Origin of the sequence: Pseudomonas sp. HS6 (genome assembly GCF_023375815.1) — a bacterium.
Lineage (GTDB): Bacteria > Pseudomonadota > Gammaproteobacteria > Pseudomonadales > Pseudomonadaceae > Aquipseudomonas.
Genome location: NZ_CP067412.1, coordinates 3,657,865 through 3,773,207, shown reverse-complemented (window position 1 = coordinate 3,773,207; position 115,343 = coordinate 3,657,865). Strand labels below are relative to the sequence as shown.

The following is a 115,343-nucleotide window of genomic DNA, read 5'->3' as shown; positions in this document are numbered from 1 at the left end:
TTGGCAGGATCCGCCGCCTGGCTGATCGGACGGCCGATCACCAGATAGTCGGAACCGGCATCCAGTGCCTGACGCGGGGTCAGGATGCGACGCTGGTCATCCTGGGCGCTGCCGGCAGGACGAATCCCCGGGGTCACCAGTTGCAGCGACGGGTGCGCGGTCTTCAGCGCCGTGGCTTCCAGCGCCGAGCACACCAGACCGTCCATCCCGGCTTTCTCGGCCAAGGCTGCCAGGCGCAACACCTGCTCCTGCGGCTCGATGTCCAGACCGATACCCGCCAGATCCTCACGTTCCATGCTGGTCAGCACGGTCACGCCGATCAGCAATGGCTGCGGGCCGCTGCGCTTGTCCAGCTCTTCACGGCAGGCCGCCATCATGCGCAGACCGCCGGAGCAGTGAACGTTGACCATCCACACGCCCATCTCGGCAGCGGCCTTGACCGCCATCGCCGTGGTGTTGGGAATGTCGTGGAATTTCAGGTCGAGGAATACTTCAAAACCCTTGTCACGCAGGGTGCCGACGATTTCCGCGGCGCAACTGGTGAACAGTTCCTTGCCCACTTTGACCCGGCACAGTTTCGGGTCCAACTGGTCGGCCAGCTTCAGTGCGGCGTCACGGGTGGGGAAATCCAGGGCGACGATGATAGGAGTCTGGCAGGCGGACATGGATGGGCTCTCAGGCAAGTCGAAATCGGCGCGCATTGTAGCGGAACCGGCGGCGGCGCGGCACCCGATGATCGGTAAATCGTCGCGCCGGACGTGATCAGCATAGCCTTGCAGGGTATTGTGTCTAACCCGATACACAACCGACACGCCGGCAACATGCGTCCGCGCTAGCCTCGCCAGCCGCAACATGTCCTTACAGCAGCCCTTCCCGCCTCACGGCCGGACGCCTATGCTGAAACCACAACCTCGCAGCCTATCTTTGTGGTTGGCGGCCTACTGGCAGATGAACAGCCTCATGCACAACTCCCAAGTCTCCGTGAATGAAGAGCAGAAAGACGACAAGCGCTGGAGCATTCGGGCCCTGATCGTCGACGATGACGTGCCGATCCGCGAACTGATGATCGACTACCTGGCCCGCTTCAACATTCACGCCAGCGGCGTCACCGACGGCGCGGCCATGCGCCAGGCGATGCAGGCCGAACATTTCGACGTGGTGGTGCTCGACCTGATGCTGCCCGGCGAAGACGGTTTGTCGCTGTGCCGCTGGCTGCGCGCCGAATCGGACATCCCGATCCTGATGCTCACCGCCCGCTGCGAACCCACCGACCGGATCATCGGCCTGGAACTGGGCGCCGATGACTACATGGCCAAACCGTTCGAACCCCGGGAGCTGGTAGCGCGGATCCAGACGATTCTGCGTCGGGTGCGCGACGACCGCACCGAACAGCGTGCGAACATTCGCTTCGACAACTGGCGTCTGAACAGCGTCCTGCGTCAGTTGATCGCCGACGATGGCCTGGTCGTGCCGCTGTCCAACGCCGAATTCCGCCTGCTCTGGGTGTTCATCGAACGTCCGCGCCGGGTACTCAGCCGCGAACAGTTGCTGGACGCCGCCCGTGGTCGCTCGATCGAAGCCTTCGACCGCAGCATCGACCTGCTGGTCTCGCGCCTGCGGCAAAAACTTGGCGACGACCCAAAAGCCCCACAGCTGATCAAAACCGTACGCGGTGAAGGTTACCTGTTCGACGCGCGGGACATCGGCTGATGCGGGCGCGCTTCGACACGCTGTTCGGCCGCCTGTTTGGTGTGCTGTTCGTGGCGATCGTCCTGGCGCACCTGTTGGCTTTCGCCTGGTTCCACCATTACGGCCCGCCACCACCGCCTCCGCCTCCGGAGTTTTCCGAGGGGATCGACGGCCAACAGCCGCCGCCGGATTCACGCTTCCCACGGCGCCCTCCGCGCCCGTGGTTCGGCGGGCCGCTGGTGCCGCTGACCTTTCAGTTCATCTCGTTGATGATCGCGGCATGGTACGGCGCCAAACTGCTGAGCCGCCCGATCCAGCGCCTGAGCAACGCCGCCGAACGCCTCAGTGAAAACCTCGACAGCCCGCCATTGGACGAATCCGGTCCGCGCGAAGCACGCCAGGCGGCGCACACCTTCAATTTGATGCAGCAGCGGATTCGCGAACAGGTGCAGCAACGCGCACGCATGCTCGGCGCCGTCTCCCATGACCTGCGCACACCGCTGTCGCGGCTGAAACTGCGCCTGGAAAAGATCGACGACGACAAACTGCAAGGCCAGATGCGTCAGGACCTGAACGACATGATCGGCATGCTCGACGCCACCCTCACCTACCTGCACGAACAACGCACCAGCGAAGCGCTGCAACTGATGGATGTGCAGGCGCTGGTCGAGTCCCTGTGCGAAAACGCCCAGGACCAGGGCGCCGATGTACAAGTCAGCGGCCACTGCGCGCCCTTGCAGGTGCAGCCGATGGCCTTGCGTTCCTGCATCAACAATTTGATGGACAACGCCTTGCGCTACGCCGGGCAGGCACGCATCGAACTGCAGGATCAGCGCGAACAACTGCTGATCCGCGTCATCGACCACGGCCCGGGCATCGCCGCCGACAAGCGTGAAGCCGTGTTCGAACCGTTCTTCCGCCTGGAAGGCTCGCGCAACCGCAACTCCGGCGGCGTCGGCCTGGGCATGACCATCGCCCGTGAAGCCGCGCAACGCCAGGGCGGACAACTCAACCTCGAAGAAACCCCCGGCGGCGGCCTCACCGCCGTCATTCGCCTGCCCCGCCACTGAAGCCGACTGTGTACCGCCCGGTACAAAATCCACATACCCACGACACCTCGCGCCTTGACGCTGCATAAGCCGGTACACAAACCGGTTTTCCAGCCCAAGGAGAGAGCCCAATGATCGGTAGCGTGAGCAACTACACGAGCTACACCAGCACCAGCAGCACCACCACGCAAAACGCCCGCAGTCAGCAACTGCAGAAAGAACTGTTCGCCAAACTCGACAGCAACGGCGACGGCGCGGTGGATCAGGACGAACTGAACAGCGCCCTGTCGCAAAAATCCAACGACGGTTTGCTGGTCAACCTGAGCAAACAGTTTGGCGACCTGGACAGCGACAGCAGCGGCAGCCTCAGCGCCGACGAAATGGCCGCCATGGCGCCACCACCGCCACCCGATCACGACCAGGCCCCCAACACCGACCTGGCCGACGCCCTGATCAAAGCCCTGGACACCGACGGCGACGGCGCCATCAGCGGCGACGAACTGAGCAGCGGCCTGACCAGCGCCGGCAGCACCGCCGACAGCAGCAAAATCTTCTCCGCTCTCGACAAGAACAAAGACGGCATCGTCAGCCAGGACGAACTCACCGCCAGCCTCACCCCGCCACCACCGCCGCCACCTCGGGTTTCCAGTGACGAACTGTTCAGCCAGCTTGATGCGGACGGCGATGGAAATGTGACGGCGACCGAGTTGAGCAGTGCGTTGCAGGCCAGCGACAGCACCTCGTCGAACAGCAGCGACACCAGCGCGGCGTTGCTCAAGGTGCTGGATAGCGACAGCAGTGGTGGCGTGAGCAGTGATGAATTGAAGGCCGCGTTGCAGGCGGGACACCAGCGTCCGAGCGATGAACAGACTGCCAGTACTACTCAAACCACGACTGAAGCGTTGAACCGGATGATTGCCAATCTGAGCAAGCAGTATTCGCTCGATAGTGCGGCGTCGGTGGGCAAGTATTTGAATGTGGCGACGTGAGGTAATCCAAAAACAGGATGAGCGTTAGCTCGACAACGCTTTTGATCTTGATCCACCCGCCCCTTCGGAAGGCTGAGTGGAGGTGTTCATCCAGGGATTGGCACGTAGTGCCGTGCGGCGAAGCCGAACTCATCGACGAAGTCGATGCCCCCGGAGGGACTCCGGAGCGAAGGAACCCGAGCCTGCGAGGGCCGAACGCCGGGGCGAGCGTTTTTTGCTTACTTTTTTAGGCGCTTGTAAAAAAGTGAGTCGCCGTAAGGGCGAAACCATAAGCCGCCGTTACCGAAGAAACGGATATTCACCCAAAACAACCCAGAGCCTGGCCGGCCCAAAGGCCGCCAAGGCCCACCGTCAACGCCGATCCTCAACCCGCCCCTGACTTTTGCTCCAATCCGTCAACAAACTATAAGCAACAGCCAAAAGCGTAGGCCCGATAAACAACCCGATAAACCCAAACGCAATCAACCCGCCAAACACCCCGAGCAACACAATCACCAAAGGCAGATTCCCGCCACGGCTGATCAGATACGGCTTGAGCACGTTATCCACCCCACTGATGACAAACGTCCCCCAGATCCCGAGAAACACCGCCATCCCGTACTCGCCCTTCCAGGCCAGCCACGCCGTGGCCGGAATCCACACCAGCGGCGGCCCCATCGGAATCAGGCTGAGCAGGAACGTCACGATCCCCAGCACCAAAGCCCCCGGCACCCCGGCAATCAGGAACCCGATCAGCGCCAGAATCGCCTGCGCCGCCGCCGTACCGATCACCCCGTTCACCACCCGCTGCACGGTGCCGGCCACCAGCTCGATGTAATACCCGGCGCGATCACCGATCAAGCGCTCCAGCAGGCTGTGCACGAACGCCGCCAGCCGCGGCCCGTCACGGTAGAAAAAGAACACGAAGACAATGCTCAGGGTCAGCTCGAGAATCCCGCCGCCGATCTGCGCGCTGCGCGCCAGCAGCCAGTTACCGACCTGTCCCAGATAGGGCTTGATCGACACCATCAGCGCTGCGCCCTGCTGATCGACACTGTTCCAGAACCCGACCAGCCGCTCCCCCACCAGCGGAATCGTGCCGAGCCAGGCCGGCGCTTCCGGCAGACCGTCGACCTGCACATCCTTGATGAACACCGTGGCATCGCGCACGTGATCGGCCAGGTTGAACCCCAGCCATACCAGCGGTGCCGCCACCAGCAGCATCCAGCCCAGGGTCAGGATACCTGCCGCCAGAGATTCGCGGCCGCCGAGCCAACGGGTCAGCAGGCGCATCAACGGCCAACTGGCGAACGCCAGCACCGCTCCCCAGAACAGCGCCGACCAGAACGGCGCCATCACCCAGAAACTGGCACCGAACAGCACCAGCAACAGGATCTGCACCAGCAGACGATCATTATTGGGCATGTGAAATCTCGAAAAAGTCAGTCAGGCAAAGAGTAGGCGAACACGCCGGGCGTGTCCGCCAGAGACACCTTATCGCAACAGATCGATGCGCAGGCCGGCGCCTTCGACATTGCCGGTTTCCATCCGTGCCGCGCGCACACCTTGCGTGATCAGTGCCTGACGCCAGGCCTCGGCCTTGGGCCCGGAGACCGTGACCCGCAACGTGGTGTCGAGATTCAGGCCACGGGACAGCAGACGCAGCCAGGTCTCATCGGGATCGCCGGCCAGTTTCGGCAACTTCAGCTCACCGGTGTCTTTCAACTGTCGCAACAGAGTCGCAGAAGTCGGCAGCAAATCACCCAGAGGCGTGGCGGCCTCGAATTGCTCGACATGCAGATAGGCTTTGCGATTGCCGCGAGTGATGCTGTAAAGCGCCACCAGCGTGTTGTCGCGAGGCGCCGCCAGCCTCAGCAATAGATAGGCCTGCTGCTCGTCGGCACCGTACAGCTTGGCATTGCCGAACACTTCGTTGGCCCACAGGCTGCTTTCGCCGCAATCCCTGGCCTGACACCAGAACAACAGCTCGGCGTCCTGTTTTTGCAGGGCCTCGCGAGCGACGGTGAAAGCTTCATTGGCGGAATGTTCAGGCGGTAACTCGTAAGTGACCGAGGTGGTTTGCCCACGGGCGCCGACCTGGCCGTCGAAACGCAACTGGCCGCTGATCTTGCGGATCGAGCCCATCGGGTAAATCCGCTCCAGTTCCACGGGAGGGCGATAGTCGACGATCTGCGCGTCGGCCAGACGCGGCACGATCGGCAGATCCTGGCTGCCCGGCAGGTCGGCAGCGAGCAACACGGGACTGAAACAGCACAGCGCCAGCAGACTGAAAGATCGCATGGACAGGCTCATCGGATCGGCATGGCCGGGGCGCCTTTCTGGCTATTCGGGTTCGCAGCGGTGTAGAAATCCATTGTAGTTGTCTCCCATTTCAACCCGCCCAGCCTCGACAGTTGCCCGGAGCAAGTCAAGGAATGGCGAAGAACCGATTGAAACAGTCTGCGACAAGGACTGCACCCGACTCGTCATTCAGGTGCAGATGGTGCCCGCCCGGCAGCTGTTCCCGGTTAAAGGGTAGACGCTCCAGCAACTCGGGATGTTTGGCCAGCATACCGTCGGCCGCCACCACCAATTGCGTCGGACAGGCAATGCGCTGGATGAAGGCCATCGCCTGCTCCTGAGTCAGACGCAATGGCGATGGCAGGGTCAGACGGTTGTCGGTGCGCCAGGTGTAACCGCCGGGCACTGGCATCAGGCCACGTTGCGCCAGCAGTTCGGCGGCTTCACGGCTAACCGCCACCAGGCCTTTCATGCGCGCTTCGATGGCCCGGTCGAGGGTGTTGTAGACCGGTTTGCGTTTTTCCCGAAGATCAAGCTGCGCCTGCAGGGCCATGCCCAGGCGCTCGGCGGCGTTTTCGCCTTTATCCGTCGGCGGGATCACTCCGTCGATCAACGCCAGATGGGTAATGCGCTCCGGCATCGACCCTGCCAGCACCAGCGAAACTATCGCCCCCAGCGAATGCCCGAGCAGGCCGAAGCGCTTCCAGCCTAGCTGTTCCGCTACTTGCAGCACATCATGGGCGTAATCCCACAACGCGTAACCCGCGCCGACCGGACGATGTCCCGAGTGACCGTGACCGGCCATGTCCAGCGCAACAATGCGCAAGCCTTTCAGTTGAGGGGCCAGACGGGCGAAGCTGTTGGCGTTGTCCAGCCAGCCGTGCAGGGCAATCACCGGCAACCCGTCTTCAGGGCCGAAAAGATGCGCCGCCAGTTCGATATGCGGCAGGCTCAGGCGCACCTCTTCGACCGCCGGGCTCATGCGCAATCCTTGTGCTGGCGGTTTTCCCAGCGAGTGAACAGTTTTTTCAGCAACTGCGCGGTGTCCTGCGGGCGTTCGAGCGGAAACATGTGACCGCCAGGCACTGTCAGCGACTCGCCCTGAGGCAGACGACCGACGAAGCGAGTGTGATGGTTCATCACCACGCGACTCTTGTGCCCGCGCACCACCGCCAGCGGCACCTGAAGCTGCCGGGTGCGCCCGGGACTGGTGTGTGGCACGCCGCGATAGATGCTGATTTCGGTGGCGGGATCGAAGCGAAGGCGCAACTTGTCGCCGACCTTGTGCAAGCCATGTTGCAGGTAGGCGTCGAAGCACTCGGGATCGAATGCGCGGAACAGGGTCTTGCCGGCAAAGTAACTGCGAGCGCTGTCGAGGTCAGCAAACTCTTCGCGCCGCCCCAATGTGCGACCGGCCGGGGTCAGTTTATCGATGAAGCCAAAGCGCTTGGCAGCTCGTATCACCCATTGATCAGTACGGGTCAGCACTGGCGAATCGAGCATCACCACCCCGCGATACAGCTCCGGGCAACGCAGCGCGGCGTGCAGATGCAGCATTCCGCCGAAGGAATGGCCAACGCCCCACACCGGTTCGTCCTGTTGTTGCAGGTGATGGATCAGCTCGTCGACCAGGTGGTACCAGTTGTCACCCGCCGGAAAACGCGGATCGTGGGCATGCTGCTCCAGATGCGTCACCCGGAACTCCGGCGCCAGCGCCGAGAACAGCTTGCCGTAGGTGCCCGACGGGAACCCGTTGGCGTGGGCGAAAAAGATCGGTTGCGACATACCGGTAGATCCATGAGCGGTAAACAGGCGTTGATTGTCCGTAAGACGGCGCCCGACAGCAATGACCGTTACTGCCAGGAATGATGACAACGTTGTTTCATCGATATCCTGCAGCCCGTCGGAAAACAGACTGAACCTGTAAGTTCTGACAGTTGACGCAAATGTTCGACTCGGCACTAACTGCTGCGATACGAAACGCTTCAGGGAAGCTGTTCACATGCATAAGAACACGCCAACTGTCTCGGTACTGGATCCGCGAGGACTGGACATTGCTTCTGTGTCCTACTGCCGTGAGACGCCCGGTGCGGCAGCGGTGTCGCGTACTCATCGACAAGCCTACAACGCTGCCGGACAGGCGACCGTCAGCTGTGATCCGCGCCTGTACGCCCATATCGGAACCGATCCGGATGCCCGACCCAATCTGACGACGGTGCACAGCCTGACAGGCGTAACTCTTCACAGCGACAGCGTCGATTCCGGCCGCCGCTGGACGCTCCCCGGCGTGGCCGGTCAAAGCCTGTCCAACTGGGACGGCCAACAGACGCAGATTCAAACCGTACACGACCTGTTGATGCGCCCGACCAGAATCATCGAACTCGCTGATGGGATGCCTGCGCGCAACCGAGCGTTTTACACCTACGGCGATAACACCCCGACATTGGCTTTACACAATCAGTGCGGCCAGTTGATCCGCCTGGACGACGATGCCGGCACACTGCATTTCCCGGCTTTCGCGCTCACGGGCGGAGACACCACCCAAACCCGCCATTTTCTCGAGAAGCTCGACGAGCCGGACTGGCCCATCGCCGAGGCAAACCGGGACCTGCTGCATGAAACCGGCAGTGGTGCCACCACACGCACCCGCTACAACGCGCTGGGAGAAAGAATCAGTCTGGAAGACGCATCAGGCAATGTGCAGTTTTCCGATATGGATGTCGCTGGCCAGCTCAACCGGGTCCGCTTGAAACTCGCCGGGCAGATGGACGAAAGCGTACTGCTGCGGGATATCGAATACAGCGCTGGCGGCCAGATTCATCGGCAAGTTGCTGGCAATGGCGTGATCAGCGAAAGCCGGTATAACCCGCAAAGCGGCCATCTGATGGAAATCAAGGCCGGGGTTGCCGGCCAGCCGCCGCTCCAACATCTGACGTACAGCTACGATCGCATGGGCAATATTCTCGACATCAATGATCTGGCACAGCCCACGCGCTTTTTTCGAAATCAGAAAGTCGAACCGACCAGCACTTATACCTACAACAGCCTGTATCAATTGATTGCAGCCACTGGCTGGCAGCGGATCAACACCCAGAACGGGCCGCAGGAGCCCGCCTTCGGATCGCCAGCGGATCCCGGACAACTGGAAAACTACCGCCAAAGCTACAGCTACGATCCGGGTGGCAATCTCACGACGGTGGTGCATGTGGCTGCAAGCCATAGCTGGACGCAACGCATGGCGATTTCCCGCTACAGCAATCGAGGGCTGACACAAAACCCCGACGGCAGCTTGCCGAGCGAGGCTGAAATCGTTGCCGGGTTTGATCCCAATGGCAATAAACGCCTGCTGCAGCCTGGTCAGGATCTGAGCTGGACCCCAAGCAATCGCCTGCGCCAGGTCGATCAAGTAGTGCGCGAGGATGGCCCGAATGACAGTGAACGCTACATCTACGACGTTGGCGGTCAGCGTAAACGCAAGCTTCGCCTGGTACACAGTGGCGCCTCGATACACACACACGAAACGCGTTATCTGCCGGATCTGACCAGACGCGAAACACCGGGTGAATCCATGTCCGTCAAACTTGTGCAGGCCGGACGCTGTGCAGTCGAAGTGTTGCACTGGACTCGCGGCGGCCCCGGTGCCGATCTGTTTCAATACAGTCTGAGCAACCATCTGGGCTCAAGCCTGCTGATGCTCGACCAGCACGCCAACATCATCAGCCAAGAACATTATTACCCCCATGGCGGCACCTGCTGGTGGGCCGGTCCGGACAAGGTGCAGGCCAGCTACAAGACTCGGCGCTATGCTGGCCAAGAGCGAGATGCAACCGGTCTGTATTGCTACGGACAACGGTATTACGCACCTTGGTGGATGTGCTGGATAAGCGCCGACCCGGCAGGGGTTGTCGATGGTTTGAACCTGTATGCGATGGTGCGCGGCAATCCGGTCCGGTTCGTCGACCTTCAGGGACTGGCAGGTCTGGACACTGTCGCGGCAGTGGGTGCAACGGCGGCCCGGGACCTTCCCAGTGCCTTGATTGCCGCTGCCGTGCAATATGCCGTCGCGGGGTTCTTGTCACCCATGAGCGTGGCCGTCACGGCGGTCGGCGCCACAGCGGGCGCAATTACCGGTGGCATCAGTGGATATGCGAGTGCCAACTGGGCCAGATCCGCTCTGCACATGGATGATCCCGACAGTTGGGGCCCACTGTTGGCGCAAGTCAGCGGCGCCGCAATGGGAGCGGCGCTGGGTGCGGCACCATCCTTGCTCGGAATGCTCGACCCCAAAGGCAACACCGCAGCCGTCGCACAGATCGGCAGCGCGTTCGGCACAGTCTTTCGCGAATTGACCGCCCAGCATTTCGCCAATGCCGGACCGAGTAATCCGTCCGTGGGCCGTGCCGATTTCGTCACTGGCGCTGCCAGCATGGGAGTGGTGGGGGCCATTGGAGGTGCGGTCGGTTACGGTAGCTCGGCGTTGTTCGGCGCACAGCCGGTGGGCAAAGCCTTGCAATCGATTATTGGCGCCTCGACGTCGACCGGGCTCGGTGCAGGTGGTGCGTCTGCCGTAAGGGGACTGTCAGGCACACCGACAAAACCCTCCAAAGGCACCCCGGCCACTTTCGATCCCAAGAAAGCCGTTGTCGGCTACAGCAGCCGGCATTTCTTCTCATCGCTGGGGCAAATCGCCAACTTTACTGCCACGCAAATTCCGGGGTACAGCACGCTGGATGCAAATACCAAGGCCGCCGTGAGTCGGGCGATCAGTAGCGCCATCGGCGACTTGCGCTCGACGTTCGTGACCACCGCGACTCCCGGATTGAGTGGTGTGCTGGGACAAAACAATTACGATGTGGAAAAAGCCAAGGCTGATGTCGGTATCACCCAGGAAAACGTGCCGACCTCAAGCAGCGCGGCCTATGACCCCGCAGCCACCGAGATTTTCTACATCGCCAGCGAAACGACGCGGGGGCAACGTAAATATTCCCGGTCACAGCTGCACTATTAGACGACACACCAGTGAGGCTGCTCCCTCCTCACCGAGCCGGCGGCTGTTCTCCCAGCGGAACAACCGCCATGGTCAGCCGCGACACGCAACTGGCCTTGCCTTCATCGCTGGTCAGGCGAATGTCCCAGACGTGGGTCGTGCGGCCGATGTGGATCGGCTTGGCCACCGCCGTCACCCGGCCGCTGCGCAATCCACGCAGATGGTTGGCGTTGATCTCCAGACCCACGCAATAGAACTTGCTGGCATCGATACACAGATAACTGGCCATGGAGCCAACCGTCTCGGCCAGCACCACCGACGCACCGCCGTGCAACAGGCCGTAAGGCTGATGGGTTCGATGGTCGATCACCATGCTGGCGGTCAGGGAATCTTCGTCGAAGGACTCGAAGCGGATATCCAGCACTTCGCCGATGGTGTTTTTCTGGATGGCGTTCAACTGTTCGATGTTGGGAGTGGTGCGCCACAAGGTCATCGCAGGCTTCCTTTGTTGTTTTGATCGTCGCTCAATCCTGCCACAGCACCGCCTCGCTGCGCTCGCTCCATTCTTCGAAGCGCGCGCCATAGGTGTCTTCGATAACGTTGCGCTTGATCTTCAGGGTCGGCGTAAGGAAACCGTTCTCCACCGCCCAGCTGTCCTTGACCACCACCAGACGGCGCAGCCGTTCGTGCTTGTCGAGGGCACCGTTGACCTCCTCCAGCAACTTTTCCAGGCTCGAATGCATTTGCAGTCGCGCTTCCTCGTGGCCAGCCGCCGAAAGCACACACAGCCCCAGCGGCGCACTCAAGCCATCGCCGACCACGCAGACCTGCTCGATCCTTGTATGCACCGCGAGGCGGTTTTCAATCGGTGCCGGGGCGACGTACTTGCCTTTGCTGGTCTTGAAGATTTCCTTGAGACGCCCGGTCGGGCGCAAACGGCCTTCGGCGTCCTGCTCGCCCTTGTCACCGGTGCGCAGGAAGCCGTCGGCGGTCAGGGTCTCGGCGGTTTTCTGCGGCTCCTTGAAATAGCCGAGCATGTTGGCCTGGCTGCGCACCTGCACTTCCCCGGATTCGTCGATCCGCACCTCGACGTCCGGGCATGGTTTGCCGATCCAGCCTTGTTTGTACTGGCCTGGCAGACAAATGTGCGAATAGCCGCAGCTTTCGGTCATGCCGTAGACCTCCAGTACATCCAGTCCAAGCTTCTGATACCAGTCGAGCAAGGCCTGCGGCACTGGCGCGGCACCGGACAGGGCCACACGCAAGGCATCCAGCCCCAGGCCGGCCAGGACTTTGTGCCCGACGCGCTTGCCGATGAAGGGTAAACCGAGCAGGAAATCCAGGCGTTTGGCGGGGATCTTCGCGTACACCCCCATCTGGAATTTGGTCCAGATCCGCGGCACGCCAAACATCGCCGTGGGCCGCGCCCGCTTCAGATCCGTGAGAAAGGTATCGAGGCTCTCGGCAAAAAACACCGTCTGCCCGGTATAGATCGACGCCAGTTCGACGAACATCCGTTCGGCCACATGACACAACGGCAAATACGACAACAGCCGATCGTTTTCATTGAGGCCGAACAACTGCGTGCCACGGGTGGTGGCGAAACCGAGATTGGCGAAGCTGTGCATCACGCCTTTGGGCAGGCCGGTGGTGCCGGAGGTGTAGATGATGGTCGCCAGTTGATCGGCAGCAGGTCGCGGGTCGTCCTGGATCGGTGAGCTGCGTTGCAGGTCGTCCCAGCTGAAATCGAACGTGCCCGGCGGGTGCAGCGGCAGGCTGATGGTCGGCAGACCCGCCGGCACACCGGTCGACATCCCCGGCCAGTCATCCAGTTTGCCGATGAACGCCAGTACACTTTCCGAGTGGGTGAGAACCTGATTGACCGAGTCGGCAGTAAGGTTCGGATAGAGCGGCACCGAAACGTGTCCGGCCATCCAGATCGCCAGGTCGGCGATGATCCAGTGGGCGCAGTTTTTCGAGATCAGCGCGATGTGGCTGCCTTGGGGCAACTCCCTTGAACGCAGCCAGTGCGCAGCGCAACGGGCCTGATGGCCGACGTCGGCCCAGGTCAGCGTTTCGACCTGCCCGCCGCCAATGGGCTGCACCAGGAAGCGTTGGCGCGGGTGCCGGGCCTCGCGTTCGTAGAACACGTCCAGCGGCAATCGAAAAGCAGCAGACATGCGACTCGCTCCTTTCTTTTTGGGATGGAGCAAGCGTAGCCAACCAAGCAAGTGCTTGGTTGACTATTTCATACAAAAAAATTCACGGATGTTTGAGACTGTTCAGCGTCATCGAGCCGATCAGCAACTCGCCGTGCTCAAGCTCGGCCAGCCCGGCGGTGCTGACTTTTTCCGGCGGATAACCGGCGCCGTGTTGCAGATAACTGAGCAGATGCCCGACCAGCGGATTGTGGCTGACCAGCAGCACATTGCTCACCGACACCAGTTGCTCGGCGACGCGGTCCGGATCGACTTCCGGCGTCAGCCACTCGACCGTGCGGATCTCCGGCTCGAAACCCAGTGCCTCGCGCACCAGTTGCGCGGTCTGCTGCGCCCGCAAGTACGGGCTGGCGTAGATGGCCGTCAGTGGCTGGCCCATCAATCGAGCGGCGCTGCTGAGCACTTCCTTGCGGCCTTGAGCGGTCAGTTCCCGCTCCGAGTCGGGGCGCGAGCCATAGGGCTCGGCCTCGCCGTGACGCAATACCCAGAGTTTCATAGCTTGGGTTCCTCATCCCGGGCCGGATGCGGTGCCGGCGCGACAACGTGTGGCGCTTCAACTTCCGGGGTACGCGGCGCCGGCCAGTCGGCGAACGGCCAAGGCTTCTGGTCGCTGTGGAAACTGCCGAACCGGCCGATCTGCGCCAGAAACTGGCTCAGACTGTCGCCGAAATTCATCAGGCTGGCGCTCGGGGCGCCGTAGATCAAACGATAGATCAACTGCACCAGCACCACCGCGCCGAGGATGAACTGCGCCACTTGCCAGACGACGATGTAGACGATCATCCACAACACCCGCAACAGGATGGATTCGTACTTGGCTTCGGTTTTCGGATCGTTCATGTCTAACTCCCCTGCCCTGAAATAAAAGGCAATCAGTTGAAACCACTGGTGGAAATGAAATCGACGTCAGTCTTCGGTTCGGCGCGCATCAACAGGCCGATCACCTGTTCCAGCGTGCGACCTTCGAACAGGATCGCGTGGAGCCCGGCGACCAGCGGCATGTACACCCCGACCTCCTGGGCCTTGGCCTTGAGCACTTTCAGGGTGTTGACCCCTTCAGCGACTTCACCGAGACGCGACACCGCTTCGTCCAGACTCAACCCCTGACCGAGGGCGAAACCGACCTGATAGTTGCGGCTTTTCGGCGACGAGCACGTGACGATCAAGTCGCCGACCCCGGCCAGACCGAGGAAGGTCATCGGGTTCGCCCCTTGATTCACCGCAAACCGGGTCATCTCGGCCAGTGCGCGGGTGATCAGCATGCTCTTGGTGTTCTCGCCCATCTCCAGTGCCACCGCCATGCCAGCAATGATCGCGTAGACGTTTTTCAGTGCGCCGCCCAGCTCCACCCCGAAGCGGTCGGCACTGGCGTAAACACGGAAAGTGCGGCCATGCAGCGAGGCCTGCACGGCTTTGCAGAGTTCTTCGTCTTCGCTGGCGACCACGGTAGCGGTCAGCGCGTGTTCGGCGATTTCACGGGCCAGGTTCGGCCCGGACAGCACGCCGATACGCGCTTGCGGGGCAATTTCTTCGAGAATCTGGCTCATCAGTTTGAAGGTGTGAGCTTCGATGCCTTTGGTCAGGCTGACCAGCATCTTGCCGCTCAGGCGCTCGGCATGAGCCGCCAATACCGTACGCAGTGCGCTGGACGGTAATGCCACGAAACACAATTCGCAGGCATCTAGGGTTTCCTGCAGGTCGGTGACTGCCGTCACGCCGGGCAGAATCTTGATGCCTTTGAGATAACGCGGGTTCTCGCGATTGACCCGGATGGCCTCGGCCTGTTCGGGGTCACGCATCCACTGCCGGACTTGATGGCCGTTCTCGGCCAACAGATTGGCCACGGCGGTACCGAAACTTCCGCCTCCCAGGACCGCAATCGGGCGCTGTTCAGTCATATGTAATCCGTTAATCCATACCAGTGGCGATGCGGGCATTATACGGAGCGGCCCCTTCTCGGACAGCCCCGGCGTCAATTACCGGCACTTGTAGGAAGAAGACCAATAAAACCGAGGAAAATGCCCGCAACGTGACTGGAAAACTCATTGTCCTCGGTTAACATGCGCGCCAATTCTTTGCTATCAAGGCTGCGTCGTGTTTTCTGGCACTCCCTCCCCGCGTTCGTCCCTGCTATTGGCGCTGCTGTTCAGCCCGATGTTGCTGGCGGACGACCTGTTTCTCGACAGCGAGGCGTTGCCCCAGATCCTCACGGCCACGCGCCTGAAACAGTCGCCGGCGGAAGTCCCCGGCAGCATGACCGTGCTCGACAACGAACTGATCAACGCCAGCGGCGCCCGGGACATCAGCGAACTGCTGCGCCTGGTGCCGGGAATGATGGTCGGCAACATCAGCGGCAATCAGGCGGCGGTGAATTATCACGGGACCAACGCCAGCGAAGCACGGCGCATGCAAGTGCTGATCGACGGCCGCTCGGTGTACCGCGCCGGCCTGGCCACGGTGGACTGGAGCGACATTCCGGTAGCCATGGAAGATATCGAGCGCATCGAAGTCTTTCGCGGCCCGAACACCGTCAGCTATGGCGCCAACGCGCTGATGGCGGTGGTCAACATCATCACCCGCAACCCGGCCGACAGCCACGGCACACGGTTGAAAATCACTCGTGGCCAACGGGGCATCAATGATTTCTATGCCAGTCAGGGAACAGGCTGGAATGGCGGCGACTTGCGCCTGTCGCTGTCCGGCCAGGAAGATGACGGCTTCGACAGCGACCGCACCGGCGCCGATTATCGCGACAGTCGCCGCTTGAACCGTTTCAGCCTTGCGGTCAGCCAGACCCTCAGTGACAACCAGAGCGTGGACTGGCAACTCAACGCCAAGGACGGAACCAACCAGCGGCCTTACACCTATCGCCCTGTGTTCTCGGGGATTACCGCCGCCGGGAACAATTCCGACGTGATCGCCAAGGATTACGCCGGTTCGGTGCGCTGGAACCTGGACATCAATCCCGATCACAGCCTTTATGTACAAGGCTCGGCGCAACACTGGGATCGCCAGCAGACCTGGCGCGCCTGCGATGCCGAGGTGTCGTTCAGCCCGCAGCTCACAGAACTGTGGCAACTCAACCCGAATTACACCGAGCGCCTGGCGCGCAACATGACAATGTTCACGGGCCCCGGCGCACCGCCCGGAACGCCGCAACAAATGGCATTGGCCAATCAGGTGCTGGACCAGTGGCGTAATGGTGCCCGCCAGACCCTGTGCGGCGACATCGACCAGAGCGCCCGGGAATCGCGCTATGACCTGGAATTGCAGGACACCCTCAGCCTGTCCGACAGTCTGCGTTTGGTCAGCGGCCTGAACTATCGTTACGACCGGGCCGATTCCGAAACCTATTTCAACGGAACGCTGGACGACACCACGTGGCGCGCGTTCGGCCAACTGGAATGGCGCGCCAGCGAACACTGGCTGTTGCAGGGCGGCGCCATGTTTGAAAATACCCAGTTGATTGGCAGTTCGCTGACGCCCAGGTTTGCCGTCAATTACCTGATCAACCCGCGCCACAGCCTGCGTGCGGTGTACTCGGAAGCGATCCGCTCGCCGGACATGTTCGAGAACAACGTCAACTGGAGTTATCAGGTGACCAACCTGCGACCGACCGCCTACGGCCAGACATCGGCCCGCTACTTCGTCAAGACCCGGGGCCCCGGCGATCTGGATCAGGAGCACATGCGCTCGCGGGAACTGGGCTACAACGGCTTTTTCCCTGAATGGGGCCTGGCGCTGGACGTGAAGCTGTTCTACGACGAAATCACCGGGATGATCAGCGAGCCGCTGCGCAATAATCAGTACATCGCCAGCAACGCCAACGACTCGCGCTTTCGCGGCACCGAAACCCAGGTGGATTGGCGCCTGAGTGCGGCCGATCGGCTGCGCCTGACTTACGCCTACGTCGACGCCGAGGCGAGCAACCCGCTGGACCAGCAGTTCACCGCGCGCAACAGCGGCTCGGCCGGTTGGCTGCGCGACTGGGGTCAGGGCTGGAACAGCGCCCTCTTCTATTACGGTGACAACGCACTCAACGGCTATCGCTTCGAGCGCGTCGACACGCGCATCGCCAAACGCATCCCGCTGGGCAAGGCTCAACTGCAACTGGCCGGGGTGCTGCAACAGCGTCTGGACAATGAGCCGACCACTTTCGTCGACAACAATTACGACGAACGCCGGGTGATGTACTTCAGCGCCGAGCTGGAGTTCTAGATGCGTTACGCCATGTCACGGAAGATGCCAACGGCCGCCCAATGGCTGGCCGGGCTGTGCCTGTTCCTGACAGCCTGGCTGCACGGCGTGGCGGTGCAGGCGGCCGACATTCTACTGACCGGCGCCGAGGAAAGCCCCGGCGTGCAATCGTTCGTCCAGGCCCTGAGCGAGCTGCGCCCCACCGACCGCGTGCATTTCCAGCCACTGGCGAGCCTGCCGGCGCCGGGCAAGCTGCCGTCGAGCTTGCGCCTGATCCTGCTCGACCTGCCGAGCCTCGACTGGCGCATGCAGGAATCCCAGGGGCCGGCGACGTTGGTCCTGCGCATCAGCCGCTTGCAGGCCCGACAGCGCTTCGGCACCACCCAACCGCCCCACTTGAGTCTGCTGTGGAGCGATCCTCCGCTGAGTCGCCAGTTGCAGCTGATCCGGCGGATCCTGCCTCAGGCTCAGAGAGTCGGCGTGCTGTTCGATCAGCACAGCGAGTTCCTGCTCAAGGAGCTGCAATCGGCCGCCCAGCCACTGAATCTGCAAATCGTCCCGCAGCGCTGGGACAACACCCATGACAGCCGCCCCTTGCAGACCGTGCTGAAAAACAGCGATGTGCTGCTGGGCCTTGACGATCCCGACCTGTACAACCCGAAAACCGCGAAAAACCTGCTGCTCAGCAGTTATTCGCGGCAACTGGCGCTGATCGGCCCGAACGTCTCGTTTGTGCGCGCCGGCAGCCTTGCCAGCACTTACAGCGACCAGAGCGATTGGCTGGCGGTGCTCGACGAATTGCTCGACCGCCCACCGGCCACCTGGCCCAGAGCGCTCTATCCCGAGCGTTTTAAAGTATCAAGCAATGCGCAGGTGGCTCGTTCATTAGGGATAGAACCGATGAATGAAGCGTCTGTCGCCGAAGAGCTGGCCCAAGGAGAGCGCCGCCCATGATTTTCCGCCGTTGGGACATCAATACCCGCACCCAGTTGATCAGCCTGGGCCCTGCGCTGTTGCTGACCTTGCTGCTGATCAGCTTTTTCACCTTCGTGCGCATCCAGGATTTGCGTCAGGAGCTGAACCACACCGGCCAACTGATCGCCAACCAGCTCGCACCGGCCACCGAGTACGGGGTAATTTCCGGTAACAACGAGGTGCTGGAAAGCCTGCTCAAAGCCACGCTCGCGACGCCGAACGTGCGCTTTCTTGAAGTGCAGGACAGCGCCAATCGCATTCTGGCCTATGTCGAACAACCGTCGGATACGCACAAACGCCCGCATCAGGTCGAAGTGTTTCAGTCGCCGGTGCGACTGCAACGGATTGCCCTGCACAATGATTTCTTTCAGGACGGCAAAAGCAGCAACGGCGGCGCCAGCGAGGACTATTTGGGGCGGGTGATCGTCGGCCTGTCCAACGATGCCTTCAGCCAGCGCCAACAGGAAATCCTGCTCAAGGCCGGGATTCTGGCGCTGTTCGCCCTGCTCTTCACGTTTGTCCTGGCGCGGCGACTGGCCGGCAGCCTGTCGCAGCCGATCCGCGATATCGGCGATGCGGTCAAGGCGATTCAGGACGGTGACTACAAGACCCCGCTGCCGATTGTCGATGACACCGAGTTGGGCGCCCTGTCGCAGCACATCAACAATCTGGCCCAGGCGCTGGAACAGGCCAGCCGCGAACAGCATCAGGCCATGGCGCAACTGATCCAGACCCGCGAAGAGGCGGAAAAGGCCAACAACGCCAAGTCGGATTTCCTGGCAATGATGAGCCATGAATTGCGCACCCCGATGAACGGCGTACTGGGCATGCTGCAATTGCTGGAAACCACCGAGATGACCGAGGAGCAGATCGAATACGCGGCGCTGGCCTCCGAGTCCACCGAGCATTTGCTCAAGGTGATCAACGACATTCTGGATTTCTCGCGCATCGAGCGTTCGGAACTGGAGCTGGAGCACATTCCATTCAACCTCGCCGACCTGATCGGCGCGTGCGCGCAGTCGTTCCAGCACAGTGCGGCGCAACGTGGCCTGGCCCTGCAACTGCGGGTTCCCGAAGATCTGCGCGGTTTGCAGGTGCAGGGCGACCCGACGCGGATCCGCCAGATTCTGGTCAATCTGGTGGGCAATGCGCTGAAGTTCACCGAACAGGGTCGCGTCAGCATCGAGGCACAGTGGCAGTCGCTGGATCACGAACTGCTTTGGTTCACCTGCTCGGTGCGCGACAGCGGCATCGGGATTTCTTCGGAAAGCCTGGAATTGATGTTCAACGCGTTTCAGCAGGCCGACAGCTCGATTTCGCGTCGGTACGGCGGAACCGGTCTGGGTCTGCCGATCGCCCGCACCCTGGCGGAACGGATGGGCGGCACCTTGCGCGCGCAAAGCGAAGAAGGTCGCGGCTCGGTGTTTACCCTGGAAATTCCACTGGCTCTATATAAGCAGGCACTGCCTGCACTGGCGGCGCCGCGTGCAGTCGATGGCAATGCGCACGGCGAAGGTCGCAATGTCTTGCTGGTGGAGGACAATCCGGTCAACCAGACCGTGATCGAGGCAATGTTGCGCAGTCTGGGCTTCACTGTGAGCGTCGCCACCGACGGTATGCAGGCCGTGCGCAGCGCCGGGGGCAATCGTTTCGAAGCTATCCTGATGGATTGCCGCTTGCCGATCATCGATGGTTACGAAGCGACCCGACAGATCCGCCGCCTGCCCGGCTGCGATCATGTACCGATCATCGCCCTGACCGCCAACGCGTTGCAGGGCGACCGCGAAAATTGCCTGTCGGCGGGGATGAATGATTACCTGGCCAAGCCGTTCAAACGGAATGACCTGCAGCAGATTCTGCAGCGCTGGGTGCAGTAGGGAGGCCCTTTCGAGCATCTGCGACTGGCGTGAAAAGCGAAAGTGCGGCAGTCTTAGGCACCCGAACGAGCCTCAAAAGGGGCTTGAATAAAAATTTCAGTGCACAAGTGTACATTCATGTCCTTGGTGCTGTGACTTTCACCACAACGCAATAGTCTATGAGTAGGCTGCCGGTTCGAGGCATGAACGCGTCGATCGGTCGGGAAGATTTGCCCCACCTGCCGCATGGGATTATTGAGGAGCTCGCATGACCAAACAAAACGCCTTTACTCGGGAAGACCTGCTGCGCTGCAGTCGCGGTGAGCTGTTCGGCCCAGGTAACGCGCAACTGCCCGCCCCGAACATGCTGATGGTGGATCGCATCACCCTGATCAGCGAAGAAGGCGGCAAGTACGGCAAAGGTGAATTGGTCGCCGAGCTGGATATCAACCCTGACCTGTGGTTCTTCGCTTGCCACTTCGAGGGTGATCCGGTGATGCCGGGCTGCCTGGGTCTGGACGCCATGTGGCAACTGGTCGGCTTCTTCCTGGGCTGGCAAGGCCTGCCGGGCCGCGGCCGTGCGCTGGGTTCGGGCGAAGTGAAGTTCTTCGGCCAGGTTCTGCCGACCGCCAAGAAAGTCACCTACAACATTCATATCAAACGCGTCCTGAAGGGCAAGCTGAACCTGGCCATCGCCGATGGTTCGGTAACTGTCGACGGTCGCGAAATCTACACCGCCGAAGGCCTTCGCGTCGGCGTGTTCACCTCCACTGACAACTTCTAAGGGTTATTCGCATGCGCCGCGTCGTTATCACTGGTCTGGGCATTGTTTCGTGCCTGGGCAATGACAAAGAGACCGTCTCCGCTAACCTGCGTGCAAGCCGCCCTGGCATCCGGTTCAACCCGGAATATGCCGAAATGGGTCTGCGTAGCCAGGTTTCCGGCTCCATCGACCTCAACCTTGAAGAACTGATCGATCGCAAGATCTATCGCTTCGTCGGCCACGCTGCGGCTTACGCCTACCTGGCCATGAAAGACGCCATCACCGATTCCGGTCTGACCGAAGAGCAGGTGTCCAACCCGCGTACCGGCCTGATCGCCGGTTCCGGCGGTGCGTCGACCTTGAACCAGATGGAAGCGCTGGACATCCTGCGCGAGAAAGGCGTCAAGCGCGTCGGCCCATACCGCGTAACGCGGACCATGAGCAGCACCGTTTCGGCGTGCCTGGCCACTCCGTTCAAGATCAAGGGCCTGAACTACTCCATCGCTTCTGCCTGCGCCACCAGTGCTCACTGCATCGGTACCGCCATGGAACAGATCCAGATGGGCAAGCAGGACATCGTGTTCGCCGGTGGCGGCGAAGAGGAGCACTGGAGCCAGTCGTTCCTGTTCGACGCAATGGGCGCCCTGTCCAGCAAGCGCAACGACACCCCGGAAAAAGCCTCCCGCGCCTACGACGCCGACCGTGACGGTTTCGTCATCGCCGGTGGTGGTGGCATGGTCGTGGTCGAGGAGCTGGAGCACGCTCTGGCCCGTGGCGCGAAAATCTACGCGGAAATCGTTGGCTACGGCGCGACGTCCGACGGCTACGACATGGTGGCTCCAAGCGGCGAAGGCGCTATCCGCTGCATGCAGATGGCAATGTCCACCGTCGACACCCCGATCGACTACCTGAACACCCACGGCACCTCGACTCCGGTCGGCGACGTCGCGGAAATGAAAGGTGTGCGTGAAGTGTTCGGCGACAAGGCACCGGCCATCAGCTCCACCAAGAGCCTGTCGGGTCACTCCCTGGGCGCCGCCGGCGTTCACGAAGCGATCTACTGCATGCTGATGATGGAAGGCAACTTCATCGCCGGCTCCGCCAACATCGACGAGCTGGACCCTGAAGTGGCCGATCTGCCGGTGCTGACCAAGACCCGCGAAAACGCCACCATCAACACCGTGATGAGCAACAGCTTCGGTTTCGGTGGCACCAACGCCACCCTCGTGCTGAAGCGCTGGGAAGGCAAGTAATTCCCTTCTGCTGAGCCGCACATGAAAACGCCCCGACTGGTTCGGGGCGTTTTTTTTCGCCTGGAGAAAAGCGCTTATCCCTGTGGGAGCTGGCTTGCCAGCGATGACGTCCGCATTGCAAACATCCCTGCCGACTGACACTCCGCAATCGCTGGCAAGCCAGTTCCCACAGGGTTCTTTGGAGCGTCTGAAGATGAAACGTTTGTCATGCAACTTACCGCCCTGCGACCGAATGTCGCGTATTTGGCGGGCTCCAGGACTGTTGCAGATTTCGCAAGGATACATTGCACGAATCGAGCGTTTACTTAGCAGGCTAACAAATTCTATAACAGAGCCCTGCACACGCCTTGCTGCAGATAACAGAGATTGGAGCTAGCAGATGACTGTAAAAGTAACTGAACGCGACGATTCACACATGTCCCATGAAGGCGTAGCCGCCGGTGTACGGATCTGGGATGTGCATCAACAAGACTTGCTGGTCGGCATGTTCCACAACGAGATCGACGCCCACAACTACAAGGCCGAACTGGAACTGCTCGAACGGCAACGTGACCAACGCTCTGCCTGAAACAAATCACAGCATTGAAAACGACAAACCCCGCCATGAGCGGGGTTTGTCGTTATTGGGTGCTTCAGGGTTGCTTTGCAGCCTGGCGAGATCCGATTACCACATCAGATCATCAGGGATCACATAGGCCGCGTACGGATCGTCCTCGGCATTGACCTCTTCGACCTTCTCGTTCAACTGCACGATGCGCTGTGGATCGCGCTCCTGAATCTTCAGGGCCGCCTCACGAGGAATCACTTCATAGCCGCCGGCGTGGTGCACGATCGCCAGCGAGCCGCTGCTGAGCTTGTTGCGCATCAGCGTGTTGACGGAAATGCGCTTGACCTTCTTGTCGTCAACGAAGTTGTAGTAGTCCTCGGTGGTCAGCTTCGGCAGACGCGAGACTTCGATCAACTGCTTGACCTGTGCGGCGCGAGCCTTGGCCTCGGCCTTCTCCTGCTGCTGACGGTTCAGCTCCTGGTCGCGCTTGACCTTCTCGGCCTGAGCTTCCTGGGCAGCGCGCTGCTGGGAGTCGTCCAGTTCGATCTGGCCTTTGTGAGCCAGACGCTGTTGTTTCTGCTTGTCTTTGCTGACCTGTTTGGCCTGCTTTTGGTTGACCAGTCCTGCCTTGAGCAACTGGTCGCGAAGGGAAAGGCTCATTGATGCTTACTCACTTGGGCAACGGCTCAGCCGCAGCTGGGCAAATTCTTTTCCTGACGTTTGGCTTCACCCCACAGGGCGTCCAACTCTTCGAGGGTGCAATCTTCTATGGGTCGGTGGGTGTCGCGCAATGCCTGTTCGATAAATCGGAAACGTCTTTCGAACTTGCCATTGGCGCCACGCAGCGCGGTTTCCGGATCGACCTTCAGATGCCGGGCCAGATTGACCACGGAAAACAGCAGGTCGCCGATCTCGTCCGCCACCGCTTGCGGGTCATTTTCGGACATGGCTTCGAGCACTTCATCGAGCTCTTCACGCACCTTGTCCAGCACCGGCAACGCATCCGGCCAGTCGAAACCGACCTGCCCGGCGCGCTTCTGCAACTTGGCCGAGCGGGACAGTGCCGGCAGTGCGGCCGGCACATCGTCGAGCAATGACAGTTGCTGCGGCTCGGCGGATTTCTCGGCGCGTTCTTCGGCCTTGATCTCCTCCCAGCGCTGCTTGACCTGCTCTTCGCTCAGACGCGGCACGTCTAGTGGTGCGTACAGATCGCCGGTCGGGAACACGTGCGGATGACGACGGATCAGTTTGCGGGTGATGCTGTCGACCACCCCGGCAAATTCGAACCGCCCTTCTTCACGCGCCAACTGGCTGTAATACACCACCTGAAACAGCAGATCGCCCAACTCGCCCTGCAAGTGATCGAAGTCGCCGCGCTCGATGGCATCGGCGACTTCGTAGGCTTCCTCGAGGGTGTGCGGGACGATGGTCGCGTAAGTCTGCTTGATGTCCCACGGGCAACCGAACTGCGGGTCACGCAGTCGGTTCATCAGGTGCAACAGGTCTTCAAGGCTGTAGATCGATTTCATGGAGTCCGGTTACGCCGCGTCTCGATGATGTTCGGCAACTGGGAAATCCGCCCCAGCAACCGCCCCAATGCGTCCAGCCCCGGAATCTCGATGGTCAGGGACATCAACGCGGTGTTGTCCTCCTTGTTCGAGCGGGTGTTGACCGCCAGCACGTTGATCCGCTCGTTGAGCAGCACCTGCGAGACGTCACGCAGCAGACCGGAACGGTCGTAGGCGCGGATGACGATGTCCACCGGATAGGTGAGCACCGGCACCGGGCCCCAGCTGACCTGGATGATCCGCTCAGGCTCGCGCCCGGACAGTTGCAGCACCGAGGCACAGTCCTGACGGTGAATGCTCACGCCGCGACCCTGGGTGATGTAACCGACGATCGCATCGCCCGGCAACGGCTGGCAGCAGCCGGCCATCTGAGTCATCAGGTTGCCGACGCCCTGGATCTGAATGTCGCCGCGCTTGCCCGGCTTGTAGCCGGTGGCCTTGCGTGGAATCAGTTCCAGCTGTTCGTTGCCGCGTTCCGGCTCGACCAGTTGTTGCGCCAGGTTGACCAGTTGCGCCAGACGCAGGTCGCCGGCACCGAGGGCGGCGAACATGTCTTCGGCGGTTTTCATGTTGGCCTTGTCGGCCAGCTTGTCGAAATCCACCGCCGGCAGACCGAGGCGATTGAGTTCGCGCTCGATCAGGGTCTTGCCGGCCGCAACGTTCTGGTCGCGAGCCTGCAACTTGAACCAGTGAACGATCTTCGCCCGCGCCCGCGACGTGGTGACGTAACCGAGGTTCGAGTTCAGCCAGTCGCGGCTCGGCGTGCCGTGCTTGCTGGTAATGATCTCGACCTGTTCACCGGTCTGCAGGCTGTAGTTGAGCGGCACGATCCGCCCGTTGATCTTGGCGCCACGGCAGTTGTGACCGATTTCGGTGTGCACGCGGTAGGCGAAGTCCAGCGGGGTCGCGCCCTTCGGCAAGTCGATGGCATGGCCGTCAGGGGTAAAGATGTAGACCCGGTCAGGTTCAATATCGACCCGCAGCTGTTCGGCCAGACCACCGATGTCGCCCAGCTCTTCATGCCACTCGAGTACCTGACGCAGCCAGGAGATTTTCTCTTCGTAGTGATTCGAGCCGGATTTGACGTCGGTGCCCTTGTAGCGCCAGTGCGCGCAGACGCCGAGCTCGGCCTCTTCGTGCATCGAATGCGTACGAATCTGGACTTCCAGCACCTTGCCTTCCGGGCCGATCACCGCGGTGTGCAGCGAGCGGTAGCCGTTCTCTTTCGGGTTGGCGATGTAGTCGTCGAACTCTTTCGGAATGTGCCGCCACAGGGTGTGGACGATGCCGAGCGCGGTGTAGCAGTCGCGCATTTCCGGCACCAGCACGCGCACAGCACGCACGTCGTAGATCTGGCTGAATTCCAGACCCTTGCGCTGCATTTTGCGCCAGATCGAATAGATGTGTTTGGCCCGGCCACTGATGTCGGCGTCGACGCCGGTGGCCTGCAATTCGTCCTTGAGCTGGGTCATCACGTCGGCGATGAAACGCTCGCGGTCGAGCCGCCTCTCGTGGAGCAGCTTGGCAATCTGTTTGTATTGGTCGGGTTCCAGGTAACGGAAGGACAAGTCCTCCAGTTCCCATTTGATATGACCGATGCCGAGTCGGTGGGCGAGCGGCGCATAGATGTCGAAGACCTCCCGGGCGACCCGGTTGCGCTTCTCGTCGTCGGCGGTTTTCACTGCGCGGATCGCACAGGTGCGTTCGGCGAGTTTGATCAGTGCGACGCGTACGTCGTCGACCATCGCCACCAGCATCTTGCGCAGGTTTTCCACCTGGCCCTGAGTGCCCATCACCATCGATTGACGAGGACTGAGGCTGGCGCTGATCGCGGCCATGCGCTGCACGCCGTCAATCAGTTTGGCGACCACCGGGCCGAAGCGCTGGCTGACCGCTGCCAGCTCGATCTGGCCTTCGCGCACGCCACGGTAAAGCACCGCCGCGACCAGCGAATCCTGATCCAGCTTGAGGTCGGCGAGAATCTCGGCGATTTCGAGGCCGGTGCTGAAACTGCCGCTGCCCTCGGTCCACAGATTCTTCGCTGCATTGGACTGTTGCTCGGCCTGTCGAGCGAACTCACAGGCCTCTTTCAAGGCTTCGCGATCCAGTGCCAGATCGACACTGACCGCATGATCGAGCCAAGCCTCGAGATTGATACTGCCGTCGGTGTTGATCGGCTGGTGTGCTCTCACCTGTACCATCTTGCTTTACCTTCCCTACGACGCAGATTCAATGCGTCAAATCACTGACCTGTATTGCCCGTTCGCACTCGCGGGGCTAAGACGAGCGCTGCACGGGCGGACCAGTCGGATCAGACGAGCCATCCTAGCTCGCTTCAAATAACGCCATGGCCTCGACATGTGCCGTCTGAGGAAACATATCGAGAATCCCGGCACGTTTTAACCGGTAGCCCTGCTTGATCAATTCGACCGTATCGCGCGCCAGAGTTGCAGGGTTGCACGACACATAAACCAACCGCTCGGCGCCCAGGGTCGCGAGCTTGCGCACCACCTCGAAAGCACCATCACGCGGTGGGTCCAAGAGTACCGCAGAAAAGCCGTTTCCGATCCACTCGGCATCGGTCAAAGGCTGGGATAAATCGGCCTGAAAAAACTTTGTGTTATGCAAATTGTTACTAGCGGCATTGGCTGCGGCGCGATCAACCATGGTCTGCACGCCTTCGACCGCTACTACTTCGCGCACGGCCTTGGCCAGCGGCAAGGCAAAATTGCCGAGGCCGCAGAACAGGTCGAGCACGCGCTCATCGGCGGTCGGTTTCAACCACTCCAGCGCCTGGGCAACCATGGTTTCGTTGACCCCGGCGTTGACCTGGATGAAATCCCCCGGCCGCCAGGCCAGTTCCAGATCCCACGGCTCCAGGCGATAGCCCAGCGATTGCGTGACATCGACCGGTTGCGGCCCGTCTTCGCCGTGCAACCACAACTGCGCCTGATGGAATGCGCAGAAGTCCTTGAGGATCGTCAGGTCGGCCTCGGACAGCGGCGCCATGTGACGCAGCAGGACGGCCAGGGACGAGCCACTGAACAATTCGACATGACCCAGCGCCTGAGGTTTGCTCAGGCGACGGAGCATCTCCGGCAATCGGGTCATGATCGGCTGCAAGGGCTGTACCAGCACCGGGCATTCGCTGATCGCCACAATGTCCTGGCTGCCAGCGGCGCGGAAACCGACTTCGAGTGTTTTAGCCTTGCTGTCCCAGCGCACCGCGATCCGGGCGCGGCGACGGTAACCGAATTCCGGACCGGTCAATGGTGCAGCCCATTCTTCAGGCTCGACACCAGCGACTCGCGACAATTGCTCGGCGAGCATGCGCTGTTTCAGGGCAAGCTGTTCGCCGTGGGGCAAATGCTGAACGCTGCAACCGCCACAACGACCGGCGTGCTGACAAGCGGCCGGACGACGCAATTCGCTGGCGGTGAACACACGCTCGGTGCGCGCCTCGACCACTTTGCCGTGGGCGCCGAGTACCCGCGCCTCGACTTCTTCACCCGCCAAAGCGCCGAGGACGAACCAGGTTTTGCCTTCAAAAAACGCGATGCCGCGACCGTCATTGGCCAGGCGCTCGATCTTCAAGCGCTGCTTTTTGCCGGTCGGGATTTGCGGGGCCTTGCTGCCGCCGGTGGGCTGGAAGCGCAGGCCTCTCTCGTGCTTGGCCATCAGTTGGCCGCGTCGAAAATGCCGGTCGACAGGTATCGGTCGCCACGGTCACAGATGATCGCGACGATCACCGCGTTTTCAACTTCTTTGGACAGGCGCAACATCGCCGCCACCGCACCACCCGAAGACACACCGCAGAAGATGCCTTCTTCGCGGGCCAGACGGCGGGTGACGTCTTCGGCTTCGCTTTGCGCCATGTCGACGATGCGGTCGACACGATCAGCCTGATAGATCTTCGGCAGGTATTCCTGCGGCCAGCGGCGGATGCCGGGAATGGCCGAGCCTTCCATCGGTTGCAGGCCGATGATCTGCACGTTGTCGCTCTGCTCTTTCAGGTAGCGCGACACGCCCATGATAGTCCCGGTGGTCCCCATGGAGCTGACGAAATGAGTAATGGTGCCCTGGGTCTGACGCCAGATTTCCGGGCCGGTGGTGGTGTAGTGTGCTTCGGGATTGTCGCCGTTGGCGAACTGATCAAGCACCTTGCCACGGCCTTCGGCTTCCATCCGCTGGGCCAGATCGCGAGCGCCTTCCATGCCCTCTTCCTGGCTGACCAGAATCAGCTCCGCGCCATAAGCGGTCATCGCCGCCTTACGCTCGGCACTGGAGTTGTCCGGCATGATCAGGATCATTTTGTAACCCTTGATCGCGGCAGCCATCGCCAACGCGATCCCGGTGTTGCCCGAAGTCGCTTCGATCAGCGTATCGCCGGCGTGGATCTGCCCGCGCAACTCGGCACGGGTGATCATCGACAGCGCCGGACGATCCTTGACCGAACCCGCAGGGTTGTTCCCTTCGAGCTTGAGCAATAGGGTGTTGCTGGTGACACCGGGCAGGCGCTGCAAACGCACCAGCGGCGTGTTGCCGACGCAATCGGCGATGGTTGGGTACTGCAAGGTCATGGCGTTTTTCGCAATCCGGACAGCGGGGGCGCCTATCATACCGGCAAACCTGCGCGGCCCATATCACGCAAAGTGTGGTGCTTATGGCTTATCGGAATAAGGCGCCAGTTCAAGCCTCCTCTGACTGCGCAACATTCAAAGCATAGAACTCATGAAGTTTGGCCTGCAGAAGCTGCTTGTCCGGCAGTTGCACCTGATATTCGGCAATCAATGCGGGTGAAAGGCTGCGATTAAGTGCGTACTCCACCACTTCGTCTTCCTTGCTGGCACAGAGCAGTACGCCGATTGCAGGGTTTTCGTGGGGCTTGCGTGCATTTCGGTCCAACGCTTCCAGATAGAAGTCGAGTTTGCCCAGATACTCTGGCTCGAAGCGCCCGACCTTGAGCTCGATCGCCACCAGACAGTTGAGACCGCGGTGGAAGAACAGCAAGTCCAGGGCGAAATCCCGTCCACCGACTTGTAAAGGATATTCGGAACCCACAAAACAAAAGTCACGTCCCAGCTCGATCAGGAATTCCTTGAGGCGCGATAGCAATCCTTGATGAAGATCGGTTTCGGCGTGAGCGCCCGGCAAGTCGAGGAATTCGACCATGTAGGAATCGCGGAAAATCTCGAGTGCAGAGGGATGAGTCTGCTTCAGTACAGTGGAGACTTTTGCCGGTTCAGTGATGGTTCGCTCAAACAGGGCAGCTTTGAATTGGCGTTCCAGTTCTCGCGTCGACCACTTTTCCTGGATGGCCAACCTTAGATAGAACTCGCGCTCTTCGGGAAGCTTACTTTGAGTCAAAATGAGCAGATTTTGGGTCCAAGGCAATTGTGTCAGCAGTGCTGACACTTTTTCATTATCCCGGTAAGCCTCGTAAAACTGGCGCATGCGAAACAGGTTACGCCGAGTAAAACCGCGCAACCCCGGTTGCGTCTGGGCCAGATGTTCAGCCAATTGACCGACGACCGAATCGCCCCATTCAGCCAGTTCAATCTTGCGACTGATATGGGCACCGACCTGCCAGTACAACTCGATCAGCCGGGTATTGACTGCCTGCATCGCCTGGTGCCTGGCACTGCTTATCAACGCGAGCACTTCGTTGAAACGATCGCAGGATGAGTTGTCGGAAACGTTAGGGGCAGTCATGCAAGACTCCTTGAGGATCATTTGAAGCCTGAGCTTAAACGTTCAAGGAAGCCTGAAATGACCGTCCGTTACCCTTCGGAAACATCGCACAAAAACCCCAGAGTGCTCCGACAAAACAGGTCATGGAGGACTGTGAAGACTTCATCGCGAGCAGGCTCGCTCCTACAAACGAAGAGAGCTTTTCACACTGGATGCGGGCGACACACATCCACCACAGGAGCTGGCTTGCCAGCAAAGGCGTCGGGAGTGACGGCACTGTCATCCGCTACCAACCGCAAATTCAATCGCAACCCTGACTGACCGTTCTCGGCCCACAACATCCCACCCTGGCGCTGCACCGCATTCCTCGCAATGCTCAGCCCCAGACCGAATCCCCCATCCCCCGGTCGCGAACCATCGAGTCGGGTGAACGGCGAGAAGATCCGCTCCAGATCCGCCTCGGCCACACCGCCGCCCTCGTCCTCCAGCCATAGATGCCAGTAGTCCCCGTCACGCCGGCCATCCAGCCGCACGATGCCGCCCGCTGGAGAATGTCGGATCGCATTGCGCAGGATGTTTTCCAGCGCCTGGGCCAGGGTATTGAGATTGCCGCGCACCCAGCACGATGCCTCCACCGCACATTGCAACTGCCCTACCGGACAGCAACTTTCGTAACAGGCGTTTTCCGTGAGCATTTCCCACAGGGCCTGGATCTGGATCGCTTCGTCCGGCAGCGGTGCGCGTTCGGTTTCGAGCCAGGCCAGTTGCAGGGTGTCCTCCACCAGCCGCTGCATGCCATCGACTTCACGACCGATGCGTTCGCGCAATGGCAACAGATCCTGCTCGCTTTCGCTGGCCACCCGCAGACGACTCAGGGGGGTGCGCAGCTCATGGGACAGGTCGCGCAACAATTGCTGTTGCAGGGCAACGGTCGACTGCAGGCGTTCGGACATCGAGTCGAAGGCCCGGGCCAGTTCACCGAGCTCATCCGGCCGCTGGGTAATGCCGCTCGACAGCCGCACATTCAATTGATCGGCGCGCCACGCGTTGGCCTGCTCGCGCAGGTTGTTCAGCGGCACCACCAGCAAGCGATACAGACCAACACACAGCAACAGGGTGAACAGGCCGGGAATCACGCCGTTGGTGATCACCCGCCAGAACACTCGGTACTTGCCCGGCAGGAATCGCTCAGGCAACTCGATGACCAGGCTGCCAGCGGCCGGCTCTGTCGGGAACGGAACACGCAGCCATGGCCGGCCCTGTTTATGAATCGGCCAATCAAGTCCGCGCAAAAAAGTCAGGTGCTGGATTTCCTTTTCGTTCAGCGGATCACTGCTCAGTGACTGCAAGTTGCCGCCGATCACGCCGACCCAACCGGCCTCGCGCAATTCCATGCTCTGCAACCAGCGGTCAACGCCAACACGTCGATCCTGCCGCCATGCCTCTTCGGCTTCGGCGGCATAACGCGCGAGCGTGCCGCGTGCCTCGTCGGAGAGGAACTGGTTGCGCTCCTCCATATAGCGCCCCCAGGACCAGCTCAGCCAGATCATCAACAGACAGAACGCCACCAGCAGGCAGGCGAGCTTCCAGAACAGTGAATGCCGGCCCGGCAGGTCAGACACCTTCATCGACGGCGCTCAGTACGTAGCCCTTGCCCCACACCGTGCGCACTTCACGCTCGGTGTAGCCGATCGATTTGAGTTTGCGACGGATCTGACTGATGTGCATGTCGAGGCTGCGGTCGTGGGCCGCGTAGCCGCGCTGAAGAACGTGCTGATAAAGGAAGGCCTTGCTCAGCACTTCCTCGTCATTGCGATTGAGGGTTTCGAGCAAGCGGTATTCGCTGCGGGTCAGACCGGCCGGTTGATTGCAGTAAGACACTTCGCACTGCTCGTCGTCGAAGTGCAGACCGCCCGCCGCCGCTGGCTCAACGCTGACGGCCGGGCGCCGGTCGAGAGCGACCCGACGCAGGATCGCTTCGATCCGCACATGCAACTCGGCCATGCTGAACGGTTTGGGCAGATAGTCGTCAGCCCCCAGGCGAAAACCGCTGATGCGATCGGCCTCGGCCCCCAGTGCCGACATCAGCAGCACCGGCGTGGAGTGACTCTGACGCAGTTGCGTCAGCACGTTCAGGCCGTCGAGCCCCGGCAGCAGAATATCCATCAACACCACATCGAACGGCTGGCGCCGGGCGATGCTCAGGCCCTCGCTGCCGTTCTGGCACCAGGTGACCTGGAAGCCGCTGCGTCCCAATTGTTCGTGAACATAGGCACCGAGCACGGGATCGTCCTCGATGGAAAGAATGCGTGGCTGGCCTACAGAGACAGGAGTCATGACTATCTGCAAATAATTCTCAGTTGGGCGATTATTCAAGATTGCCCGCTGCCCGGCAACCCAAGGTTGACCTCTCGGACAAATGACCGGCGCCAAAACGACGGATCACGACATGATTTTTCCCGGGAATGCCCGCAAGCAAATCGCTACACTGCGCCCATGCCGCGTGCCGGAAGCACGTGTGAGTCAACGATCAGCGGGATGCAGGAGATAGGCGTGCTCAAGAAACTGGGAATCAAAGGTCGTGTGTTATTGCTGACCCTGTTGCCAACCAGCCTGATGGCACTGGTGCTGGGCGGCTATTTCACCTGGACGCAGCAATCCGACCTGCAGGCCCAATTGATGCAGCGCGGCGAAATGATCGCCGAGCAACTCGCTCCGCTGGTGGCGCCGGCCATGGGCCACGGGGATGCCGAACTGCTTGAGCGCATCGCCACCCAGTCCCTGGAGCAACCGGACGTGCGCGCGGTGACCTTCCTCGCACCCGACCGTTCGCCGCTGGCCCACGCCGGCCCGACCATGCTCAACCAGGCCCCCAGCGGCGACAGCACGCAACTGCTGCGGCGCAGCGGCAACGACGCCACCCGCTATCTGCTGCCAGTGTTCGGCAAGCACCGCAACCTCGCCGGCGAACTGATCCCTCAAGAGTCGGATCGCCTGCTCGGCTGGGTCGAACTGGAACTGTCGCACAACGGCATGTTGCTGCGTGGTTATCGAAGCCTGTTCGCCAGCCTGTTGCTGATTGCTGCGGGACTGGCGGGCGCCGCCCTGCTGGCCCTGCGCATGGGCCGCACGATCAATCGCCCGATCAGCCAGATCAAACAGGCCGTCGCGCAACTCAAGGACGGTCATCTGGAAACCCGCCTGCCGCCCCTCGGCAGCCAGGAACTGGATGAATTGGCATCTGGCATCAACCGCATGGCCGGCACCCTGCAAAACGCCCGGGAAGAATTGCAGCACAGCGTCGATCAGGCCACCGAAGACGTGCGCCAGAACCTGGAGACCATCGAGATCCAGAACATCGAACTGGATCTGGCCCGCAAGGAAGCTCTGGAAGCGAGCCGGATCAAGTCCGAGTTCCTCGCCAACATGAGCCACGAAATCCGCACGCCGCTCAATGGCATCCTCGGCTTCACTCATCTGTTGCAGAAAAGCGAGCTGACCCCGCGCCAGCTCGACTACCTGGGCACCATCGAAAAGTCCGCCGACAGCCTGCTGGGGATCATCAACGAAATCCTCGACTTCTCGAAGATCGAGGCCGGCAAACTGGTGCTCGACCATATTCCGTTCAACCTGCGCGACCTGTTGCAGGACACCCTGACCATCCTCGCCCCCGCGGCCCACGCCAAGCAGTTGGAATTGGTGAGTCTGGTCTATCGCGACACACCGTTGTCGCTGGTCGGTGATCCACTGCGGCTCAAGCAGATCCTCACCAACCTTGTGAGCAACGCGATCAAGTTCACCCGCGAGGGCACCATCGTCGCCCGCGCCATGCTCGAAGAAGAACACGAAGACAGCGTGCAACTGCGCATCAGCATTCAGGACACCGGCATCGGCCTGTCGAACCAGGACGTGCGCGCCTTGTTCCAGGCCTTCAGCCAGGCGGACAACTCGCTGTCGCGCCAGCCCGGCGGTACCGGTCTGGGGCTGGTGATTTCCAAGCGTCTGATCGAACAGATGGGCGGCGAAATCGGCGTCGATAGCACCCCGGGCGAAGGTTCGGAATTCTGGATCAGCCTGAGCCTGCCCAAGACCCGCGACGATGCCGAAGACCTGCCCGCCGCGCCGTTGCTCGGCCGCCGGGTGGCGGTACTGGAAAACCACGAACTGGCGCGTCAGGCGTTACAGCATCAACTGGAAGACTGCGGACTCGACGTCACACCGTTCAATACCCTGGAAAGCCTGACCAATGGCGTCACCGGCGCCCACCAGACCGATCAGGCCATCGATCTGGCGGTGCTCGGCATCACCAGCAACGACATGCCGCCGGAACGACTCAACCAGCACATCTGGGATCTGGAACACCTCGGGTGTCGGGTACTGGTGTTGTGCCCGACCACCGAATTGACGCTGTTCCATCTGTCGGTGCCCAACCCGCACAGCCAGCTTCAGTCCAAACCGGCCTGCACGCGCAAATTGCGTCGGGCGCTGTCGGACATGGTCAACCCGCGCCAGACGCGCAGCGAACCCGGCGAACCGTTGTCGAGCCGTGCCCCGAAAGTGCTGTGTGTCGACGACAACCCGGCCAACCTGTTGCTGGTGCAGACCCTGCTCGAAGACATGGGCGCCAAGGTGCTGGCCGTCGAAAGCGGCTATGCGGCGGTCAAAGCTGTACAGAGCGAAACCTTCGACCTGGTGCTGATGGACGTGCAGATGCCGGGCATGGACGGACGTCAGAGCACCGAGACAATCCGTCAGTGGGAAAGCGAACGCCATTGCACGCCGCTGCCGATCGTCGCCCTCACCGCCCACGCCATGGCCAACGAAAAGCGCGCACTGCTGCAAAGCGGCATGGACGACTACCTGACCAAACCGATCAGTGAGCGGCAACTGGCGCAAGTGGTGTTGAAATGGACGGGACTGGCGCTGCGCAATCAGGCACCGGACCGTGGTGGTGAAAGTCTGGTGGGTCATCAGGACCTGCCAGTCCTTGATCACGAAGAAGGCTTGCGTCTTGCCGCCGGCAAGGCGGATCTGGCGGCAGACATGTTGGCAATGCTGCTGGCCTCGCTCGAGGCCGACCGCGAAGCCATTCGCACAGCCCGCGACAATCAGGATCAGAACGGCCTGATCGAACGGGTCCATCGCCTGCACGGCGCCACCCGCTACTGTGGCGTTCCGCAATTGCGCGCCGCCTGCCAGCGCAGCGAAACCTTGCTCAAGCAGGAAGACCCCAAATCCTCGTCCGCCCTGGACGAGCTGGAACGGGCGATCAATCGTCTGGCGACGCAGGCGAAGATCAGCGCCTGATCCACGGCAATGCCGATCAACGCCGACGCGGCTAAAGTTGTCGCGGGTGATTCGCGCCCGCGTCGATGCTTCAGGAGAATTGCATGCGCACGATCGTTTTCAGCAGCCAGACCTACGACCGCGACAGTTTTCTCGCCGCCGACTGCCCGGCCGGCATCGAGCTGCACTTTCAACCGGCCCGACTGAGTCTCGACACGGCGCCGCTGGCCGACCGCCACGAAGTAGTCTGCGCCTTCATCAACGATGACCTCAGCGCGCCCGTGCTGGAGCGCCTGGCGGCGGGCGGAACCCGGCTGATCGCCCTGCGCTCGGCCGGTTACAACCATGTCGACCTGAGCGCTGCCAAACGCCTGGGGCTCGTCGTCACGCGTGTGCCGGCCTATTCGCCCCACGCGGTGGCCGAGCATGCGGTGGCGCTGATTCTTGCACTCAATCGCCGACTGCACCGGGCCTACAATCGCACCCGTGAAGGCGACTTCAGCCTGCACGGCCTCACCGGTTTCGATCTGGTCGGCAAAACGGTCGGCATTGTCGGCACCGGCCAGATCGGCGCGACATTCGCGAAAATCATGCACGGTTTCGGCTGTGAACTCTTGGCCTTTGACCCGTATCCGAACCCGGCCGTCGAAGCCTTGGGTGCACGCTACCTGAGCCTGCCGCAACTGCTCGAGCAAGCGCAGATCATCAGCCTGCACTGCCCGCTCAACGAGCAGAGCAAACACCTGATCAACCGCGATTCGCTGGCGCACATGCAGCCGGGCGCGATGCTGATCAACACCGGGCGCGGTGGTCTGGTGGACACGCCGGCGCTGATCGACGCGCTGAAGGACGGTCAACTGGGTTATCTGGGGCTGGACGTTTATGAAGAGGAGGCGCAGCTGTTCTTCGAGGACCGCTCCGACCTGCCGTTACAGGATGACGTGCTGGCGCGGCTGCTGACTTTTCCCAATGTGATCATTACTGCGCATCAGGCGTTTCTGACCCGCGAGGCGCTGGGCGCGATTGCCGCCACCACCCTGCACAACATCGCGACCTGGGCGACAGGAGCGCCGCAGAACCAGGTCGAGGGCTGACAGTCAATCGTCAGGCTGGAGGCGGAGTCGGGGTAATCGCCACGCACAAAATCAGTAGCGCCAGCCAGCCGAAGCCAAACAGTCGCTGCTTGAGGGAATGGCCCCGGCGCAGCAGAAACCAGACAAAGATCATCGGCATCAGGAACGCCATGACCTTCAGCCAGCCCTCCACCGGGCGAGAACCATCGGCATTCAACTCAGGCGCGACCGCTTGCTCGGCCTGTTGTCGGCGCCGGCGCCCAGCGGCGGCGGGCGTTACTTTCGGCGCTGGGGCTGCAGTGGAAGCGGATTCTGCGACGAAAGCTTCGGCAACCGCCTTGTTCCGGGGCAGACTGCCAAAGGAAATCGTTGATGCAACGGAGTTTGCTTTTGCCGGTACCTGCGCGCCCGTCATCGGAGCTCCGCAATGAATGCACGTCTTCGCTTCGGGGCTGATGCTCCGCTTGCATTCATAACATTCGATCAGCGCCATGTTCCGTTCCTTAGAAATGAAGGCGGCAGTTTGCCACGACTGACGTGTCGATTTGAACCGGATCGAAGGTCGCACGCGCGCGTTATTCTGCAATCAAGCCCGTGCTAGCATGTCGCGCATATTTGGAGGACCCATGGTCGAACACGATTTCCGCTACACCCTGATGAACCCGCAACACACCCTCACCGAATGCCGCGCCCTCGTACCGGGCCGTTATCAGGTTACCGGCAACGGTGGCTCGATCCGCATCGGCGATGTGCTGGTCGTAACCCTCAAAGGCAGCAAGGACTTGTCCATGCGACTGACCGTCGACACCGTCCGCCACCTGATCAACCCGCCGGGCCAATGGACCGCGATGACCACCGGCCCGGTGTTTGGCGAATTGGCGATCCACACCTGGCAGGTCAACTGCGACGGTTGCGCCAAGGAACTGAGCTTCGAATTCGCGGTGGACGCCAAGCTGGGCAAACCGGCAGAAAAACCGGCCGCCACGGCGCGTATCGCCGAGCTGGGCTGGAAAGCCGTCGATGACAAGCACCTGTGCCCGAAATGCCAGGAGCCGGCGTGATGAAACACCTGGCCCTGACCGCCGCTGTCGGCGCCGGCCTGATGGGTTGCGCCGCGGAGCCTGTGCAACTGCAACAGAACCGCAGCTACATTCTGGAGTGGATCGGCGAACGGCCACTGATGGACTACAGCCACCTGACCGTGACCCTGGGCGATGATGGCCGGGCCTATGGCAACGGCGGCTGCAACCATTGGTTCGCGCCCTACACCCTGGAAGGCGACAAGCTCAGCTTCGGCAAGGTCGGCAAGACCCGCAAACTCTGTGCTCCGGCGCTGATGGAGCAGGAACAGCGTTTCCTGCAGGCACTGGAGAAAGTCGAGCGCTGGGATATCTCGCCGATCGAGCAGATGCGTTTTTGGCCTGCTGAAGGCAAGCCGTTGCGTTGGTGGCTGGAAGAGGGTTGATCCTCTAGATCGCCAAGCCCCTCACCCTAACCCTCTCCCACTGGGAGAGGGGACTGATGGGGGGATATTCCAGAAATACACCGAAATGACCCTGCCCTGATGAATTCAAAATCGACTTGATTTTGCTTCGCCGAATCTACACTCGACTTGGTTCTGCCTCGCCGAATCCACACTCGACTTGACCCTGCTTCGTCAAACCAACACTCGACTTGACCCTGCTTCGTCAAATCCACACTCGACTTGACCCTGCTTCGTCAAATCCACACTCGACCTGACCCTGCTTCGTCAAATCCACACTCGACTTGACCCTGCTTCGTCAAATCCATAATCGACCGGTTCTTTCAGGTCGACGTATGACGCCAGACACCTCGGTCGGCTCCCTCTCCCTCCGGGCGGTCCGACGTTTCGGGAGGGCTGGGCGGGCGGCGTTCCGATGAGGGCTGCTCTTTGATGCGGCTTACTTGGTGGCCTGCAACGCCTCCAACTTCGCCATCACCCCCGCCGCCGTCTGCTCACCCATCAACTGCTCCCGCACCTTGCCCTTGTTGTCGATGATGTAGGTCACCGGCAAGGCCTCACTGCGCGGCAGTTCGAACAGATCCGCCGGATCCTGCGCCAGCACGGTGAACTTGATGCCGAGTTTCTCGCTGGCACCTTTCAGTTCTTCACCCTGCACGTTGTCGAAGTTGACCCCGAACACACCGATCTTCTTGCCCTTGAGCTCATCAGCCAGATGATTGAGTTCCGGGATTTCCGTGCGGCACGGATCGCACCATTCAGCCCAGTAATTGAGTACGACCCATTGTTTGTCCAGACGCTCGGACGCCACCTTCTGCCCGTTCTGGTCAACGCCGTAATCGTTACCGCAGCCCCCCAGCATCAACGCCCCGATGATCGTCAATGCCGCTGCCAGTCGCCGTGTCATGTCATGTTCCTTGTGAAAAATTGAATGCGCCTGCGACCCATCGCCTCCCAAGGTTCTGGATTGCGCGCTGCACAGTTAGAATAGCCGCCACTCTACGCAAGAAGCGACCCGCCCATGACCGATCTGACGCTTTATCACAACCCGCGCTGCTCGAAATCCCGCGGTGCGCTCGAACTGCTCGAAGCCCGTGGCCTGACGCCGAATGTGGTGCGCTACCTAGAAACGCCGCTGGACGCCGCGCAAATCAAGGCGTTGCTCGGCAAGCTGGGGATCAGCGCACGGCAACTGCTGCGCACCGGCGAAGACGAATACAAGACCCTGAACCTGGCCGATGCCAGTCTCACCGAGAAACAATTGATCGACGCGATCGCCGCACATCCGAAGTTGATGGAGCGACCGATTCTCGAAGCCGGCGACAAAGCCGTCATCGGCCGTCCACCGGAGCAGATCCTGGAGCTGTTGCCGTGAGTGCGCCGTACATTCTGGTTCTGTATTACAGCCGCAGCGGTTCGACCAACGAGATGGCCCGGCAGATTGCCCGGGGTGTCGAGCAGGCCGGGCTCGAAGCGCGTCTGCGCACCGTGCCGGCGATCTCCACCGAGTGCGAAGCCGTGTCGCCGGACATCCCCGATGAAGGCGCGCTGTACGCCACGCTGGACGACCTGAAGAACTGCGCCGGCCTGGCCCTGGGCAGCCCGACCCGTTTCGGCAACATGGCCGCACCGCTCAAATACTTCCTCGACGGCACCAGCAACCTGTGGCTGACCGGCGCGCTGGTCGGCAAACCGGCTGGCGTGTTCACCTCCACCGCCAGCCTGCACGGCGGTCAGGAAACCACGCTGCTGTCGATGATGCTGCCGCTGCTGCACCACGGCATGCTGATCACCGGTCTGCCCTACAGCGAATCGGCGCTGCTGGAAACCCAGGGCGGCGGCACGCCTTACGGAGCCAGCCATCACGCCGGGGCCGATGGCAAAAGCGGTCTTGATCAGCACGAAGTGGCGCTGTGCCGAGCACTGGGCGCACGCCTGGCCAAAACGGCTTTGAAGCTGGGGAACTGAGATGGCCAAAAAGCCGAAAATCCTGCCCGCCGTCGAATGGCTGGAGCCACGGGTGCGGGCGATGCGGGTGATCAGTCTGCTGTGCTTTTTCGGCCTCGCCGGACTGCTCGCCGCGTATTACCTGCTGTTCGCCGACCTGCACGGCGCACGGCCGTGGGTGATTCTGCTGATCGAACTGATTCCGTGGCTGGTGCTGGCGCCGGGCATGATCATGGGCAGCGCACGCGGGCATTCGTGGATGTGCTTTGTGGTGAATCTGTATTTCATCAAGGGCGCACTGGCGGCGTATGACCCGAGCCGGCAGCTGTTCGGCGTACTGGAGATGATCGCCAGTCTGGCGGTATTCTGCTCGGCGCTGTTGTATGTGCGGTGGCGCTATCAGTTGAACCGCAAGCTGGCCGGCGAAGGCGAGATCAGCGTCGCCTGAGCGGGCGCCTTCGCGAGCAAGCTCGCTCCCACAGGTTCCAGGTAATGCACAGAGGTTGTGAACACCTCGAATACTGTGGGAGCGAGCTTGCTCGCGATTGGAGCGACTAGGTCTCAATGATTGACGGTGTACGCCAGCATCATCGATATCTGGCTCATCGGTCGACCGCCACTTTCTTCATGCCACTGGTTGAACGCGTTCTGCACCATCGCCAGATCCCGCAGACTGCTCGGCACCTTGTCGACGATCTTCTGTGCATTCAGCGCCGCAACCACGTCGTAGCTCGGCACGAACGTGTCCTTGCCGACCATCCGCAAGAAGCGTGGCGCCGACAGCCCGCCCAATTGATGACCGTGTTTTTTCAAATAGGTCCACAGGCCGACGATATCGGTCACGGGCCAGTCGGCAATCAACGCGCCGAAACTGCCCTTCTCTTTCTCGACATCCAGAATGAATTGCGCATTGCGAGGCACGCTTTTCAGCTTGCCCAGGTGACGGATGATCCGCGCATCCTGCATCAGCCGCTCAAGGTGTTCGGCGCTCATCAGTACGACTTTTTCCGGGTCGAACTTGAAGAACACTTCCTCGAAGGCCGGCCACTTGGCGTCCACCAGACTGTGTTTGAGCCCGGCACGGAAGACCCGCAGGGCCATGGTCGAGAGATAACGGTCGTCGCTGATCTTGCGCAGTTGCGCCGGGGTCTTGGGAACGGGCAGATGGGCTTCCAGTTCAGCCGCCGAACCGAAGCGGTTCAGACAGTATTCGTGCAGCCACTTGTAATCGCGCATGCCCTCTCCTTTTGAATGAAACGAGAAACCAATGTGGGAGCGAGCTTGTTCCGGGCGGCGATCCGACGATTGCGGTGTGTCATCCAGATTTGATGCTGGCTGACACGACGCTTTCGCGAGCAAGCTCGCTCCCACAGTGACGGTGTTTACAGGTTTACGACATTAACGAATCGCGAAGCCGCCGTTTCATCAATCTTCAGGCTGGTGAAGTCGAACAGGTTACGGTCAGCCAACTGCGACGGGATCACGTTCTGCAGGCTGCGGAAAATGCTTTCGGTACGGCCCGGGGTCTTACGCTCCCAGTCCAGCAGCATTTCCTTGACCACCTGACGCTGCAGGTTTTCCTGGGAACCGCAGAGGTTGCACGGAATGATCGGGAATTGCTTGAAGTCCGAGTAGGCCTGGATGTCTTTCTCGTTGCAGTAGGCCAGCGGGCGGATCACCACGTTGCGCCCGTCGTCAGCGCGCAGCTTCGGCGGCATCGCCTTGAGGGAGCCGTTGAAAAACATGTTGAGGAAGAACGTCTCGACGATGTCGTCGCGGTGATGACCAAGGGCCATTTTGGTCGCGCCGATTTCGTCAGCAAAGGTGTACAGCGTGCCGCGACGCAGGCGCGAGCACAGCGAGCAGGTGGTCTTGCCTTCAGGAATCAGTTCCTTGACCACCGAGTACGTGTCTTTCTCGACGATGTGGTACTCGATGCCCAGCTCTTTCAGGTAGGCCGGCAGCACGTGCTCGGGGAAGCCCGGCTGCTTCTGGTCCATGTTCACGGCGACGATCTCGAACTTGATCGGTGCAACCTTCTGCAGGTGCATCAGCACGTCGAGCATGGTGTAGCTGTCCTTGCCCCCGGACAGGCAGACCATGACCTTGTCGCCGTCTTCGATCATGTTGAAGTCGGCGACCGCTTCGCCGGCCAGGCGGCGCAGGCGCTTTTGCAGTTTGTTCTGGTTGACCGTAAGAGTGCCCATGACGCGAAATCCGTGAGGTGTGACGAAAGGCGGGCATTTTACGCAAAAACACCGGGGTTGTGGCCACAGGTTGTCGCCCCTTCGATTGCCCGTTTGCACAGACCCCGACGCGATTACCCCGCCGGTTTACAGCGCGATTTGCTCTAAGACCCTATCACCTGTGCGGTTAAGACCTTTCTATACTGCGACATAAGGTCGCACACAATCTGAAGACCTGTATTTGCTCGGCCACATTGGCCCGTAGGCGCTCCGCTGGGGGGCGATGGCAATAACGAGAGGAGTGACTGGCATGATCCATCACGTAGTGGGACTTTTTACCCACCCCGATCAGGAATGGAAGGAAATCCGTGGCGACCAAGAGGAAAGCATCAGCCACATGTACCTGACGCACACGCTGATTCTGGCGGCGATCCCCGCCGTTTCGGCTTTTATCGGCACGACGCAGGTCGGCTGGGTGATCGGTAACCGCGCGCCGGTGATGCTCACCGTCGAAAGCGCGATCTGGATGACCGTCATGTCGTACCTGGCGATGCTCGGCGGGGTCGCGGTCATGGGTGCCTTCGTGCACTGGATGGCCCGCACCTATGACGCCAACCCGAGCCTGGCCCGTTGCGTCGCGTTTGCCACCTACACCGCGACACCGTTGTTCGTCGGCGGGCTGGCGGCGTTGTATCCGCATATGTGGCTGGGAATGATCGTCGGCACGGCGGCCATCTGCTACACGGTGTACCTGCTGTATGTGGGGCTGCCGACCTTCATGAACATTCCGTCTGACGAGGGATTCCTGTTTTCAAGCTCGGTGCTGGCGGTGGGCCTGGTGGTGCTGGTCGCCATCATGGCGTTCACCGTGATTGTCTGGGGACTGGGCGTGGGGCCCGTCTACACCAACTGACGACCGATCGAATCCGAGAAGAACAAGATCCGCCAACACAGGCCGCCGCGAGGCGGCCTTCTCGTGCCGGTTGAAAAAGAGCGACGACCATTCGGCAGCTCGGCGATTCGCAACGCTGCGGGGTTGCGGCATACTCGACGCCTCTGGAGATCCATCAAGCATGCCCGAGCAACTCAATACCCGCGTCGAAGATTGTTACCAACTCGCTGAATCCTTTTTCAAACGTCCTTTCAAACGCCCCGTGGTGAGCCTCAAGCTGCGTGGGCAAAAAGCCGGGGTCGCGCATCTGCACGAGAACCTGCTGCGTTTCAATCCGCAGCTGTATCGGGAGAACGCCGAACACTTCCTCAAGCAGACCGTGGCCCATGAAGTCGCGCACCTGATCGCCCATCAACTGTTCGGTGACCGCATCCAGCCCCACGGCGAGGAGTGGCAACTGATCATGCGCGGCGTTTATGAATTACCGCCGGACCGCTGCCATACCTATGAAATCAAACGCCGCAGCGTGACCCGCTACATCTATAAATGCCCGTGCGTGGACAGTGATTTCCCGTTTTCGGCTCAGCGCCATAGTCTGGTCCGGCAAGGTCGGCGCTATTTGTGCCGCAGATGCCGGAACACATTGGTGTTCAGTGGTGAAATGCGGGTGGAATAGGCAGATTTGTGTTGGTCTGATTGGCCCATCGCTGGCAAGCCAGCTCCCACAAGTTTTTGTGTCGATCACATCATGGTGTTCCAACAGAAATCCTGTGGGAGCTGGCTTGCCAGCGATGAGGCCGGTACAAACACTAAAGAATGACCTTGGCCCGCCGCAGCTCTTCAATTTTCGAAGAACTGAAGCCCAACTCCGCCATCACCTGATCCGTATGCTGCCCCAGCGCCGCCCCGACATGCCGCGGCGCCGGCAATGCCTCAGAGAACTTCAGCGGGCAAGCGATCTGCGCCTGCGCCGAGCCATCCCCGCGCGGCACCTGCGTCACCAGTTCCCGCGCCTGCAATTGTGGATGCTGCACCGCCTCGCCCAGATTCAATACCGGTTCGACGCAGGCATCGATCTCGGCGAACAGCTCGCAGAGTTCAGCAAAGTCATGCTTCTCGAACTCGACCTTCAAGGCATCCTTGAGCGCCCGTTGCTGCTCCAGCTTGGGTGACAAACCCTGCGCCGCCAGTTCCGACCGGCCCAACGCCGCACACAGTTGCTGCATGAAGGCCGGTTCCAGGCTGCCCACCGACATCCAGCGCCCGTCGCGGGAGCGGTAGTAATCGTAGAAGCTGCCGCCATTGAGCATCTGGTCCTCCCAGCCCGGTTCTTCACCACAGGCCAGATAACCGGCGCCGGCCATGGCGTTCAGGCTGAAGGAGCAGTCGGTCATGCTCACGTCCAGGTGCGTGCCCTGCCCGGTTTGCTGTCGCGATATCACCGCCGCCAGCAGGCCGATCACCCCGTGCAGCGAGCCACCCGCGATATCCGCCACCTGCATGCCCAGCGGCAACGGCCCGCTGTCGGCGCGTCCGGTGTGGCTGGAGAGCCCGGCCAGCGCCAGGTAGTTGATGTCATGCCCGGCGCGATCCTTGTAGGGCCCGGTCTGGCCGTAACCGGTGATCGACACATAAATCAGCTTCGGATTGATCGCCTTCAGCGCCTCGTAACCCAGCCCCAGACGTTCCATCACACCGGGGCGAAACTGCTCCAGCACGATGTCGTAGTCCGCCAGCAACTGTTTGACCAGCTCCAGTGCCTCGGGCTGTTTGAGGTCCAGCGCCAGGCTGCGCTTGTTGCGGTTCAGATAGGCATGGCTGGCCGAGACGCCGTGATCATGGGGCGGCAAGACCCGCAACAGGTCGAGCCGGGTCGGCGATTCGATGCGCAACACCTCGGCGCCCATGTCCGCCAGCAACAGCGAGGCGAACGGCCCCGGCAGCAGGGTCGAGAAATCCAGAATCTTCAGTGAGGCCAGCGGTGCAGACATGGGCGTTCTCCATCAACGATGCATGCAGCCTAGGCAGCCGTCGGCGATGGGGCAATTACCGGATCCATCAGATGCGCTGACCGTTGCGCTCAAACAGCAGGCAAGAAAAAACCCGCCGACGCGGGTTTTTCCATTCAAGCGATGCTTACTTCACATTGCTTGGGGTTGCGCCTTCGGCCACACCCAGGTCGTCTTCCGGACGGGTATCGATGATACCGCGACCGCCCGAGGCCAACTCGGATTGCAGCACGTCGGTGTCCAGTTCCTTGACCCACTTGGCCACAACGATGGTGGCAACGGCGTTACCGACCAGGTTGGTCAGGGCGCGGGCTTCGGACATGAAGCGGTCGATACCCAGAATCAGCGCCAGACCGGCCACCGGCAGGTGACCTACCGCCGACAGGGTGGCGGCCAGCACGATGAAGCCGGAACCGGTCACACCGGCTGCGCCTTTGGAGGACAGCAGTAACACCACCAACAGAGTGATCTGGTGAGTGATGTCCATGTGTGTGTCGGTCGCCTGAGCGATGAACACGGCCGCCATGGTCAGGTAGATCGCAGTACCGTCGAGGTTGAACGAGTAACCGGTCGGGATCACCAGACCCACTACCGATTTCTTCGCACCCAGACGCTCCATCTTGATCAGCATGCGTGGCAGTACCGATTCCGACGAGGAAGTGCCGAGTACGATCAGCAGCTCTTCACGGATGTAGCGGATCATCTTCAGCACGCTGAAGCCATGCATGCGAGCGATACCGCCGAGCACGATCAGGATGAACGCCAGGCAAGTGATGTAGAAGCAGATCATCAGTTGACCCAGCTGCACCAGCGAGCCGACACCGTAGGCACCGATGGTGAACGCCATCGCACCGAAGGCACCGATTGGCGCGAGCTTCATGATCATGTTGATGATGTTGAACATCACGTGGGCGAAGCGATCGATGAAGTCCAGGATCGGCTTGCCGTAGGCACCCAGGCGATGCAGGGCGAAACCGAAGATCACCGAGAACATCAGCACTTGCAGGATGTCACCGGTGGCGAACGCGCCGACGATGGTGGTCGGGATCACGTTGAGCAGGAAGCCGACAACGCTCTGGTCAGCACCCTGTGCCACGTAGGTGGCGACTTTCGAGGCGTCGAGGGTGGCGACATCGATGTGCATGCCGTTGCCCGGCTGCACGATGTTGACCACGACCAGACCGACCAGCAGTGCGATGGTCGAAACGATTTCGAAGTACAGGAGTGCATAGCCACCGGTCTTGCCGACCGACTTCATGCTCTGCATGCCGGCGATGCCGCTGACCACGGTGCAGAAGATGATTGGCGCGATGATCATTTTGATCAGTTTGATGAACCCGTCACCCAGCGGCTTTACGGCCACGCCGAACTGCGGGTAGTAGTGGCCGAGCGCAATACCGATACAGATTGCGACGATCACCTGGAAATACAGGGATTTGTACAGTGGCTGACGAGTCGTCATTGCAAAGTTCCTCAAGAGTCCCGCGTGGCAACATCCATCTGTTGAACGCGACACTTGAATTGCGAACCCTCCTGCACTGGAGGGATTTGTTGTGTCGAACGACGCTTTTCCGGATCGGCTCGGCGCACGCTTCTGTCGCTCTTATCGCAAACCTCGTGCCACTTTGGTGCAATTCGCTGCAAGCCTTTTGATATCAGGGGATGCGGGTTTTTCTGTGTCACCATTCGGTTACCCAAGTGTGGCGGATTTCCGCCAATGCACCCGGTCTCGTCCTACAATTTGGCGGAAATCCGCCTTGTTGCCGATCAAAGCCGCCGGCTACCATCGGTCGCCAGAGGAAGGATTTGCCGCTTATGCGCGAACGCACCATCGCCAGTCATTTCGCCCGCGCCGCCCTCGGTGGCGCGCGGCGCCGCGGGTTCGATTATTCGGACCTGCTGCAGCAGCTGGGCATCAGTCCCGAACTGCTCGACGAGCCGCGTGCGCGGATCGCCCCGGAACAATTCACCCAACTGATCCAGAACCTGTGGCTAGCCCTGGACGACGAATGCCTGGGCTTCGGCAACACTCAAAGCAAACCCGGCAGCTTCGCCATGATGTGCCACGCCATCATTCACTGCCGCAGCCTGGAAAAGGCTCTGCAACGCGGCTTATTGTTTTATAGCCTATTCCCCGACGCTCCGCGCCTGACCCTGACCCATGAAGACGAATGGGTGCGCCTGAGCCTCGAAGATGCGCAATGGTGGGACCCGGATCACTTTCTCAGCGAGAGCCTGCTGGTGATCTGGCATCGCCTCGGCAGTTGGCTGATCGGCCAGCGGATTCGTCTGGAACAGGCGAGTTTCAGCTACCCGAAACCGGCGCACGGGGCCGAATACGATTTGCTGTTCTCCTGCCCGCTGGCGTTTTCCGCATCCCAGAGCAGCCTGGTATTTCACAGCCGCTATCTGCACATGCCGCTGTTGCAGGACGAGCGCACGCTCAAGCATTTCCTCGAGCGCTCCCCCGCCGACCTGCTGTCACGCCCGGATGACGGCAACAGCCTCAGCAGCCGTTTGCGCCGCCTGCTCAGCCACGACAGCGCACGCTGGCCGGACCTTGAAGCCGTGGCCGCGCACCTGCACATCAGCCCGCAAACCCTGCGCCGGCATTTGCGTGAGGAAGGCACCAGTTTTCAGGAGTTGAAGGATCAGTTGCGGCGAGACATCGCGATTTATCACCTGGGACGGGCAGATCTGTCGTTGCAACAGATCGCCGAACAGCTCGGGTTTTCCGAGCCGTCGGCGTTTCATCGGGCGTTCAAGAAGTGGACGGGGCTGACGCCGGGGGCTTATCGGGCGCAGGAGCAGTAGCGCTCAAAGCAGGAATCAAATGACCAGATAGCGTAATGGCGAGCCGACAGTGTCTCCGTTTACACGCTCGACAATAGTCATCACGTTCGCTCCCCCATTCAACTGCGACTGCGCAATTGGCACATTGATTTTCAGGTCCAAACCGATCTGATGAGGCGCCAGTGTCTGACGCAAGATAAATGAGGAGTCCATTCCTTTACCAGCAAAGATAAAAGTCAGTGCGTCGCCCACCCCCATCCCGTCCGTACTGATGGAAAAGGGAATAGGCCCGCCCCCCTCTACAGGTTCAAGAATATCGTCGTAGCAAAATCCCGGTATGAAGTAAGCAGGTTCAGGGGTCTTGAGGTCGCCTTCGACTAGCAGCTCAAGCATAGATGTGATCCATCTGCGACCGGCCTTCTCCACCGTATAGATCAATCTGACAGAGCCATATTTATTCGGCTGCAAAAAGCGCGGTTCGACCCTCACCACCACATCCTTGCCGTCATCATGCATCTCAAGTTGAAAATGTCTGACCAGACAAGCGTCACAGGTACTTCCGTGCATGTAGACAGATACCAGCGCCCCGCTCGAAAGAGCATCTGAAGCTCTCAGGCGAAGATTGATACCGCCATTGACCGCGCGCAGGGGGATGACATCTTGCACAGCCTCGTCCACAACCGGATCGTAAATATCGGCTTCCGCCAAATACGTGGCATCGGGAGAGATGTACTGGAGTTCGTACACGTAGTTGAGTGTCAGCGTTTGCCCCCTGAAAGTCCTGGCGTCATCGGCTGGAATCAGGATAAGCGTATCGGTGTCATCACTTTCCAACTTCAGGCGTTTGTTCCAGAAAACGCCCTGAGAATCACCATAAACCCCCACAATCAGGTCCGCTCCGACGCGCTGCCCTTCAAAGCAAGAGATGCGCAACGTTAATCCCCTGCTCAACTGATCGAAGCTGATGCGACCATTCTCTGCCTCATCAAAGGACGCGAGCGGCAAATCTATTTGCGCAGCAAATGTCTTATCTACAACCTGTTGCCTTTCCTGTGCCGTAATAAACTTGACCATTTCCAACTCCTTGTTCCCAAAGCGTTAGTGGCATCCATTCGAAATGCAAGCGAGCCGAAGAGTCGGCTCGATCACATCATGGATAGGCCAAAGTGCCAGAGAGCAAAAAATACAGCGACTGTCAGATTTGACAGTTCCGACTAACGGTCACACCGCCGGAAAATGAATCCTGAACGCCGCCCCGCCCATCGGCGAATCCCCCAGCGTCAGTCTCGCGTTGTAGCTCTCGATGATGTCCTTGACCACCGCCAGACCAATTCCCTGCCCCGGATGCTGGCGATCCAGACGCTCGCCGCGTTCAAGGATCCGCGCGCGCTGATGTTGCGGAACACCGGGGCCGTCGTCTTCGATGCACAACTCGATCCCGGCCAGGCTTTCGCGCACGCTGATGCGCACTTCGCCGAGGCATAGGCGATAGGCGTTTTCCAGCAGGTTGCCCATCATTTCCAGCAAGGCACCCTGCTCGATCGGCACGTAGCAGTGTTCCGGCAGGTCGAACGCCACGCGTACGCGCTTGTCGCGGTAGACCTTGTCCAGGGTGTCGCACAGGCTTTTGAGCACCGGTCGCAGGCGCACCTGATGGCGTACCAGACCGCTTTTGCGCAGGCTGGCGCGCTGCAATTGGTAGCTGATCTGCTGACTCATGCGTTCGATCTGGGTTTGCAGCACCCAGGCCTGATCGCGATCTTCGGGGCGCTGAGCCATGTCTTCGCTGACGCCTTGCAATACCGCCAGCGGGGTTTTCAGACTGTGGGCCAGATCGTCGAGGGAGTCGCGATAACGGCTGCGTTGCTGGCGTTCGCTGTGCAGCAAGCGGTTGAGCGAGCCGGTCAGGCGCAGCAATTCACGGGGGTGCTGTTCGCTGAGACTTTCGAGGGTGCCACCTTCGATTTCATCGAGTTCCTGACTGAGCCGGCGCAAGGCTTTCAAGCCCCAGGTCAGGCCGATCCACAACAGCGAGAGCAGCACCAGCAACGCGGCGCCGAAACCGAGGTAGAGGTTTTCCCGCAGGCCTTCGAGGGTGGTTTCGTATTCGCGCACCGGTTGCAGCGCGACGATGCTGAACGCGGCATTTTTGCCGCCGAGCAGTTTGACTTCGACGTCGTAGACGAAGAACTCCTGACCGCTGGCCTCGCGAATCCTTGCGAACTCGTTACCCATTCCGTCGTAGCGCGGTTTGTAGTTGATCTGTTCTTCCTGGGTCGCTTTCGAACGCCAGACCAGATGACCTTCGCGGTCGTAGATGTAGCCGAGCAGACGGAAGTCGGCGAGGTTGAAACGCTCGTCCGGTAGCTGCATCGGCATCACCAGCCGACCGTTTTCGATACGCGCGGCAGAAATCAGTGTGGTGACGTCCGAGGCCAGGCGCTGCTCGATCGAATCCTGCAGCGCCAGGCTGAACGCCCCTTGCATCGCCGGGAGCAAGGCGAGCATGAACAACACCGCCAACGTCGTGGCGGCCAGCATCAAGCGAACGCGAAGCGAACGAATCAAGTGCAGCGCTCATTGAACAGGTAGCCGAGGCCGCGCACCGTGTCGATCGGCTTGAACCCGGCCGGGCCTTCCAGCTTGCGACGCAGGCGCCCGACCAGCACTTCGATCACGTTCGGATCACGCTCGTCGTCGTCCGGGTACAGCTGTTCCATCAGGCGATCCTTGGGCACCACTTGCTGGTGGTGGCGCATCAGGTACTCGAGAATCCGGTATTCGTAGGCGGTCAGCGCCAGCGGCTGTTCATCGAGGGTCGCCTGCTTGCGATTGAGGTCGAGCAGCAACGGCCCGGCAACAATGGAGGACTGGGTGAAACCGCTGGAGCGACGCAGCAGCGCATTGAGCCGCGCTTCGAGCTCTTCAAACTGGAACGGTTTGACCAGGTAGTCGTCGGCGCCGGCCGCCAGGCCCTCGACCTTGTCCTGCCAGTTGCCACGGGCGGTGAGGATCAGGATCGGGAAGCTTTTGCCGTCAGAACGCAACTGGCGGATCAGGTCAAGCCCGCCCATGCCCGGCAGGCCGAGGTCGATCACCGCCAGGTCAAAGTTGAATTGCCCGGTCTGGTACAGCGCCTCTTCGGCATTGGCCACGGACTCGACCACGTGACCGCTTTCCGTCAGGCGGGTTTGCAGGTGATGGCGCAACAGCGCTTCATCTTCGACGACCAACAGTTTCATGACGCTCTCCCGGGTAAATCAGAATCTCCAACAGCATACCTGCGACAACGGTGTACTGCCGCTTTTGAGGGTCCTGTTCATTTCCCCCCTCGGACATGATTCAAGCTTACTGAACCCGGCCTGTACCTGCCCTGAACGCACCCTGAACCCGAGCGCAATCAAATGAACTAGGCTGTTTTGACCTTTTATTGTCAGGAGACCCGATCATGCGCCTGTTCCTTGCCCTCACCCTGCTCGCCTTCAGCAGCCTCAGCGCGGCTGCGATCAAGACCGAGGAAATCCCTTACCAGAGCGCCGACGGCACGAAACTGATCGGCTACTACGCCTACGACGATGCCATAAAAGGCCCGCGCCCGGGCGTTGTAGTGGTGCATGAATGGTGGGGCCTGAACGACTACGCCAAGCGCCGCGCCCGGGATCTCGCCGGGCTTGGCTACAGCGCGCTGGCTATCGACATGTACGGTGACGGCAAGAACACCGAGCACCCGAAAGATGCCATGGCGTTCATGCAGGCGGCTACCCAGAATGCCGATGCCGCCAGCAAACGCTTCGAGGCCGGCCTCGACCTGTTGAAGAAACAACCGCAGACCGACACCGGCAAACTGGCCGCCATCGGTTACTGCTTCGGCGGCGGAGTTGTGTTGAACGCCGCGCGTCAGGGCGTACCGCTGGCGGGCGTGGTGAGTTTCCACGGCGCACTCGCCACCAAGACCCCGGCAACACCCGGCAGTGTCAAAGCCAAGGTGCTCGTCGAACATGGCGCGCTGGACAGCATGGTCACCGCCGACAACGTCACGGCATTCAAGTCTGAAATGGACAAGGCCGGCGCCGACTACAAGTTCGTAAGTCTCGACGGCGCCAAGCATGGCTTTACCAACCCCGACGCGGATCGCTTGAGCCATGGCGATCACGGTGGCCCGGATATCGGCTACAACAAGGCTGCGGATGAAAAGTCCTGGGCGGACATGCAGGCCTTCTTCAAGAAAATCTTTGGCTGAGCCGGAGTATGCTGATCGCTCCCACGTTCTGCGCGAGAGCGATCTGCACCAGCGCACTATTCAGCCTGAAGGCAACCCGGCAAAATGCCCGCCATGAATTCCAGCCCTCTCCTCCCCGCCTGCTGCACCCCGCTCGATGCCCACTGGCCGCTACCGACCGTGCTGCCGGACACCGTGCTGCTGAGCACCCACTTCGACCCGTCGCAACTGCTCGGCGATGACTTCCGCCGCAGTGCCATCGAGCCGCCGCCGAGCATCCAGCGTTCGGTGGCCAAACGGCAGGCGGAGTTTCTGGCCGGGCGGATTTGCGCCCGGGCTGCGCTGCAACAACTGGAAGGCTCAAGCAGTGTCCCGGCCATTGGCGAGGATCGCGCACCGGTATGGCCGGCGCACATCTGCGGCTCGATCACCCACAGCACCGGCCGGGCGGCAGCGATTGTCGCCAACAAGCAACACTGGCGCGGGCTGGGCATGGACCTGGAAAACCTGCTCAACGTCGAACGAGCCGAGCGTCTGGCCGGGGAAATCCTCACGCCGGCGGAGATGCAGCGAATGGCCGCCGGCGCCCGGGATCAACTGGCCTTGTGGGTGACGCTGACGTTTTCGGTGAAGGAAAGCCTGTTCAAGGCGCTGTACCCGATCGTCCAGAAGCGCTTCTATTTCGAGCACGCCGAAGTGCTCGAGTGGACCGAACAGGGTGAGGTACGGTTGCGACTGCTGACGGACCTGTCCAGCGAATGGCGCCACGGGACCGAACTGGACGCACAGTTCGGGGTGCACGACGGGCAGTTGTTGAGCCTGGTCAGCATCCAGGCTTGAGCTGTTTCAGCGCCGCTCCTGATTCCTCGGCCAGCTCAGGCTGAAACACGCCCCGCCCAAACTCTTGCTCTTGCCGATCAGCGCCCGACCGTCATGCCAGTGGATGATCCGCCGCACGATCGACAGCCCCAAACCATGCCCACCGGATGCCCGGGTACGGCTGTCGTCCAGCCGCAGGAACGGTGTGAAGATTTTCTCCCACGCACTTTCCGGCACACCGGGGCCATCGTCCTCGACGTCCACCCGGCAACGCATCTGCCCGACCTGATAACTGACCGTGACCCTTGAGCGCGCATGACGCATGGCGTTGCCCACCAGATTCTGCAAGGCGCGATGCAGGTAACGCGGCTCGGCCTCGACCCAGGCATCATCACAATCGGCGGCCGAAAGACACAAACCACGTTGCACCGTGACGTCAGCGCGCAGCGGCGCAAGCTCCTCGATCACCTGATTGACCAGTGCATCGAGGTCGATGCGCTGGAACGTCAGCGCCGGTGAGCCCTGCTCCAGCCGCGCATAGGTGAGCATTTCATCGACCAGCTTATCGAGGTCTTCGATGTCGTGGTCCATGCCCTCGCGATACTTTTCCAGCGCTTGCGGGGTGGTGGCCGAGCCGATCATCTCCAGACCGAAGCGCAGGCGCGCCACCGGCGTGCGCAACTCATGGGACACCGCGCGCACCAGCTCGCGCTGGATCGCCAGCAACTGTTGCAGGTGCTCGGCCATACCGTTGAACGCCGCCGCCAGTTTGCCCACGGAGTCGGCACCGCGTGCCGGCACCCGGGTTTCCAGGCTGCCCTTGGCGATGCGCGTGGCCGCTGCTTCGAGGCCGCGCAAACGCCGTTCGAGCTGACGCACCAATAAATAGACGATGAGACCGATCAGGGTCAGACCTAGCGCGGCGATCAGCACCAGCCACTGCGGCGGGTACGGATTCATCTGATAGAGCGGGCCGATTTCCAACACCCACGGCGTACCGACCATCCCGGCGAACACCCGGATCGAATCCCCGCCTTTGCCCAACGCCATCACCGTATCGCCTTCCGACACTCGACGACTCTGGTCTTCATCCATATCGGCCTCGTCCACGGTGACCAGCCGCAGGTCGAAACCAAACCCCTTCTCATCCTTCAACTGCGCCAGGCGTTTGGGCTGCTCGCCCACCGGCACCCGCACCAGTTCATCGGCCAGCAGATAAATGGTCGCCCTAGCCAGTTGCTCGCTGATCTGCTGTACCTCGCCCACCAGCACAAGCTGTTCCTTGTCGCTGACCAGTCGGTAAACCTTCGCCGCGTGCGGCCCGGTCTGCTCGACCAAGGCCTGGCCACGCTGCACGCGTGTGCGCTGGGTCAGATCGAGATCGGTCTGGGTGAATGTCTTCAACGTCAGCGGAATCCCCAGCAGCCGCTCCCACACCAGCAAGGCGCGGTGGCGCTCGGTTTCGTTCATCGGTTGCAGGTTGTCAGCCATCAGCGAAAACGTACCGTGGGCCAGACGTTCTCGGTATTGCTCGCTGCGCACCTGGTTGAGCAGGTGCAGCGCCAGCACGCCGAGTACCGCCACCAGAATCAGCGCCGCGCACATGCCGCCATAGATGCGCAGGAAGATCGAATTCACAGCGGCAGTTCTACGCAGGCTTCAGGCACGAACAGATAACCTTTGCTGCGTACGGTCTTGATCAGACGCGGATGATCGGGGTCGTCGCCGATCTTCGGGCGGATGCGCGAGATGCGCACATCGATCGAGCGGTCCTGGCCGTCGTAGCCGATGCCGCGCAACGCGGTGAAGATTTCTTCCCGGGACAGAATCCTTCCGGCGTTGGACACCAGCAGCCACAGCAGGTCGAACTCGGCGCTGGTCAACTCGATGCCGCTGTCGCTCAACCAGGCTTCGCGCAAGGCGTTGTCCACCACCAGCGGGCCGAATTGCAGACGGCGTGGCTTGCCCGACACCGGCTCCGGTGCGTCACTGCGTCGCAACAACGCCTGGATACGCGCCAGCAACAGTCGCGGACGCACCGGTTTGCACACGTAATCATCGGCGCCGATGTCGAGACCGAGGATCTGGTCGGCATCGTCGGTGCGCGCAGTCAGCATGAGGATCGGCCCGTCGTACTGGTCGCGTACCTTGCGGCAGATGCTCAGGCCATCTTCACCGGGGAGCATCAGGTCGAGGATCACCAGGTCCGGCTGTTCCTTGATGATCCGCGCCGCCGCCAGTGCCCCGTTGCCTTCAATCTCCACACGCAATCCGTTGGCTTGCAGGTATTCGCGGGTCAGTTCGGCCAGACGCTGGTCGTCCTCGACTATCAATACCTGCCAGGCTTCTTGCTCCACGGGTGACCTCTGCTTGCCGATGCTGCGAATAAAGAAAGGATCCTCCCGTCTTTTTGTCATCTTTTAGGAGGATAAGAATGCGTGCGTCAGGGCCGATTGTATAAACGGCGTACAGCGAGAACACAAGTCGGTAAATGCGTTCGGACAAGGCCGTTTTTTGTGATAGGGTTCGCGCCCTTAAAAATCCGCTGAAGCGTTTTTCCCGAAGAGAAAACAGTGACAAACGGTCTAGCTCAGCAGGTTCGCGGCCTACAACGGAATTCCCTGTTTCGCACACAATTTACGCACAGGGTTATCCACAGGCTGTCCGTTGCAATCGCCCCCCAAAACGCATTATCTTGTAGCCCGCGCTCAAAAAAACCCTACATATAGGGTTTGACGCTAAAAACCAAACACAAACCGGACAGTGAATTCAAGGCTTTTTATTGCCATTGTCGGGTTGAACCAAACGTATTTTCACAAGCCCAAACCGCGCCTGCGGATGGCTACCGTTTTCAGCCGATCACGGCGTAAACGGTACGGGTGTTGCAGTCCGAAACTGCTCCCCGAAAGGAATGCGGTTTCACGCGTATCGCGCGAACCGAAGACTTCGGCATGGAAGCGGCGCCCACAAGGCCCACTTCCTGAACTGTCCCGAAGTCGTTACCCGGCGCTGGCCGGTCGTAGTGCTTCAGGACGGAACGGTGGGCACCGTGATGGTGCCCAAACAAACATAGAGAACGTGGAGACACCCATGCAAACCGACACAACTCGCGAGAACCCGCAGGGCACCTTGCCGCAGGCCGCCGATTCGAATTCGGATCTGGCTGCCACCGCGCCTGGTCAACTGCGTGTGATCAAGCGTAATGGCACTGTCGTTCCTTACACCGATGACAAGATCACCGTCGCTATCACCAAAGCGTTTCTCGCAGTTGAGGGTGGCACCGCTGCCGCTTCGTCGCGAATCCACGACACCGTTGCCCGCCTGACCGAACAGGTCACCGCGACCTTCAAGCGTCGCATGCCTTCGGGCGGCACCATCCACATCGAAGAAATCCAGGACCAGGTCGAACTGGCCCTGATGCGTGCCGGTGAGCAGAAAGTCGCTCGCGACTACGTGATCTACCGTGACGGTCGTTCGAAAGAACGCGCTGCCCACGCTCCGGCCGAAGCCGCAGTCAACGCTCACCCGTCGATCCGCATCACCCGCGCCGACGGCAGCCTCGCGCCACTGGACATGGGTCGCCTGAACACCATCGTCACCGAAGCCTGCGAAGGTCTGGCTGAAGTCGACGGCGACCTGATCCAGCGCGAAACCCTGAAGAACCTGTACGACGGCGTTGCCCTGAACGACGTCAACACCGCGCTGGTAATGACCGCCCGTACCCTGGTCGAGCGCGAGCCGAACTACTCGTTCGTGACCGCCCGTCTGCTGATGGACACCCTGCGTGCCGAGGGCCTGGGCTTCCTGGGCGTCGCCGAGAGCGCGACCCACCACGAAATGGCCGACCTGTACGCCAAGGCGCTGCCGGCCTACGTCGCCAAAGGTATCGAGTTCGAACTGCTGAACCCTGTGCTGGCCTCCTTCGACCTGGAAAAACTGGGCAAGGCGATCAACCACGAGCGCGATCAGCAATTCACCTACCTGGGCCTGCAGACCCTGTACGACCGTTACTTCATCCACAAGGATGGCGTGCGCTTCGAACTGCCACAGATCTTCTTCATGCGCGTGGCCATGGGCCTGGCGATCGAAGAGAAGCAGAAAGAAGACCGTGCGATCGAGTTCTACAACCTGCTGTCCTCGTTCGACTACATGGCTTCGACCCCGACACTGTTCAACGCCGGCACCCTGCGCCCACAGCTGTCGAGCTGCTACCTGACCACCGTTCCGGACGACCTGTCGGGCATCTACCACGCGATCCACGACAACGCCATGCTGTCGAAATTCGCCGGTGGCCTGGGCAACGACTGGACGCCGGTGCGTGCACTGGGTTCCTACATCAAGGGCACCAACGGCAAGTCGCAAGGCGTGGTTCCGTTCCTGAAAGTCGTGAACGACACCGCCGTTGCCGTTAACCAGGGTGGCAAGCGCAAAGGCGCTGTGTGTGCCTACCTGGAAACCTGGCACATGGACATCGAAGAGTTCATCGAGCTGCGCAAGAACACCGGTGATGATCGTCGTCGTACCCACGACATGAACACCGCCAACTGGATCCCTGACCTGTTCATGAAGCGCGTCTTCGATGACGGCAAGTGGACCCTGTTTTCGCCATCCGAAGTACCGGACCTGCACGACCTGACCGGCAAGGCCTTCGAAGAGCGCTACGAGTACTACGAAGCCCTGTCCGAGTACCCGGGCAAGATCAAGCTGTTCAAGACCATCCAGGCCAAAGACCTGTGGCGCAAAATGCTGTCCATGCTGTTCGAAACCGGCCACCCATGGCTGACTTTCAAGGACCCGTGCAACCTGCGCAGCCCGCAGCAGCACGTCGGCGTGGTCCACAGCTCGAACCTGTGCACCGAGATCACCCTGAACACCAACAAGGACGAGATCGCGGTCTGCAACCTGGGCTCGATCAACCTGCCGAACCACATCGTCGACGGCAAGCTGGACACCGCCAAGCTCAAGCGCACCATCGACGTAGCCGTGCGCATGCTCGACAACGTGATCGACATCAACTACTACTCGGTACCGCAGGCGAAGAACTCCAACTTCCGCCACCGTCCGGTCGGCCTGGGCATCATGGGCTTCCAGGACGCGCTGTACCTGCAGCACATCCCTTACGGTTCCGACGCTGCCGTCGAGTTCGCCGACAAGTCGATGGAAGCGGTCAGCTACTACGCGATCCAGGCTTCCTGCGACCTGGCCGATGAGCGCGGCTCGTACGAGACATTCCAGGGTTCGCTGTGGTCCAAAGGCGTACTGCCGCTGGATTCGCAACAGATCCTGATCGAAGCACGTGGCCAGAAGTACATCGACGTCGACCTGACCGAGTCCCTGGACTGGGCACCGGTTCGCGCCCGCGTTCAGAAAGGCATTCGTAACTCGAACATCATGGCCATCGCACCGACCGCGACCATCGCCAACATCACCGGCGTATCGCAGTCGATCGAACCGACCTACCAGAACCTGTATGTGAAATCGAACCTGTCGGGCGAATTCACCGTGATCAACCCGTACCTGGTTCGCGACCTGAAGGCTCGCGGTCTGTGGGACTCGGTCATGATCAACGACCTGAAGTACTACGACGGTTCGGTTCAGCAGATCGAGCGCATCCCACAAGAACTCAAAGAGCTCTACGCGACTGCATTCGAAGTGGACACCAAGTGGATCGTTGACGCCGCCAGCCGTCGTCAGAAGTGGATCGACCAGGCCCAGTCGCTGAACCTGTACATCGCTGGCGCATCGGGCAAGAAACTCGACGTGACCTACCGCATGGCCTGGTACCGTGGTCTGAAAACCACCTACTACCTCCGTGCCCTGGCCGCGACCAGCACCGAGAAGTCGACCATCAACACCGGCAAGCTGAACGCTGTTTCCAGCGGCGGCAACCACGGTGACGATTCGGTCCTGGCAGCGCCTGCCGGCCCTGCTCCAGTGCCGAAGGCTTGCGCCATCGACGAGCCGGATTGCGAAGCTTGCCAATAAGCTGAGCCCGTAAGCGCTGCGAAGCGCTTGCCTGAAACCCCCGATCATTCCTCTGGACTGGCCGGGGGTTTTCTTTTGTGTACGAAAAAAGGCAAAAAAAAAGGCGAGCCTGAATCTCAGGCCCGCCGTTTTCCATTACTGCGTTGCTACATCAGACCATCAACGACTCCGTCATCGCCATCGCCTGCCCTACGACCGGGATAGTGAAGGAATCACCATTGGCGGTGGTAAAGGTTTCGATGGTGTTGGCGCCCTTGTACCAGTCCGCAAGAATCACGGCGTTATCCTGTTTGCCGGCGTTCCATTCGGCAGCATTGAAGATGAAGGCATTGGTGCCGTCGGTTTTGATGAGCACGTTCGCATACGACTGGATGTTCTGCAGTTCGACCTTGTCATTGCCGAAGCTGCCATCGTCCTTGATCATCACCGAGGTCGACGAATATACCCTGTAGACATCACCGCCCTCACCGCCGTAGGCATAGCCGCCCCCCGTCATGATCAAGGTGTCATTGCCGGCACCGCCAAACAGTTGATACTCACGCCCTGTACCCACCAGCGAGTCGTTGCCTTCGTCACCGTAGGCAGTGCCGGTATAAACCGTGATGGCGTCGTTGCCGGCATCGCCGTGCAGGACACTGCCGACATCGTTGTTGGCACTGAACATGCTGTCGTTACCGTTGCCGCCGAACAGGTGGTCGGCTTCGGCCTTACCGCTGCGATCAGGGCCGTTGAAAGCGTAGGGCTCGTACTGGCCGCCATAAATCGAGTCGTTACCGTCCCCTCCATAGACCAGGTCATCACCTTCTCCGCCATAGAGGGTGTTCCAGGCAGCATTACCGGTCAGGGTGTCGTTGAAAGACGACCCATGCAGCCCTTCGATATTGACCAGGACATCGCCGCTGGCATCGCCGCCGGTGACCGTATTGGCCAACAGGTCGATTTGCACCGCCGCCGAGCTACCGATATACCAGGCTTCATCGGAAACGCCTGCGCCGCCATCGATGAAGTCAGCCCCCTTGCCACCGATAAACGTTTCGGCACCCGCTCCGCCGATCAACGTATCGTTGAACACCGTGCCTTCCCAGTTTTCGATATTGGTGTACGTATCGCCGGCGGCAGCGCCGGTCAGTGGCTGGGTCAGGTCAAGGGTGATCGCAGAAGCCTCAAAAGCAAAACTGACGGTGTCACGACCGAGGGCGCCGTCGAAGTTGTTGACCTGCTCGTTGCCAATAAAGGTGTCGTCGCGTCCCGAGCCGACGATCTTCTCGATGCTCTGGTAGGTATCACCCTTGGCAATCGCTGTGTTTTCGCCCGTCTTGAGATTGATGACCACGCCCACTGGCCCGATATCGTTGTAGCTGACGGTATCGAAACCCTCGCCACCGATAAAGGTGTCGGCGCCATCCCCGCCCATGAGGATGTCGTTACCCGCCCCGCCGGTGATGATGTTGTCCAGCGCGTTACCAAACGATTGGAACGTACCGGTGCCGGTGTACGTCAGACGCTCGATGCCGGCGTTGAGGGCGTAATAGCTCTGATTGGTGCGCACCTCATCATTGCCGCCCCCCGCCAGTTCGATAATCGCTGCATAGGTCGCATTGTTGAGAACGTAGACATCATCGCCCGCCCCACCCTGCACGGTGAAACCCGTCGAGTTGGCATTGGCAATGAACACGTCGTTGTACGCCGAACCGATGATCTTCTCGATCCCGGCGAAGCTGTCACCCTCGGCGTCACCACCGCTGCCAACGCCAGATCCCACACCGGCCGCACCCATTGTCAGGGTCACGCCCTGGCTCGACTGCGAGTAGTCCACAACGTCAATGCCCAGGCCACCGTCGAATGCGTCCGCTGCGCTACCGGCGATGAACGTATCGGCGTATTGCGTGCCGCGAATCAGTTCGATGCCGTTGTAGGTATCACCCGCAGCAATGCCGCTGTGTACGCCAGTCTTGAAGTTAAGCGTGACGGCCACGCTGCTGTCGTCATAGCTGACGGTGTCGGTTCCGGCGCCGCCAATGAAGGTGTCGGCGCCATCGCCCCCCAGCAAAGTATCGTTGCCCACGCCACCGGTGATGATGTTGTCGCCGGCATTGCCGCGACCGGTGAAGTTGCCTGTTCCGGTGTAAGTCAGGCGTTCGACGTTGTTGTGCAGGCCCATGCTGAGCTGGTTGGTACGCACTTCATCGTCGCCGCCACCCTGCGCTTCGATAATCACCGCCGATGCACCGATGTTGACGACGTAAATGTCGTTGCCCGCACCACCCTGCAAAGTGAAGGAACCGGACGTGGAGGAATTGAACACATCGTCATACGCCGAACCGATCACCTTCTCGATACCCGAGAACGAATCGCCTTCGGCATCACCACCGGTCCCGGTGCCGGTGCCGGAGACCAGCGTCAAGTTGATGGCAGCGCCAGACTGCGAGTAGTCGACGACGTCCATGTTGTCCGGGCCAGTCGTACCGCCATCGAACTTGTCGGCGCCGACGCCGGCCACGAACGTGTCACTGTATTTGGAGCCGCGAATGACTTCGATACCATCGAAGGTATCGCCAGCCGCAATGCCCGAGTGAACACCGGTTTTCTGGTTGATGGTCACGCCCACACTCGAATCGTCGTAGGAGGCGGTATCGTTCCCCGCGCCACCAATGAAGACATCGGCGCCCGCACCGCCCATCAACACATCGTTGCCAACGCCACCGGTGATGATGTTGTTGCCTGCATTGCCGGCACCGGTGAAGTTACCTGTGCCGGTATAGGTCAGGCGTTCGACTTCGGCACTCAAGGTCATGGTGCTCAGCGAGGTGCGTATTTCGTCGTCACCGCCACCCGCCAACTCAATCACCGACTGATTCGGTGAACCGTTGATGATGTACACATCATTACCCGCTCCACCCTGCAACAGGGAGGCTGCAGAGCCGGTGGTAAACACATCGTCCAGAGCCGAACCGACGACTTTCTCGATGTTGGTAAAGGTATCGCCCTGCGCGTCACCGCCCTGACCACTGCCGGCACCGAGCGTGGTAAGGGTGATGTTCACGGCCTGCGCCGACAACGAATAATCGACGGTATCGACACCACCGTCAGCGCCGCCATCAAAGATGTTGGCCTCCGCGCCACTGAAGAACGTATCACCGTTCTTGCTGCCACGAATGATTTCGATACCGGAGAAGGTATCGCCCGCGGCAAAGCCGGTGTGGACACCGGTTTTCATGTTGACCGTGACACCCGCAGCGAGGCTGTCCTCATAGCTGGCAACGTCGATACCGGCGCCGCCAATCAACTGGTCGGCACCTGCACCGCCGATCAGCACGTCGTTGCCCGCGCCGCCGGTGATGATGTTGTCACCCGCATTGCCTGTGCCGGTGAAGTTGCCGGTGCCGGTATAAGTCAGGCGCTCGACTTCACCGCTCATACCCATTTTGATCTGGTTGGTGCGGATTTCATCGTCGCCGCACACTGGTGTGATGCGTCACGCCGATGCCGGTTACCAGATCGCCATCGACTGCGCCAAGGAGCAGGGCCTGAACTTGCCAATGATCACCGGCAAATAAAAAACCTGTGGGAGCTGGCTTGCCAGCGATAGCGGCGGCACTGCTGGAATTGATGTAGTAGGTGCCGACGTCATCGCTGGCAAGCCAGCTCCCACCAGGGTCCAGGTAAACCGGACAGAACAATTAAAACAATCCACAGAGGTTGAATCATGGCTGGCAACACCGATCGTGCAAGCAACAAACCGTTGATCGAAAGGCGTTCGATCGACTACATCCCGGAAGCGGAAAGACACGGTCGTCTATTCAGTCAGTTCACCCTGTGGATGGGTGCCAACCTGCAAATCACCGCAATCGTCACCGGGGCCTTGGCCGTGGTGCTGGGCGGTGATGTGTTCTGGTCGCTGATCGGTCTGTTGATCGGTCAACTGCTGGGCGGCGGCGTCATGGCGCTGCACGCGGCACAAGGGCCGAAGCTGGGCCTGCCGCAGATGATCTCCAGCCGTGTGCAGTTCGGGGTTTATGGCGCGGCGATTCCGATCGTACTGGTGTGCCTGATGTACCTCGGCTTCACCGCGACCGGCACGGTGTTGTCGGGTCAGGCGCTGGGCCAGTTGTTTGGTGTCAGCGACACCGTTGGCATCCTGCTTTTCGCCAGTGTCATCGTGGTGGTCACGGTGCTTGGCTACCGGGTGATCCATTGGATCGGCCGGATCGCCAGTGTCATTGGCGTGATCGCTTTTGTTTATCTGTTCAGCCGTCTGCTGAGTCAGGTGGACGTCGGGGCACTCCTGGAAATCCGTCACTTCAGCTGGAGCAGTTTCCTGCTGGCGGTGTCGCTCGCAGCGTCCTGGCAGATCGCCTTCGGCCCCTATGTGGCTGACTATTCGCGCTACCTGCCGAGCAAGACCTCTTCGGTGAAAACCTTCTTCGCTGCCGGTGCCGGTTCGGTAATTGGGGCGCAGGTGGCGATGATCCTCGGCGTGTTCGCGGCGGCTTCGGCCAACGGGCAATTCGCCGGCCATGAAGTGGCTTACATCGTCGGTCTGGGCGGCACCGGTGCCACCGCTGCGCTGCTGTATTTCAGCATCGCGTTCGGCAAGGTGACCATCTCCACCCTGAACTCCTACGGCAGCTTTATGTGCATCGCGACCATCATCAGCGGTTTCCGTGGTGACCTGAAAGTAACGCGCTTGCAGCGTCTGGTGTTCGTGCTGGTCATCGTGGGTGCGGCGACGCTGATGGCGCTGCTCGGCCAGCACTCGTTCCTCGGGGCGTTCAAGTCTTTCATCCTGTTCCTGCTGGCGTTCTTCACGCCGTGGAGCGCGATCAACCTGGTGGACTACTACTGCATCACCCGCGAGTGCTATGACGTACCGGCGCTGGCCGATCCGAACGGTCGCTACGGCCGCTGGAACCTCCTCGGTATCAGCGTCTACGTGTTCGGTGTGCTGGTGCAGCTGCCGTTCATCTCCACCAAGTTCTACACCGGTCCGCTGGTCGCCGCGCTGGGTGATGTGGATATCTCGTGGATCATCGGTCTGGTAGTGCCTGCCGCGCTGTACTACGTGTGCGCCAGAAAATGGCATGGCAGCGTGCCCGATCAACTGATTCTGCCGGTCGAGCAGGACAGCGTTGTACAACCTAAAGCAAGCGGGGCCGGTCGCGCTGCGGCGCAGGCCTGATTTGGACGTGGACAGGGCTGGATGCCTCTTGAACTGCCGTAAGCCAATTCATGATTAGGAGCGTCACAACAATGAAATCGAACAAGACCCTGCTGACCACATTGCTGTCCATGGGCCTGCTGGCCAGTGCCGGCGCCACTCAGGCTGCCGGCTGGTGCGAATCCGGCAAACCGGTGAAATTCGCCGGCCTGAACTGGGAAAGCGCGATGTTGCTGACCGACGTGCTGCAAGTCGTGTTGGAGAAAGGTTACGACTGCAAGACCGACAGCCTGCCGGGCAACTCCATCACCATGGAAAACGCCCTGAGCAGCAACGATATTCAAGTGTTCGCCGAAGAGTGGGTCGGCCGCAGCGAGGTCTGGAACAAGGCTGAGAAGGCCGGCAAGGTCGTGGGTGTCGGTGCGCCGGTCGTCGGTGCGATTGAAGGCTGGTACGTGCCGCGCTACGTGATCGAAGGCGACGCCAAACGCAAGATCGAAGCCAAGGCGCCGGACCTGAAAAACATCGCTGATCTGGGCAAATACTCGGCAATCTTCAAGGATGCTGAAGAGCCTTCCAAGGGCCGTTTCTACAACTGCCCTGCCGGCTGGACCTGCGAGCTGGACAACAGCGAAATGCTGAAAAGCTACGGCCTGGAAAGCACCTACACCAACTTCCGCCCGGGCACCGGCCCGGCGCTGGATGCGGCGGTGCTGTCGAGCTACAAGCGTGGCGAGCCGATCCTGTTCTACTACTGGTCGCCAACCCCGCTGATGGGCCAGATCGACGCGGTCAAACTGGAAGAGAAACCGGGCGTCGACAAGCGCGTGACCATCAAGGTCGGCCTGTCCAAGACGTTCCACGAGCAAGCGCCTGAGCTGGTGGCCGTGCTGGAAAAGGTCAACCTGCCGATCGACCTGCTGAACCAGAACCTGGGTCGTATGACCAAGGAGCGGATCGAGTCGCCGAAGCTGGCGAAAATCTTCCTCAAGGAACATCCTGAGGTCTGGCATGCGTGGGTCAGTGACGACGCAGCCAAGAAAATCGACGCGGCGCTGTAGGTCGATACCTCCCGGCTAACCGTGAGGCTGGCCGGGAGATTTGCCGTAATCGCTTGATTGAGATTTCTGATTGAGAGCCGCTTATGTTTCCCGAACGCTTTACGTTTTCCATCGCCGACTGGGTCAACGGTTGGGTCGATGCACTGGTCACCAACTACGGCGACGTGTTCCGCCAGATCTCCGACACCCTGCTATGGGCCATCGTCAACCTTGAAGGCCTGCTGCGCGCAGCGCCGTGGTGGTTGATGCTGGCCATCGTCGCGGGCGTTGCCTGGCACGCCACGCGCAAAGTCGTGACCACTGCCGTGATCGTTGGTTTGCTGTTCCTGGTGGGTGCGGTCGGTCTCTGGGACAAGCTGATGCAGACCCTCGCCCTGATGATGGTCGCGACGATCATTTCGGTACTGATCGGGATTCCGCTGGGGATTCTCTCGGCGCGCAGCAATCGCCTGCGCTCGATCCTGATGCCGCTGCTCGACATCATGCAGACCATGCCCAGCTTCGTGTACCTGATCCCGGTGCTGATGCTGTTCGGCCTGGGCAAGGTGCCGGCGATTTTCGCCACCGTGATTTACGCCGCGCCGCCGCTGATCCGCCTGACCGATCTGGGCATCCGCCAGGTCGACGGTGAAGTGATGGAAGCGATCAACGCCTTCGGCGCCAACCGCTGGCAGCAACTGTTCGGCGTGCAACTGCCGCTGGCCCTGCCGAGCATCATGGCCGGGATCAACCAGACCACCATGATGGCCCTGTCGATGGTGGTGATCGCCTCGATGATCGGCGCCCGTGGCCTGGGTGAAGACGTGCTGGTGGGCATCCAGACCCTCAACGTCGGACGTGGTCTTGAAGCCGGTCTGGCGATCGTGATTCTCGCAGTGGTCATCGACCGCATTACCCAGGCGTATGGTCGGCCACGGCATGAGGTGAGCAAATGAGCAACGCAACCGTGAGCAAGATCGAAGTCAAAAACGTCTTCAAGATTTTCGGCAACCGCGCCAAGGACGCCCTGGCGATGGTCGGCCAAGGCAAGACCAAGGATCAGGTGCTGAACGAAACCGGTTGCGTGGTCGGGGTCAACGACCTTTCCCTGAGCATCGGTACTGGCGAGATCTTCGTGATCATGGGCCTGTCCGGTTCCGGCAAATCCACGCTGGTGCGCCACTTCAACCGCCTGATTGACCCGACCAGCGGCGCGATCCTGGTGGACGGCGTGGACATCCTGCAATACGACATGGAAGCCCTGCGCGAATTTCGCCGGCACAAGATCAGCATGGTGTTCCAGAGCTTCGGCCTGCTGCCGCACAAGTCCGTGCTCGACAACGTCGCCTACGGCCTGAAAGTGCGCGGCGAGAGCAAGCAGCTGTGCGCCGAACGCGCGCTGCACTGGATCAACACCGTGGGCCTCAAGGGCTACGAAAACAAATACCCGCACCAGCTCTCCGGCGGCATGCGCCAGCGTGTCGGCCTGGCCCGTGCCCTGGCGGCGGACACCGACATCATCCTGATGGACGAAGCGTTCAGTGCCCTCGATCCGCTGATCCGCGCCGAGATGCAGGATCAGTTGCTGGAGCTGCAAAAGACCCTGCACAAGACCATCGTCTTCATCACCCACGACCTCGACGAGGCCGTGCGCATCGGCAACCGCATCGCGATACTCAAGGACGGCCGCCTGATCCAGGTCGGTACGCCGAAAGAGATCCTGCACTCGCCGGCGGACGAGTATGTCGATCGCTTCGTGCAGCGGCGGGCGGCGGTGGTCTGATCTGAGTTTTGCAGTACACAGACTGGCCTCATCGCGGGCAAGCCCGCTCCCACAGGGATTGTGTGAGCACCGGAGATCCTGTGGGAGCTGGCTTGCCAGCGATAAGGCCGGTGAAGCTGCATCAAAATTACGGTTGAGGTAAGTGATGTCCCAGGCTGAAAAAATCGTTATCGCCGACGCCCCGATGCGTTGGCAGGATGTGGTCGCGGTAGCCCGTCACGGCGCGCAGCTCGAGCTGTCGGCCCAGACCTGGGCGCGCATCGAAAATGCTCAGGGCATCGTCCAGCGCATCGTCGCAAGCGGCGAGCGCGCCTATGGCGTAAACACCGGGCTGGGCGGTTTGTCCAACGTCTCGCTGCAGGGCGAACAGCTCAGCCAGTTGTCGCGCAACACCTTGCTAAGCCATGCCTGCGGCGTCGGCCCGGTACTGGCCGACGAGCAGACCCGCGCCATCATGTGCGCTGCGATCCGCAATTACAGCCACGGCAAATCCGGGATTCATCGTCAGGTGGTCGAAGCGCTGCTGGCGTTGCTCAATCGAGGCATCACCCCGCAAGTGCCGTCGCAGGGTTCGGTGGGTTACTTGACCCACATGGCGCACATCGGCATCGCGTTGTTGGGCGTCGGCAATGTCAGCTATCGCGGGCAGGTTGTCTCTGCGCAACAGGCGCTGGCCGAAGAAGGCCTGCAACCGGTGCAACTCGGGGCGAAGGACGGTTTGTGCCTGGTCAACGGCACGCCGTGCATGACCGGTCTCAGTTGCCTGGCCATCGCCGATGCCACGCGTCTGGTGCAATGGGCTGACGTGGTCGGTGCCATGAGTTTTGAAGCGCAGCGCGGTCAGATCGCTGCGTTCGACGCCGAGATCATCGCGCTCAAGCCGCACCCGGGCATGCAGCAGGTTGGCGTCAATCTACGGGCGCTGCTCGATGGTAGCGAAGTGATCGCGACGAGCAAAGGCATTCGCACCCAGGATGCGCTGAGCATCCGCTCGATCCCGCAAGTGCACGGCGCCGCGCGCGATCAACTGCAACACGCGATCAAGCAGATCGAAACCGAACTCAACGGCTGCACCGACAACCCGTTGCTGCTGGGCACACCGGACGACTTCCGGGTGATGTCCCAGGCCAACCCGCACGGGCAATCGGTAGCGCTGGCAGCGGACTTGCTGGCGATCGCGATGGCCGAAATCGGTTCGATTGCCGAGCGGCGCCTGGATCGACTGATCAACCCGCACGTCAGCGGTCTGCCGGCGTTCCTTGTGGCCAATCCAGGGGTGAATTCCGGGATGATGATCGTGCAGTACGTCGCCGCGTCGCTGTGCGCGGAAAACCGCCAGTTGGCGCAACCGGCGGTGCTCGACAATTACGTCACCTCGGGCCTGCAGGAAGACCACCTGAGCATGGGCACCAACGCCGCGCTGAAGCTGCATCGCGCGCTCGAAAACTGCACGCAGATCCTCGCCATCGAGTACCTGCTGGCGGCTCAGGCGTTTGAGTTTCTCAAGGAACAACGCTTCGGCGCTGGCACCGATGTGGCGTGGCGACTGCTGCGCGAGAAGGTCCCGGCCTACGATCAGGACCGCTGGCTGGCGCCGGATATCGCCGCTGCCGCGAGCGTGTTGAAGGACTCGGATTTGCTGCACCACGTACTGCCGAATTTGCACTGACAATACCCATGCCAGCGTGCCAAGGCGCGGCTCCCAAAAGGTGAGAAGCGACGGACAACGGACATCTCCGGAGCGTCTGGTTAGTTAACAAGAAACTCTCAAAAGGAGCACAAGATGACTGCGCTGAACCTGATCCCTGGCCAACTGAGCCTGGCCCAACTGCGTGACGTCTACCAGAACCCGGTCAAGCTGACCCTCGACAACAGCGCCTCGGCGCAGATCGAAGCCAGCGTCGCCTGTGTCGAGCAGATCCTCGCCGAGAACCGCACCGCCTACGGCATCAACACTGGTTTCGGCCTGCTGGCCTCGACCCGCATCGCCAGCGAAGACCTGGAAAACCTTCAGCGCTCGCTGGTGTTGTCCCACGCTGCCGGCGTTGGCCAGCCGATCAGCGATGAGCTGGTTCGTTTGATCATGGTGCTCAAGGTCAACAGCCTGAGCCGTGGTTTCTCGGGCATCCGTCGCGTGGTGATCGACGCGCTGATCGCGCTGATCAACGCCGAGGTTTACCCGCACATTCCGTTGAAAGGTTCGGTCGGTGCGTCTGGCGACCTGGCGCCGCTCGCGCACATGTCGCTGGTGCTGCTGGGCGAGGGCAAGGCGCGCTACAAGGGCGAGTGGATGGAAGCGACCGAGGCGCTGAAAGTCGCTGGTCTGACGCCGCTGACTTTGGCTGCCAAAGAAGGTCTGGCGCTGCTCAACGGCACGCAGGTTTCTACCGCATTCGCTTTGCGCGGTCTGTTCGAAGGCGAAGACCTGTTTGCCGGCGCGCTGGCGCTGGGTGGTCTGACGGTTGAGGCAGTACTCGGTTCGCGTTCGCCGTTCGATGCGCGTATCCACGCAGCCCGTGGCCAGAAAGGCCAGATCGATACCGCTGCCGCTTACCGTGATCTGCTGGGTGAACGCAGCGAAGTCTCCGACTCGCACCAGAACTGCGAAAAGGTCCAGGACCCGTACTCGCTGCGCTGCCAGCCACAGGTCATGGGCGCCTGCCTGACTCAATTCCGTCAGGCCGCTGAAGTGCTGGTCATCGAAGCCAACGCTGTGTCGGATAACCCGCTGGTGTTTGCGGCTGAAGGCGACGTGATTTCCGGCGGCAACTTCCACGCTGAACCCGTGGCCATGGCCGCTGACAACATGGCGCTGGCCATCGCTGAAATCGGTTCCCTGAGCGAGCGTCGTATCTCGCTGATGATGGACAAACACATGTCGCAATTGCCGCCGTTCCTGGTGGCCAATGGCGGCGTGAACTCCGGCTTCATGATTGCCCAAGTGACGGCTGCGGCCCTGGCCAGCGAGAACAAGGCACTGGCTCACCCGCATTCGGTGGACAGCCTGCCGACTTCCGCCAACCAGGAAGATCACGTGTCGATGGCTCCGGCTGCCGGCAAGCGTCTGTGGGAAATGGCTGAGAACACGCGCGGGATTCTCGCGGTGGAATGGCTGGCGGCAGTGCAGGGTCTGGACCTGCGTAACGGTCTGAAGACCTCGACCAAACTGGAACTGGCCCGGGCGATTCTGCGTCGCGAAGTACCGTTCTATGAGAAGGATCGTTTCTTCGCGCCGGACATCAATGCGGCGAGTGAGTTGCTGGCTTCGCGGGTTCTGACTGGGCTGGTTCCGGCGAAACTGCTGCCTAGCCTGTAAGAGCCACCCCTCACCCCAACCCTCTCCCCAAGGGGGAGAGGGGGAAAGGGAGCAGATATTCATGGTTTTCAGAGCCTGAGTTCGACTCAAGAATCACAGGTCGATGTACCTCGCAAGAACAACCCGGTCAGTCCCTCTCTTTAAGGGAGAGGGGAAAGGGAGCAGATCTTCATGGTTTTTAAGGCTTGAGTTCGACTCGATATTTCAGGTCGATGTACCTCGAAAGAACAACCCGGTCAGTCCCCTCTCCCTCCGGGAGAGGGCTAGGGTGAGGGGGCTTTTGAAGGCTGCCCACCAAACAGAATCCAACGGAGGCCAACAGTGAAAACCCTCTGGCAACACTGCCACGTCGCAACCATGGCGCAAGGCGTCTACTCGATCATCGAGGATGCGGCCATCGTGACGTCCGGTGCACACATCGAGTGGATCGGCCCGCGCACTCAATTGCCGTCCGGCGAATATCCTGCGGTCAACGATCTGCAAGGCGCGTGGGTCACCCCCGGCCTGATCGACTGCCACACCCACACCGTGTTCGGCGGCAATCGCAGTGGTGAGTTCGAGAAACGCCTGCAAGGCGTCAGCTATGCCGAAATCGCTGCGGCCGGCGGCGGCATCGCCAGCACCGTGCGCGCCACGCGCGAAGCGTCGGAAGACGAACTGTTCGCCAGCGCCGCCAAACGCCTGAAAAGCCTGATGCGCGACGGCGTGACCACGGTCGAAATGAAGTCCGGCTACGGCCTCGATCTGGCCAGCGAGCGCAAGATCCTGCGGGTCATCCGTCGCCTCGCCGACGAGCTGCCGATCAGCGTGCGCAGCACCTGCCTGGCCGCCCACGCATTGCCGCCGGAATACAAGGATCGCGCTGACGACTACATCGATCACATCTGCGCCGAGATGCTGCCAGCGCTGGCCGCCGAAGGCCTGGTGGATGCGGTGGATGCGTTCTGCGAATACCTGGCGTTTTCGCCGGAGCAGGTCGAGCGGGTATTCATCGTCGCGCAAAAACTCGGTCTGCCGGTGAAGCTGCACGCCGAACAACTGTCGTCGCTGCACGGCTCCAGTCTGGCCGCGCGGTATCACGCGTTGTCCGCCGACCATCTGGAGTTCATGGATGAAGACGACGCCATCGCCATGGCCGAATCCGACACCGTCGCGGTGTTGTTGCCGGGCGCGTTCTACTTCCTGCGTGAAACCCAGTTGCCGCCGATGGAAGCCCTGCGCAAACACAAAGTGAAAATCGCCATCGCCAGTGACCTCAACCCCGGCACCTCGCCGGCGCTGTCGTTGCGCCTGATGCTGAACATGGCCTGCACCTGCTTCCGCATGACCCCGGAAGAAGCCTTGGCCGGCGCAACCATTCATGCGGCGCAAGCCTTGGGCATGGCCGATACCCACGGTTCGCTGGAAGTCGGCAAGGTCGCGGATTTCGTCGCCTGGCACATCGACCGGCCGGCGGACCTGGCGTACTGGCTGGGCGGTGAACTGGACAAACGCGTCGTGCGTCACGGCGTTGAATCAAGTCTGTAGGAGAGCGGTTGTGGATAAGGTTCTGAACTTCAAACAAGGTCGCGTGCCGTTGCTGATCAGCATGCCCCACGCGGGTGTGCGCCTGACTCCGGTGGTCGAGGCCGGATTGATCCCGGACGCGAAAAGCCTGCCGGACACCGACTGGCATATTCCGCAGCTCTACGATTTCGCCGCCGAGCTGGGTGCCAGCACGCTGGCGGCCGAGTACTCGCGGTTCGTCATCGACCTGAACCGGCCGTCCGACGACAAACCGTTGTACGCCGGCGCCACCACCGGGCTGTACCCGGCGACGCTGTTCGATGGCATCCCGTTGTTCAAGGACGGCAAGGAACCGTCGAAAGAAGAACGTGCGACGTACCTGGAACAGATCTGGACGCCGTACCACCGCACCTTGCAGGAAGAACTGGCGCGGCTGAAGGCCGAGTTTGGTTACGCGTTGCTGTTCGATGCGCACTCGATTCGCTCAGTGATTCCGCACCTGTTCGACGGCAAACTGCCGGACTTCAACCTCGGCACCTTCAACGGCGCCAGTTGCGATCCGCAGTTGGCCACGCAGCTGGAAGCGATCTGCGCACGCCACGGCGATTACAGCCATGTGCTGAACGGACGCTTCAAGGGCGGCCACATCACCCGTCACTACGGCAACCCGGCCGAGAACATCCACGCCGTGCAACTGGAGCTGGGCCAGTGCACCTACATGGAAGAGTTCGAACCGTTCCGCTACCGCGCCGATCTGGCGGAGCCGACGCGGGTGGTGCTCAAGGAGTTGCTGCAGGGGCTGCTTGCCTGGGGCAAAAACCACTACAAGTCCTGAAGGAACACCTGGATCCCTGTGGGAGCGAGCTTGCTCGCGATGGCGTCGTGTCAGTCGACATCAATAGTGACTGAACCACCGTCATCGCGAGCAAGCTCGCTCCCACAGTTTTTGGGGGACCACAGGTTTTGTGCGCAGCCTGGGTCGCCCCTGTGCAAATCCCGGTCGCCACAGGTCGCTTTTCCGTCTCGCCTGCTGCGTAATGTTTCGGCCACGGTGCAAGAAGACACCGATCCGAACAATAACCCGCTGCCGCACGAGACGATCCCACATGAAAAAACTGTTCACTCGTTGTGCGTTAATCCTCACCGGCAGCGCGCTGCTCAGCGCCGGCGCCATGGCTTCCGACGATGCTTCCTGCAAGGCCGTGCGCATGGGCGTGGTCAACTGGACCGACGTGATCGCCACCAGCGGCATGGCCGACGTGCTGCTCAACGGCCTCGGCTACGAAAGCAAACAGACCAGCGCCGTGCAGCAAATCATCTTTGCCGGCATCCGCGACAAGCGCCTCGATATCTTCCTCGGCTACTGGAAACCGGCGATGGACAAGAACATCGCGCCGTTCCTCGCCGCCAATCAAGTCAAAGTGATGGACAAGCCAAGCCTGGCCGACGCTCAGGCGACCCTCGCGGTGCCGGACTACGTCGCGGCGGCAGGGCTGAAAACCTTCGGCGACATTGCAAAATTCAAGGATCAGCTCGGCGGCAAGATTTACGGCATCGAGCCCGGCAGCGGCGCCAACACCACGATCAAGACCATGATCGAAACCAATCATTTCGGCTTGAAGGATTTCAAGATCATCGAATCCGGTGAGGCCGGCATGCTCGCCGCCGTGCAGCGGGCGGTGAACCGCAAGGAATTCGTGGTGTTCGTCGGCTGGACCCCGCACCCGATGAACATCAACATGAAAATCACCTACCTGACTGGCAGCGACGACGTCTACGGTCCGAACGAAGGCGCCGCCACCGTTTCCACCGTCACCGCGCCGGACTACGCCGAGCGCTGCCCCAACGTCCATCGGCTGCTGGAAAACCTGACCTTCACCGCCGCTCAGGAAAGTCAGCTGATGGTGCCGATCATGGAGCGCAAGACACCTCAGGAAGTGGCGAAGAACTGGCTGCGTGAGCATCCGGAAGATTTGCAGCGCTGGCTGGCAGGTGTCAGCAGTTTCGATGGCAAGGATGGCGTGGCCACGGTTCAGGCCAGTCTGAAAAATTGATGGGTACTTATCCACTGTCGCCGGCGATGGCAGCGTTTGTCGCCAGAACCGAAAGCTTCGCCAGCGATGACAGCAGCTTCGCCGGATTGCGCCGGAGCTATGACGACATGTGCCGGGCGTTCACTCCGCCGCGCCCGGCAGGGCTTGAGGTAGAGGACTTTCGATTGGGCGCGGTGCCGGTCCGCGACTATCGCCCACCCGTGGCGTTACCGCCCTGTGTGGTGTACCTGCACGGCGGTGGCTGGGTGGTGGGTGGATTGGATTCCCACGACTTCATCTGCTGCGAACTGGCCATGGCGCTCGGGGCGATGGTGGTAGCGGTGGATTATCGGCTGGCGCCGGAGCATCCGTTCCCGGCGGGTTTCGACGATTGCCTGAGTGTCTGGCGTGCTCTGCGCAGCGGGTCGTTCGGCTTCGACTCCGAGCGGATGCTGGTGGCCGGCGACAGCGCTGGCGGCAATCTCGCCGCCGCGTTGTGCCTGGCCTTGCGTGATGCCGGCGAGCCATTACCCAAGGCCCAAGTGCTGATCTATCCCGGACTGGGCGGTGACGAACATCTGCCGTCACGCAGCGAATGCGCCGATGCGCCGTTACTGAGCAGCAGCGATGTGGACTGTTATCACGCGTTGTACCTGCGCGGTACACCACAACCGAATGCCTGGGCCATGCCGTTGCTCGCTGATGATTTCAGCGGATTGCCCCCGGCCTGGATCGCCGTGGCGCAGTTCGATCCGTTGCGCGACGACGGTGTGCGCTACGCCGAACGACTGTCCGCCGCCGGGGGCGAGGCCACGCTGTATTACGGTGAAGGGCTGGTTCACGGCTGCCTGCGGGCGCGGCACCAGGTCGCCGAAGTCGATCGCCTCTACGAAAACCTGCTGGGGTTCATGGCTGACAAAATGTGACAGCGCACGGGCATGCTCATTGACGTAAATCGGGTTTATGATGCCGGACGGCAGAATAATAGAAGTCCCCCCAGGGATGACCTCGACCCTTACGGAGCGCGCAATGCAGACTTTGTTTCCGCAGATCAAACCTCACGCACGGCACGATCTGGCCGTCGACGACACCCATACGCTGTACGTCGACGAAAGCGGTTCACCGGAAGGTTTGCCGGTGGTGTTCATTCACGGTGGTCCCGGTGCCGGGTGCGATGCCCAGAGCCGTCGCTACTTCGATCCGAACCTGTATCGCATTGTCACCTTCGACCAGCGCGGTTGCGGTCGCTCCACCCCCCACGCCAGCCTGGAAAACAACACTACCTGGGATCTGGTCGAAGACCTCGAGCGCATCCGCAAACACCTGGGCATCGAGAAATGGGTGCTGTTCGGCGGCTCCTGGGGTTCGACCCTGGCGCTGGCTTATGCGCAGACTCACCCTGAGCGCGTGCATGGTCTGATCCTGCGTGGGATCTTTCTCTGCCGCCCGCAGGAAATCGAATGGTTCTACCAGGCCGGTGCCAGCCGTCTGTTCCCCGATTACTGGCAGGACTACATCGCGCCGATCCCGCTGGACGAACGCGACGACTTGCTCAGCGCTTTCCACAAACGCCTGACCGGCAACGATCAGATCGCCCAGATGCACGCGGCCAAAGCCTGGTCGACCTGGGAAGGGCGCACCGCGACCCTGCGCCCGAACCCGCTGGTGGTCGACCGTTTCTCCGAGCCGCAGCGCGCTTTGTCGATTGCGCGGATCGAGTGCCACTACTTCACCAACAACGCTTTTCTTGAGCCGAACCAGTTGATTCGCGACATGGGCAAGATCGCCCACCTGCCGGGCGTGATCATCCACGGTCGCTACGACGTGATTTGCCCGCTCGACAATGCCTGGGAACTGCATCAGGCCTGGCCGAACAGCGAGTTGCAGGTGATCCGCGACGCCGGGCACGCCGCCTCTGAACCGGGCATCACCGATGCGCTGGTGCGTGCCGCCAGCAACATGGCCCGGCGCCTGCTTGACCTGCCGCCCGAAGAAGCATGAAGGGGCTTTTGCAGCGCGTGAAAGGCGCGCGGGTCGAAGTGGCGGGAGAGGTGGTCGGCAGCGTCGATCAAGGTTTGCTGGTGCTGGTGGCGGTCGAACCCGACGACACGCAGGCCAGCGCCGACAAACTTCTGCATAAGCTGCTTAACTATCGAGTGTTCAGTGACGCCGAAGGCAAGATGAACCTGTCTTTGGCGGATGTGGGCGGCGGGTTGCTGCTGGTCTCTCAGTTCACCCTGGCTGCCGACACCAAAAGCGGGTTGCGCCCGAGTTTCTCGACCGCTGCCCCTCCGGCCCTGGGCGAGGAATTGTTCGACTATCTATTAAGCAAAGCGAAACAGATGCATGGCACTGTGGCATCAGGTAGATTCGGCGCGGATATGCAGGTGCACCTGGTCAACGATGGCCCGGTAACCTTCCTGTTACAGACATGAAAGCGCTTGAAACATCTTTTTAAGGGCTTTTCGACTGAAAACAGGGAATTTTCGCGATAAATACTTTGTTACCCCTGATGCGTTGTCACGCGGGCTACTAGATAATCGCGCGCTACGGGGATCAGCGTTCGTTGGTCCATTTTGACTTAGGTAGAGACTTGTCCGGATCCGATTGGGGAATCATTTTGACCCAGCGGAGTCGGAACAATGCTCGCCAACTTGGCAAGAGTGCCCTGCAAGGTCGGTTTTTTTGTACCGTATCCCTCACAGGCACTTCATCTGGCCGTTGGTTTATTGATCTGTTTTCGGCGAGGGTTGCTCGTGATTGTTAGTCCCTGTAATGCAGCAAAATTGTCTGCCAAACGCTTGCGCAGCGCTCTGGTAGCGGGCTCGGCACTTCTGTGCCTGCTCAGCGCCGGCCAGCTTTGGGCATTCAATCTTGACGATGTGTCGGCCAAGGCTAAAGAGCTGGCCGGGCAGAAGTTCGAAGCCCCGCGCAGCAACCTGCCGAACGAATTCCGTGACATGAAATTCGCGGACTATCAAAAGATTCGTTTCCGCACCGAAAAAGCCGAATGGGCCGACCAGAAGAACCCGTTCAAGCTGTCCTTCTATCATCAGGGCATGCACTTCGATACGCCGGTGAAAATCAACGAAATCACCGCGAACACCGTCGAAGAGATCAAATACGATCCGAGCCGTTTCGATTTCGGCGATCTGCAGTTCGATCCGAAGGCCACCGAACAACTGGGCTATGCCGGTTTCCGTGTGCTGTACCCGATCAACAAGGCTGACAAGCAAGACGAAATCATGACCATGCTGGGCGCGAGCTATTTCCGTGTCGTCGGCAAGGGTCACACTTACGGTCTGTCGGCCCGTGGCTTGGCGATCGATACCGCTTTGCCGTCCGGCGAAGAATTCCCGCGTTTTCGCGAGTTCTGGATTCAGCAGCCGAAGCCGGGTGACAAGCACCTGGTGATCTTCGCCCTGCTGGATTCGCCGCGCGCCACTGGCGCCTACCGTCTGATTCTGCGCCCGGGCAGCGACACCATCGTCGACGTCAAAGGCCAGATGTACCTGCGTGACAAGGTTGGCAAGCTCGGCGTCGCGCCGCTGACCAGCATGTTCCTGTTCGGCGCCAACCAGCCGTCGAAAGTGCTCAACTACCGTCGCGAACTGCACGACTCCAGCGGTCTGTCGATCCATGCCGGCAACGGCGAGTGGATCTGGCGTCCACTGAACAACCCTAAACATTTGGCAGTCAGCCAGTTCAGCGTCGAAAACCCGCGTGGTTTCGGTCTGCTGCAACGTGGCCGTGACTTCAGCCACTACGAAGATCTCGACGACCGCTACGACAAGCGTCCAAGCGCCTGGATCGAGCCGAAGGGCGACTGGGGCAAAGGCACCGTCGACTTGGTCGAGATCCCGACCGCCGACGAAACCAACGACAACATCGTTGCGTTCTGGAACCCGGAAAAACTGCCGGAGCCAGGCCAGCCGCTGGACTTCGCCTACCGCATGCACTGGACCATGGACGAAGCGGCGATTCACGCGCCGGACAGCGCCTGGGTCAAGCAGACTCTGCGTTCGACCGGTGACGTCAAGCAATCGAACCTGATCCGTCAGCCGGATGGCAGCGTTGCCTACCTGGTTGACTTCGAAGGTCCGTCCCTGGCTGCCCTGGCCCCGGATGCGGACGTTCGCAGCCAGGTCAGCGTCGGCGACAACGCCGAAGTAGTCGAGAACAGCGTGCGCTACAACCCTGAAACCAAGGGCTGGCGCCTGACCCTGCGGATGAAGATCAAGGACGCGAGCAAGTCGACCGAGATGCGTGCCGCACTGGTACAGAACATCGTCCCGGCCGATCTGGCCAAGACCTCGCTGCCGGCTTCCAACTCCTCGGTTGCCAAGGCCGACAAGGTCGCCGCCAAGCAACAAGAGAAAGCCGACAAGGAAGCCAAGGCCGCCGAAGCCAAACAGGCCGACGCCAAGCCAGCGGCAGACGCCAAGGACAAGGCCAACAAAGACGCCAAGCAGCCAGCGGCTGCGGACGCGGCCCCAGCCACACCGGAATCGGCATCGACTGAAGAAGTCCTGACCGAGACCTGGAGCTATCAGTTGCCTGCCGATGAGTAACTCTCAAGTACAGCCAGAGACTCTGTCCGAGTACCTGGCGCATCTGCCGATGACCGACGAGCAGCGCGCGGAACTCGCGGGCTGCCAGTCCTTCAGCGAATTGCATGAACGCCTGTCGTCCTCGACGTTCGACGCTCCGACCGAAGCCGCCCAGGCTTCGGTGGGCAAGCGCCTGACCCTGAGCACCGCCGAAGAGCTGGAAGACGCGGAAATGCTAGGCGTGGACGCCAGCGGTCGAGTTCGTCTCAAGGCCACACCGCCGATTCGTCGGACCAAGGTCGTGCCGGAGCCGTGGCGCACCAATATTCTGGTGCGTGGCTGGCGCCGCCTGACTGGCCGGACCAATCCGCCGCAACCGCCAAAAGACGAAAACGTGCTGCCTGCTGCGCGCTGGCGCACCGTTGGTTCGATCCGTCGCTACATTTTGCTGATCCTGATGCTCGGTCAGACCATCGTTGCCGGCTGGTACATGAAAGGCATCATGCCGTACCAAGGCTGGTCGTTCGTCGATCTGGAAGAAGTCCTGCATCAACCGCTGCTGCAAACTGCCACGCAAGTGCTGCCGTATGCGCTGCAAACCAGCATCCTGATCATGTTCGGGATTCTGTTCTGCTGGGTATCGGCCGGTTTCTGGACCGCGCTGATGGGCTTTCTCGAATTGCTCACTGGTCACGATAAGTACCGGATCTCCGGCAAAAGCGCCGGCAACGAGCCGATTCCGAAAGATGCGCGTACCGCACTGGTAATGCCGATCTGCAACGAAGATGTGCCTCGGGTGTTCGCCGGTCTGCGCGCGACGTTCGAGTCGGTGGCGGCCACGGGTGACCTGGATCGCTTCGACTTCTTCGTGCTCAGCGACAGTAACGACACCGATATCTGCGTCGCCGAGCAACAGGCCTGGCTGGACGTCTGCCGTGAAGCCAAGGGCTTCGGCAAGATCTTCTATCGCCGTCGTCGTCGTCGCGTCAAACGCAAGAGTGGCAACCTCGACGACTTCTGCCGTCGCTGGGGCGCTGACTACAAGTACATGGTCGTGCTCGACGCCGACTCGGTGATGAGCGGCGAGTGCCTGACCAGTCTGGTGCGCCTGATGGAGGCCACGCCGGACGCCGGTATCATCCAGACCGCGCCGCGTGCCTCGGGCATGGACACGCTGTATGCACGCATGCAGCAGTTCGCCACTCGCGTTTACGGTCCGCTGTTTACTGCCGGCCTGCACTTCTGGCAGCTGGGTGAATCCCACTACTGGGGTCACAACGCGATCATCCGCATGAAGCCGTTCATCGACCACTGCGCCCTGGCGCCGTTGCCGGGCAAAGGTGCGTTCTCCGGTGCGATCCTCTCTCACGACTTCGTTGAAGCTGCGCTGATGCGCCGTGCCGGCTGGGGCGTGTGGATTGCCTACGATCTGCCGGGCAGCTACGAAGAACTGCCGCCGAACCTGCTCGACGAACTCAAGCGTGACCGTCGCTGGTGCCACGGCAACCTGATGAACTTCCGCCTGTTCCTGGTAAAAGGCATGCACCCGGTGCACCGTGCGGTGTTCCTGACCGGCGTGATGTCTTACCTGTCGGCGCCGTTGTGGTTCTTCTTCCTGGTGCTATCGACCGCGCTGCTGGCGGTCAACACGCTGATGGAACCGCAGTATTTCATGGAGCCCCGTCAGCTCTATCCGCTGTGGCCGCAATGGCATCCGGATAAAGCGGTCGCACTGTTCTCGACGACCATCGTGCTGCTGTTCCTGCCGAAGCTGTTGAGCATCATCCTGATCTGGGCCAAGGGCGCGAAAGAGTTCGGCGGCAAGTTCAAAGTGACCCTGTCGATGCTGCTGGAGATGCTGTTCTCCATGCTGCTGGCACCGGTGCGGATGATATTCCACACCCGTTTCGTCCTCGCCGCGTTCCTCGGCTGGGCCGCGACCTGGAACTCGCCGCAGCGTGACGACGACTCCACGCCATGGAGCGAAGCGGTCAAGCGCCACGGCCCGCAGACCCTGCTGGGCTTCTTCTGGGCGCTGCTGGTGATCTGGCTGAACCCGAGCTTCCTGTGGTGGCTGGTGCCGATTGTCGGTTCGCTGATGCTGTCGATTCCGGTATCGGTAATTTCCAGCCGTGTGGGCCTGGGCCTCAAATCCCGTGACGAGAGCCTGTTCCTCATCCCCGAGGAATACAATCCGCCACAGGCGCTGCTGGCTACCGATCAGTACACCCACGAAAACCGCTGGCACGCGCTGAACGACGGCTTCGTCCGCGCCGTGGTCGATCCGCAGCAGAACGCCCTGGCGTGCTCGCTGGCGACCTCGCGTCACGGTGAGGCCGAGCCGATCGAGTGGCTGCGTCAGGAGCGTGTGCGTCACGCGATCAAGGTCGGCCCGGCCGGGTTGAACAACCATGATCGTCTGCAACTGCTGAGCGACCCGGTGGCCCTGGCCCGTCTGCACGAGCAGGTGTGGGCCGAAGGTCACGCCGAGTGGCTGGACGCGTGGCGGGCATCGGTGAAAGCTGATCCGCATGCGCCGCTGTTACCGCTCAAGCCTTTGAGCTTGCAGGCGCAGCCGGCCTGATGAAGAAACCCCGCTTAGATAGCGGGGTTTTTTTTGCCTGCTGAAAAGCCCCTCATCGGAACGCCGCCCGCCTAACCCTCTCCCAAAGGGAGAGGGAACTGATTGGGGGATGCTTCAGAGGTACGCCGACCTGATCTTGCTCTGTTGAATCCATAATCGACTCGACATTTCAGGTCGATGTATAGCGCAAGACACCTCGGTCGGCCCCCTCTCCCTACGGGCGGTCCGACGTTTCGGGAGGGCTGGGGTGAGGGGTGGCCCTTGAATGTTAAACAAATCCCCCATTAAACCTTGTGCAAAAAATCGAGTGCGTTAGCATCCGTCCCCGAATTGGCGCACCCGGACAATCTTGTCCACCTCTGTCGGTTTTCGCGCCGCAAACGCAATGGTTTTGGGGACTTGAAGATGAAGAAGTATCTGTCGATGCTGCTGGTCGGCGTCACGGCACTGGTTGCAGTCAATGCGGCGCAGGCCGGGGCAATCGATGACGCGGTCAAGCGCGGCACCTTGAAAGTCGGGATGGACCCGACCTACATGCCGTTCGAAATGACCAACAAGCGCGGCGAGATCATCGGTTTCGAAGTCGACATCCTCAAAGCCATGTCCAAGGCCATGGGCGTCAAGCTGGAGCTGGTTTCGACCGGTTACGACGGCATCATCCCGGCGCTGATGACCGACAAGTTCGACATGATCGGCAGCGGCATGACCCTGACCCAGGAACGCAACCTGCGCCTGAACTTCAGCGAACCGTTCATCGTGGTCGGCCAGACCCTGCTGATCCGCAAGGAGCTGGAAGGCACCATCAAGTCCTATAAAGACCTGAACACCGCCGACTACCGCATCACCTCCAAGCTCGGCACCACCGGCGAAATGGTCGCCAAGAAGCTGATCGCCAAGGCCAAATACCATGGCTACGACAACGAGCAGGAAGCCGTGCTCGACGTGGTCAACGGCAAGGCCGACGCCTTCATCTACGACGCCCCGTACAACGTCGTTGCAGTGAACAAGGTCGGCGCCGGCAAGCTGGTGTTCCTCGACAAGCCGTTCACCTACGAGCCGCTGGCCTTCGGCTTGAAGAAGGGTGATTACGACAGCATCAACTTCATCAACAACTTCCTGCGCCAGATCCACGAAGACGGCACCTACGATCGCATCCATGACAAGTGGTTCAAGAGCACCGAGTGGCTCAAGGACATGGAATAAGCGCAGGTCAGACTGACCTCGTAGCTCCAATCGCGGGCAAGCCCGCTCCCACAGGTTTGGTGTGAGCACAGAATATGTGCCCGCTTGAAATTCTGTGGGAGCGGGCTTGCCCGCGATGAGGCCCTTCCAGGCGACACAGAATCCGGAACCTGCAAATCCAATGAAACAGAAAAAAGCCCAATGGCCCTGGCACGTCCTGACTGTGCTGGTGCTGATCGGCCTGGCCGGCGCGCTGTATTACGCCACGTCGCTGATGTCCTACGAATGGCGCTGGAACCGCGTGCCGCAGTACTTCGCCTATCAGGCCGAGGAAACCCAGCGCGCCACCGACATTTCCACCGTCAGCGAACTGGTGCGCAAGGGCGGCAGCGCGCAAGTCACCCTGCGCAACGATGCCGGTGACGAGCAGCACCTGACCGTCGACGAAAACAGCCTGCAATTCGCCCAGGGCGATGATGTGGCCGAGGGTGACGTCGTAGGTGTTACCCGACATTGGGCGGCGGGTCCGCTGCTGTGGGGTCTGTGGACGACGCTTTGGCTGTCGGTGGTCTCCGGCGTGCTTGGGCTGTTGATCGGTCTGGCGACCGGGCTGTGCCGGCTGTCGAGCAACCCGACCCTGCGCGACCTGTCGACGATCTATGTCGAACTGGTGCGCGGTACGCCGCTGCTGGTGCAGATCTTCATTTTCTACTTCTTTATCGGCACGGTGATGAACCTGTCCCGGGAGTTCGCCGGGATCGCTGCGCTGTCGCTGTTTACCGGCGCCTATGTGGCGGAAATCATCCGTTCCGGCGTGCAGTCGATTGCCCGTGGGCAGAATGAAGCGGCGCGTTCACTCGGTCTGAGCGCTGGCCAGTCGATGCGTCATGTGGTGCTGCCGCAAGCCTTGAAGCGTGTGCTGCCACCGCTGGCGGGGCAGTTCATCAGTCTGGTGAAAGACACCTCGCTGGTGTCGGTGATCGCCATCACCGAGCTGCTGAAAAGCGGCCGTGAAGTCATCACTACCTCGTTTTCGCCGTTCGAAATCCTGTTCTGCGTTGCCGGCCTGTACCTGTTGATCAACCTGCCGCTGTCGAAAATCGCCAGCCGGCTTGAGCGGAGGCTCGCGCAAAGTGATTGAAGTCCGCGATCTGGTAAAAGTTTTCGACACCCGTGGGCAAGTGGTCCGGGCTGTGGATAACGTCACCACTTCCGTCGCCAAGGGCGAGGTGCTGGTGGTGATCGGTCCGTCCGGTTCCGGCAAGTCGACCTTCCTGCGTTGCCTCAATGGTCTTGAGGAATTCGATTCCGGCTCGGTGAGCATCGACGGCCTGCAACTGGCCGACCCGAAAACCGACGTCAATGCCTACCGCCGCGAAGTCGGCATGGTGTTCCAGCATTTCAATCTGTTCCCGCACATGACCGTGCTGGAGAACCTGTGCCTGGCGCAGAAAGTCGTGCGCAAGCGCGGCCAGAAGGAAAGCGAGGCCAAAGCCCTGGCGTTGCTGGAAAAGGTTGGTATTGCACAAAAGGCCCGCGAATACCCTTCACGTCTGTCCGGCGGTCAGCAACAGCGTGTGGCGATTGCCCGGGCGCTGGCGATGGACCCGAAGGTCATGCTGTTCGATGAGCCGACCTCGGCCCTCGACCCGGAAATGGTCGGTGAAGTGCTGGACGTGATGAAGAACCTGGCCGTGGAAGGCATGACCATGGTCTGCGTGACTCACGAAATGGGCTTTGCCCGGGAAGTGGCGGATCGAGTGCTGTTCTTCGATCACGGCAAACTGCTGGAAGACGCCTCGCCGGCCGAGTTCTTCGAAGCACCGAAGGATCCTCGGGCCCAGGCTTTCCTGCGTCAGGTTCTGTAACTGCAGCGTTCTCTCGGACGCCATCGCTGGCAAGCCAGCTCCCACAGTGAACGGGTTGAACACAACTTTTGTGATCAACACAAATTCTGTGGGAGCTGGCTTGCCAGCGATAGCATCACCTCGGTTCACAGCGAACCGAGGCCGATGCATCCACTCAAACCTTGAAGCGTCCCACCAACGTTTGCAGGTGAGTGCCCAGGCGCGCCAGCTCGACGCTGGAAGCCGCCGTCTCTTCACTCGCCGCCGACGTCTGATCCGATACATCCCGCACGTTCAGCACGCTACGGTTGATCTCTTCGGCCACGGCACTTTGCTGCTCGGCGGCTGCAGCGATCTGCTGGTTCATCGCCTGAATCGCCGACACGGTACGCGTGATGTTTTCCAGCGAACCACCGGCACGGCGGGTCAGCTCCACGCTGCTCTGGGTCAGCGTGCGGCTGTTGTCCATGATCGTCGCCACTTGCTGGGTGCCGTTCTGCAGGCCAACGATCAGCTCTTCGATTTCTTCGGTGGACTTTTGGGTGCGTTGCGCGAGGCTGCGCACTTCGTCAGCAACCACCGCGAAACCACGTCCGGCTTCACCGGCGCGCGCCGCTTCGATGGCGGCGTTGAGGGCCAGCAGGTTGGTTTGCTGGGCCACGGATTTGATCACGTCGAGCACGCTGCCGATCTTGTCGCTTTCGCGCTTGAGCTCGCCCATGGCTTCGGTGGAGTGGCCGACTTCAGTGGCCAGGCGTTCGATCTGGGCGATGGCTTCGCCGACCACTTTGTCGCCTTCGCGGGCCTGTTGGTCAGCGGCGACGGCCGCTTCCGAAGCTTCCTCGGCGTTGCGCGCGACTTCCTGCACGGTGGCGGCCATTTCGTTCATGGCGGTGGCGACCTGATCGGTCTCGATTTTCTGATTGTTCACGCCGGCGCTGGTCTGCTCGGTCACGGCCGACAGTTCTTCGGCGGCGCTGGCGATCTGGGTGACGCCGTCGCTGATGCCGCCGATCAATTCGCGAAGGCCTTGAGTCATGCTCTGCATCGAACGTTGTAACTGGCCGAGTTCGTCGCGGCGCTGGGAGATCAGGTTGTGGGTCAGGTCACCGGCGGCCACGCGCTCGGCAACTTTCAGGGTCTGTTCCAGCGGGATGATGATCTGCCGGGTGATCGCCCAGGCGGCCAGCAGGCCGAAGGCCACGGCCAGCAGAGTGGCGATCAGCAGCTGGTTCTTGGCGCTGGCGGCATCGGTGTCACGGACGATGGTCTGGGAGTCGGTGAGTTTCTTGCTGAGGTCCATCAACAGGTCGCCCTGGGTCGACATGCGGGTCAGCGCCTTGGCGCTGGCAACCTGCGAATCGCGGAACAGGCTGACGGCGGCGCGATAGGCTTTCAGCGACTCGGTGGCCTGTTGCAGGTTGGCGATGTGCTGTTCCGGCAGTTTGGCCGGCAGGGTCTCGAGGTTTTTCAGGGCGTTGTCGATGGCGTCGAGGGCCGGTTGTTCAGCCTCGGCCTTGGCGCTGTAGGTGTAGCCGCGCACCTGGAAGCGGGCCTGCTGGATTAGTTTGCTGAGGTCGATCACCGCGTTGAACTGCGCAACGCTGTCGCCCTGCAACAAGGATTTTTCGACTTCGGCGACCTTGGCCACGGCATTGTCGGCGGTGGCGCCGAGTTTGCTGCGGGCGTCTTCGCGCAGGGCGGTGGCCTGGGTCATGTCAGCGAAGGCGCGTTTGTATTCGGCCACGGCGGCCAGTTGCTGATCGACCATCGCTGCGTCGGCCGGTTGTTCGATCTCTTTGCGGGCGGTTTGCAGACCGCTGTCGAGCTTGCCGAGCAGGTCGTTGACTGCGCCCGGGCCTTGTTCGCCACGGCGCATCTCGTAGTCCAGACGCGCCAGGCGCAGGTCCTTGGTCAGCTCGTTGAGGCTGGAGATGAAACCGAGTTTGTCACCGCGGCTGATGATGCCGCTCATGCCGGTCCAGCCGGTGAAGGTGATCAACAGGGTCAGCAACAGCACCAGGCCGAAACCGATGCCCAGCTTGCGTTTGACGCTGACGTTTCCCAGATTCTCGGCTAACCAACGGTACATGCGACGACTCCCCTCGGACCACTAATTGGACTTATGGAGACTGTATCGGCTGGATGATGGCAATCTGTAACGCAATTTGTCTGGCGCCGAATGGCGCCAGAGCGGTTCAGAACAGGCGGGCGAGCAGGGCAGTGACGGCGGTTTCGACGCGCAGGATGCGATCACCGAGTTGCACCGGTTGCAGGCCGGATTTGCCCAGCAGGTCGATTTCGTAGGGAATCCAGCCACCCTCGGGGCCGATGGCCAGGGTCACCGGTTCGTTCAGGGCGCGCGGGCAGGGCGGGAAGTTGCCCGGATGGCCGACCAGGCCGAGGGTGCCGTCGGTGATGGCCGGCAGGCGATCTTCGACGAACGGCTTGAAGCGCTTCTCGATGATGATTTCCGGCAGCACGGTATCGCGGGCCTGTTCGAGGCCGAGGATCAAATTCTCGCGAATCGCTTCCGGTTCAAGAAACGGCGTTTGCCAGAAGCTCTTCTCGACGCGATAGCTGTTGACCAGAATCACCTTCGGCACGCCCATGGTCGCCACGGTCTGGAATACCCGTCGCAGCATCTTCGGGCGTGGCAGGGCGAGTACCAGGGTCAGCGGCAGTTTGGCCGGCGGTGGCTGATCGAGGGTGACCCGCAGTTCGGCTTCGCCCGCTTCCAGGCGCAGCAGCTCGGCTGAACCCATCAACCCGCCGATGCGCCCGACCCGCAGGCTGTCCCCGACTTCCGAACGGTGGACTTCCTGCATGTGGGTCAAGCGCCGATCACGCAGCACGACGCGGTCGGCCGCTATGAAATCGGCCTCTTCGAGCAACAGCAGGTTCATGGCTGCGTCGCTGGCGGCTGGTCGTTATGGTCGTCGACAGTTTCGTCCGGGCGCTCGCGCTTGCTGACCAGGCTGCCGAACAGGATGCCGATTTCAAACAGCATCCACATCGGCACGGCCAGCAGGGTCTGGGAGAAGATGTCCGGCGGGGTCAGGATCATGCCGACCACGAAGCAGCCGATGATCACGTACGGGCGGATCTTCTTCAGGTATTTGACATCGACCACGCCGATCCACACCAGCAGCACCACGGCCACCGGGATTTCGAACGCCACGCCAAAGGCAAAGAACAGCGTCATCACGAAGTCGAGGTAACTGGTGATGTCGGTCATCATTTCCACGCCGGCCGGGGTGGCCGAGGCGAAGAACTTGAAGATCAGCGGGAACACGAAGTAATACGCGAATGCCATGCCGGTGTAGAACAGCAGGATGCTGGAGATCAGCAACGGTACTGCGACACGCTTCTCGTGCTTGTACAGGCCTGGCGCGATGAAGCCCCAGATCTGGTGCAGGATCACCGGGATCGCCAGGAACAGCGACACCATCATCGTCAGCTTCAGCGGCGTCAGGAACGGCGACGACACGTCGGTGGCGATCATCGTCGCGCCGGCCGGCAAGTAACTGCGCAGCGGCGTCGAGACGAAGGTGTAGATCTGCTGGGTAAAGGAGAACAGCCCGGCGAAGATGATGAAGATCGCCGCGACGCAACGCAGCAGGCGGGTGCGCAACTCGGTGAGGTGCGAAACCAGCGGCATGTGCTGGTCGTTTTCGGGGAGATCGCTCATGGGGCTCGCGGCGGCAATGTTGGGTCGTGAGGGGCCGGCGTGGTTGGCGCGGCGGCTGGAGCAACGGGTTCAATCGGCTTCATCACCGGTGCAGTTTCGGCGGCCGCAGCAGAGACATGCCCGACGTTAGCTGTCGGTGCATGAATCGTTTGCTCTGCCACAGGCTGCGTTGGCGTCTGCTCTGCGACTGGCTGCACTGGCGTCGGCTCCTGCTGAACCGGTGGCGTGAAAATCTTCCGCGCCTCCTGCTCCAGCGACAGAATGTGTTCGTTGTGCAGTTGCCGACGGATTTCGTCGGCACCGATTTCACGTTCAACTTCCTGTTTGATCGCGTTGAAGCTGCGCTTCAGTCGCCCGACCCACAGGCCAGCGGTGCGCGCAGCGCCCGGCAAACGTTCGGGGCCCAGCACCAGCAGGGCAACGAGGCCGACGAGCAGCAGTTCAGAGAAGCTGATACCAAACATTAGTCAGTGCTCACACGTCTTTGCGGATCGGCTCTTCGACTTTCTGCGCCTGCACGTCGATGGTGTGCGGCGGGTTGGCCTGAGCGGTGGCTTGCGGCTGTACCGATGGCACCGGTTGCGCAGGCGTGACGGTCGGATCGGCCGGTTTTTCGTCGTCGTTCATGGCTTTACGGAAGCCCTTGATCGATTCGCCGACGTCGGTGCCGAGGTTTTTCAGTTTCTTTGTACCGAACACCAGTACCACGACAACCAGAATGACGATCCAGTGTTTCCAGTCAAAAATGCCCATGTTGCTGTTCCTCTCTAATAGTTGTTCAGGCGGACGGACGCGAGGCTTTCTCGACGTGTCCGGACAGGCCGAAACGGCGATCCAGTTCATCCAGCACTGCCTGCGGATGCTGCCCCAGTTGGGCGAGCATGACCATGCTGTGGAACCACAGGTCGGCAGTCTCGTAGATCACATCGCTGCAGTCGCCACTGACGGCGGCGTCCTTGGCGGCAATGATCGTTTCGACCGACTCTTCGCCGACCTTTTCCAGAATCTTGTTCAAGCCCTTGTGATACAGACTAGCCACATACGAACTGTCGGCAGCAGCGCCCTTGCGCTCTTCAAGCACCTGAGCGAGGCGGGTCAGGGTGTCACTCATGTTTGTGTCCTGCGGAGTAGATTGCGTGCGGGTCTTTCAAGACCGGGTCGACCGTTTTCCAGTCGCCGTTTTCGAAGACGCGGTAGAAGCAGCTCTGACGGCCAGTATGGCAAGCGATGTCGCCAATCTGTTCGACCATCAGGATGATCACGTCGGCGTCGCAGTCCAGACGCATTTCATGCAAGGTCTGCACATGGCCGGACTCTTCGCCCTTGCGCCACAGCTTGCCACGGGAACGTGACCAGTAGATGGCACGGTTTTCGGATGCGGTCAGCTCCAGGGCTTCGCGGTTCATCCAGGCCATCATCAGCACGCGTCCGGTCTTGTGATCCTGGGCAATCGCCGGCACCAGGCCATCGGCGTCCCACTTGATCTCGTCCAGCCAGTTTTTCATCTTCGACTCCGACAGCGAACCCACACTTCAATAGTCGGGTTCAGGCGTTGAAACAGTGTGCCAGCCGATCGCGGAACTGGCTATCGGCGAACGACCAGATACAAGCCGACTGCCACCATGATTCCGGCGGGCCAATGCCCCAGTTCATTCAGCGGGCCACCGGCGGCGAGGATTGTGCCGCCCGCCAGATGGGCACTGCCAAGCAGGCGCAGGAACCAGTCGTCCTTGCGTTTGTGCCATGGCGGTGGTGGGTCGTTGGCGTGGGGCTGGGACATGCGTTCGAGCAGGTCGCGGGCCATGTTGGCCAGGTGCGGCAGCTGTTCGAACTGGCTCTGGACGTTGCCGATCAAGGCTTTCGGGCTGACGCGTTCGCGCATCCAGCGTTCGAGGAACGGCTGCGCGGTGTTCCACAGATCCAGGTCGGGGTACAGCTGACGGCCCAGGCCTTCGATGTTCAGCAAGGTCTTTTGCAGCAAAACGAGTTGCGGCTGCACTTCCATGTTGAAGCGGCGCGCGGTCTGGAACAGGCGCATCAGCACCTGGCCAAATGAAATATCTTTTAACGGTTTTTCGAAGATCGGTTCGCACACGGTACGGATCGCCGCTTCGAATTCGTTGAGCTTGGTTTCCGCCGGCACCCAGCCCGAATCGATGTGCAATTGCGCCACGCGGCGGTAGTCGCGCTTGAAGAAGGCGAACAGGTTGCGCGCCAGATAATCCTGGTCTTCCGGGGTCAGGCTGCCGACGATGCCGCAGTCGATCGCAATGTACTGCGGGCTCCACGGGTTGACGGTGCTGACGAAGATGTTGCCCGGGTGCATGTCGGCGTGGAAGAAGCTGTCGCGGAACACCTGGGTGAAGAAGATCTCCACGCCGCGTTCGGCGAGCATTTTCATGTCGGTGCGTTGGTCGGCGAGGGTCGCCAGGTCCGTCACCTGAATCCCGTAGATGCGCTCCATCACCAGCACTTTCGGCCGGCACCAGTCCCAATAGACTTGCGGCACGTAGAGCAGCGGCGAGCCTTCGAAGTTGCGCTTCAACTGGCTGGCGTTGGCCGCCTCGCGCAACAGGTCGAGTTCGTCGTAGATGGTTTTTTCGTAGTCGCTGACCACTTCCACCGGGTGCAGCAGGCGGGCGTCGGCGGAGACCTTTTCGGCCGCGCGGGCGAGGATGAACAGCCACGCCAGATCCTGCGCGATGATCGGTTTCAGGCCCGGGCGGATCACCTTGACCACCACTTCTTCGCCGGTCTTCAACTGCGCGGCATGCACCTGCGCGACCGAGGCCGAGGCCAGCGGTTCGACGTCGAAGCGGCTGAACACCTCGCTGATCTTCTTGCCCAGCTGTTCTTCGATCAGCTTGACCGACAGCTGCGAATCGAACGGCGGCACGCGGTCCTGCAACCGCATCAGCTCATCGGCGATGTCTTCCGGCAGCAGGTCGCGGCGGGTCGAGAGAATCTGCCCGAACTTGATGAAGATCGGCCCCAAGTCCTGCAACGCCAGGCGCAGGCGTGCGCCACGGCTCAGGTCCAGCGGCTTGCGCGGGAACCAGCGCCATGGCAAGGCGTAGCGCAGCGCCAGCAGGAACCACGGCAAGGGCAGGTCGAACAGCAGGTCATCGAGGCGGTAGCGGATCACGACGCGCTGGATGCGCAACAGACGGCGGACGGCGAGCAGCTTCATGCGTTATCGCTTGGGTCGAGGGATCGGGAAAGGCGCTCGAAGCGCGCCTCGAGACGTTCCAGATCGAGTTTGATCCGGTCCAGTTCGCTGAAACGGGCTTCGGCTTCGCGCTGCCCGACGAGGGTGCGCGATTCTTCAGCCAGGTATTCGGCGAGGTTCTGGTTGAGGCTGGCAAATCCTTGTTGATACCAGCGAGCGCGGCTGCGCAGGTGACCGCCGACCAGTTGCGTGGCGACAGGTCCCAGCCAGCGCGAGAGTTCGTACTCCCAGTCCAGCTCGAGATCCTGCAGCACGCCCGCCAGTTCCAGCAGCACGCCGCTGTCGCCGTCGAGTTCGACTTCCGGTGCGTGCAGCACCGCGGTCTTGTCCTTGCTCAGGGCCAGTTTCACCAGGCTCGACGCCGGGGCGCGCAGGGTGCAGTCGACGCCGGTTTCCCAGTGGGACGCCAGCATCAGGCCTTCGTCACTCGGCAGGATGAACAGTTGCAGCGCCGGGCTGCGGCAATCCACGGCAATCACCTTGCCGGTCAGATGCGCCAGTCGCGGCAGCGCCGTGCTGTCGAGACGCAGCACGCGGTTCAGGCCGAGTTCGACGCTGGCGAGCAGCCCGGTCAGCAGCATCAGGGTTTGATGCCGCGGTGCAGGGCGACGATGCCTGCGGTCATGTTGTGATAGGTCACGCGGTCGAAACCGGCGTCGACCATCATCGACTTCAGGGTTTCCTGATTCGGGTGCATGCGGATCGATTCGGCCAGGTAACGATAGCTTTCCGAGTCGTTGGTGATCAGCTTGCCCATCAGCGGCATGAAGGCGAACGAGTAGGCGTCGTAGGCCTTGGACATCAGCGCGTTGGTCGGCTTGGAGAACTCCAGCACCAGCAGGCGACCACCGGGCTTGAGTACGCGCAGCATCGAGCGCAGGGCGTCTTCCTTGTGCGTCACGTTGCGCAGGCCGAAGGCGATGGTCACGCAGTCGAAATGGTTGTCCGGAAACGGCAGTTTTTCAGCGTCGGCCTGGACGAACTCGACGTTGCCCGACACGCCGACATCCAGCAGGCGGTCACGACCGACCTTGAGCATGGATTCGTTGATGTCGGCCAGTACCACCTGACCGGTCGGGCCGACCAGGTGCGAGAATTTTTTGGTCAGGTCGCCGGTGCCGCCGGCGATGTCCAGCACGCGGTTGCCTGCGCGCACGCCCGACAGTTCGATCGCGAAACGCTTCCACAGACGGTGCATGCCGCCCGACAGAAGGTCGTTCATCAGGTCGTACTTGGCGGCTACGGAGTGGAACACCTCAGCGACTTTTTCCGCTTTCTGGCTTTCCGGAACGTTTTTGAAGCCGAAGTGAGTGGTGGGTTCGGCATCGCTGCCTTTGCGCTGATCAGTCATATCGCTGTCACCAAAAGAGAATGCGCGACATTCTAATCCCCAAGCCATGCTTTGTCTTGGAATGGCTAAAGGTAAGATGGGCAACCTTCGGGACGATTTGCCGCAGTGGCGGTCAAGATTCGTTGCAGGCATTCATAGCCCCATTCAAAAAGCAGGAGTCATTCAATGGCCCATATCAGTGTTGAGCGTGCCCACAGCCTGGGCAAGGAAGTTGCCCGCGAGAAAGCCGACAAGCTGGCGCAGAAACTGTCCGATCAGTATGGCCTGGAGCCGCAGTGGGCGGGCGACACCCTGAACCTCAAGCGTTCGGGTGTGAAGGGCGCGGTGCACGTGGCCGAGGATTCGATTCGCGTTGACGTGGAACTGGGCCTGATGATGTCGGCCATGAGCGGCATGATCAAAGCCGAGATCGAGAAGGCGCTGGACAAGGCGCTGGTCTGAACAGAACAGAGGGGGAGCTTCGGGCTCCCCTTTTTCTTTGTGGTGCACCTGCCTTATATGTCAGTTGTTAGGGTGCCGTTTCTAATTTTTCTCCCTACTTTGTGCCTGAGCCCGACACACGTCCGGGCAGTTCCTCAAACCTTCTGCGCGTGAGGTGCACCATGGCCAAAGTTATTTTGAAGAAAAAAATCGACGCCTCGACTTCTGCTCTGAGCGACGTCAAATCCTATGCCCGCAAGATCTGGCTGGCAGGCCTGGGTGCCTACACCAAGGTCGGTCAGGAGGGCAGCGAGTACTTTCAGGAGTTGATCAAGGCTGGTCAAACTGTTGAAAAGAAAGGCAAAAAAGCCGTCACCGAAAAACTCGAAGCGGCCAACGCCGAGATCGATGAAGCCAAGCACGAAGTCAGCTCTTTCAAAGGCCGCGTCGAAGTTCAGCTCGACAAGGTCGAGAAGGCGTTCGACACGCGTGTCGCCAGTGCCTTGAATCGTATCGGCATTCCGTCTAAACATGACGTTGAGGCACTCTCTGCTAAGCTCGATGAGCTGACGGCATTGCTCGAACGCGTCGCGCGTAAATCTTAAGGAGAACGGGATGGCTGGTAAAAAGAACACCGATAAAGAAGGCAGCTCGTGGATCGGGAAAGTCGAAGACTACTCCCGCAAGATCTGGCTGGCTGGTTTAGGCGTGTACTCGAAGATCGACACTGACGGCAGCAAGCTCTTCGATACATTGGTCAAAGACGGCGAGAAAGCCGAGAAGCTCACCAAGGCTGCAGTCGGCAAGACAGTCGATGCTGCCAAGGACTCTGCAAGCTCGGCCAAGTCGCGCATCAGCGGCGTGAAAGATCGCGCGCTGGGCACGTGGGATCAACTGGAAGGGGCTTTCGACAAGCGCCTGAACAGTGCGATTTCGCGCCTGGGCGTACCGAGCCGCAACGAGGTGAAGGATCTGCACAAGAAGGTCGATACCCTGACCAAGCAGATCGAAAAGCTCACCGGCCTGAAAACCCAACCTGTGGCGGCCAAAACCGCAGCGGCAAAACCGGCGGCAAAACCTGCTGCCAAGCCATTGGCCAAGGCCACCGCTAAACCTGCAGCGAAAGCCGCCGCCAAGCCAGCGGCCAAAACCGCAGCCGCCAAGCCAGCAGCGAAAGCCGCGGCCAAACCGGTTGCCGCCAAGGCCGCCGCCAAACCTGCTGCAAAACCAGCGGCCAAGCCAGCAGCGAAAACCGCTGCCGCCAAACCCGCTGCCAAGCCTGCCGCCAAACCGGCTGCGGCGAAAAAACCTGCTGTGAAAAAACCGGCCGCGCCGAAAGCCGCTGCGCCGAAACCGGTAGCAGTACCGGCTGCACTGGCAAGCACGTCGAACTCCGCCTCGGCTCCAACTCCGGCGCCAGCTTCGACTGTTGCATCGACTCCGTCGACGCCAACCAGCCAGTCCTGATTTTCAGGGCTCAAGAAAACGCCCGGCCTGTGAAGGTCGGGCGTTTTTGTATGTCTGATCCAAGAGCCCCCTCACCCTAGCCCTCCCGAAACGTCGGACCGCCCCGAGGGAGAGGGAACTGACCGAGGTGTCTCGCGTTATACATCGACCTGAAAAAAACAGTCGATTATGGATTCAACACAGCACTTTCACGTCGGCGTAATTCCCGAGCATCCCACGGTCAGTCCCCTCTCCCTCCGGGCGGTCCGACGTTTCGGGAGGGCTAGGGTGAGGGCAGCGATCTACCTGACTCACTCGTGATCTTCGAGATATTGCAAAGCCATCCTCTCCGTAGCCACCTTCACCGGCGGCAACAGATGCGGCGCCACCAACATCATGATCTGATAAACCACCAGCCTCACTTCCCCTTCACGATCAAGAATCCGCTGATAGTCCAGCGAAAACAACAACGTCATGGTGATCTGCTCCACCAGTTGCCCCAACGCCTGGGTATCACTGACCAACTGCCCCGACGCCTTCAACCGTGCCAGTAATGACGCCAGGGTGCGCTTCAGGACGTTGAGAAAGTTTCGAATACCCTTGGCCAGTTTCGGCAGCCGTCCGGCCAGGTTCGACAGGTCCTGGAACAGGAACCGGTACTGCGCCAGCCGCTCGACGATCAGGTGCAGGAACAGCCAGTAATCCTCCGGCGCCAACTCGGCATCGGCAGGCGGGTCGAGCAGCGGCGCCAGTTCGTTCTGGAAGCGCTCGAACAGCCCGAGGATCAGCGGCTCCTTGCCGTGAAAGTGGTAGTAGAGGTTGCCGGGGCTGATCCCCATTTCATTGGCAACCTCCATGGTGGAGACGTTCGGCTCGCCCTTTTCGTTGAACAACTGCAGGGCACATTCGAGGATCCGTTCGCTTGTTTTCATCCAGTCTTCTTAAAGGGCGGTTGGGGCCGGTCAGCGCACGCGCACGTAAGTGCCGGGCGCCGCCTCCATCGGTGGATAGTTCGCGTTGCCAAGGGCCATCTGGGTTTCGCGCAGGGTGCCGGAGCGCTGCTGAACCCATTCCAGCCACTGCGGCCACCAGCTGCCGTCGACTTTTTTCGCGTCGTAATACCAGGCGCGCGGGTCGCTGCTCATCTTGCCGTTTTCGACGAAGTTGGCCTTGGGATTATTTGGTGGGTTGAGAATGCTCTGCACGTGGCCGCTGTTGGACAGCACGAAACGCCGCTCGCCACCCAGCAGCAGGGTCGAGCGATACACCGCGTCCCACGGCGTGATGTGGTCGTTCATGCCGGCCACACTGAAACTGTCGACCGTGACTTTCTGCAGGTCGATCGGCGTGCCGCAGACTTCCAGGCCGCCCGAATGAATCAGCGGGTTGTGCTTGAAGAAGTCCAGCAGATCGCCATGAAACGCGGCGGGCAGACGGGTGCTGTCGTTGTTCCAGTAGAGGATGTCGAACGCCGGCGGCTCCTTGCCCAGCAGGTAGTTGTTGACGAAGTAGCTCCAGATCAGATCGTTGGGACGCATCCAGGCGAACACCTTGGCCATGTCGCGACCGTCCAGCACGCCTTTCTGATAGGAACGGCGCTTGGCCGCTTCGAGGGTCTGTTCGTCGGCGAACAGTGTCGCCGGAGAGTCGATCTGGCTGTCCAGCAGGCTCACCAGATAAGTCGCGCTGGAGATTCGGCGCAACTGCCGTTTGGCCTGCAAATGTCCCTGCAACGCGGCGATGGTCAGCCCGCCGGCGCAGGCGCCCATCAGGTTGACCTCGCGGGCGCCGGTGATCGCCCGGCAGATGTTCATGGCCTCTTCCACGGCTTCGACGTAGGTCGACAGGCCCCATTCGCGGTGACGCACGTCCGGGTTGCGCCAACTGATCATGAAGGTCTGCAAGCCGTTCTTCAGGGCGTACTGGACGAAGCTGTTGTTCGGGCTCAGATCGAAAATGTAGTACTTGTTGATTTGCGGCGGCACCACCAGCAGCGGTTTCGAATACTGCTTTTCGCTCATCGGCTTGTACTGGATCAGCTCGAGCATTTCGTTGCGAAACACCACCGAGCCGGTGGTGGTGGCGACGGTCTTGCCGACTTCGAACGCCTGCTTGGTCACCTGGCGCGGCAGGCCATCGTTGTGCAGCAAGTCATCGAACAGATGGCTCAAACCACGCACCAGACTGTGGCCGCCGGAGTTGAACAACTCCTTGATTGCCAGCGGATTGAGCAGCGTGTTGGAGGGCGCCACGGCGTCGTTGATCAGGGAAAAAGCGAAGTGCGCGCGGGCGCGATCGTCATCGCTCATGCTGCTGTCGTCGATCCAGTGCTTGACCTGTTTCTGCCAGCTCAGATAAGCCTGCAGGCTCCGTCGATAGAACGGGTTGAGGCTCCAGGCTGGGTCGGCGAAGCGGCTGTCATTGGGGTTGGTCGGGTGCAGGGTTTCGCCGAGCAGCACGCGTCCGAGCGCGCCACCGAGTTTCAACGCGTGCCTCGCGCTGTGAATCGGGTTGCGCAGGCCATGGGCGGCTACGCTGCGCAACGTCGAAATCAGGTCGCGGCCTCGCAGGCCGGTCATTGCACTTTGTGCATTGATGAAAACGGCGGGACTGGGCACTACGCCCGTCGCGGGTTTGTCGCGCATGACTCAACACTCCTTCGTCTTCAGGCCAAAAACAAACACACCGAACCAGAACACCATAGACGCTGTTGTGGGTTGTTGCCTGCGCGGCGTCCTGCCACGCATGTTCAAAGAGCTCTGCAAGGAGCTGTCCAGAAAACCGGACCGGGCCGGTTATCCGCCCAGCGGTGTCGGGTGGGGGTGCATCACTGCACGAAGACGTTCCTCCTGGAGGAACTTCATGATGATCGGCGCCACAGCTTCGGCCCGGGTGATCAGGAACAGATGACCATCATCGATGATGTGCAACTGGGCGTTGGGAATCCGCCAGGCCAGCATGCGCATGTTGATCAGCGGGATCAGCGGATCGTCGTCGCCGGCCAACACCAGGGTCGGCTGATGGATCTTGTGCAGCCAGTGAATGCTGGTCCAGCCAAGGCCCGCGAACAGTTGCCAGTAGTAACCGAGCTTGCCCGCCGAACGCACCTTGGCCGCATGGCTGGCGGCGAGTGTCGGGTCGCGGCGGAACGAGCCACCGTAGATCATCGGGGCGATGCGGATCACATGGGACGGCTGGATGTAGCGCCGCGGACTGGCCATCATCCACAGCACCTTCGGCTTGCCCGGCACCATCACCGCGCCCGCCGCCGTCGCTGCCAGTACCAGCTTCTTGCAGCGCTCGGGATAGTCATAGGCGAACTGCTGCGCCAGCGCACCACCCCAGGACACGCCGATCACATTGACCTGTCCATAGTCGAGGTAGTCGAGCATCCGTGCAGTGAGTTTCGCCAGTCCCGGAAAGCGATACGGTCGTCTCGGCGTCGAAGAACCACCGACACCGGGCACGTCGAAGGCGATCACTTCCAGGTCCGGGTCCAGCGCCGCGACAAAAGGAAACACTAGCTCCAGGTTGGCGCCGATGCCGTTGAAAATCAGCAAGGGCGTCAAGTGAGGCTTGCCGGGGCGAACCGCCGTGCGGATGGTCTGGCCATCCAGCTCGACAGTACGAAAGATGAACGGTTGCGGCATGCTTCAAGGCCCTGTGGGTCGCAAATTCTATGTTCCATCTCGAACCCTGTGGGAGCGGGCTTGCCCGCGATGACGGTGGCAGCTTCAGCCAATGTGTCGACTGATATACCGCTATCGCGGGCAAGCCCGCTCCCACAGTTTCTTCAGGTGTCGGTTACCGCTCGTGTACGTAAGTGCCCGGCGATGCTTCGCCTGCCGGATACGCTTTGTTGCCCAGTTTCGTCGGCGCCTTTTTCAGCTCGCCCGAACGCGCCGCTTGCCACGCCTGCCAGTGCAGCCACCAGGAATCGGCGTGCTTGGTCGAGTTTTCCTGCCACTCGTCGGCGTTGGCGGTCATCCCTTCGCTGGTCATGTAGCGCGATTTCGGGTTGCCCGGCGGGTTCAGAATGCTCTGGATATGCCCGCTGCTGGACAGCACGAACTCCACCTTGCCGCCAAACAGCTGCGCCGACTTGTAGCAGGACTTCCACGGGGTGATGTGGTCGTTGGTGCCGGCCAGCGAGAAGATGTCGGCGGTCACCTGCTTGAGGTCGATCGGTGTGCCGCACACTTCCAGTGCATTCGGGCGGATCAGTGGGTTGTTTTTGAACATCTCGATCAGGTCGCCGTGGAACGCGGCCGGCAGTCGAGTCGTATCGTTGTTCCAGAACAGGATGTCGAACACCGGCGGCTCGTTGCCGAGCAGGTAGTTGTTGACCCAGTAGTTCCAGATCAGATCGTTCGGGCGCATCCAGGCGAAGACCTTGGCCATGTCTTTGCCTTCCAGCACGCCGGCCTGATACGAATGGCGCTTGGCGGTCTCCAGGGTCTGCTCGTCGACGAATAGCGCGACGTCGCTGTCCAGGGTGGTGTCGAGCACGCTGACCAGCAGGGTCAGGGCGTTGACCTTGTTCTCGCCGATCGCTGCGTAGTGGCCGAGCAGGGCGGTGCAAGTGATGCCGCCGGAGCAGGCGCCGAGCATGTTGACGTCCTTGCTGCCGGTGATCGCAGTGACCACGTCGACCGCTTCCTTCAGGGCTTCGATGTAGGTCGAAAGGCCCCACTCGCGCTGTTCCTTGGTCGGGTTGCGCCAGCTGACGATGAAGGTCTGAACATTGTTGCGCAGGCAGAAGCGCGCCAGGCTCTTGTCCGGGCTCAGGTCGAAGACGTAGAACTTGTTGATCTGTGGCGGTACGACCAGCAGAGGGCGCTCGTGCACCTGCTCGGTGATCGGTTTGTACTGGATCAGCTCCAGCACGTCGTTGCGAAACACCACCGCGCCTTCTGTCACGCCCAGGCTCTTGCCGACCTCGAACGCGCCCATGTTGACCTGGCTCGGCATGCCGCCGTTGTGTACCAGATCCTTGGCCAGGTGCGAGAGGCCGTCGAGCAGGCTTTTGCCGCCGGTCTCGAAGAAGCGTTTGACCGCCGCCGGATTGGCCGCCGTGTTGGTCGGCGCCATGGCTTCGGTCATCAGGTTGATCACGAAGTGCCCGCGCGCAATGTCTTTGGGCGAGAGGCTGCTGTCGTCGATCCAGGCATGGAGTTCCTTGCGCCATGCCAGGTAGGTTTGCAGGTAACGTTTGTACAGCGGGTTCTGACTCCACGCCGGGTCGGCAAAGCGACGGTCATCGCCAGCCGGTTGCAGTTCTGATTTGCCGAACAGCACGTTCTTCAGTTCGAGACCGAAATGAGTGACGTGTTTGACGCTATGGATCGGTTGTTTGATGGCCTGGGTCAGCACCATTCGAGCAGAGGCCAGCAGATCCTTTCCGCGAAGCCCAACGACAGGATTCAGCCCCAGGGTGTTTTCCGAGGCTTGGTACTTCAAATCATCGTTATTCTTGTTACTCATCTACGACGCTCCATTGTCCTGAGACGAGTACCCGGTTTCTGCTGTGCAGTTCCACAGCCAATGCCAGGTACTACTGCTCGGGTGACCGTTGATTCTGCATAGCTGCTTTACAGTCGTAGAGCACTGCAGGGAACTTGCCAGCTCCATTGGTTACCCGAGTTTAATTTTTTTCGCAAGCAGCCGATCCCGGGCCGCTTTAGCGGAGCATTCAAACAGATGAATTTAGAAAATGCCCTCTAAACAGTCCGAGGCGCGGACTAGAGCATCAGCTTGACGACGGACTCGTCAGGGTCGCGGGTTTTGCCGGCGGCTTTGAGCTCGGCCAGATAATCCGCCCAGAGTGCGTCATAACGTCGCCCCAGTTCGTAGAGGTAATCCCAGGTGAACAGGCCGCTGTCGTGACCGTCGTCGAAGGTCAGTTTCAGTGCGTACTGACCGGCCGGTTCTACCTTGCTCAGGCCGACGTGCAGCTTGCCGAATTGCAGGATCGGTTTGCCGTGACCCTGGACCTCGGCGGAGGGGGAATGCACGCGCAGGAATTCGGCGGGCAGGGTGTACTCCTCGCCGGACGCGTATTTGAGCGACAGGGTTTTCGAGGCTTTGTGCAGTTTGATGTCGGTAGGGAGTTGGGTCATCGCCGGCGTTCCGTCAGGTGGAAAAAATTGTGGGAGCCGATGGCTCCCACAGTTTCACGACCACTGTAAGTATGGCTTACAGGATATAACGGGACAGATCTTCGTTCTGCGCCAATTCACCCAGGTGGCTGTTGACGTACTCGGCGTCGATCAGGATCGCCTTGTCGTCGTGGGCGCTGGCCAGGTCACCGGCACTGAACGACACCTCTTCCAGCAGACGCTCGAGCAGCGTGTGCAGACGACGGGCACCGATGTTCTCGGTCTTCTCGTTGACCTGCCAGGCGATCTCCGCCAGACGCTTGATGCCGTCAGGCTGGAACTGGATGTTCAGGCCTTCGGTCTTCAGCAGCGCGCAGTATTGCTCGGTAAGCGAGGCGTGCGGTTCGCTGAGGATGCGCTCGAAGTCTTCCGGGCTCAGGGCCTTGAGTTCGACGCGGATCGGCAGGCGGCCTTGCAGCTCCGGCACCAGGTCGCTCGGCTTGCTCAGGTGGAACGCGCCGGAGGCGATGAACAGGATGTGGTCGGTCTTGACCATACCCAGCTTGGTGTTGACGGTGCAGCCTTCGATCAGCGGCAGCAGGTCGCGTTGTACGCCTTCACGGGACACATCGGCGCCGCCGACATTGCCGCGCTTGGCGACCTTGTCGATTTCGTCGATGAACACGATGCCGTGCTGCTCGACCGCTTCCAGGGCCTTGGCCTTCAACTCTTCTTCGTTCACCAGGCGACCGGCTTCTTCATCGCGCACCAGTTTCAGCGCTTCCTTGACCTTGAGCTTGCGCGACTTCTTCTTGCCCTTGCCCATGTTGGCGAACAGGGACTGAAGCTGGTTGGTCATCTCTTCCATGCCCGGCGGCGTGGCGATCTCGATGCCGGCCATTTCGGCGACTTCGATCTCGATTTCCTTGTCGTCCAGCTGACCTTCGCGCAGGCGCTTGCGGAACAGCTGACGGGTGTTGGAGTCCGGGCTCGGCGCTTCTTCGTTGCTGAAGCCCATGCGTGCCGGGGGCAGCAGCGCGTCGAGGATGCGGTCCTCGGCAGCGTCTTCGGCACGGTGGCGAACGCGGGTCATTTCCTGCTCGCGCAGCATCTTGATCGCGGCATCGGCCAGATCACGGATGATCGATTCGACGTCACGGCCGACGTAGCCGACTTCGGTGAATTTGGTCGCTTCGACCTTGATGAACGGCGCGTTGGCCAGTTTCGCCAGGCGACGGGCGATCTCGGTTTTACCGACACCGGTCGGGCCGATCATCAGGATGTTCTTCGGGGTCACTTCAACACGCAGCTCTTCAGGCAGCTGCATGCGACGCCAGCGATTGCGCAGGGCAATCGCGACGGCGCGCTTGGCATCGTCCTGGCCGATGATATGGCGATTGAGTTCGTGGACGATTTCGCGGGGAGTCATGGACATAATAATTGACGGTCCTCAAGCAGAAACAAGCCGTGGCACAGGGCCGACTCAGGCTTCTTCAGCGAGATCCTGCTCCTCAATGGTCTGAGTGTGGTTGGTGAATACACAGATGTCGGCGGCAATCCCGAGAGCGGTCTCGACGATTTCGCGGGCCGACAGATCGGTCTTTTTCAGCAGCGCGCTGGCAGCAGCCTGGGCGTAACCGCCACCGGAACCCATGGCGATCAGGCCGTTTTCCGGTTCGACCACGTCACCGTTGCCGGTGATGATCAGCGAGGCGTCCTTGTTGGCGACCGCGAGCATCGCTTCGAGGCGGCTCAGGGAGCGGTCGGTACGCCATTCTTTCGCGAGTTCGACGGCGGCGCGGATCAGGTGGCCCTGATGTTTCTCGAGCTGGCCTTCGAAACGTTCGAACAGGGTAAAGGCGTCGGCGGTGGCACCGGCGAAACCGGCGATGACCTGGCCGTGGTACAGGCGACGCACTTTCTTCGCGTTGCCTTTCATCACGGTGTTGCCGAGAGAAACCTGGCCGTCGCCGCCCATGACGACTTTGCCGTGGCGGCGGACTGAAACGATGGTGGTCAAGGGAAGAGTCTCCACACTGCGGGGCGAAAATGCCTTATGCCCATTCATATGGGGGTGGTGGAGAGGATTTCAACTGCGGGAAGGGAGAGGGGACGAGCGGTGTTGTTGCGCTGATCCTCCCCACGCAGCGCGCGGGAAGGATCAATCGAGGGAAATCAGCGGCTCTGGCGTTGTTGTAACAGCAGGTTGCTGAACCCTGCGCCCGCCAGTTGTTTCTGGGCGGTGGTCAGTTGTTCGCGATTGCTGAACGGGCCGACCAGTACGCGATACCAGGTTTCATCCTTCACCGTTCCGGACTCAACCGCGACCGCCTGGCCGAGCAGAATAATCTGCGCGCGCACCTTGTCGGCATCGGCCTCTTTGCGGAACGAACCGGCCTGGAGGAAGAACTTGGTCACTGGCGCAGCCTTGGTCACCGGTGGCGCTGGCGGCGGGGTGATCCCGGCCAATGCAGCCTGCGCGCGCGCCGTGTCGATCTTCGCCGCTTCCGCCGGGGTCACCGGCGTGGTCGGGATCGCCGGCACCTGTGGCGTCGGCAGGGTTTTCTCCGGCACGGCGTCAGGCGGCACGATCACTTCCGATTCCGGCAGCAGGGTGTAGAAGTCGTACTTCGGCTTCACCGGTTGCGTCGGGCTCGGCGGGGTCTTGTTGGCCTCGGCGATCTTGGTGGCTTTCTGCTGTTGCTGTTGCTCGACCTTCTCGCGCTTGACCGTGTCGCTGCCCTTGCCCGGCTCCAGTTTCATCAGGAACACGATGAACGCGCCGACCGTCAGGCCGATGGCCATCCACAGCCAACCCGGGATCGGTTGCTTTGCAGGAGCTTGGTAACGGCTGGCGCCACGCTTGGGTGCAGGTTTTTTCTTGGCAGCCAACTTACATACGCTCCAGGGTTTCCAGGCCGAGCAGTTCCAGGCCTTGCTTGAGGGTACGGCCGGTCAGCGCGGCAAGGCGCAGACGGCTTTGCATTTGTGCCGGGGTGTCGGCGGCGAGGATCGGGCAGTTCTCGTAGAAGCTGGAGAACAGGCCGGCGACGTCGTACAGGTAGGTGCACAGGGTGTGTGGCGTGCCCTTTTCCGCGACGTTGTTCAGCACTTCACCGAACTGCGCCAGTTTGGCCGCCAGTTCCTGTTCGTGCGCCGCTTCGAGGACGATCTGGCCGTCGACTTCGCTGAAATCCTTGCCCAGTTTGCGGAACACGCCGGCCACGCGGGTGTAGGCGTACAGCAGGTATGGCGCGGTGTTGCCTTCGAAGTTGAGCATCAGGTCGAAGTTGAAGCTGTAGTCGCTGGTGCGGTGCTTCGACAGGTCGGCGTACTTCACCGCGCCGATGCCCACGACTTTGGCAATGTTGCGCAGCTCGTCTTCGGCCAGCTCCGGATTCTTGTCCTTCACCAGGCTGTAGGCGCGTTCCTGAGCTTCGGTCAGCAGATCGATCAGCTTCACGGTGCCGCCATCGCGGGTCTTGAACGGACGGCCGTCGGCGCCGTTCATGGTGCCGAAGCCCATGTGCTCCATTTCCATCGGATGGGTCACGAAACCGGCCTTGCGCGCCACGGCGAACACTTGCTGGAAGTGCAGGGCCTGACGCTGGTCGACGAAGTACAGCGCGCGGTCGGCCTTCAGCTTGCCGCTGCGGTAGCGCACGGCCGCCAGGTCGGTGGTGGCGTACAGGTAGCCGCCGTCAGCCTTGACGATGATCACCGGCAGTGGCTCGCCTTCAGCGTTCTTGAATTCGTCGAGGAACACGCACTGGGCGCCGTTGCTTTCGACCAGCATGCCGGCGGCTTTCAGGTCGTTGACCACGTTGATCAGGTCGTCGTTGTAGGCGCTTTCGCCCATCACGTCGGCCATGGTCAGTTTGACGTTGAGCAGTTCGTAGATCTTCTGGCAGTGCGACAGCGAGATGTCCTTGAACTTGGTCCACAGGGCCAGGCACTCGGCATCGCCGGCCTGCAACTTGACCACCAGACCACGGGCGCGGTCGGCGAATTCCGGGGACTCGTCGAAGCGCTGCTTGGCGGCACGGTAGAAGTTTTCCAGGTCCGACAGCTCGTCGCTGGTGATCGGGTTTTCCTGCAGGTACGCCATCAGCATGCCGAACTGGGTGCCCCAGTCGCCAACGTGGTTCTGACGGATCACGGTATCGCCGAGGAATTCGAGCACACGGGCCACGCCGTCGCCGATGATGGTCGAGCGCAAGTGGCCGACGTGCATTTCTTTGGCCAGGTTCGGCGCCGACAGGTCGACCACGGTGCGTTGCGCCGGGCCAGCCTTGCGCACGCCAACGTGATCGTCGGCCAGTGCGGCGTCGAGGCGCGAGGCCAGGGCCTGAGTGTTCTGGAAGAAGTTGAGGAAGCCAGGACCGGCGATTTCGGCCTTGGTGACGTTCTCGTCAGCCGGCAGGGCGGCGATGATTTTCTCTGCCAGGTCGCGCGGCTTCATGCCCGCAGGCTTGGCCAGCATCATCGCAATGTTGCTGGCGAAGTCGCCGTGGGTCTTGTCCCGGGCGTTTTCCACCTGGATCGCCGGCGTCAGGCCTTCAGGCAACACACCTTCGTTGACGAGTTGGGTGAGGGCTTGTTGGATCAGCTGGCGAATGGTGTCTTTCATGGTCTTCTCTTTCGACCGCAAGCGCGGCGGCGCATCGATGCGCGGGTGGAAAAACTGGGCATTATCCGTTGCGAAGACGGGCTTGCCAACCTTAGCAGGCAGGATGTGGATGTGTGGTGACAATTCGTCAGCCATCGCTGGCAAGCCAGCTCCCACAAGAACGACGCTATTCTCTTGTGGGAGCTGGCTTGCCAGCGATAGCAATCGATCAATCAATACAAATCGACAGGGTCGACATCCAGCGACCAGCGCACCGCCCGGCCGCTCGGCATCTGCTCCAGCGCCAGCAGCCAGCTCGCCAGCAACCGGTGCAGAGGTGCCCGGGCCGTGGCCTGCAACAGTAGCTGTGCGCGGAAACGTCCGGCTCGGCGTTCCATCGGTGCCGGTACTGGCCCCAGCAGTTCAATGCCGCTCAGGTTCTGCTCGGCCAGCAAACGCTCGGCTTCGCTACAGGCTTCATCGAGAAAGCCTTCGGCCTGCCCCGGCTTGTGCGCTTCGGCTCGCAGCAGCGCCAGATGCGAGAACGGCGGCAGCCCGGCGGCTCGGCGTTCGCTCAGAGCCTGTTCGGCGAAAGCGAAATAACCCTGTTCGGTCAGTTGCACCAATAAAGGGTGGTCGGCCAGGTGCGTCTGGATGATCACCTTGCCCGGCTCCTCAGCACGCCCGGCGCGGCCGGCGACCTGCACGATCAACTGCGCCATGCGCTCGCTGGCGCGGAAGTCACCGGAGAACAGTCCGCCGTCGGCGTCGAGGATAGACACCAGGGTGACCCGGGGGAAGTGGTGACCCTTGGCCAACATTTGAGTGCCGACCAGAATGCATGGCTGACCTTTCTGGATCGTGGCAAACAGCTGATTCATCGCATCCTTGCGCGACGTGCTGTCACGGTCGACGCGAAGCACTGGATAGTCCGGGAACAGAATCGCCAGCCGCTCCTCGGCGCGTTCGGTGCCGGCACCGACGGGGCGCAGATCGACCTTGTTGCACTTCGGGCACTGGCGTGGCACGCGTTCGACGTAGCCGCAGTGGTGGCAGCGCAGTTCGCCATAGCGCTGATGCACGGTCATTCGCGCATCGCAGCGCTGGCACTCGGACATCCAGCCGCAATCGTGGCACAGCAAGGTAGGCGCAAAACCCCGACGGTTGAGGAACACCAGCACTTGTTGGCCGGCGGCGAGGGTCTGGCCGATGGCTTGCTGCATCGGTCCGGAAATGCCGCTGTCCAGTGGACGACTTTTCACGTCCAGGCGCAGGAAGCGTGGCTGCTTGGCGCCGCCGGCCCGCTCGTTCAGGCGCAGGAGCCCGTAACGACCGGTGTAGGCGTTGTGCAGGCTTTCCAGCGATGGCGTCGCGGAACCGAGGACAATCGGGATGTTTTCCTGCCGTGCCCGCACTAGTGCCAGGTCCCGTGCGTGGTAGCGCAGGCCTTCCTGCTGTTTATAGGAGCCGTCGTGTTCTTCGTCGATGATGATCAGCCCCGGATTTTTCATCGGCGTGAACAGCGCCGAGCGGGTGCCGATAATAATGTCGGCCTCGCCGTCGCGGGCGGCGAGCCAGGCGTCGAGGCGCTCGCGATCGTTGACCGCCGAGTGCAGCAGGGCGATGCGGGCGTTGAAGCGCTGCTCGAAGCGCGCCAGTGTCTGCGGGCCGAGGTTGATCTCCGGGATCAGCACCAGCGCCTGCTTGCCGGCTTCGAGGGTTTCGCGGATCAGCTGCAAATAGACTTCGGTCTTGCCGCTGCCGGTAACCCCGGCCAGCAGGAACGCGTGATAACTGTCGAAACCGGCGCGAATCGCTTCATAGGCTGCGCGTTGTTCGCTGTTGAGCGGCAGCTCCGGCTGCGCCAGCCAGTGCTCATGGCGGGCGCCGGGGGCATGGCGACGGACTTCGACCTGCACCAGATCCTTGGCCAGCAACAGATCGAGGCTGTCCTTGTTCAGCATCAGTTTGCTCAGCAACTGATGGGCGACGCCGTGAGGGTGCTGGGCCAAAGTCGCCAGGGCTTCGCGCTGGCGTGGGGCGCGGGCGATACGAGGGTCATCGAGGCTGGCGCCGGGGGCGGCGGACCAGAAACGTTCCTGCCGCGCTTCGGCCGGTTCGCCCTGACGCAGCAGCACCGGAAGCGCCCAACTCAGGGTGTCGCCGAGGCTGTGTTGATAATACTGGGCGGTCCACAGGCACAGCTTGAACAGTGCCGGTGGCAGCGGTGCGGTGGTGTCGAGCAGGGCCAGCGCCGGCTTGAGCTTCTCCACTGGCACTTCACTGGTGTCAGTGACCTCCACCAGAATCCCGATCATCTCCCGCCGACCGAACGGCACCCGCAGACGCATGCCCGGCTGCAACTGCGAGCGCGGCACGCCGGCCGGGGCCCGATAGTCGAACAGGCGGCGCAGGGGCGAAGGCAGGGCGAGGCGCAGAATGGCGTCGGGCACGCGGAGGATTCTCATAGGCGGGGCGGTGAAGAAGGGCGGGAGCCTAGCAGACGGTCGGTTCTGTGTCCTCCATCAGGAAAGCGTTCAAATGTTGACGAATGGGTTTTGGCGTCAGGTAAGGCGCTACGACGACTCATGGCTTGCTATGGGGAGGAGTGGCAACGCAGCCTGACGTCAAAAGACGCCGTCAACATTGAACAGTCTTTTCTGATGGAGGGCACCCCGGACAGCTTGCGCGATTGCAAAGGTCTGGTAGAATCCGCGGCCTAATTACGTGCGGTATTCAACAATAGTGTTGGATGGCGGCACGCTAGCCGAGGAAGACACCATGAAAGCTGATATCCATCCAGAATACCCAGTCATTGCTGTTACTTGCAGCTGTGGCAACAAGTTCGAAACCCGTTCGACTTTCGGCAAAGCTCTGCCAATCGACGTGTGCAACGAATGCCACCCGTTCTACACCGGTAAGCAGAAGACTCTGGACACCGGTGGTCGCGTTCAGAAGTTCGCCGATCGTTTCGGTGCTTTCGGCGCGACCAAAAAAGCCTAAGGCTGGTCAACCTGGAAAACCTCAATGGCTTTTCCATGCTGATAAAAAAGGCGTCCCTTGTGGGCGCCTTTTTTGTATCCGCGATTTGGCTTTCCAGTGCTCAGGCCCTCTGTCCGGCGCCCAGTGGCTTGCCGCAAGTCACGGTGCAGCGCGTGGTCGACGGCGACACCTTGCGCCTGAGCGACGGGCGCAGCGTGCGGATGATCGGGCTCAACACCCCTGAGCTCGGCAAGCAGGGTCGCAGCGACGAGCCATTTGCGGTAGCGGCGCGCAAACGCCTCGAAGCATTGGTCGCAGAGAGCGACGGGCGGGTCGGCCTGCAGCTCGGCGCCGAGTCCAAAGATCATTACGGCCGAATCCTGGCCCATGTTTTCAGCGCCAAGGGTGAGAATCTCGAAGCGCAAATGCTCGCCGATGGCCTCGGTTTCCAGGTCGCGGTGGCGCCGAATGTCGATCTTGTCGATTGCCAGCAGGCCGCCGAACGCCGTGCGCGGCAGGCCGGAATTGGCCTGTGGAAGCAGTCGCCTGTACTGAAAGCGGAGCAGATCCAGCGCTCGGGTTTTGCCGTAGTCAGCGGTCGTGTAAGCAAGGTCCAACGCAATCGCGGTGGAATCTGGATCGAATTACAGGACAAGCTTGTACTGCGTGTTGCGTCCAATCTGCTGGATCATTTCGACGGCTCTTCATTGCAAGCGCTGAAAGGCAAGCGGATCGAGGCTCGTGGCTGGGTAGTCGACCGTTCGCGGCGCGGTGGATTGAAACCGGGTCAGGCCCGTTGGTTGCTGCCGCTGACCGATCCTTCGATGTTGCAATCGTCTCGCTGAAGAAAAATTGTAGACATTTTTTCTGTCGATTGTGAACAGTCAAGCCCTTGTGCGCCGTGGCTCTTGGCCCAAAGTCGTAGGGCAGGGCGCTTGACAGGGGTGACCGGGCAGTCTTGTGGGGACTTTGCGAGGCGCGTATCCTCGCTGACCAGTCTGTCCAACAGTAAAAAGCGGAATGCCAAAATGTCTGATCTGAAAACTGCCGCTCTCGAATATCACGCCCATCCTCGTCCAGGAAAGCTGAGTGTCGAGCTCACCAAGGCCACTGCTACCGCCCGCGACCTGTCGCTGGCCTACAGCCCCGGCGTAGCTGAACCAGTGCGCGAGATCGCTCGCGATCCTGAACTGGCCTACAAATACACCGGCAAGGGCAACCTGGTTGCAGTCATTTCCGATGGCACCGCGATTCTGGGCCTGGGTAACCTCGGCCCACTGGCTTCCAAGCCAGTGATGGAAGGTAAAGGCGTACTGTTCAAGCGCTTCGCCGGTATCGACGTCTTCGACATCGAAGTCGACTCCGAAAGCCCGCAAGCCTTCATCGACACCGTAAAACGCATTTCCATCACCTTCGGTGGCATCAACCTGGAAGACATCAAGGCGCCTGAGTGCTTTGAGATCGAACGCGCTCTGATCGAGCAGTGCGACATTCCGGTGTTCCACGATGACCAGCACGGCACCGCGATCGTGACCGCTGCGGGCATGATCAACGCCCTGGAAATCGCTGGCAAAACCCTCGGCGAAGCCAAAATCGTCTGCCTGGGCGCCGGCGCTGCCGCTATCTCCTGCATGAAACTGCTGGTGAGCATGGGCGCCAAGGTCGAGAACATCTTCATGATCGACCGTACCGGCGTGATCCACGCGGGCCGTGACGACCTGAACCAGTACAAGGCTGTGTTTGCTCACGCTACCGAGAAGCGCACCCTGGACGACGCCATCGAAGGCGCTGACGTATTCGTCGGCCTGTCTGGCCCGAACCTGCTGAGCGCCGAGCAACTGAAGCGCATGGCGGCCAACCCGATCGTCTTCGCGTGCTCGAACCCGGATCCGGAAATCTCCCCGGAACTGGCTCACGCCACCCGCAACGACGTGATCATGGCCACCGGCCGTTCGGACTACCCGAACCAGGTCAACAACGTGCTGGGCTTCCCGTTCATCTTCCGTGGTGCCCTGGACGTTCGCGCCAAGCGCATCAACGAAGAAATGAAAGTGGCTGCTGCCAACGCTCTGCGTGAACTGGCCAAGCTGCCGGTTCCACAGGAAGTGTGCGACGCCTACGGCGGCATCAAGCTGGAATTCGGTCGTGAGTACATCATTCCGAAGCCAATGGACAAGCGCCTGATCACCCTGATCTCCGATGCCGTGGCCAAGGCTGCGATCGAGACCGGTGTGGCCACCCTGCCGTATCCGAAGCACTACCCGCTGAAAAGCGTGGATGACGTGTTCAACGGCTAAGTCGTTGTAGCGTTTCATGAAGAGCCCCGCTTTTTAAGCGGGGTTTTTTTTGTTCGTGAAAATGCATTCCGGCTTCAAGGGCGGCCCTCACCCTAACCCTCTCCCAAGGGGAGAGGGGACTGACCGAGTTGTCTGGCGAAGTACATCGACCTGCAAGACCGAGTCGATTATGGATTCGGTAAAGCAATGTCAGGTCGGCGTATCTCCCCAATATCCCACGGTCAGTCCCCTCTCCCTCTGGGAGAGGGCTAGGGTGAGGGCTGCCCTTGATGTGAAATGCCAATCTCAGTACGGCAGAAAACAAAAAGCCCCGCACTTCTCACGAAGGCGGGGCTTTTTAACCGATCAGGATCAGAACAGATCGATCGGTGCCTGCTCATCCGCCGGTAACGGACTACCCGGCGCGGTGCCATTGCCGATCTCGTTGACCGACGGCGGTGTGTCTTCAGCCTTGAACAGCTCGAAGTAGGCGCCCGGCGTGCTCGGTGTGGCCGCACGACCGCTGACCGGATCCACTCGCAGGCTCAAAATGCCTTCCGGCTCTGGCTGGACATGCGGCGGCTTGTCCTTGAGCGCGGCGCTCATGTAGTTCATCCAGATCGGCAGCGCCACAGTACCACCGAACTCCCGACGACCGAGGCTTTCCGGTTGGTCGAAACCGGTCCAGACCGTGGTCACGTAATCGGCGTTGTAACCGGAGAACCACGCATCCTTGGATTCGTTGGTGGTACCGGTTTTACCTGCGATGTCGCTGCGACCCATGGCCAGTGCACGACGGCCGGTGCCGAGCTTGATCACGTCCTGCAGCATGCTGTTGAGGATGTACGTGGTGCGGCCATCGACGATGCGCTCGGCAACTGCTGGAGCTTGTGGCATTGCTGCGCTGCCCGGCGCTTCACCCGGGATCGGCGCTGCGTTGACGGTGATCGATTGGGTCGCGGGTGCCGCGATGCCATCAGTCGCCGCGGCGCCTTGCGGTACGGTCGGCGGGTTGGCGACAAACAGCGTATCGCCATTGCGACTTTCGATCTTGTCGATGATGTACGGGGTGATCTTGAAGCCGCCGTTGGCGAAGGTGCTCCAGCCGGTGGCGATTTCCATCGGCGTCAGGGTCGCGGTGCCCAGTGCCAGGGACAGGTTGGGCGGCAGGTCCTGCTTGTTGAAGCCGAAGCGAGTGATGTAGTCGATGGTTTTTCCCACGCCCATCGCTTGCAACAAGCGAATCGAAACCAGGTTGCGCGACTTGTACAGCGCCTCACGCAAGCGGATCGGGCCGAGGAAGGTGTTGGTGTCGTTCTTCGGACGCCAGACCTTGTCCAGGTACTCGTCGACGAACACGATCGGTGCGTCGTTGACCAGCGTGGCGGCGGTGTAGCCGTTATCCAGCGCGGCGCTGTAGACGAACGGTTTGAAGCTCGAGCCCGGCTGACGCTTGGCCTGCATCGCGCGGTTGTAGTTGCTTTGCTCGAAGGCGAAACCGCCGACCAGCGAACGGATCGCGCCGTTCTGTGGATCCAGCGACACCAGTGCGCCCTGTGCCTGAGGAATCTGGCTGAACTTCAGCGAATTGTTCGGCTGGCGCTGTACGCGCACCAGATCGCCGACCTGCGCGACATCCGATGGCTGACGCGGGGCGGCGCCCATGCTGTTGGTATTGAGGAACGGACGGGCCCATTTCATGGTGTCCCACGCCACGTGCTCTTCACCGGTACGGGTCAGCACTTGCAAGCCATTCTTGTCGACCTGGGTGACGATCGCCGGCTCGAGGCTGCTGATTGTGCGTTGCTTGGTCAGCTCGGTGGCCCAGGCTTCATGGGTCTTGCCCGGCAGACGCGATTCAGGTCCACGGTAGCCGTGACGCTGGTCGTAGGTCATCAGGCCTTCGTGCAGCGCAGTGTTGGCCATTTCCTGCAGGTTGCTCGGCACCGTGGTGGTGACCCGGAAGCCTTCGGTGTAGGCGTCGCTGCCGTAGCGGCCGACCATTTCGGCGCGGGCCATCTCGGCGATGTACGGCGCGTTCACTTCCGGGGTCGGCACGTGATAGCTGGCGTTCAGCGGCTCGTTGATGGCAGCGGTGTAGTCGGCCTCGGTGATCTTGCCGAGCTTGTACATGCGGCCGAGGATCCAGTCGCGACGCTCCTTGCTGCGCGCCGGGTTGGCCAGCGGGTTGAAGCGCGACGGGGCTTTCGGCAGGCCGGCGATCATCGCCATCTGCGCCAGGCTGACTTCGCGGATCGACTTGCCGTAATACACCTGCGCCGCTGCCTCGATGCCGTAGGCACGGTTGCCCAGATAAATCTTGTTCACGTACAGCTCAAGGATCTCGTCCTTGGTCAGCTGCCGTTCGATCTGCAGGGCCAGGAGGATTTCCGTGGTCTTGCGCGAGAAGCTGCGTTCGCTGGTCAGGAAGAAGTTCTTCGCCACCTGCATGGTGATGGTGCTGCCGCCGGACTGGATGTGCCCGCTCTTGACCAGTTGGGTCGCGGCACGCATCAGGCTGCTCGGATCGACGCCGTAGTGGTTGGCGAAGTTATCGTCTTCAGCACTTAGTAACGCATTGATGAAATTGGGGGGAATGTCGGCGAAACGGATCGGTGTGCGGCGCATTTCGCCAAATTCTGCGATCAACTTGTTGTCGCTGCTGTACACCCGCAGGGGAATCTGCAACTGAATGCTTCTCAGCGCCTCCACAGATGGCAAACCCGGACTAAGGTAAAGAAACGCGCCGCTGAGACCTAAAAGCAGTCCGCAGAAAACGGCGACGATGGACCAACCGAAGAATTTCAGCAGACGAATCAAGGCTTTTGGACATCCAGGGCAAAGAATGAATTGGGCGACAGGGTTCCGGAAACACACAGAACGGCCCGCGCCGGCAGTAAAAAGCGGAAAAAATCGCTGGGCATTATAAGCACTTTTCCGCTGGGGGCGTCATTTGCGCTTCTGTCAAGACGGGGCGAGGGAACGCAATGCGCATTACAGAGTCCGTAACTCACGGATAGTCATAGGGAATTGGTAGTGCTAGGACTCTTCAACAAAAAGACCAATACGTTACTGGGGATCGACATCAGCTCCACGTCGGTGAAGCTGCTGGAGCTGAGCCGTCAGGGGGAGCGCTACCGGGTCGAGGCGTACGCGGTGGAGCCGTTGCCGGCCAACGCCGTGGTCGAGAAGAACATCGCCGAACTCGAAGGCGTCGGTCATGCCCTGTCCCGCGTGTTGGTCAAGGCGCGCACCGGGCTCAAGAGCGTGGCGGTGGCGGTGGCCGGTTCGGCAGTGATCACCAAGGTCATCGAAATGGACGCCGGGCTGTCCGACGACGAACTGGAAAACCAGCTCAAGATCGAGGCCGACCAATACATCCCCTATCCCTTGGACGAAGTCGCCATCGACTTCGAGGTCCAGGGCGTTTCACCGCGTAACCCCGAGCGGGTCAACGTGCTGCTTGCTGCCTGTCGCAAGGAAAACGTCGAAGTCCGTGAGGCGGCGCTGGCCCTCGCCGGCCTGACCGCGCGGGTAGTGGATGTCGAGGCTTATGCGCTGGAGCGCTCGTTCGGACTGCTGGCCACGCAACTGGCGGCGTCTCAGGAGCGCCTGACCGTCGCGGTGGTCGATATCGGTGCCACCATGACCACTCTCAGCGTCCTGCACAACGGTCGGATCATCTACACCCGCGAGCAACTCTTTGGCGGGCGTCAGTTGACCGAGGAAATCCAGCGTCGCTATGGCCTGACCATTGAGCAGGCCGGGCTGGCCAAGAAGCAGGGCGGTTTGCCGGACGATTATGTCAGCGAAGTCCTGCAGCCCTTTCGCGAGGCGCTGGTGCAGCAGGTCTCGCGTTCCCTGCAATTCTTCTTCGCTTCCGGCCAGTACAACGCGGTCGACCACATTCTGCTGGCCGGCGGCACGGCGTCGGTGCCCGGGCTCGATCGGCTGATCGAAGAACGCCTGAGTACCCCGACCCAGGTCGCCAATCCATTTTCCGACATGGCCTTGAGCAGCAAGGTCAACGCCGGGGCTTTGGCGAGCGATGCGCCAGCACTGATGATTGCCTGCGGGCTCGCGCTCAGGAGTTTCGACTGATGGCGCGGATCAACCTTTTACCCTGGCGCGAGGAACGCCGCGAAGAACGACGCAAACGCTTCCTGCTAACCCTGACCGGCGTAGTGGTCGGCGCGGTCGGCGCGGTCTTCATTGCTGCTCAGATTTTCAGCACCGCCATTGAACGGCAACAGGCACGCAACGATTACATCGGCAAGCAGATCGCCGTGGTCGATGAGCGGATCCAGCAGATCAGCGAGCTCAAGGCACGTCGCCAGCAATTGGTGGAGCGGATGCGCATCATCCAGGACCTGCAGGCCAACCGACAGGTCAGTGGGCGGATCTTCGATCAACTGGCGCGCACCCTGCCTGACGGGGTGTATTTCACCAGCGTGAAAATGGTCGGCAAGACCCTGTCGATCAGCGGCGCGGCGGAGTCGAACAATCGGGTGTCCGACCTGATGCGCAATCTCGATGCATCCGACTGGTTCGATGCGCCGAGCCTGAACGAGGTCAAGGCGACCACGGCCGGGCAACTGGATCAAGCCAACGTCTTTCAATTGACTGTCCGTCAGACCCGGCCCAAGAACCTGGAGGACGATCAATGAAACCGTCCGAATGGCTCGCGAGCCTGCGCAATATCGACTTCAACGACCTGGATACCAGCAACATCGGCTCCTGGCCGCCGGCCGTCAAAGGCCTGGCCGGTGCGCTGTTGATGGTGCTGGTCCTGGCGCTGGGCTACAACTTTTTCGTCAGCGACATGGAAAACCAGCTCGAACTCAAGCGCACGGAAGAAACCACGCTCAAGGAGCAGTTCACCAGCAAGGCGCACCTGGCGGCCAACCTCGAGCTGTACACCCAGCAGATGAAGGAAATGGAGAACTCGTTCGGCGTCCTGCTGCGGCAATTGCCCAGCGACACCGAAGTACCGGGACTGCTGGAAGACATCACTCGTACCGGGCTGGGTAGCGGTCTTGAATTCGAGGAAATCAAACTGCTGCCGGAAGTGACGCAGCAGTTCTACATCGAGTTGCCGATCCAGATCACCGTCACGGGCGCCTATCACGACCTCGCCACCTTCGTCAGCGGCGTGGCCGGATTGCCGCGGATCGTGACGCTGCACGACTTCGAGCTGGCCCCGGCCAATCCGGAAGGCGGGACGAAGTTGCGCATGAGCATCCTTGCCAAGACTTACCGCTACAACGACAAGGGGCTGCAAAAATGAGCCCGATCCGTTTCCTTCTATTGTCGATATTGACGCTGGGGTTGAGCGGTTGCGGCGGCAACGACTTCAGCGATCTTGATGCCTACATGAATGAAGTGCGACTGCGGCCGCCGGGCAAGATCGAGCCGACGCCGACCTTCCGTTCCTACCCGACGTTCACCTACAGCGCCGCCAGCCTGCGCAGCCCGTTCTCGCGCCAG

General features: G+C 61.0%; 101 protein-coding genes (2 of these 101 only partly in view). 50 read left to right on the top strand and 51 right to left on the bottom strand.

The window, feature by feature from the left end:
- Positions 1 to 665, bottom strand: the 5' portion of a protein-coding gene (pyrF, locus tag JJN09_RS16965) for an orotidine-5'-phosphate decarboxylase (RefSeq protein WP_007960372.1). It extends 34 nt beyond the left edge of the window; 665 of the gene's 699 nt are visible here — the first part of the coding sequence; it begins with the start codon at positions 663 to 665; the stop codon falls past the left edge of the window.
- Positions 666 to 960: 295 nt separating this feature from the next.
- Between pyrF and JJN09_RS16960 the strand changes: the two genes are divergently transcribed.
- From JJN09_RS16960 to JJN09_RS16950, 3 genes are all read left to right on the top strand, one after another.
- Positions 961 to 1,710 carry a response regulator gene (locus JJN09_RS16960; protein ID WP_085710962.1) on the top strand — a complete coding sequence of 250 codons (750 nt, stop codon included), beginning with the start codon at positions 961 to 963 and terminating at the stop codon, positions 1,708 to 1,710.
- Positions 1,710 to 2,759: a HAMP domain-containing sensor histidine kinase gene (locus JJN09_RS16955; protein WP_249482745.1), complete on the top strand. Its 1,050-nt coding sequence runs from the start codon at positions 1,710 to 1,712 to the stop codon at positions 2,757 to 2,759. The genes JJN09_RS16960 and JJN09_RS16955 overlap by 1 nt, the downstream gene beginning before the upstream one ends.
- A 110-nt stretch (positions 2,760 to 2,869) precedes the next feature.
- Entirely contained in the window at positions 2,870 to 3,727 is an 858-nt protein-coding gene (locus JJN09_RS16950) for a XopAW family type III secretion system calcium-binding effector (RefSeq protein ID WP_249482744.1), read from the top strand.
- A 351-nt stretch (positions 3,728 to 4,078) separates the two neighbouring features.
- On the opposite strand, the gene JJN09_RS16945 is transcribed toward JJN09_RS16950, so the two are convergent.
- The 4 genes from JJN09_RS16945 to JJN09_RS16930 all read right to left on the bottom strand — a co-directional run bounded on the left by JJN09_RS16945 (position 4,079) and on the right by JJN09_RS16930 (position 7,792).
- Positions 4,079 to 5,131 (bottom strand): AI-2E family transporter, encoded by a 1,053-nt coding sequence (locus tag JJN09_RS16945; RefSeq protein WP_249482742.1) that lies wholly within the window; start codon positions 5,129 to 5,131, stop codon positions 4,079 to 4,081.
- 69 nt (positions 5,132 to 5,200) lie between these two features.
- The gene (locus tag JJN09_RS16940) at positions 5,201 to 6,007 is read right to left on the bottom strand and encodes a DUF4892 domain-containing protein (RefSeq protein ID WP_249482740.1); all 807 of its coding nucleotides are present in this window, start codon (positions 6,005 to 6,007) and stop codon (positions 5,201 to 5,203) included.
- Between the two features lie 127 nt (positions 6,008 to 6,134).
- Positions 6,135 to 6,989, bottom strand: a complete 855-nt coding sequence (locus tag JJN09_RS16935) for an alpha/beta hydrolase (RefSeq protein WP_249482738.1) — start codon at positions 6,987 to 6,989, stop codon at positions 6,135 to 6,137.
- A complete protein-coding gene (locus tag JJN09_RS16930; protein ID WP_249482736.1) occupies positions 6,986 to 7,792 on the bottom strand; it encodes an alpha/beta fold hydrolase in 807 nt (268 codons plus the stop codon). The genes JJN09_RS16935 and JJN09_RS16930 overlap by 4 nt, the downstream gene beginning before the upstream one ends.
- A gap of 217 nt (positions 7,793 to 8,009) precedes the next feature.
- On the opposite strand from JJN09_RS16930, the gene JJN09_RS16925 reads away from it, so the two are divergent.
- Complete coding sequence (locus JJN09_RS16925) at positions 8,010 to 11,015, top strand: RHS repeat-associated core domain-containing protein (RefSeq protein ID WP_249482735.1); 3,006 nt, start codon at positions 8,010 to 8,012, stop codon at positions 11,013 to 11,015.
- Positions 11,016 to 11,043: 28 nt separating this feature from the next.
- On the opposite strand, the gene JJN09_RS16920 is transcribed toward JJN09_RS16925, so the two are convergent.
- The 5 genes from JJN09_RS16920 to JJN09_RS16900 form a co-directional block, all read right to left on the bottom strand.
- A complete protein-coding gene (locus JJN09_RS16920; protein WP_249482734.1) occupies positions 11,044 to 11,487 on the bottom strand; it encodes a hotdog fold thioesterase in 444 nt (147 codons plus the stop codon).
- A 31-nt stretch (positions 11,488 to 11,518) separates the two neighbouring features.
- Positions 11,519 to 13,174: an AMP-binding protein gene (locus tag JJN09_RS16915; protein WP_249482732.1), complete on the bottom strand. Its 1,656-nt coding sequence runs from the start codon at positions 13,172 to 13,174 to the stop codon at positions 11,519 to 11,521.
- An 82-nt stretch (positions 13,175 to 13,256) separates the two neighbouring features.
- Positions 13,257 to 13,709 (bottom strand): phosphohistidine phosphatase SixA, encoded by a 453-nt coding sequence (gene sixA, locus JJN09_RS16910; RefSeq protein ID WP_249482731.1) that lies wholly within the window; start codon positions 13,707 to 13,709, stop codon positions 13,257 to 13,259.
- On the bottom strand, positions 13,706 to 14,053 hold the full coding sequence (locus tag JJN09_RS16905; protein WP_249482730.1) for a DUF4389 domain-containing protein: 348 nt from the start codon (positions 14,051 to 14,053) through the stop codon (positions 13,706 to 13,708). Before JJN09_RS16905 ends, sixA begins: the two co-directional genes overlap by 4 nt.
- Before the next feature lie 32 nt (positions 14,054 to 14,085).
- Positions 14,086 to 15,111, bottom strand: a complete 1,026-nt coding sequence (locus JJN09_RS16900; protein WP_249482729.1) for an NAD(P)H-dependent glycerol-3-phosphate dehydrogenase — start codon at positions 15,109 to 15,111, stop codon at positions 14,086 to 14,088.
- 196 nt (positions 15,112 to 15,307) lie between these two features.
- Between JJN09_RS16900 and JJN09_RS16895 the strand changes: the two genes are divergently transcribed.
- The 6 genes from JJN09_RS16895 (at position 15,308) to JJN09_RS16870 (ending at position 22,825) form a co-directional block, all read left to right on the top strand.
- Entirely contained in the window at positions 15,308 to 17,431 is a 2,124-nt protein-coding gene (locus JJN09_RS16895; RefSeq protein ID WP_249482728.1) for a TonB-dependent siderophore receptor, read from the top strand.
- Positions 17,432 to 18,364 carry an ABC transporter substrate-binding protein gene (locus JJN09_RS16890; RefSeq protein ID WP_249482727.1) on the top strand — a complete coding sequence of 311 codons (933 nt, stop codon included), beginning with the start codon at positions 17,432 to 17,434 and terminating at the stop codon, positions 18,362 to 18,364.
- Positions 18,361 to 20,262 carry an ATP-binding protein gene (locus tag JJN09_RS16885; RefSeq protein WP_249482726.1) on the top strand — a complete coding sequence of 634 codons (1,902 nt, stop codon included), beginning with the start codon at positions 18,361 to 18,363 and terminating at the stop codon, positions 20,260 to 20,262. Before JJN09_RS16890 ends, JJN09_RS16885 begins: the two co-directional genes overlap by 4 nt.
- Positions 20,263 to 20,509: 247 nt before the next feature.
- Positions 20,510 to 21,025 carry a 3-hydroxyacyl-[acyl-carrier-protein] dehydratase FabA gene (gene fabA / locus JJN09_RS16880; RefSeq protein WP_003227150.1) on the top strand — a complete coding sequence of 172 codons (516 nt, stop codon included), beginning with the start codon at positions 20,510 to 20,512 and terminating at the stop codon, positions 21,023 to 21,025.
- 11 nt (positions 21,026 to 21,036) lie between these two features.
- Positions 21,037 to 22,257 (top strand): beta-ketoacyl-ACP synthase I, encoded by a 1,221-nt coding sequence (fabB, locus tag JJN09_RS16875; protein ID WP_096818004.1) that lies wholly within the window; start codon positions 21,037 to 21,039, stop codon positions 22,255 to 22,257.
- 379 nt (positions 22,258 to 22,636) lie between these two features.
- The gene (locus JJN09_RS16870) at positions 22,637 to 22,825 is read left to right on the top strand and encodes a hypothetical protein (RefSeq protein ID WP_096818006.1); all 189 of its coding nucleotides are present in this window, start codon (positions 22,637 to 22,639) and stop codon (positions 22,823 to 22,825) included.
- A gap of 96 nt (positions 22,826 to 22,921) precedes the next feature.
- Here JJN09_RS16870 and JJN09_RS16865 read toward each other — a convergent pair whose 3' ends face one another.
- The 8 genes from JJN09_RS16865 to JJN09_RS16830 form a co-directional block, all read right to left on the bottom strand.
- Positions 22,922 to 23,464 carry a DUF2058 domain-containing protein gene (locus JJN09_RS16865; protein WP_007957793.1) on the bottom strand — a complete coding sequence of 181 codons (543 nt, stop codon included), beginning with the start codon at positions 23,462 to 23,464 and terminating at the stop codon, positions 22,922 to 22,924.
- Positions 23,465 to 23,490: 26 nt separating this feature from the next.
- Positions 23,491 to 24,324 carry a nucleoside triphosphate pyrophosphohydrolase gene (mazG, locus tag JJN09_RS16860; RefSeq protein WP_249490819.1) on the bottom strand — a complete coding sequence of 278 codons (834 nt, stop codon included), beginning with the start codon at positions 24,322 to 24,324 and terminating at the stop codon, positions 23,491 to 23,493.
- A 5-nt stretch (positions 24,325 to 24,329) separates the two neighbouring features.
- Positions 24,330 to 26,573, bottom strand: coding sequence for a GTP diphosphokinase (relA, locus tag JJN09_RS16855; protein ID WP_096818008.1), 2,244 nt, complete (start codon positions 26,571 to 26,573; stop codon positions 24,330 to 24,332).
- 124 nt (positions 26,574 to 26,697) lie between these two features.
- On the bottom strand, positions 26,698 to 28,050 hold the full coding sequence (gene rlmD / locus JJN09_RS16850) for a 23S rRNA (uracil(1939)-C(5))-methyltransferase RlmD (RefSeq protein WP_249482725.1): 1,353 nt from the start codon (positions 28,048 to 28,050) through the stop codon (positions 26,698 to 26,700).
- Positions 28,050 to 28,952 (bottom strand): cysteine synthase CysM, encoded by a 903-nt coding sequence (cysM, locus tag JJN09_RS16845; RefSeq protein ID WP_249482724.1) that lies wholly within the window; start codon positions 28,950 to 28,952, stop codon positions 28,050 to 28,052. Before cysM ends, rlmD begins: the two co-directional genes overlap by 1 nt.
- 109 nt (positions 28,953 to 29,061) lie before the next feature.
- Positions 29,062 to 30,084: a YhcG family protein gene (locus tag JJN09_RS16840; RefSeq protein WP_249482723.1), complete on the bottom strand. Its 1,023-nt coding sequence runs from the start codon at positions 30,082 to 30,084 to the stop codon at positions 29,062 to 29,064.
- Between the two features lie 182 nt (positions 30,085 to 30,266).
- A complete protein-coding gene (locus tag JJN09_RS16835) occupies positions 30,267 to 31,691 on the bottom strand; it encodes a sensor histidine kinase (protein WP_249482722.1) in 1,425 nt (474 codons plus the stop codon).
- Positions 31,678 to 32,400 (bottom strand): response regulator transcription factor, encoded by a 723-nt coding sequence (locus JJN09_RS16830; protein WP_249482721.1) that lies wholly within the window; start codon positions 32,398 to 32,400, stop codon positions 31,678 to 31,680. The genes JJN09_RS16835 and JJN09_RS16830 overlap by 14 nt, the downstream gene beginning before the upstream one ends.
- Before the next feature lie 216 nt (positions 32,401 to 32,616).
- Here JJN09_RS16830 and JJN09_RS16825 point away from each other — a divergent pair, with 216 nt between their 5' ends.
- Together JJN09_RS16825 and JJN09_RS16820 are read left to right on the top strand one after the other, a co-directional pair.
- On the top strand, positions 32,617 to 35,370 hold the full coding sequence (locus tag JJN09_RS16825; RefSeq protein ID WP_249482720.1) for a response regulator: 2,754 nt from the start codon (positions 32,617 to 32,619) through the stop codon (positions 35,368 to 35,370).
- An 83-nt stretch (positions 35,371 to 35,453) separates the two neighbouring features.
- Positions 35,454 to 36,443, top strand: a complete 990-nt coding sequence (locus JJN09_RS16820; RefSeq protein ID WP_249482719.1) for a 2-hydroxyacid dehydrogenase — start codon at positions 35,454 to 35,456, stop codon at positions 36,441 to 36,443.
- Between the two features lie 10 nt (positions 36,444 to 36,453).
- Here JJN09_RS16820 and JJN09_RS16815 read toward each other — a convergent pair whose 3' ends face one another.
- A complete protein-coding gene (locus tag JJN09_RS16815) occupies positions 36,454 to 36,915 on the bottom strand; it encodes a zinc ribbon domain-containing protein (protein WP_249482718.1) in 462 nt (153 codons plus the stop codon).
- Positions 36,916 to 37,048: 133 nt separating this feature from the next.
- On the opposite strand from JJN09_RS16815, the gene JJN09_RS16810 reads away from it, so the two are divergent.
- Together JJN09_RS16810 and JJN09_RS16805 are read left to right on the top strand one after the other, a co-directional pair.
- Positions 37,049 to 37,483 (top strand): hypothetical protein, encoded by a 435-nt coding sequence (locus JJN09_RS16810; protein ID WP_249482717.1) that lies wholly within the window; start codon positions 37,049 to 37,051, stop codon positions 37,481 to 37,483.
- Positions 37,483 to 37,887, top strand: coding sequence for an META domain-containing protein (locus JJN09_RS16805; RefSeq protein ID WP_249482716.1), 405 nt, complete (start codon positions 37,483 to 37,485; stop codon positions 37,885 to 37,887). Before JJN09_RS16810 ends, JJN09_RS16805 begins: the two co-directional genes overlap by 1 nt.
- Before the next feature lie 457 nt (positions 37,888 to 38,344).
- Here the strand turns inward: JJN09_RS16805 and JJN09_RS16800 are convergent, their stop codons facing one another.
- A complete protein-coding gene (locus tag JJN09_RS16800; RefSeq protein WP_249482715.1) occupies positions 38,345 to 38,812 on the bottom strand; it encodes a TlpA disulfide reductase family protein in 468 nt (155 codons plus the stop codon).
- 114 nt (positions 38,813 to 38,926) lie between these two features.
- Between JJN09_RS16800 and arsC the strand changes: the two genes are divergently transcribed.
- From arsC to JJN09_RS16785, 3 genes are read left to right on the top strand one after another with little or no spacing between them, the layout of a single operon-like run.
- The gene (arsC, locus tag JJN09_RS16795) at positions 38,927 to 39,280 is read left to right on the top strand and encodes an arsenate reductase (glutaredoxin) (RefSeq protein ID WP_115078888.1); all 354 of its coding nucleotides are present in this window, start codon (positions 38,927 to 38,929) and stop codon (positions 39,278 to 39,280) included.
- Entirely contained in the window at positions 39,277 to 39,873 is a 597-nt protein-coding gene (gene wrbA / locus JJN09_RS16790; protein WP_096818028.1) for an NAD(P)H:quinone oxidoreductase, read from the top strand. The genes arsC and wrbA overlap by 4 nt, the downstream gene beginning before the upstream one ends.
- A gap of 1 nt (position 39,874) precedes the next feature.
- A complete protein-coding gene (locus JJN09_RS16785) occupies positions 39,875 to 40,300 on the top strand; it encodes a DUF2069 domain-containing protein (RefSeq protein WP_249482714.1) in 426 nt (141 codons plus the stop codon).
- A gap of 113 nt (positions 40,301 to 40,413) precedes the next feature.
- On the opposite strand, the gene JJN09_RS16780 is transcribed toward JJN09_RS16785, so the two are convergent.
- Both JJN09_RS16780 and ttcA read right to left on the bottom strand, forming a co-directional pair.
- Positions 40,414 to 41,088, bottom strand: coding sequence for a DNA-3-methyladenine glycosylase I (locus tag JJN09_RS16780; RefSeq protein ID WP_249482713.1), 675 nt, complete (start codon positions 41,086 to 41,088; stop codon positions 40,414 to 40,416).
- Positions 41,089 to 41,234: 146 nt separating this feature from the next.
- Positions 41,235 to 42,059: a tRNA 2-thiocytidine(32) synthetase TtcA gene (ttcA, locus tag JJN09_RS16775; protein ID WP_249482712.1), complete on the bottom strand. Its 825-nt coding sequence runs from the start codon at positions 42,057 to 42,059 to the stop codon at positions 41,235 to 41,237.
- 289 nt (positions 42,060 to 42,348) lie between these two features.
- Here ttcA and JJN09_RS16770 point away from each other — a divergent pair, with 289 nt between their 5' ends.
- Positions 42,349 to 42,951, top strand: coding sequence for a Yip1 family protein (locus JJN09_RS16770; RefSeq protein ID WP_007917515.1), 603 nt, complete (start codon positions 42,349 to 42,351; stop codon positions 42,949 to 42,951).
- A 160-nt stretch (positions 42,952 to 43,111) separates the two neighbouring features.
- On the top strand, positions 43,112 to 43,606 hold the full coding sequence (locus JJN09_RS16765) for a SprT family zinc-dependent metalloprotease (RefSeq protein WP_249482711.1): 495 nt from the start codon (positions 43,112 to 43,114) through the stop codon (positions 43,604 to 43,606).
- Positions 43,607 to 43,739: 133 nt separating this feature from the next.
- Here JJN09_RS16765 and JJN09_RS16760 read toward each other — a convergent pair whose 3' ends face one another.
- Positions 43,740 to 44,921 (bottom strand): CaiB/BaiF CoA-transferase family protein, encoded by a 1,182-nt coding sequence (locus JJN09_RS16760; protein ID WP_249482710.1) that lies wholly within the window; start codon positions 44,919 to 44,921, stop codon positions 43,740 to 43,742.
- 145 nt (positions 44,922 to 45,066) lie between these two features.
- Positions 45,067 to 46,401 carry a dicarboxylate/amino acid:cation symporter gene (locus tag JJN09_RS16755; RefSeq protein WP_249482709.1) on the bottom strand — a complete coding sequence of 445 codons (1,335 nt, stop codon included), beginning with the start codon at positions 46,399 to 46,401 and terminating at the stop codon, positions 45,067 to 45,069.
- A 353-nt stretch (positions 46,402 to 46,754) separates the two neighbouring features.
- Between JJN09_RS16755 and JJN09_RS16750 the strand changes: the two genes are divergently transcribed.
- Positions 46,755 to 47,753: an AraC family transcriptional regulator gene (locus tag JJN09_RS16750; RefSeq protein WP_249482708.1), complete on the top strand. Its 999-nt coding sequence runs from the start codon at positions 46,755 to 46,757 to the stop codon at positions 47,751 to 47,753.
- Positions 47,754 to 47,768: 15 nt separating this feature from the next.
- Here the strand turns inward: JJN09_RS16750 and JJN09_RS16745 are convergent, their stop codons facing one another.
- From JJN09_RS16745 to JJN09_RS16735, 3 genes are all read right to left on the bottom strand, one after another.
- The gene (locus JJN09_RS16745; protein ID WP_249482707.1) at positions 47,769 to 48,806 is read right to left on the bottom strand and encodes a hypothetical protein; all 1,038 of its coding nucleotides are present in this window, start codon (positions 48,804 to 48,806) and stop codon (positions 47,769 to 47,771) included.
- Between the two features lie 147 nt (positions 48,807 to 48,953).
- Complete coding sequence (locus JJN09_RS16740) at positions 48,954 to 50,300, bottom strand: ATP-binding protein (RefSeq protein WP_249482706.1); 1,347 nt, start codon at positions 50,298 to 50,300, stop codon at positions 48,954 to 48,956.
- Positions 50,297 to 50,974 carry a response regulator transcription factor gene (locus JJN09_RS16735; RefSeq protein WP_096818046.1) on the bottom strand — a complete coding sequence of 226 codons (678 nt, stop codon included), beginning with the start codon at positions 50,972 to 50,974 and terminating at the stop codon, positions 50,297 to 50,299. The genes JJN09_RS16740 and JJN09_RS16735 overlap by 4 nt, the downstream gene beginning before the upstream one ends.
- 206 nt (positions 50,975 to 51,180) lie before the next feature.
- Here JJN09_RS16735 and JJN09_RS16730 point away from each other — a divergent pair, with 206 nt between their 5' ends.
- On the top strand, positions 51,181 to 51,972 hold the full coding sequence (locus JJN09_RS16730; RefSeq protein WP_249482705.1) for a dienelactone hydrolase family protein: 792 nt from the start codon (positions 51,181 to 51,183) through the stop codon (positions 51,970 to 51,972).
- A gap of 93 nt (positions 51,973 to 52,065) precedes the next feature.
- On the top strand, positions 52,066 to 52,791 hold the full coding sequence (locus JJN09_RS16725; protein WP_249482704.1) for a 4'-phosphopantetheinyl transferase: 726 nt from the start codon (positions 52,066 to 52,068) through the stop codon (positions 52,789 to 52,791).
- A gap of 6 nt (positions 52,792 to 52,797) precedes the next feature.
- On the opposite strand, the gene JJN09_RS16720 is transcribed toward JJN09_RS16725, so the two are convergent.
- A complete protein-coding gene (locus JJN09_RS16720; protein WP_249482703.1) occupies positions 52,798 to 54,408 on the bottom strand; it encodes an ATP-binding protein in 1,611 nt (536 codons plus the stop codon).
- Positions 54,405 to 55,127: a response regulator gene (locus JJN09_RS16715; protein ID WP_249482702.1), complete on the bottom strand. Its 723-nt coding sequence runs from the start codon at positions 55,125 to 55,127 to the stop codon at positions 54,405 to 54,407. Before JJN09_RS16715 ends, JJN09_RS16720 begins: the two co-directional genes overlap by 4 nt.
- Before the next feature lie 733 nt (positions 55,128 to 55,860).
- On the opposite strand from JJN09_RS16715, the gene JJN09_RS16710 reads away from it, so the two are divergent.
- On the top strand, positions 55,861 to 58,755 hold the full coding sequence (locus JJN09_RS16710) for a ribonucleoside-diphosphate reductase subunit alpha (RefSeq protein WP_249482701.1): 2,895 nt from the start codon (positions 55,861 to 55,863) through the stop codon (positions 58,753 to 58,755).
- A 151-nt stretch (positions 58,756 to 58,906) separates the two neighbouring features.
- Here the strand turns inward: JJN09_RS16710 and JJN09_RS16705 are convergent, their stop codons facing one another.
- A complete protein-coding gene (locus JJN09_RS16705; protein WP_249482700.1) occupies positions 58,907 to 62,173 on the bottom strand; it encodes a calcium-binding protein in 3,267 nt (1,088 codons plus the stop codon).
- 288 nt (positions 62,174 to 62,461) lie between these two features.
- Here JJN09_RS16705 and JJN09_RS16700 point away from each other — a divergent pair, with 288 nt between their 5' ends.
- The 17 genes from JJN09_RS16700 (at position 62,462) to JJN09_RS16620 (ending at position 83,775) form a co-directional block, all read left to right on the top strand.
- A complete protein-coding gene (locus JJN09_RS16700; protein WP_249482699.1) occupies positions 62,462 to 63,934 on the top strand; it encodes a cytosine permease in 1,473 nt (490 codons plus the stop codon).
- Between the two features lie 71 nt (positions 63,935 to 64,005).
- Positions 64,006 to 64,974 (top strand): ABC transporter substrate-binding protein, encoded by a 969-nt coding sequence (locus JJN09_RS16695; protein WP_249482698.1) that lies wholly within the window; start codon positions 64,006 to 64,008, stop codon positions 64,972 to 64,974.
- Positions 64,975 to 65,057: 83 nt separating this feature from the next.
- Positions 65,058 to 65,909: a proline/glycine betaine ABC transporter permease gene (locus JJN09_RS16690; protein ID WP_249482697.1), complete on the top strand. Its 852-nt coding sequence runs from the start codon at positions 65,058 to 65,060 to the stop codon at positions 65,907 to 65,909.
- Entirely contained in the window at positions 65,906 to 66,736 is an 831-nt protein-coding gene (locus tag JJN09_RS16685; protein WP_249482696.1) for a glycine betaine/L-proline ABC transporter ATP-binding protein, read from the top strand. The genes JJN09_RS16690 and JJN09_RS16685 overlap by 4 nt, the downstream gene beginning before the upstream one ends.
- A 145-nt stretch (positions 66,737 to 66,881) precedes the next feature.
- Positions 66,882 to 68,405 (top strand): histidine ammonia-lyase, encoded by a 1,524-nt coding sequence (hutH, locus tag JJN09_RS16680; protein WP_249482695.1) that lies wholly within the window; start codon positions 66,882 to 66,884, stop codon positions 68,403 to 68,405.
- Positions 68,406 to 68,519: 114 nt separating this feature from the next.
- Positions 68,520 to 70,052, top strand: coding sequence for a histidine ammonia-lyase (gene hutH, locus JJN09_RS16675; protein WP_249482694.1), 1,533 nt, complete (start codon positions 68,520 to 68,522; stop codon positions 70,050 to 70,052).
- A gap of 321 nt (positions 70,053 to 70,373) precedes the next feature.
- Entirely contained in the window at positions 70,374 to 71,579 is a 1,206-nt protein-coding gene (gene hutI, locus JJN09_RS16670; RefSeq protein WP_249482693.1) for an imidazolonepropionase, read from the top strand.
- 10 nt (positions 71,580 to 71,589) lie between these two features.
- On the top strand, positions 71,590 to 72,393 hold the full coding sequence (gene hutG, locus JJN09_RS16665) for an N-formylglutamate deformylase (RefSeq protein ID WP_249482692.1): 804 nt from the start codon (positions 71,590 to 71,592) through the stop codon (positions 72,391 to 72,393).
- Between the two features lie 271 nt (positions 72,394 to 72,664).
- Positions 72,665 to 73,612, top strand: coding sequence for a choline ABC transporter substrate-binding protein (locus tag JJN09_RS16660; protein WP_249482691.1), 948 nt, complete (start codon positions 72,665 to 72,667; stop codon positions 73,610 to 73,612).
- Positions 73,612 to 74,517 (top strand): alpha/beta hydrolase, encoded by a 906-nt coding sequence (locus tag JJN09_RS16655; protein WP_302851891.1) that lies wholly within the window; start codon positions 73,612 to 73,614, stop codon positions 74,515 to 74,517. The genes JJN09_RS16660 and JJN09_RS16655 overlap by 1 nt, the downstream gene beginning before the upstream one ends.
- A 103-nt stretch (positions 74,518 to 74,620) precedes the next feature.
- Positions 74,621 to 75,592, top strand: a complete 972-nt coding sequence (gene pip / locus JJN09_RS16650) for a prolyl aminopeptidase (protein WP_096819940.1) — start codon at positions 74,621 to 74,623, stop codon at positions 75,590 to 75,592.
- Positions 75,589 to 76,026 carry a D-aminoacyl-tRNA deacylase gene (gene dtd / locus JJN09_RS16645; RefSeq protein WP_065260939.1) on the top strand — a complete coding sequence of 146 codons (438 nt, stop codon included), beginning with the start codon at positions 75,589 to 75,591 and terminating at the stop codon, positions 76,024 to 76,026. The genes pip and dtd overlap by 4 nt, the downstream gene beginning before the upstream one ends.
- Positions 76,027 to 76,347: 321 nt before the next feature.
- Positions 76,348 to 78,162, top strand: coding sequence for a glucan biosynthesis protein G (locus tag JJN09_RS16640; protein WP_302851890.1), 1,815 nt, complete (start codon positions 76,348 to 76,350; stop codon positions 78,160 to 78,162).
- Positions 78,155 to 80,725: a glucans biosynthesis glucosyltransferase MdoH gene (gene mdoH, locus JJN09_RS16635; protein WP_249482688.1), complete on the top strand. Its 2,571-nt coding sequence runs from the start codon at positions 78,155 to 78,157 to the stop codon at positions 80,723 to 80,725. Before JJN09_RS16640 ends, mdoH begins: the two co-directional genes overlap by 8 nt.
- Before the next feature lie 405 nt (positions 80,726 to 81,130).
- Positions 81,131 to 81,928: a transporter substrate-binding domain-containing protein gene (locus JJN09_RS16630; RefSeq protein WP_249482687.1), complete on the top strand. Its 798-nt coding sequence runs from the start codon at positions 81,131 to 81,133 to the stop codon at positions 81,926 to 81,928.
- A gap of 160 nt (positions 81,929 to 82,088) precedes the next feature.
- The gene (locus JJN09_RS16625; protein ID WP_249482686.1) at positions 82,089 to 83,048 is read left to right on the top strand and encodes an amino acid ABC transporter permease; all 960 of its coding nucleotides are present in this window, start codon (positions 82,089 to 82,091) and stop codon (positions 83,046 to 83,048) included.
- The gene (locus JJN09_RS16620; RefSeq protein WP_249482685.1) at positions 83,041 to 83,775 is read left to right on the top strand and encodes an amino acid ABC transporter ATP-binding protein; all 735 of its coding nucleotides are present in this window, start codon (positions 83,041 to 83,043) and stop codon (positions 83,773 to 83,775) included. The genes JJN09_RS16625 and JJN09_RS16620 overlap by 8 nt, the downstream gene beginning before the upstream one ends.
- A 154-nt stretch (positions 83,776 to 83,929) precedes the next feature.
- Here the strand turns inward: JJN09_RS16620 and JJN09_RS16615 are convergent, their stop codons facing one another.
- The 10 genes from JJN09_RS16615 to ubiE all read right to left on the bottom strand — a co-directional run bounded on the left by JJN09_RS16615 (position 83,930) and on the right by ubiE (position 92,025).
- Entirely contained in the window at positions 83,930 to 85,846 is a 1,917-nt protein-coding gene (locus JJN09_RS16615) for a methyl-accepting chemotaxis protein (protein ID WP_249482684.1), read from the bottom strand.
- A gap of 106 nt (positions 85,847 to 85,952) precedes the next feature.
- Entirely contained in the window at positions 85,953 to 86,660 is a 708-nt protein-coding gene (locus tag JJN09_RS16610) for a 16S rRNA (uracil(1498)-N(3))-methyltransferase (protein ID WP_249482683.1), read from the bottom strand.
- Complete coding sequence (tatC, locus tag JJN09_RS16605; RefSeq protein ID WP_249490818.1) at positions 86,657 to 87,463, bottom strand: twin-arginine translocase subunit TatC; 807 nt, start codon at positions 87,461 to 87,463, stop codon at positions 86,657 to 86,659. Before tatC ends, JJN09_RS16610 begins: the two co-directional genes overlap by 4 nt.
- Positions 87,442 to 87,909 (bottom strand): Sec-independent protein translocase protein TatB, encoded by a 468-nt coding sequence (gene tatB, locus JJN09_RS16600; RefSeq protein ID WP_249482682.1) that lies wholly within the window; start codon positions 87,907 to 87,909, stop codon positions 87,442 to 87,444. The genes tatC and tatB overlap by 22 nt, the downstream gene beginning before the upstream one ends.
- A 10-nt stretch (positions 87,910 to 87,919) precedes the next feature.
- A complete protein-coding gene (locus tag JJN09_RS16595) occupies positions 87,920 to 88,198 on the bottom strand; it encodes a twin-arginine translocase TatA/TatE family subunit (RefSeq protein WP_249482681.1) in 279 nt (92 codons plus the stop codon).
- A gap of 25 nt (positions 88,199 to 88,223) precedes the next feature.
- Positions 88,224 to 88,556 (bottom strand): phosphoribosyl-ATP diphosphatase, encoded by a 333-nt coding sequence (locus JJN09_RS16590; RefSeq protein WP_007952422.1) that lies wholly within the window; start codon positions 88,554 to 88,556, stop codon positions 88,224 to 88,226.
- Positions 88,549 to 88,950, bottom strand: coding sequence for a phosphoribosyl-AMP cyclohydrolase (gene hisI / locus JJN09_RS16585; protein ID WP_025110285.1), 402 nt, complete (start codon positions 88,948 to 88,950; stop codon positions 88,549 to 88,551). Before hisI ends, JJN09_RS16590 begins: the two co-directional genes overlap by 8 nt.
- 80 nt (positions 88,951 to 89,030) lie before the next feature.
- The gene (ubiB, locus tag JJN09_RS16580; protein WP_249482680.1) at positions 89,031 to 90,635 is read right to left on the bottom strand and encodes a ubiquinone biosynthesis regulatory protein kinase UbiB; all 1,605 of its coding nucleotides are present in this window, start codon (positions 90,633 to 90,635) and stop codon (positions 89,031 to 89,033) included.
- Positions 90,632 to 91,255 (bottom strand): SCP2 domain-containing protein, encoded by a 624-nt coding sequence (locus JJN09_RS16575; RefSeq protein WP_007952419.1) that lies wholly within the window; start codon positions 91,253 to 91,255, stop codon positions 90,632 to 90,634. Before JJN09_RS16575 ends, ubiB begins: the two co-directional genes overlap by 4 nt.
- Positions 91,255 to 92,025 carry a bifunctional demethylmenaquinone methyltransferase/2-methoxy-6-polyprenyl-1,4-benzoquinol methylase UbiE gene (ubiE, locus tag JJN09_RS16570; RefSeq protein ID WP_007952418.1) on the bottom strand — a complete coding sequence of 257 codons (771 nt, stop codon included), beginning with the start codon at positions 92,023 to 92,025 and terminating at the stop codon, positions 91,255 to 91,257. The genes JJN09_RS16575 and ubiE overlap by 1 nt, the downstream gene beginning before the upstream one ends.
- Positions 92,026 to 92,190: 165 nt before the next feature.
- On the opposite strand from ubiE, the gene JJN09_RS16565 reads away from it, so the two are divergent.
- From JJN09_RS16565 to JJN09_RS16555, 3 genes are all read left to right on the top strand, one after another.
- Positions 92,191 to 92,466: a polyhydroxyalkanoic acid system family protein gene (locus tag JJN09_RS16565; RefSeq protein ID WP_085711042.1), complete on the top strand. Its 276-nt coding sequence runs from the start codon at positions 92,191 to 92,193 to the stop codon at positions 92,464 to 92,466.
- Between the two features lie 161 nt (positions 92,467 to 92,627).
- Positions 92,628 to 93,050 (top strand): phasin family protein, encoded by a 423-nt coding sequence (locus JJN09_RS16560; RefSeq protein ID WP_085732557.1) that lies wholly within the window; start codon positions 92,628 to 92,630, stop codon positions 93,048 to 93,050.
- Between the two features lie 10 nt (positions 93,051 to 93,060).
- Entirely contained in the window at positions 93,061 to 93,912 is an 852-nt protein-coding gene (locus JJN09_RS16555) for a phasin family protein (protein ID WP_249482679.1), read from the top strand.
- Positions 93,913 to 94,202: 290 nt separating this feature from the next.
- Here JJN09_RS16555 and JJN09_RS16550 read toward each other — a convergent pair whose 3' ends face one another.
- From JJN09_RS16550 to JJN09_RS16505, 10 genes are all read right to left on the bottom strand, one after another.
- Positions 94,203 to 94,823 carry a TetR/AcrR family transcriptional regulator gene (locus JJN09_RS16550; protein ID WP_249482678.1) on the bottom strand — a complete coding sequence of 207 codons (621 nt, stop codon included), beginning with the start codon at positions 94,821 to 94,823 and terminating at the stop codon, positions 94,203 to 94,205.
- Positions 94,824 to 94,853: 30 nt separating this feature from the next.
- Positions 94,854 to 96,536, bottom strand: a complete 1,683-nt coding sequence (gene phaC, locus JJN09_RS16545) for a class II poly(R)-hydroxyalkanoic acid synthase (RefSeq protein WP_249482677.1) — start codon at positions 96,534 to 96,536, stop codon at positions 94,854 to 94,856.
- Positions 96,537 to 96,686: 150 nt separating this feature from the next.
- A complete protein-coding gene (gene phaZ / locus JJN09_RS16540; RefSeq protein WP_085732561.1) occupies positions 96,687 to 97,541 on the bottom strand; it encodes a poly(3-hydroxyalkanoate) depolymerase in 855 nt (284 codons plus the stop codon).
- 154 nt (positions 97,542 to 97,695) lie between these two features.
- Positions 97,696 to 99,375, bottom strand: a complete 1,680-nt coding sequence (gene phaC, locus JJN09_RS16535; RefSeq protein WP_249482676.1) for a class II poly(R)-hydroxyalkanoic acid synthase — start codon at positions 99,373 to 99,375, stop codon at positions 97,696 to 97,698.
- Between the two features lie 257 nt (positions 99,376 to 99,632).
- Positions 99,633 to 100,010: a gamma-butyrobetaine hydroxylase-like domain-containing protein gene (locus JJN09_RS16530; RefSeq protein WP_102620210.1), complete on the bottom strand. Its 378-nt coding sequence runs from the start codon at positions 100,008 to 100,010 to the stop codon at positions 99,633 to 99,635.
- 76 nt (positions 100,011 to 100,086) lie between these two features.
- Positions 100,087 to 101,424 (bottom strand): ATP-dependent protease ATPase subunit HslU, encoded by a 1,338-nt coding sequence (gene hslU, locus JJN09_RS16525; protein WP_096819927.1) that lies wholly within the window; start codon positions 101,422 to 101,424, stop codon positions 100,087 to 100,089.
- A gap of 48 nt (positions 101,425 to 101,472) precedes the next feature.
- Positions 101,473 to 102,009, bottom strand: a complete 537-nt coding sequence (hslV, locus tag JJN09_RS16520) for an ATP-dependent protease subunit HslV (RefSeq protein WP_003220875.1) — start codon at positions 102,007 to 102,009, stop codon at positions 101,473 to 101,475.
- A 155-nt stretch (positions 102,010 to 102,164) separates the two neighbouring features.
- The gene (locus tag JJN09_RS16515) at positions 102,165 to 102,881 is read right to left on the bottom strand and encodes an SPOR domain-containing protein (RefSeq protein WP_085732564.1); all 717 of its coding nucleotides are present in this window, start codon (positions 102,879 to 102,881) and stop codon (positions 102,165 to 102,167) included.
- 1 nt (position 102,882) lies between these two features.
- On the bottom strand, positions 102,883 to 104,619 hold the full coding sequence (argS, locus tag JJN09_RS16510; RefSeq protein WP_249482675.1) for an arginine--tRNA ligase: 1,737 nt from the start codon (positions 104,617 to 104,619) through the stop codon (positions 102,883 to 102,885).
- 212 nt (positions 104,620 to 104,831) lie between these two features.
- Positions 104,832 to 107,051, bottom strand: coding sequence for a primosomal protein N' (locus JJN09_RS16505; RefSeq protein WP_249482674.1), 2,220 nt, complete (start codon positions 107,049 to 107,051; stop codon positions 104,832 to 104,834).
- A gap of 328 nt (positions 107,052 to 107,379) precedes the next feature.
- Here JJN09_RS16505 and rpmE point away from each other — a divergent pair, with 328 nt between their 5' ends.
- The 3 genes from rpmE to JJN09_RS16490 all read left to right on the top strand — a co-directional run bounded on the left by rpmE (position 107,380) and on the right by JJN09_RS16490 (position 109,877).
- Complete coding sequence (gene rpmE, locus JJN09_RS16500) at positions 107,380 to 107,601, top strand: 50S ribosomal protein L31 (RefSeq protein WP_249482673.1); 222 nt, start codon at positions 107,380 to 107,382, stop codon at positions 107,599 to 107,601.
- Positions 107,602 to 107,636: 35 nt separating this feature from the next.
- Entirely contained in the window at positions 107,637 to 108,425 is a 789-nt protein-coding gene (locus JJN09_RS16495; RefSeq protein WP_249482672.1) for a thermonuclease family protein, read from the top strand.
- A 183-nt stretch (positions 108,426 to 108,608) separates the two neighbouring features.
- Positions 108,609 to 109,877, top strand: a complete 1,269-nt coding sequence (locus JJN09_RS16490; RefSeq protein WP_096819922.1) for a malic enzyme-like NAD(P)-binding protein — start codon at positions 108,609 to 108,611, stop codon at positions 109,875 to 109,877.
- A gap of 351 nt (positions 109,878 to 110,228) precedes the next feature.
- On the opposite strand, the gene JJN09_RS16485 is transcribed toward JJN09_RS16490, so the two are convergent.
- On the bottom strand, positions 110,229 to 112,676 hold the full coding sequence (locus JJN09_RS16485; protein ID WP_249482671.1) for a penicillin-binding protein 1A: 2,448 nt from the start codon (positions 112,674 to 112,676) through the stop codon (positions 110,229 to 110,231).
- A gap of 216 nt (positions 112,677 to 112,892) precedes the next feature.
- Here JJN09_RS16485 and JJN09_RS16480 point away from each other — a divergent pair, with 216 nt between their 5' ends.
- The 4 genes in view from JJN09_RS16480 to JJN09_RS16465 are tightly spaced (each overlapping or abutting the next) and all read left to right on the top strand, a layout consistent with a single transcriptional unit that may run on beyond the window.
- Complete coding sequence (locus JJN09_RS16480; RefSeq protein WP_249482670.1) at positions 112,893 to 113,957, top strand: pilus assembly protein PilM; 1,065 nt, start codon at positions 112,893 to 112,895, stop codon at positions 113,955 to 113,957.
- Positions 113,957 to 114,523, top strand: a complete 567-nt coding sequence (locus tag JJN09_RS16475) for a PilN domain-containing protein (protein WP_249482669.1) — start codon at positions 113,957 to 113,959, stop codon at positions 114,521 to 114,523. The genes JJN09_RS16480 and JJN09_RS16475 overlap by 1 nt, the downstream gene beginning before the upstream one ends.
- Positions 114,520 to 115,143 carry a type 4a pilus biogenesis protein PilO gene (pilO, locus tag JJN09_RS16470; RefSeq protein WP_249482668.1) on the top strand — a complete coding sequence of 208 codons (624 nt, stop codon included), beginning with the start codon at positions 114,520 to 114,522 and terminating at the stop codon, positions 115,141 to 115,143. The genes JJN09_RS16475 and pilO overlap by 4 nt, the downstream gene beginning before the upstream one ends.
- Positions 115,140 to 115,343, top strand: the beginning of a protein-coding gene (locus JJN09_RS16465; protein WP_249482667.1) for a pilus assembly protein PilP. The gene runs 321 nt beyond the window's last position; the window shows 204 of its 525 coding nt (coding positions 1-204); its start codon is at positions 115,140 to 115,142; the stop codon falls past the right edge of the window. Before pilO ends, JJN09_RS16465 begins: the two co-directional genes overlap by 4 nt.

Excerpts from the sequence above, each read along its gene's own strand:
- dtd (WP_065260939.1), top strand. The coding sequence starts at position 75,589 with ATGAAGGGGCTTTTGCAGCGCGTGAAAGGCGCGCGGGTCGAAGTGGCG.
- JJN09_RS16700 (WP_249482699.1), top strand. The coding sequence starts at position 62,462 with ATGGCTGGCAACACCGATCGTGCAAGCAACAAACCGTTGATCGAAAGG.
- hisI (WP_025110285.1), bottom strand. The coding sequence starts at position 88,950 with ATGAAAAACTGGCTGGACGAGATCAAGTGGGACGCCGATGGCCTGGTG.
- JJN09_RS16615 (WP_249482684.1), bottom strand. The coding sequence starts at position 85,846 with ATGTACCGTTGGTTAGCCGAGAATCTGGGAAACGTCAGCGTCAAACGC.
- phaC (WP_249482677.1), bottom strand. The coding sequence starts at position 96,536 with ATGCGCGACAAACCCGCGACGGGCGTAGTGCCCAGTCCCGCCGTTTTC.
- JJN09_RS16630 (WP_249482687.1), top strand. The coding sequence starts at position 81,131 with ATGAAGAAGTATCTGTCGATGCTGCTGGTCGGCGTCACGGCACTGGTT.
- JJN09_RS16495 (WP_249482672.1), top strand. The coding sequence starts at position 107,637 with ATGCTGATAAAAAAGGCGTCCCTTGTGGGCGCCTTTTTTGTATCCGCG.
- ttcA (WP_249482712.1), bottom strand. The coding sequence starts at position 42,059 with ATGGGCACTCTTACGGTCAACCAGAACAAACTGCAAAAGCGCCTGCGC.
- JJN09_RS16925 (WP_249482735.1), top strand. The coding sequence starts at position 8,010 with ATGCATAAGAACACGCCAACTGTCTCGGTACTGGATCCGCGAGGACTG.
- JJN09_RS16800 (WP_249482715.1), bottom strand. The coding sequence starts at position 38,812 with ATGACACGGCGACTGGCAGCGGCATTGACGATCATCGGGGCGTTGATG.
- JJN09_RS16760 (WP_249482710.1), bottom strand. The coding sequence starts at position 44,921 with ATGTCTGCACCGCTGGCCTCACTGAAGATTCTGGATTTCTCGACCCTG.
- JJN09_RS16905 (WP_249482730.1), bottom strand. The coding sequence starts at position 14,053 with ATGAACGATCCGAAAACCGAAGCCAAGTACGAATCCATCCTGTTGCGG.
- fabA (WP_003227150.1), top strand. The coding sequence starts at position 20,510 with ATGACCAAACAAAACGCCTTTACTCGGGAAGACCTGCTGCGCTGCAGT.
- JJN09_RS16755 (WP_249482709.1), bottom strand. The coding sequence starts at position 46,401 with ATGACGACTCGTCAGCCACTGTACAAATCCCTGTATTTCCAGGTGATC.
- ubiE (WP_007952418.1), bottom strand. The coding sequence starts at position 92,025 with ATGACTGATCAGCGCAAAGGCAGCGATGCCGAACCCACCACTCACTTC.
- JJN09_RS16815 (WP_249482718.1), bottom strand. The coding sequence starts at position 36,915 with ATGGCGCTGATCGAATGTTATGAATGCAAGCGGAGCATCAGCCCCGAA.
- JJN09_RS16660 (WP_249482691.1), top strand. The coding sequence starts at position 72,665 with ATGAAAAAACTGTTCACTCGTTGTGCGTTAATCCTCACCGGCAGCGCG.
- JJN09_RS16695 (WP_249482698.1), top strand. The coding sequence starts at position 64,006 with ATGAAATCGAACAAGACCCTGCTGACCACATTGCTGTCCATGGGCCTG.
- JJN09_RS16820 (WP_249482719.1), top strand. The coding sequence starts at position 35,454 with ATGCGCACGATCGTTTTCAGCAGCCAGACCTACGACCGCGACAGTTTT.
- JJN09_RS16565 (WP_085711042.1), top strand. The coding sequence starts at position 92,191 with ATGGCCCATATCAGTGTTGAGCGTGCCCACAGCCTGGGCAAGGAAGTT.
- JJN09_RS16935 (WP_249482738.1), bottom strand. The coding sequence starts at position 6,989 with ATGAGCCCGGCGGTCGAAGAGGTGCGCCTGAGCCTGCCGCATATCGAA.
- hutH (WP_249482694.1), top strand. The coding sequence starts at position 68,520 with ATGACTGCGCTGAACCTGATCCCTGGCCAACTGAGCCTGGCCCAACTG.
- JJN09_RS16950 (WP_249482744.1), top strand. The coding sequence starts at position 2,870 with ATGATCGGTAGCGTGAGCAACTACACGAGCTACACCAGCACCAGCAGC.
- JJN09_RS16575 (WP_007952419.1), bottom strand. The coding sequence starts at position 91,255 with ATGCTGCTGACCGGGCTGCTCGCCAGCGTCGAACTCGGCCTGAACCGC.
- JJN09_RS16590 (WP_007952422.1), bottom strand. The coding sequence starts at position 88,556 with ATGAGTGACACCCTGACCCGCCTCGCTCAGGTGCTTGAAGAGCGCAAG.
- JJN09_RS16705 (WP_249482700.1), bottom strand. The coding sequence starts at position 62,173 with ATGAGCGGTGAAGTCGAGCGCCTGACTTATACCGGCACCGGCAACTTC.
- mdoH (WP_249482688.1), top strand. The coding sequence starts at position 78,155 with ATGAGTAACTCTCAAGTACAGCCAGAGACTCTGTCCGAGTACCTGGCG.
- JJN09_RS16830 (WP_249482721.1), bottom strand. The coding sequence starts at position 32,400 with ATGACTCCTGTCTCTGTAGGCCAGCCACGCATTCTTTCCATCGAGGAC.
- phaC (WP_249482676.1), bottom strand. The coding sequence starts at position 99,375 with ATGAGTAACAAGAATAACGATGATTTGAAGTACCAAGCCTCGGAAAAC.
- JJN09_RS16560 (WP_085732557.1), top strand. The coding sequence starts at position 92,628 with ATGGCCAAAGTTATTTTGAAGAAAAAAATCGACGCCTCGACTTCTGCT.
- cysM (WP_249482724.1), bottom strand. The coding sequence starts at position 28,952 with ATGACCTTGCAGTACCCAACCATCGCCGATTGCGTCGGCAACACGCCG.
- JJN09_RS16930 (WP_249482736.1), bottom strand. The coding sequence starts at position 7,792 with ATGTCGCAACCGATCTTTTTCGCCCACGCCAACGGGTTCCCGTCGGGC.
- JJN09_RS16625 (WP_249482686.1), top strand. The coding sequence starts at position 82,089 with ATGAAACAGAAAAAAGCCCAATGGCCCTGGCACGTCCTGACTGTGCTG.
- JJN09_RS16690 (WP_249482697.1), top strand. The coding sequence starts at position 65,058 with ATGTTTCCCGAACGCTTTACGTTTTCCATCGCCGACTGGGTCAACGGT.
- argS (WP_249482675.1), bottom strand. The coding sequence starts at position 104,619 with ATGAAAGACACCATTCGCCAGCTGATCCAACAAGCCCTCACCCAACTC.
- JJN09_RS16940 (WP_249482740.1), bottom strand. The coding sequence starts at position 6,007 with ATGCGATCTTTCAGTCTGCTGGCGCTGTGCTGTTTCAGTCCCGTGTTG.
- JJN09_RS16840 (WP_249482723.1), bottom strand. The coding sequence starts at position 30,084 with ATGACTGCCCCTAACGTTTCCGACAACTCATCCTGCGATCGTTTCAAC.
- JJN09_RS16780 (WP_249482713.1), bottom strand. The coding sequence starts at position 41,088 with ATGCGCGATTACAAGTGGCTGCACGAATACTGTCTGAACCGCTTCGGT.
- ubiB (WP_249482680.1), bottom strand. The coding sequence starts at position 90,635 with ATGAAGCTGCTCGCCGTCCGCCGTCTGTTGCGCATCCAGCGCGTCGTG.
- JJN09_RS16915 (WP_249482732.1), bottom strand. The coding sequence starts at position 13,174 with ATGTCTGCTGCTTTTCGATTGCCGCTGGACGTGTTCTACGAACGCGAG.
- arsC (WP_115078888.1), top strand. The coding sequence starts at position 38,927 with ATGACCGATCTGACGCTTTATCACAACCCGCGCTGCTCGAAATCCCGC.
- JJN09_RS16920 (WP_249482734.1), bottom strand. The coding sequence starts at position 11,487 with ATGACCTTGTGGCGCACCACTCCCAACATCGAACAGTTGAACGCCATC.
- pip (WP_096819940.1), top strand. The coding sequence starts at position 74,621 with ATGCAGACTTTGTTTCCGCAGATCAAACCTCACGCACGGCACGATCTG.
- phaZ (WP_085732561.1), bottom strand. The coding sequence starts at position 97,541 with ATGCCGCAACCGTTCATCTTTCGTACTGTCGAGCTGGATGGCCAGACC.
- JJN09_RS16475 (WP_249482669.1), top strand. The coding sequence starts at position 113,957 with ATGGCGCGGATCAACCTTTTACCCTGGCGCGAGGAACGCCGCGAAGAA.
- JJN09_RS16555 (WP_249482679.1), top strand. The coding sequence starts at position 93,061 with ATGGCTGGTAAAAAGAACACCGATAAAGAAGGCAGCTCGTGGATCGGG.
- JJN09_RS16900 (WP_249482729.1), bottom strand. The coding sequence starts at position 15,111 with ATGACTGAACAGCGCCCGATTGCGGTCCTGGGAGGCGGAAGTTTCGGT.
- JJN09_RS16655 (WP_302851891.1), top strand. The coding sequence starts at position 73,612 with ATGGGTACTTATCCACTGTCGCCGGCGATGGCAGCGTTTGTCGCCAGA.
- JJN09_RS16870 (WP_096818006.1), top strand. The coding sequence starts at position 22,637 with ATGACTGTAAAAGTAACTGAACGCGACGATTCACACATGTCCCATGAA.
- rlmD (WP_249482725.1), bottom strand. The coding sequence starts at position 28,050 with ATGGCCAAGCACGAGAGAGGCCTGCGCTTCCAGCCCACCGGCGGCAGC.
- JJN09_RS16770 (WP_007917515.1), top strand. The coding sequence starts at position 42,349 with ATGATCCATCACGTAGTGGGACTTTTTACCCACCCCGATCAGGAATGG.
- JJN09_RS16785 (WP_249482714.1), top strand. The coding sequence starts at position 39,875 with ATGGCCAAAAAGCCGAAAATCCTGCCCGCCGTCGAATGGCTGGAGCCA.
- JJN09_RS16955 (WP_249482745.1), top strand. The coding sequence starts at position 1,710 with ATGCGGGCGCGCTTCGACACGCTGTTCGGCCGCCTGTTTGGTGTGCTG.
- JJN09_RS16710 (WP_249482701.1), top strand. The coding sequence starts at position 55,861 with ATGCAAACCGACACAACTCGCGAGAACCCGCAGGGCACCTTGCCGCAG.
- JJN09_RS16865 (WP_007957793.1), bottom strand. The coding sequence starts at position 23,464 with ATGAGCCTTTCCCTTCGCGACCAGTTGCTCAAGGCAGGACTGGTCAAC.
- JJN09_RS16945 (WP_249482742.1), bottom strand. The coding sequence starts at position 5,131 with ATGCCCAATAATGATCGTCTGCTGGTGCAGATCCTGTTGCTGGTGCTG.
- hslU (WP_096819927.1), bottom strand. The coding sequence starts at position 101,424 with ATGTCCATGACTCCCCGCGAAATCGTCCACGAACTCAATCGCCATATC.
- fabB (WP_096818004.1), top strand. The coding sequence starts at position 21,037 with ATGCGCCGCGTCGTTATCACTGGTCTGGGCATTGTTTCGTGCCTGGGC.
- relA (WP_096818008.1), bottom strand. The coding sequence starts at position 26,573 with ATGGTACAGGTGAGAGCACACCAGCCGATCAACACCGACGGCAGTATC.
- JJN09_RS16725 (WP_249482704.1), top strand. The coding sequence starts at position 52,066 with ATGAATTCCAGCCCTCTCCTCCCCGCCTGCTGCACCCCGCTCGATGCC.
- JJN09_RS16685 (WP_249482696.1), top strand. The coding sequence starts at position 65,906 with ATGAGCAACGCAACCGTGAGCAAGATCGAAGTCAAAAACGTCTTCAAG.
- JJN09_RS16805 (WP_249482716.1), top strand. The coding sequence starts at position 37,483 with ATGAAACACCTGGCCCTGACCGCCGCTGTCGGCGCCGGCCTGATGGGT.
- pilO (WP_249482668.1), top strand. The coding sequence starts at position 114,520 with ATGAAACCGTCCGAATGGCTCGCGAGCCTGCGCAATATCGACTTCAAC.
- JJN09_RS16530 (WP_102620210.1), bottom strand. The coding sequence starts at position 100,010 with ATGACCCAACTCCCTACCGACATCAAACTGCACAAAGCCTCGAAAACC.
- JJN09_RS16595 (WP_249482681.1), bottom strand. The coding sequence starts at position 88,198 with ATGGGCATTTTTGACTGGAAACACTGGATCGTCATTCTGGTTGTCGTG.
- JJN09_RS16885 (WP_249482726.1), top strand. The coding sequence starts at position 18,361 with ATGATTTTCCGCCGTTGGGACATCAATACCCGCACCCAGTTGATCAGC.
- JJN09_RS16960 (WP_085710962.1), top strand. The coding sequence starts at position 961 with ATGCACAACTCCCAAGTCTCCGTGAATGAAGAGCAGAAAGACGACAAG.
- sixA (WP_249482731.1), bottom strand. The coding sequence starts at position 13,709 with ATGAAACTCTGGGTATTGCGTCACGGCGAGGCCGAGCCCTATGGCTCG.
- JJN09_RS16610 (WP_249482683.1), bottom strand. The coding sequence starts at position 86,660 with ATGAACCTGCTGTTGCTCGAAGAGGCCGATTTCATAGCGGCCGACCGC.
- JJN09_RS16810 (WP_249482717.1), top strand. The coding sequence starts at position 37,049 with ATGGTCGAACACGATTTCCGCTACACCCTGATGAACCCGCAACACACC.
- JJN09_RS16730 (WP_249482705.1), top strand. The coding sequence starts at position 51,181 with ATGCGCCTGTTCCTTGCCCTCACCCTGCTCGCCTTCAGCAGCCTCAGC.
- JJN09_RS16750 (WP_249482708.1), top strand. The coding sequence starts at position 46,755 with ATGCGCGAACGCACCATCGCCAGTCATTTCGCCCGCGCCGCCCTCGGT.
- JJN09_RS16745 (WP_249482707.1), bottom strand. The coding sequence starts at position 48,806 with ATGGTCAAGTTTATTACGGCACAGGAAAGGCAACAGGTTGTAGATAAG.
- JJN09_RS16490 (WP_096819922.1), top strand. The coding sequence starts at position 108,609 with ATGTCTGATCTGAAAACTGCCGCTCTCGAATATCACGCCCATCCTCGT.
- tatB (WP_249482682.1), bottom strand. The coding sequence starts at position 87,909 with ATGTTTGGTATCAGCTTCTCTGAACTGCTGCTCGTCGGCCTCGTTGCC.
- JJN09_RS16890 (WP_249482727.1), top strand. The coding sequence starts at position 17,432 with ATGCGTTACGCCATGTCACGGAAGATGCCAACGGCCGCCCAATGGCTG.
- JJN09_RS16835 (WP_249482722.1), bottom strand. The coding sequence starts at position 31,691 with ATGAAGGTGTCTGACCTGCCGGGCCGGCATTCACTGTTCTGGAAGCTC.
- hutH (WP_249482695.1), top strand. The coding sequence starts at position 66,882 with ATGTCCCAGGCTGAAAAAATCGTTATCGCCGACGCCCCGATGCGTTGG.
- JJN09_RS16765 (WP_249482711.1), top strand. The coding sequence starts at position 43,112 with ATGCCCGAGCAACTCAATACCCGCGTCGAAGATTGTTACCAACTCGCT.
- rpmE (WP_249482673.1), top strand. The coding sequence starts at position 107,380 with ATGAAAGCTGATATCCATCCAGAATACCCAGTCATTGCTGTTACTTGC.
- JJN09_RS16550 (WP_249482678.1), bottom strand. The coding sequence starts at position 94,823 with ATGAAAACAAGCGAACGGATCCTCGAATGTGCCCTGCAGTTGTTCAAC.
- JJN09_RS16735 (WP_096818046.1), bottom strand. The coding sequence starts at position 50,974 with ATGAAACTGTTGGTCGTCGAAGATGAAGCGCTGTTGCGCCATCACCTG.